107 protein-coding genes and 4 pseudogenes (1 of these 111 running past the window's edge) are annotated in these 115,343 nt (G+C 45.2%); 64 read left to right on the forward strand and 47 right to left on the reverse strand.

The features are described from left to right. Window positions 1-298: 298 nt before the first annotated feature. Complete coding sequence (locus NIES593_RS10795; RefSeq protein ID WP_073599589.1) at window positions 299-589, forward strand: hypothetical protein; 291 nt, start codon at window positions 299-301, stop codon at window positions 587-589. Between the two features lie 246 nt (window positions 590-835). On the opposite strand, the gene ureC is transcribed toward NIES593_RS10795, so the two are convergent. Then, complete coding sequence (gene ureC, locus NIES593_RS10800; RefSeq protein ID WP_175561102.1) at window positions 836-2,542, reverse strand: urease subunit alpha; 1,707 nt, start codon at window positions 2,540-2,542, stop codon at window positions 836-838. 85 nt (window positions 2,543-2,627) lie between these two features. Between ureC and NIES593_RS10805 the strand changes: the two genes are divergently transcribed. Beyond that, on the forward strand, window positions 2,628-3,110 hold the full coding sequence (locus tag NIES593_RS10805) for a CYTH domain-containing protein (protein WP_073599591.1): 483 nt from the start codon (window positions 2,628-2,630) through the stop codon (window positions 3,108-3,110). Window positions 3,111-3,437: 327 nt separating this feature from the next. Here NIES593_RS10805 and NIES593_RS10810 read toward each other — a convergent pair whose 3' ends face one another. The 3 genes from NIES593_RS10810 to pgl are packed head-to-tail and all read right to left on the reverse strand — an operon-like array spanning window position 3,438 to window position 6,502. Then, on the reverse strand, window positions 3,438-4,655 hold the full coding sequence (locus NIES593_RS10810) for a site-2 protease family protein (protein WP_073599592.1): 1,218 nt from the start codon (window positions 4,653-4,655) through the stop codon (window positions 3,438-3,440). Between the two features lie 58 nt (window positions 4,656-4,713). Then, window positions 4,714-5,670, reverse strand: coding sequence for a double zinc ribbon and FHA domain-containing protein (locus NIES593_RS10815; RefSeq protein ID WP_073599593.1), 957 nt, complete (start codon window positions 5,668-5,670; stop codon window positions 4,714-4,716). A 58-nt stretch (window positions 5,671-5,728) separates the two neighbouring features. After that, a complete protein-coding gene (gene pgl, locus NIES593_RS10820; RefSeq protein ID WP_073599594.1) occupies window positions 5,729-6,502 on the reverse strand; it encodes a 6-phosphogluconolactonase in 774 nt (257 codons plus the stop codon). A 401-nt stretch (window positions 6,503-6,903) separates the two neighbouring features. Here pgl and hpsJ-B point away from each other — a divergent pair, with 401 nt between their 5' ends. The 4 genes from hpsJ-B to ftsY all read left to right on the forward strand — a co-directional run bounded on the left by hpsJ-B (window position 6,904) and on the right by ftsY (window position 11,020). Beyond that, window positions 6,904-7,698, forward strand: coding sequence for a hormogonium polysaccharide biosynthesis protein HpsJ (hpsJ-B, locus tag NIES593_RS10825; RefSeq protein ID WP_073599595.1), 795 nt, complete (start codon window positions 6,904-6,906; stop codon window positions 7,696-7,698). Window positions 7,699-7,986: 288 nt separating this feature from the next. Further along, entirely contained in the window at window positions 7,987-8,733 is a 747-nt protein-coding gene (locus tag NIES593_RS10830; RefSeq protein ID WP_175561103.1) for a DUF502 domain-containing protein, read from the forward strand. 65 nt (window positions 8,734-8,798) lie between these two features. Beyond that, window positions 8,799-9,437 (forward strand): transcription antitermination factor NusB, encoded by a 639-nt coding sequence (nusB, locus tag NIES593_RS25530; protein WP_073599596.1) that lies wholly within the window; start codon window positions 8,799-8,801, stop codon window positions 9,435-9,437. A gap of 80 nt (window positions 9,438-9,517) precedes the next feature. Beyond that, window positions 9,518-11,020, forward strand: a complete 1,503-nt coding sequence (gene ftsY / locus NIES593_RS10840; protein ID WP_073599597.1) for a signal recognition particle-docking protein FtsY — start codon at window positions 9,518-9,520, stop codon at window positions 11,018-11,020. 118 nt (window positions 11,021-11,138) lie between these two features. On the opposite strand, the pseudogene NIES593_RS10845 reads toward ftsY, so the two are convergent. The 4 genes and pseudogenes from NIES593_RS10845 to NIES593_RS10865 all read right to left on the reverse strand — a co-directional run. Beyond that, a pseudogene (locus tag NIES593_RS10845) lies at window positions 11,139-11,279 on the reverse strand (transposase); the annotation flags it as partial. A 57-nt stretch (window positions 11,280-11,336) separates the two neighbouring features. Further along, the gene (locus NIES593_RS25535) at window positions 11,337-11,867 is read right to left on the reverse strand and encodes a serine O-acetyltransferase (RefSeq protein WP_217651884.1); all 531 of its coding nucleotides are present in this window, start codon (window positions 11,865-11,867) and stop codon (window positions 11,337-11,339) included. Then, a pseudogene (locus NIES593_RS25540) lies at window positions 11,865-12,791 on the reverse strand (glycosyltransferase family 2 protein); the annotation flags it as partial. The gene NIES593_RS25535 and the pseudogene NIES593_RS25540, both read right to left, overlap by 3 nt. A 398-nt stretch (window positions 12,792-13,189) precedes the next feature. Next, complete coding sequence (locus tag NIES593_RS10865) at window positions 13,190-14,584, reverse strand: AAA-like domain-containing protein (RefSeq protein WP_073599598.1); 1,395 nt, start codon at window positions 14,582-14,584, stop codon at window positions 13,190-13,192. A gap of 249 nt (window positions 14,585-14,833) precedes the next feature. On the opposite strand from NIES593_RS10865, the gene NIES593_RS24090 reads away from it, so the two are divergent. Further along, the gene (locus NIES593_RS24090) at window positions 14,834-14,992 is read left to right on the forward strand and encodes a hypothetical protein (protein ID WP_175561104.1); all 159 of its coding nucleotides are present in this window, start codon (window positions 14,834-14,836) and stop codon (window positions 14,990-14,992) included. A 68-nt stretch (window positions 14,993-15,060) separates the two neighbouring features. Continuing rightward, window positions 15,061-15,213, forward strand: coding sequence for a hypothetical protein (locus NIES593_RS24095; protein ID WP_175561105.1), 153 nt, complete (start codon window positions 15,061-15,063; stop codon window positions 15,211-15,213). 58 nt (window positions 15,214-15,271) lie between these two features. Here NIES593_RS24095 and NIES593_RS10870 read toward each other — a convergent pair whose 3' ends face one another. The 3 genes from NIES593_RS10870 to NIES593_RS10880 all read right to left on the reverse strand — a co-directional run bounded on the left by NIES593_RS10870 (window position 15,272) and on the right by NIES593_RS10880 (window position 17,646). Then, window positions 15,272-15,916: a DUF2301 domain-containing membrane protein gene (locus NIES593_RS10870; protein WP_073599691.1), complete on the reverse strand. Its 645-nt coding sequence runs from the start codon at window positions 15,914-15,916 to the stop codon at window positions 15,272-15,274. Window positions 15,917-16,099: 183 nt separating this feature from the next. Beyond that, a complete protein-coding gene (hpsU, locus tag NIES593_RS10875) occupies window positions 16,100-16,696 on the reverse strand; it encodes a hormogonium polysaccharide biosynthesis acetyltransferase HpsU (RefSeq protein WP_073599599.1) in 597 nt (198 codons plus the stop codon). Continuing rightward, complete coding sequence (locus NIES593_RS10880; protein WP_073599600.1) at window positions 16,696-17,646, reverse strand: glycosyltransferase family 2 protein; 951 nt, start codon at window positions 17,644-17,646, stop codon at window positions 16,696-16,698. The genes hpsU and NIES593_RS10880 overlap by 1 nt, the downstream gene beginning before the upstream one ends. Window positions 17,647-17,763: 117 nt before the next feature. Here NIES593_RS10880 and cobU point away from each other — a divergent pair, with 117 nt between their 5' ends. The 3 genes from cobU to NIES593_RS24100 all read left to right on the forward strand — a co-directional run bounded on the left by cobU (window position 17,764) and on the right by NIES593_RS24100 (window position 19,259). Further along, on the forward strand, window positions 17,764-18,348 hold the full coding sequence (gene cobU, locus NIES593_RS10885) for a bifunctional adenosylcobinamide kinase/adenosylcobinamide-phosphate guanylyltransferase (protein WP_073599601.1): 585 nt from the start codon (window positions 17,764-17,766) through the stop codon (window positions 18,346-18,348). A gap of 46 nt (window positions 18,349-18,394) precedes the next feature. Then, window positions 18,395-18,820 carry a hypothetical protein gene (locus tag NIES593_RS10890; RefSeq protein ID WP_073599692.1) on the forward strand — a complete coding sequence of 142 codons (426 nt, stop codon included), beginning with the start codon at window positions 18,395-18,397 and terminating at the stop codon, window positions 18,818-18,820. Window positions 18,821-19,115: 295 nt separating this feature from the next. Then, on the forward strand, window positions 19,116-19,259 hold the full coding sequence (locus tag NIES593_RS24100; RefSeq protein WP_175561106.1) for a hypothetical protein: 144 nt from the start codon (window positions 19,116-19,118) through the stop codon (window positions 19,257-19,259). 12 nt (window positions 19,260-19,271) lie between these two features. Here NIES593_RS24100 and NIES593_RS10895 read toward each other — a convergent pair whose 3' ends face one another. The 4 genes from NIES593_RS10895 to NIES593_RS10910 all read right to left on the reverse strand — a co-directional run bounded on the left by NIES593_RS10895 (window position 19,272) and on the right by NIES593_RS10910 (window position 22,567). Further along, window positions 19,272-19,883, reverse strand: coding sequence for a pseudouridine synthase (locus NIES593_RS10895; RefSeq protein WP_073599602.1), 612 nt, complete (start codon window positions 19,881-19,883; stop codon window positions 19,272-19,274). A 194-nt stretch (window positions 19,884-20,077) separates the two neighbouring features. Continuing rightward, window positions 20,078-21,187, reverse strand: a complete 1,110-nt coding sequence (proB, locus tag NIES593_RS10900) for a glutamate 5-kinase (RefSeq protein ID WP_073599603.1) — start codon at window positions 21,185-21,187, stop codon at window positions 20,078-20,080. A 43-nt stretch (window positions 21,188-21,230) separates the two neighbouring features. Next, window positions 21,231-21,944, reverse strand: a complete 714-nt coding sequence (rpiA, locus tag NIES593_RS10905; protein ID WP_073599604.1) for a ribose-5-phosphate isomerase RpiA — start codon at window positions 21,942-21,944, stop codon at window positions 21,231-21,233. Between the two features lie 131 nt (window positions 21,945-22,075). Next, window positions 22,076-22,567, reverse strand: coding sequence for an RNA recognition motif domain-containing protein (locus tag NIES593_RS10910; protein WP_073599693.1), 492 nt, complete (start codon window positions 22,565-22,567; stop codon window positions 22,076-22,078). A 615-nt stretch (window positions 22,568-23,182) separates the two neighbouring features. Here NIES593_RS10910 and NIES593_RS10915 point away from each other — a divergent pair. From NIES593_RS10915 to accC, 4 genes are all read left to right on the forward strand, one after another. Further along, entirely contained in the window at window positions 23,183-23,380 is a 198-nt protein-coding gene (locus tag NIES593_RS10915; RefSeq protein WP_015144057.1) for an NblA/ycf18 family protein, read from the forward strand. A gap of 190 nt (window positions 23,381-23,570) precedes the next feature. Next, a complete protein-coding gene (locus NIES593_RS10920) occupies window positions 23,571-24,365 on the forward strand; it encodes an SAM hydrolase/SAM-dependent halogenase family protein (protein WP_073599605.1) in 795 nt (264 codons plus the stop codon). Window positions 24,366-24,501: 136 nt separating this feature from the next. Then, window positions 24,502-24,750, forward strand: a complete 249-nt coding sequence (locus NIES593_RS10925; protein WP_073599606.1) for a hypothetical protein — start codon at window positions 24,502-24,504, stop codon at window positions 24,748-24,750. A 64-nt stretch (window positions 24,751-24,814) separates the two neighbouring features. Next, window positions 24,815-26,164, forward strand: coding sequence for an acetyl-CoA carboxylase biotin carboxylase subunit (gene accC, locus NIES593_RS10930; protein ID WP_073599607.1), 1,350 nt, complete (start codon window positions 24,815-24,817; stop codon window positions 26,162-26,164). Here accC and dndE read toward each other — a convergent pair whose 3' ends face one another. The 4 genes from dndE to NIES593_RS10950 all read right to left on the reverse strand — a co-directional run bounded on the left by dndE (window position 26,165) and on the right by NIES593_RS10950 (window position 28,308). Then, window positions 26,165-26,548, reverse strand: coding sequence for a DNA sulfur modification protein DndE (gene dndE, locus NIES593_RS10935; RefSeq protein ID WP_073599608.1), 384 nt, complete (start codon window positions 26,546-26,548; stop codon window positions 26,165-26,167). A 213-nt stretch (window positions 26,549-26,761) separates the two neighbouring features. Continuing rightward, entirely contained in the window at window positions 26,762-27,007 is a 246-nt protein-coding gene (locus NIES593_RS25545) for a chloride channel protein (RefSeq protein ID WP_217651876.1), read from the reverse strand. An 88-nt stretch (window positions 27,008-27,095) separates the two neighbouring features. Then, window positions 27,096-27,869 (reverse strand): chloride channel protein, encoded by a 774-nt coding sequence (locus NIES593_RS10945; protein ID WP_073599610.1) that lies wholly within the window; start codon window positions 27,867-27,869, stop codon window positions 27,096-27,098. Window positions 27,870-27,936: 67 nt separating this feature from the next. Then, entirely contained in the window at window positions 27,937-28,308 is a 372-nt protein-coding gene (locus tag NIES593_RS10950; RefSeq protein WP_217651877.1) for a MarC family protein, read from the reverse strand. A 65-nt stretch (window positions 28,309-28,373) separates the two neighbouring features. On the opposite strand from NIES593_RS10950, the gene NIES593_RS25775 reads away from it, so the two are divergent. Continuing rightward, on the forward strand, window positions 28,374-28,565 hold the full coding sequence (locus NIES593_RS25775; RefSeq protein ID WP_425432536.1) for a DUF29 family protein: 192 nt from the start codon (window positions 28,374-28,376) through the stop codon (window positions 28,563-28,565). Further along, window positions 28,552-28,812 carry a DUF29 domain-containing protein gene (locus NIES593_RS25780; protein WP_425432537.1) on the forward strand — a complete coding sequence of 87 codons (261 nt, stop codon included), beginning with the start codon at window positions 28,552-28,554 and terminating at the stop codon, window positions 28,810-28,812. The genes NIES593_RS25775 and NIES593_RS25780 overlap by 14 nt, the downstream gene beginning before the upstream one ends. A gap of 207 nt (window positions 28,813-29,019) precedes the next feature. Here the strand turns inward: NIES593_RS25780 and dndD are convergent, their stop codons facing one another. Both dndD and NIES593_RS10965 read right to left on the reverse strand, forming a co-directional pair. Further along, window positions 29,020-31,002, reverse strand: coding sequence for a DNA sulfur modification protein DndD (gene dndD / locus NIES593_RS10960; RefSeq protein ID WP_073599611.1), 1,983 nt, complete (start codon window positions 31,000-31,002; stop codon window positions 29,020-29,022). Between the two features lie 80 nt (window positions 31,003-31,082). After that, entirely contained in the window at window positions 31,083-32,144 is a 1,062-nt protein-coding gene (locus NIES593_RS10965; protein ID WP_073599612.1) for a glucokinase, read from the reverse strand. A 224-nt stretch (window positions 32,145-32,368) separates the two neighbouring features. Between NIES593_RS10965 and NIES593_RS10970 the strand changes: the two genes are divergently transcribed. From NIES593_RS10970 to NIES593_RS10980, 3 genes are all read left to right on the forward strand, one after another. Next, window positions 32,369-33,811, forward strand: coding sequence for a DUF6056 family protein (locus NIES593_RS10970; RefSeq protein ID WP_073599613.1), 1,443 nt, complete (start codon window positions 32,369-32,371; stop codon window positions 33,809-33,811). A gap of 192 nt (window positions 33,812-34,003) precedes the next feature. Further along, window positions 34,004-34,798, forward strand: coding sequence for a type 1 glutamine amidotransferase (locus tag NIES593_RS10975; protein WP_073599614.1), 795 nt, complete (start codon window positions 34,004-34,006; stop codon window positions 34,796-34,798). Between the two features lie 90 nt (window positions 34,799-34,888). Further along, a complete protein-coding gene (locus NIES593_RS10980; RefSeq protein WP_073599615.1) occupies window positions 34,889-35,716 on the forward strand; it encodes a hypothetical protein in 828 nt (275 codons plus the stop codon). A gap of 117 nt (window positions 35,717-35,833) precedes the next feature. Here the strand turns inward: NIES593_RS10980 and NIES593_RS10985 are convergent, their stop codons facing one another. The 3 genes from NIES593_RS10985 to NIES593_RS10995 all read right to left on the reverse strand — a co-directional run bounded on the left by NIES593_RS10985 (window position 35,834) and on the right by NIES593_RS10995 (window position 39,798). Beyond that, window positions 35,834-36,739: a M23 family metallopeptidase gene (locus NIES593_RS10985; protein WP_073599616.1), complete on the reverse strand. Its 906-nt coding sequence runs from the start codon at window positions 36,737-36,739 to the stop codon at window positions 35,834-35,836. Between the two features lie 42 nt (window positions 36,740-36,781). Beyond that, the gene (locus tag NIES593_RS10990) at window positions 36,782-38,080 is read right to left on the reverse strand and encodes a homoserine dehydrogenase (RefSeq protein WP_073599617.1); all 1,299 of its coding nucleotides are present in this window, start codon (window positions 38,078-38,080) and stop codon (window positions 36,782-36,784) included. A 143-nt stretch (window positions 38,081-38,223) separates the two neighbouring features. Continuing rightward, the gene (locus NIES593_RS10995; protein WP_073599618.1) at window positions 38,224-39,798 is read right to left on the reverse strand and encodes a YcjF family protein; all 1,575 of its coding nucleotides are present in this window, start codon (window positions 39,796-39,798) and stop codon (window positions 38,224-38,226) included. 119 nt (window positions 39,799-39,917) lie between these two features. Between NIES593_RS10995 and NIES593_RS24105 the strand changes: the two genes are divergently transcribed. Continuing rightward, window positions 39,918-40,073, forward strand: coding sequence for a hypothetical protein (locus NIES593_RS24105; RefSeq protein WP_175561107.1), 156 nt, complete (start codon window positions 39,918-39,920; stop codon window positions 40,071-40,073). 60 nt (window positions 40,074-40,133) lie between these two features. Continuing rightward, on the forward strand, window positions 40,134-40,823 hold the full coding sequence (locus NIES593_RS11000; RefSeq protein ID WP_015144041.1) for a PEP-CTERM sorting domain-containing protein: 690 nt from the start codon (window positions 40,134-40,136) through the stop codon (window positions 40,821-40,823). A 68-nt stretch (window positions 40,824-40,891) separates the two neighbouring features. On the opposite strand, the gene NIES593_RS11005 is transcribed toward NIES593_RS11000, so the two are convergent. The 3 genes from NIES593_RS11005 to NIES593_RS11015 all read right to left on the reverse strand — a co-directional run bounded on the left by NIES593_RS11005 (window position 40,892) and on the right by NIES593_RS11015 (window position 44,528). Continuing rightward, window positions 40,892-42,835, reverse strand: a complete 1,944-nt coding sequence (locus NIES593_RS11005) for an FAD-dependent oxidoreductase (RefSeq protein WP_073599619.1) — start codon at window positions 42,833-42,835, stop codon at window positions 40,892-40,894. Window positions 42,836-42,907: 72 nt separating this feature from the next. Beyond that, the gene (locus tag NIES593_RS11010) at window positions 42,908-43,477 is read right to left on the reverse strand and encodes an IS630 family transposase (RefSeq protein WP_073599620.1); all 570 of its coding nucleotides are present in this window, start codon (window positions 43,475-43,477) and stop codon (window positions 42,908-42,910) included. 622 nt (window positions 43,478-44,099) lie between these two features. Next, a complete protein-coding gene (locus NIES593_RS11015) occupies window positions 44,100-44,528 on the reverse strand; it encodes a hypothetical protein (RefSeq protein ID WP_217651878.1) in 429 nt (142 codons plus the stop codon). A gap of 142 nt (window positions 44,529-44,670) precedes the next feature. On the opposite strand from NIES593_RS11015, the gene NIES593_RS11020 reads away from it, so the two are divergent. Beyond that, a complete protein-coding gene (locus NIES593_RS11020) occupies window positions 44,671-45,639 on the forward strand; it encodes a tyrosine-type recombinase/integrase (RefSeq protein ID WP_073599621.1) in 969 nt (322 codons plus the stop codon). A gap of 92 nt (window positions 45,640-45,731) precedes the next feature. Here NIES593_RS11020 and NIES593_RS11025 read toward each other — a convergent pair whose 3' ends face one another. Further along, complete coding sequence (locus tag NIES593_RS11025; protein WP_073599622.1) at window positions 45,732-46,010, reverse strand: hypothetical protein; 279 nt, start codon at window positions 46,008-46,010, stop codon at window positions 45,732-45,734. Window positions 46,011-46,213: 203 nt separating this feature from the next. After that, window positions 46,214-46,771 carry a shikimate kinase gene (locus NIES593_RS11030; protein ID WP_073599623.1) on the reverse strand — a complete coding sequence of 186 codons (558 nt, stop codon included), beginning with the start codon at window positions 46,769-46,771 and terminating at the stop codon, window positions 46,214-46,216. A 117-nt stretch (window positions 46,772-46,888) separates the two neighbouring features. On the opposite strand from NIES593_RS11030, the gene NIES593_RS11035 reads away from it, so the two are divergent. Continuing rightward, window positions 46,889-47,104 carry a hypothetical protein gene (locus NIES593_RS11035; protein ID WP_245817421.1) on the forward strand — a complete coding sequence of 72 codons (216 nt, stop codon included), beginning with the start codon at window positions 46,889-46,891 and terminating at the stop codon, window positions 47,102-47,104. A 10-nt stretch (window positions 47,105-47,114) separates the two neighbouring features. Here NIES593_RS11035 and NIES593_RS11040 read toward each other — a convergent pair whose 3' ends face one another. Continuing rightward, window positions 47,115-47,678, reverse strand: a complete 564-nt coding sequence (locus tag NIES593_RS11040) for an alpha/beta hydrolase (RefSeq protein WP_073599624.1) — start codon at window positions 47,676-47,678, stop codon at window positions 47,115-47,117. Between the two features lie 151 nt (window positions 47,679-47,829). On the opposite strand from NIES593_RS11040, the gene NIES593_RS11045 reads away from it, so the two are divergent. Further along, the gene (locus tag NIES593_RS11045; RefSeq protein WP_073599625.1) at window positions 47,830-49,125 is read left to right on the forward strand and encodes a hypothetical protein; all 1,296 of its coding nucleotides are present in this window, start codon (window positions 47,830-47,832) and stop codon (window positions 49,123-49,125) included. On the opposite strand, the gene NIES593_RS11050 is transcribed toward NIES593_RS11045, so the two are convergent. The 4 genes from NIES593_RS11050 to NIES593_RS11065 all read right to left on the reverse strand — a co-directional run bounded on the left by NIES593_RS11050 (window position 49,122) and on the right by NIES593_RS11065 (window position 52,451). Next, window positions 49,122-49,412, reverse strand: a complete 291-nt coding sequence (locus tag NIES593_RS11050; RefSeq protein ID WP_073599626.1) for a 4a-hydroxytetrahydrobiopterin dehydratase — start codon at window positions 49,410-49,412, stop codon at window positions 49,122-49,124. The genes NIES593_RS11045 and NIES593_RS11050 overlap by 4 nt on opposite strands. Before the next feature lie 30 nt (window positions 49,413-49,442). After that, the gene (locus NIES593_RS11055) at window positions 49,443-50,174 is read right to left on the reverse strand and encodes a S1 family peptidase (RefSeq protein WP_073599627.1); all 732 of its coding nucleotides are present in this window, start codon (window positions 50,172-50,174) and stop codon (window positions 49,443-49,445) included. Between the two features lie 194 nt (window positions 50,175-50,368). Next, window positions 50,369-51,535, reverse strand: a complete 1,167-nt coding sequence (locus NIES593_RS11060) for an IscS subfamily cysteine desulfurase (RefSeq protein ID WP_073599628.1) — start codon at window positions 51,533-51,535, stop codon at window positions 50,369-50,371. An 88-nt stretch (window positions 51,536-51,623) separates the two neighbouring features. Then, window positions 51,624-52,451 (reverse strand): acyl-CoA desaturase, encoded by an 828-nt coding sequence (locus NIES593_RS11065; protein ID WP_073599629.1) that lies wholly within the window; start codon window positions 52,449-52,451, stop codon window positions 51,624-51,626. 151 nt (window positions 52,452-52,602) lie between these two features. Between NIES593_RS11065 and NIES593_RS11070 the strand changes: the two genes are divergently transcribed. Continuing rightward, complete coding sequence (locus NIES593_RS11070) at window positions 52,603-53,808, forward strand: TetR family transcriptional regulator (RefSeq protein ID WP_073599630.1); 1,206 nt, start codon at window positions 52,603-52,605, stop codon at window positions 53,806-53,808. A 10-nt stretch (window positions 53,809-53,818) separates the two neighbouring features. Here the strand turns inward: NIES593_RS11070 and NIES593_RS11075 are convergent, their stop codons facing one another. Continuing rightward, window positions 53,819-54,013, reverse strand: a complete 195-nt coding sequence (locus tag NIES593_RS11075; protein ID WP_073599631.1) for a hypothetical protein — start codon at window positions 54,011-54,013, stop codon at window positions 53,819-53,821. Window positions 54,014-54,129: 116 nt separating this feature from the next. Then, window positions 54,130-54,648: a hypothetical protein gene (locus NIES593_RS11080; RefSeq protein WP_139253680.1), complete on the reverse strand. Its 519-nt coding sequence runs from the start codon at window positions 54,646-54,648 to the stop codon at window positions 54,130-54,132. Window positions 54,649-55,109: 461 nt separating this feature from the next. Here NIES593_RS11080 and NIES593_RS11085 point away from each other — a divergent pair, with 461 nt between their 5' ends. Both NIES593_RS11085 and NIES593_RS11090 read left to right on the forward strand, forming a co-directional pair. Then, a complete protein-coding gene (locus tag NIES593_RS11085) occupies window positions 55,110-57,038 on the forward strand; it encodes an AMP-dependent synthetase/ligase (protein WP_073599633.1) in 1,929 nt (642 codons plus the stop codon). A gap of 79 nt (window positions 57,039-57,117) precedes the next feature. After that, on the forward strand, window positions 57,118-57,567 hold the full coding sequence (locus NIES593_RS11090) for a YlqD family protein (protein ID WP_073599634.1): 450 nt from the start codon (window positions 57,118-57,120) through the stop codon (window positions 57,565-57,567). Window positions 57,568-57,803: 236 nt separating this feature from the next. Here the strand turns inward: NIES593_RS11090 and NIES593_RS11095 are convergent, their stop codons facing one another. Beyond that, window positions 57,804-58,007: a hypothetical protein gene (locus NIES593_RS11095; RefSeq protein WP_139253681.1), complete on the reverse strand. Its 204-nt coding sequence runs from the start codon at window positions 58,005-58,007 to the stop codon at window positions 57,804-57,806. Window positions 58,008-58,329: 322 nt separating this feature from the next. Between NIES593_RS11095 and petB the strand changes: the two genes are divergently transcribed. The 5 genes and pseudogenes from petB to NIES593_RS11120 all read left to right on the forward strand — a co-directional run bounded on the left by petB (window position 58,330) and on the right by NIES593_RS11120 (window position 65,730). Then, on the forward strand, window positions 58,330-58,998 hold the full coding sequence (petB, locus tag NIES593_RS11100; protein WP_015143125.1) for a cytochrome b6: 669 nt from the start codon (window positions 58,330-58,332) through the stop codon (window positions 58,996-58,998). A gap of 167 nt (window positions 58,999-59,165) precedes the next feature. Next, window positions 59,166-59,648 carry a cytochrome b6-f complex subunit IV gene (petD, locus tag NIES593_RS11105; protein WP_073599636.1) on the forward strand — a complete coding sequence of 161 codons (483 nt, stop codon included), beginning with the start codon at window positions 59,166-59,168 and terminating at the stop codon, window positions 59,646-59,648. A gap of 287 nt (window positions 59,649-59,935) precedes the next feature. Continuing rightward, a pseudogene (locus NIES593_RS25550) lies at window positions 59,936-60,390 on the forward strand (DUF2141 domain-containing protein). Window positions 60,391-60,931: 541 nt separating this feature from the next. Then, window positions 60,932-62,368, forward strand: a complete 1,437-nt coding sequence (locus NIES593_RS11115) for an efflux RND transporter periplasmic adaptor subunit (RefSeq protein WP_073599696.1) — start codon at window positions 60,932-60,934, stop codon at window positions 62,366-62,368. 263 nt (window positions 62,369-62,631) lie between these two features. Beyond that, window positions 62,632-65,730, forward strand: a complete 3,099-nt coding sequence (locus NIES593_RS11120) for an efflux RND transporter permease subunit (RefSeq protein WP_073599637.1) — start codon at window positions 62,632-62,634, stop codon at window positions 65,728-65,730. A gap of 5 nt (window positions 65,731-65,735) precedes the next feature. On the opposite strand, the gene NIES593_RS24110 is transcribed toward NIES593_RS11120, so the two are convergent. The 4 genes from NIES593_RS24110 to dapF all read right to left on the reverse strand — a co-directional run bounded on the left by NIES593_RS24110 (window position 65,736) and on the right by dapF (window position 68,770). Further along, window positions 65,736-65,891 (reverse strand): hypothetical protein, encoded by a 156-nt coding sequence (locus tag NIES593_RS24110; protein WP_175561108.1) that lies wholly within the window; start codon window positions 65,889-65,891, stop codon window positions 65,736-65,738. A gap of 34 nt (window positions 65,892-65,925) precedes the next feature. Beyond that, complete coding sequence (locus NIES593_RS11125) at window positions 65,926-67,188, reverse strand: nif11-class peptide radical SAM maturase 3 (RefSeq protein WP_073599638.1); 1,263 nt, start codon at window positions 67,186-67,188, stop codon at window positions 65,926-65,928. 107 nt (window positions 67,189-67,295) lie between these two features. Then, entirely contained in the window at window positions 67,296-67,730 is a 435-nt protein-coding gene (locus NIES593_RS11130) for a Nif11-like leader peptide family natural product precursor (RefSeq protein ID WP_073599639.1), read from the reverse strand. Between the two features lie 194 nt (window positions 67,731-67,924). After that, entirely contained in the window at window positions 67,925-68,770 is an 846-nt protein-coding gene (dapF, locus tag NIES593_RS11135) for a diaminopimelate epimerase (RefSeq protein WP_073599640.1), read from the reverse strand. 43 nt (window positions 68,771-68,813) lie between these two features. Here dapF and NIES593_RS11140 point away from each other — a divergent pair, with 43 nt between their 5' ends. The 4 genes from NIES593_RS11140 (at window position 68,814) to NIES593_RS11155 (ending at window position 71,130) form a co-directional block, all read left to right on the forward strand. Further along, complete coding sequence (locus NIES593_RS11140; protein WP_073599641.1) at window positions 68,814-69,026, forward strand: Hfq-related RNA-binding protein; 213 nt, start codon at window positions 68,814-68,816, stop codon at window positions 69,024-69,026. Window positions 69,027-69,105: 79 nt separating this feature from the next. Beyond that, window positions 69,106-69,654 carry a late competence development ComFB family protein gene (locus tag NIES593_RS11145; protein ID WP_073599642.1) on the forward strand — a complete coding sequence of 183 codons (549 nt, stop codon included), beginning with the start codon at window positions 69,106-69,108 and terminating at the stop codon, window positions 69,652-69,654. 180 nt (window positions 69,655-69,834) lie between these two features. Then, window positions 69,835-70,488 carry a sigma-70 family RNA polymerase sigma factor gene (locus NIES593_RS11150; RefSeq protein ID WP_015143112.1) on the forward strand — a complete coding sequence of 218 codons (654 nt, stop codon included), beginning with the start codon at window positions 69,835-69,837 and terminating at the stop codon, window positions 70,486-70,488. Window positions 70,489-70,602: 114 nt separating this feature from the next. Beyond that, window positions 70,603-71,130, forward strand: coding sequence for an anti-sigma factor family protein (locus NIES593_RS11155; protein WP_073599643.1), 528 nt, complete (start codon window positions 70,603-70,605; stop codon window positions 71,128-71,130). A gap of 130 nt (window positions 71,131-71,260) precedes the next feature. Here the strand turns inward: NIES593_RS11155 and NIES593_RS11160 are convergent, their stop codons facing one another. After that, window positions 71,261-71,668 (reverse strand): gamma-glutamylcyclotransferase family protein, encoded by a 408-nt coding sequence (locus NIES593_RS11160; protein WP_073599644.1) that lies wholly within the window; start codon window positions 71,666-71,668, stop codon window positions 71,261-71,263. Window positions 71,669-71,822: 154 nt separating this feature from the next. Between NIES593_RS11160 and NIES593_RS11165 the strand changes: the two genes are divergently transcribed. Continuing rightward, window positions 71,823-73,478: a CTP synthase gene (locus NIES593_RS11165; protein ID WP_073599645.1), complete on the forward strand. Its 1,656-nt coding sequence runs from the start codon at window positions 71,823-71,825 to the stop codon at window positions 73,476-73,478. An 81-nt stretch (window positions 73,479-73,559) separates the two neighbouring features. Here the strand turns inward: NIES593_RS11165 and NIES593_RS11170 are convergent, their stop codons facing one another. Continuing rightward, the gene (locus NIES593_RS11170; protein WP_073599646.1) at window positions 73,560-74,996 is read right to left on the reverse strand and encodes a bifunctional orotidine-5'-phosphate decarboxylase/orotate phosphoribosyltransferase; all 1,437 of its coding nucleotides are present in this window, start codon (window positions 74,994-74,996) and stop codon (window positions 73,560-73,562) included. An 89-nt stretch (window positions 74,997-75,085) separates the two neighbouring features. Then, window positions 75,086-76,075 carry a lysylphosphatidylglycerol synthase transmembrane domain-containing protein gene (locus NIES593_RS11175; protein WP_073599647.1) on the reverse strand — a complete coding sequence of 330 codons (990 nt, stop codon included), beginning with the start codon at window positions 76,073-76,075 and terminating at the stop codon, window positions 75,086-75,088. A 379-nt stretch (window positions 76,076-76,454) separates the two neighbouring features. Between NIES593_RS11175 and NIES593_RS11180 the strand changes: the two genes are divergently transcribed. The 4 genes from NIES593_RS11180 to NIES593_RS11195 all read left to right on the forward strand — a co-directional run bounded on the left by NIES593_RS11180 (window position 76,455) and on the right by NIES593_RS11195 (window position 82,692). Beyond that, a complete protein-coding gene (locus NIES593_RS11180) occupies window positions 76,455-77,213 on the forward strand; it encodes an aspartyl/asparaginyl beta-hydroxylase domain-containing protein (protein WP_083602422.1) in 759 nt (252 codons plus the stop codon). A 104-nt stretch (window positions 77,214-77,317) separates the two neighbouring features. Beyond that, window positions 77,318-78,529 (forward strand): glycosyltransferase, encoded by a 1,212-nt coding sequence (locus tag NIES593_RS11185; protein ID WP_073599649.1) that lies wholly within the window; start codon window positions 77,318-77,320, stop codon window positions 78,527-78,529. 292 nt (window positions 78,530-78,821) lie between these two features. After that, window positions 78,822-79,706 (forward strand): geranylgeranylglycerol-phosphate geranylgeranyltransferase, encoded by an 885-nt coding sequence (locus NIES593_RS11190; protein WP_073599650.1) that lies wholly within the window; start codon window positions 78,822-78,824, stop codon window positions 79,704-79,706. A gap of 436 nt (window positions 79,707-80,142) precedes the next feature. Beyond that, on the forward strand, window positions 80,143-82,692 hold the full coding sequence (locus NIES593_RS11195) for a hybrid sensor histidine kinase/response regulator (RefSeq protein ID WP_073599651.1): 2,550 nt from the start codon (window positions 80,143-80,145) through the stop codon (window positions 82,690-82,692). Between the two features lie 35 nt (window positions 82,693-82,727). Here the strand turns inward: NIES593_RS11195 and nblS are convergent, their stop codons facing one another. Together nblS and NIES593_RS24115 are read right to left on the reverse strand one after the other, a co-directional pair. After that, on the reverse strand, window positions 82,728-84,629 hold the full coding sequence (gene nblS, locus NIES593_RS11200) for a two-component system sensor histidine kinase NblS (protein WP_425432538.1): 1,902 nt from the start codon (window positions 84,627-84,629) through the stop codon (window positions 82,728-82,730). A 315-nt stretch (window positions 84,630-84,944) separates the two neighbouring features. Next, the gene (locus NIES593_RS24115; protein WP_175561109.1) at window positions 84,945-85,121 is read right to left on the reverse strand and encodes a hypothetical protein; all 177 of its coding nucleotides are present in this window, start codon (window positions 85,119-85,121) and stop codon (window positions 84,945-84,947) included. Window positions 85,122-85,409: 288 nt separating this feature from the next. Between NIES593_RS24115 and recQ the strand changes: the two genes are divergently transcribed. The 4 genes from recQ (at window position 85,410) to NIES593_RS11220 (ending at window position 90,480) form a co-directional block, all read left to right on the forward strand. Next, complete coding sequence (gene recQ / locus NIES593_RS11205; protein ID WP_073599697.1) at window positions 85,410-87,536, forward strand: DNA helicase RecQ; 2,127 nt, start codon at window positions 85,410-85,412, stop codon at window positions 87,534-87,536. Between the two features lie 244 nt (window positions 87,537-87,780). Continuing rightward, window positions 87,781-88,956 carry a Ycf66 family protein gene (locus NIES593_RS11210; protein WP_073599653.1) on the forward strand — a complete coding sequence of 392 codons (1,176 nt, stop codon included), beginning with the start codon at window positions 87,781-87,783 and terminating at the stop codon, window positions 88,954-88,956. An 82-nt stretch (window positions 88,957-89,038) separates the two neighbouring features. Continuing rightward, window positions 89,039-89,530, forward strand: a complete 492-nt coding sequence (locus tag NIES593_RS11215; RefSeq protein WP_073599654.1) for a hydrogenase maturation protease — start codon at window positions 89,039-89,041, stop codon at window positions 89,528-89,530. A gap of 641 nt (window positions 89,531-90,171) precedes the next feature. Next, window positions 90,172-90,480, forward strand: coding sequence for a hypothetical protein (locus NIES593_RS11220; RefSeq protein WP_245817427.1), 309 nt, complete (start codon window positions 90,172-90,174; stop codon window positions 90,478-90,480). Here the strand turns inward: NIES593_RS11220 and NIES593_RS11225 are convergent. Then, window positions 90,437-91,330: a formylglycine-generating enzyme family protein gene (locus tag NIES593_RS11225; RefSeq protein WP_073599656.1), complete on the reverse strand. Its 894-nt coding sequence runs from the start codon at window positions 91,328-91,330 to the stop codon at window positions 90,437-90,439. The genes NIES593_RS11220 and NIES593_RS11225 overlap by 44 nt on opposite strands. A gap of 278 nt (window positions 91,331-91,608) precedes the next feature. Here NIES593_RS11225 and NIES593_RS11230 point away from each other — a divergent pair, with 278 nt between their 5' ends. The 18 genes and pseudogenes from NIES593_RS11230 to NIES593_RS11320 form a co-directional block, all read left to right on the forward strand. After that, complete coding sequence (locus NIES593_RS11230; RefSeq protein WP_073599657.1) at window positions 91,609-93,456, forward strand: polysaccharide biosynthesis/export family protein; 1,848 nt, start codon at window positions 91,609-91,611, stop codon at window positions 93,454-93,456. A gap of 12 nt (window positions 93,457-93,468) precedes the next feature. Next, a complete protein-coding gene (locus NIES593_RS11235; RefSeq protein WP_073599658.1) occupies window positions 93,469-95,640 on the forward strand; it encodes a GumC family protein in 2,172 nt (723 codons plus the stop codon). A 261-nt stretch (window positions 95,641-95,901) separates the two neighbouring features. Then, window positions 95,902-96,447 carry a pentapeptide repeat-containing protein gene (locus NIES593_RS11240; RefSeq protein ID WP_073599698.1) on the forward strand — a complete coding sequence of 182 codons (546 nt, stop codon included), beginning with the start codon at window positions 95,902-95,904 and terminating at the stop codon, window positions 96,445-96,447. 1,114 nt (window positions 96,448-97,561) lie between these two features. Further along, window positions 97,562-99,100, forward strand: a complete 1,539-nt coding sequence (locus NIES593_RS11250; protein ID WP_245817429.1) for a lipopolysaccharide biosynthesis protein — start codon at window positions 97,562-97,564, stop codon at window positions 99,098-99,100. 242 nt (window positions 99,101-99,342) lie between these two features. After that, the gene (locus NIES593_RS11255; protein ID WP_073599659.1) at window positions 99,343-100,551 is read left to right on the forward strand and encodes a glycosyltransferase family 4 protein; all 1,209 of its coding nucleotides are present in this window, start codon (window positions 99,343-99,345) and stop codon (window positions 100,549-100,551) included. Window positions 100,552-100,623: 72 nt separating this feature from the next. Then, window positions 100,624-101,679 carry a glycosyltransferase gene (locus NIES593_RS11260; RefSeq protein ID WP_073599660.1) on the forward strand — a complete coding sequence of 352 codons (1,056 nt, stop codon included), beginning with the start codon at window positions 100,624-100,626 and terminating at the stop codon, window positions 101,677-101,679. A 190-nt stretch (window positions 101,680-101,869) separates the two neighbouring features. Further along, the gene (locus NIES593_RS11265; RefSeq protein WP_073599661.1) at window positions 101,870-103,105 is read left to right on the forward strand and encodes a glycosyltransferase; all 1,236 of its coding nucleotides are present in this window, start codon (window positions 101,870-101,872) and stop codon (window positions 103,103-103,105) included. 147 nt (window positions 103,106-103,252) lie between these two features. Next, window positions 103,253-104,353 (forward strand): glycosyltransferase family 4 protein, encoded by a 1,101-nt coding sequence (locus NIES593_RS11270; RefSeq protein WP_217651881.1) that lies wholly within the window; start codon window positions 103,253-103,255, stop codon window positions 104,351-104,353. Window positions 104,354-104,413: 60 nt separating this feature from the next. Then, on the forward strand, window positions 104,414-105,181 hold the full coding sequence (locus NIES593_RS11275; protein ID WP_073599662.1) for an FkbM family methyltransferase: 768 nt from the start codon (window positions 104,414-104,416) through the stop codon (window positions 105,179-105,181). Between the two features lie 60 nt (window positions 105,182-105,241). After that, the gene (locus NIES593_RS11280) at window positions 105,242-106,528 is read left to right on the forward strand and encodes a glycosyltransferase family 4 protein (protein ID WP_073599663.1); all 1,287 of its coding nucleotides are present in this window, start codon (window positions 105,242-105,244) and stop codon (window positions 106,526-106,528) included. Between the two features lie 19 nt (window positions 106,529-106,547). Next, window positions 106,548-107,663, forward strand: coding sequence for a glycosyltransferase family 4 protein (locus NIES593_RS11285; RefSeq protein WP_073599664.1), 1,116 nt, complete (start codon window positions 106,548-106,550; stop codon window positions 107,661-107,663). 58 nt (window positions 107,664-107,721) lie between these two features. Further along, entirely contained in the window at window positions 107,722-109,188 is a 1,467-nt protein-coding gene (locus NIES593_RS11290) for a hypothetical protein (protein WP_073599665.1), read from the forward strand. Window positions 109,189-109,333: 145 nt separating this feature from the next. Then, window positions 109,334-110,623, forward strand: coding sequence for a WecB/TagA/CpsF family glycosyltransferase (locus tag NIES593_RS11295; protein ID WP_073599666.1), 1,290 nt, complete (start codon window positions 109,334-109,336; stop codon window positions 110,621-110,623). A gap of 22 nt (window positions 110,624-110,645) precedes the next feature. After that, window positions 110,646-111,500 (forward strand): glucose-1-phosphate cytidylyltransferase, encoded by an 855-nt coding sequence (gene rfbF, locus NIES593_RS11300; RefSeq protein WP_073599667.1) that lies wholly within the window; start codon window positions 110,646-110,648, stop codon window positions 111,498-111,500. Continuing rightward, window positions 111,478-112,473 carry an NAD-dependent epimerase/dehydratase family protein gene (locus NIES593_RS11305; protein WP_342747350.1) on the forward strand — a complete coding sequence of 332 codons (996 nt, stop codon included), beginning with the start codon at window positions 111,478-111,480 and terminating at the stop codon, window positions 112,471-112,473. The genes rfbF and NIES593_RS11305 overlap by 23 nt, the downstream gene beginning before the upstream one ends. Window positions 112,474-112,600: 127 nt before the next feature. After that, window positions 112,601-113,869: a methionine adenosyltransferase gene (gene metK, locus NIES593_RS11310; protein ID WP_073599702.1), complete on the forward strand. Its 1,269-nt coding sequence runs from the start codon at window positions 112,601-112,603 to the stop codon at window positions 113,867-113,869. Between the two features lie 126 nt (window positions 113,870-113,995). Further along, window positions 113,996-114,334 (forward strand): annotated as a pseudogene (locus tag NIES593_RS11315) (methylenetetrahydrofolate reductase); the annotation flags it as partial. A gap of 71 nt (window positions 114,335-114,405) precedes the next feature. Further along, window positions 114,406-115,343 carry the 5' portion of a class I SAM-dependent methyltransferase gene (locus NIES593_RS11320; protein WP_073599669.1) on the forward strand. It continues 292 nt past the right edge of the window, so the window shows 938 of its 1,230 coding nt (coding positions 1-938); it begins with the start codon at window positions 114,406-114,408; the stop codon falls past the right edge of the window.

Consider the following 115,343-nt stretch of genomic DNA (forward strand, 5'->3'; position numbering starts at 1 on the left):
AGGTTTAAACCTTATCAAGCTTGAGTAGATATTTGTCTACAAAATTAGTAACTATGATTCAGGTATTTCAGTTAGATAATACTCATAAGGCACTTCTGTTATTAATTGCTTTTCTACTAGCTATTGAATCATTAACTGGATTTGGTGTATCGCTTTTTCTATCAATTCCTTTATTTTTTAGTCTATTTCCTGATTATAAAGCCTATCGTCTGTCAATTATCGGTATTACTAATATTAATTTTAGCTTCCAGAGTAATATCAGCAATTGCTGAGTTTTTATCCTCGATCGCTATCCTTGATGATGACACTGCAACAAAGTATCGGTGCGTCTTTAGATAACAGCTTACTGTTTGCGGCGGTGCAAAATAGTGCCGCAGGCTATGCTGTGTTTACCTCTTCGGCAATTGTAGTATTAACGATGACTATTGCCAAAAACTTTGAACGGAACTCTGTTGTTAGCGAACATCAACTGGTATCTTTTGGACTCAAATCAGCATTTTTTATCTATCTCGCACTTGTATTAGGTTTCTGGGCTACCAGTTTGATAGTTCCAAAGATCTTGCACCATTCTCAACAACTGCTGTTATGATAAATTACCTATCCCATCGAAAAAGTCTTCTAAAGAAGACCCGATAGGAATTTTAGTCGATTTTAACCGAGTTGCGCTTTGAGCCTAGAACTAAAGTTCTAGGCGTTGATGCCAAAGGGGCAAGATCTCAGATAGTTCCCAACATATAATGGTTATCGCGATCGCTCATCCGGATTTGATATCACCAGATCGTGAAAAGAATTCCCCAGATTTTGCAAAGACAAAAACAAGCTAACTGATTTAGATTTAAAAAAGGAAATAACGCTGTGCCATGGGTAAAACCGTTGCAGGTTCGCAGGTTAACAACTCGCCATCTGCTCTCACTTCGTAGGTTTCTGGATCGACTTCCATCTTTGGCAAAGCATCATTTAATTTCATATCCCGCTTACTCAAATTGCGGATATTAGAAACCGCCACGGCAGGTTTTTGCAAGCCAATTTTTTCGGGAATTTTTGCTTTCAACGCCGCTTTAGAAATAAAGGTTAAAGAAGTTGCTGCGATCGCGCCGCCAAAACTGCCAAACATGGGACGCATATGCACGGGTTGAGGAGTAGGAATACTAGCATTAGCATCTCCCATTTGCGACCATGCAATAAACCCTCCTTTAATCACAATTTCTGGTTTCACGCCAAAAAAGGCAGGTCGCCACAAACATAAATCGGCTAATTTTCCTTCTTCAATCGAACCCACATAATTAGCAATGCCGTGGGTAATCGCAGGATTAATTGTATATTTGGCAATATAACGTTTAGCACGAAAATTATCGTTTTCTCCTTCTTCTGCCAGCTTTCCTCGCTGTAGCTTCATTTTATGGGCGGTTTGCCAAGTGCGAATAATCACTTCTCCTACCCTTCCCATCGCCTGCGAGTCAGATGAAATCATGCTAAACGCACCAAGATCGTGGAGGATATCTTCTGCGGCAATGGTTTCCCGGCGAATGCGAGATTCGGCAAAGGCAACATCTTCGGGAATGCTTTTATCGAGGTGGTGGCACACCATTAACATATCCAGGTGTTCTTCTAGGGTATTGATAGTGTAAGGGCGGGTGGGATTGGTAGAGGAAGGAAGTACGTTTGCTTCGCCGCAGACGCGAATGATATCGGGTGCGTGACCTCCTCCTGCGCCTTCGGTGTGGTAGGTATGAATGACGCGGTTTTTGAAGGCGGCGATGGTAGTTTCTACAAATCCTGCTTCGTTGAGAGTGTCGGTGTGAATGGCGACTTGTACGTCGTATTCATCTGCGATGGATAAGCAAGTATCGATCGCGGCAGGCGTAGTTCCCCAGTCTTCGTGTAGCTTCAATCCCATCGCACCCGCGACGATTTGTTCTGCTAATCCTTCGGGTTGACTGCTATTGCCTTTCCCCAAAAATCCCAAATTGACAGGAAAAGCATCCGCCGCTTGTAACATCCGGTAAATATTCCATGCGCCAGGAGTACAGGTTGTAGCGTTAGTTCCCGTAGCGGGTCCGGTGCCGCCGCCTATCATAGTAGTAATGCCAGACGCGATCGCAACTTCGATTTGTTGGGGACAGATGAAGTGAATGTGAGCGTCAATGCCTCCCGCCGTGAGAATCATGCCTTCTCCGGCAACGGCTTCGGTAGCGGGTCCGATAATAATATTAACGTTATCCTGAATATAGGGATTGCCTGCTTTCCCTATCTTGTAAATTTTACCGTCTTTGATCCCAACATCGGCTTTAACAATTCCCCACCAGTCGAGAATAAGAGCATTCGTAATTACCATATCGACTGCGCCATCGTCGCGGGAAATCGGAGATTGTCCCATGCCATCGCGGATGACTTTCCCGCCGCCAAATTTGACTTCATCGCCGTAGGTCGTATAATCTTGTTCGACTTCAATAAATAATTCTGTATCTGCTAAACGAACGCGATCGCCTACTGTTGGTCCATAGGTTTCTGCATAGGCGCGGCGATCCATTCTATAACTCATATTTTCTTCTCCTTATCTCCCTATAATTATAGAAGTCAAAAGTCAGTTTTTATGATTTATAATTCAGAATTTATAATTGACGAAAATGGCAGCTGAAATCGAACGAAAGTTTCTAGTTAAAGGAGATTCTTGGCGTTCTTTAGGCACTAGAAAAGTTTATCGCCAAGGCTATATTTCTACAGTTAATGGCATAACCGTTCGCGTGAGAATCGCTGGCGAGAATGGGTATTTGACTATTAAAGGGAAAACAAAAGGGATGACCAGACAGGAATTTGAGTATCCTATCCCAGTTGAAGATGCAAAAATGATGTTAGATACTCTGTGCGATCGCCCTTTGATTGAAAAGATTAGATATAAGATTTATTTAGAAGATTTGCTGTGGGAAGTCGATGAATTTTTAGGAGAAAATAAAGGATTAATTTTGGCAGAAGTTGAATTGAATGATGAGAAGCAAAAGATTGAATTGCCAGATTGGCTCGATCGCGAAGTAACGGGCGATCTAAGATATTACAATTCCAACTTAGCTAAATATCCCTATCAGCAATGGAAAGATTCTGTAGAAATGTGAATTACTATTCATACTGATTTTTTATTTAAAATTTGTAGAGTTTCTTAAACCACACATTAAAGTAATACCATTTTTCATTCATTAATGACAGAGATAGTCGATCGCGAAAACCTGAAAATTGGTATAAGCTTACAAAGCGATCGCTAAGAATTAAAAGTAGTTCTACTCCTATACTTTAGTAATTTGTCAAGTATCGGTAAGAACTTTCTTTCAATTGACAAGTACATTCAATAAAACTTTTGATATCTATAGCGAAACTTCACCCCACCACAAGGGAATGAATTTCCTGATTCGATCGCGGAATTCTTTGCCTATGGGATTAAATGATTATTGATTACTGATTACTGATTTAGCGATCGCAGCTAGTTGCATATAAGCGGGATATGTTCCCTCGGCTTTAATTCGCTTGATTTCTGCATCGGGAATGGACAGATTTTGCCTAACGGCTATGGCTTTAACGAGATCGCCGCGATCGATAACGCCAGCTACCGCACCCGACGGAGAAAGTACTGTAATCCGCCTATCCTCTATCTGTTCTAAGCAATTGATGACTTCTAGCAAAGAAGTCTTTTCTTGCACCGAAGGGATTTCGGTTAAGGGATGGGCAATATTTGCCAAAGTTTTACTCTCCCATTCGCTGCGTTCTATCGAGTGTAAATCTCTCATCCGAATCAAACCGCGATAGCGTCCCTCAGAAGCGGCATAGTAAGTACTAGGAGAAGTTATCTCGGCAAGAATATATTCCTGGGCAAAATCTCGCAGCGTTAGATTGGCGTTAACGACTCGAAACTCACGATCCATCGCATCGGCTGCCACTAAATTTAACAAACTCTCCTGCAACCCAGTCAGGCGATCGTAAGCGCTGGCATTACGCAAAACGAACCAACCAATAAAAGCAATCCAAACAGCACTAATTTCTCCCGTCAGCAAAACGAGCAACAAGCCAACCGAGATTCCCAAAAATCCCATTAACTTCCCGCTTGCAGAAGCCCAGCGCATACCTGAGAAGCGATCGCCCGTACACTTCCAGACAACAGCTTTTAAAACTTGCCCGCCATCTAGGGGAAGTCCTGGAATTAAGTTGAATAATGCCAAAACTAAATTAATCCTAGCTAAATCAGCAGCAACAAATCCTAACAGGCTAGATTCGCTGCCCAAGCGAGTCAGGCTCAAAAACAATGCAAACAGTATCAAACTGACAACTGGTCCCGCGATCGCGACTAGAAAAGCTTCTCCAGGCGTTTTTGATTCTCGGTCGATCGAAGCAATGCCCCCGAAAAGAAACAGGGTAATAGAATTGACGGAAATTCCCTGAGAACGGGCTACCAGACTGTGACCCAACTCGTGCAACAACACCGAAGCAAAAAGCAACAGAGCCAGTATCAGTCCAGCAAACCAGCCCAGTAGTGGCGAACTACCAGACAAACCGCTAGCATTGACATCCCCTGCATTGATAAAAGTAACAAAAGCTAAAATCAAAAACCATGAGAAATCTATATAAAAAGGAATGTCAAATAAAGATCCAATTCGCCAATTCGTTCGCATAGCTCACCCTGAATCGGAGATTGGTAGGAGCAAGAAGTACTTTGCCCCTACAGCCATTTCAACTCAATTGGAAGATAAACGTCACTTTATCTCCCTTGCCCAAACCGATGCGATCGCCACTTCTAAGTCGATGGCGATTACCTGGTAGAAGAGGCGTGTGGTTGATATAGGTTCCATTAGAACTGCCCATATCTTCTATATAGAAAGTATCTCCCTCCACGCGAATATCCGCATGGACGCGAGAGACAATTTCCGAATCTGGAAAACCGGAAACATCGACATCGGGAGGAATCTGCTCGTTAGGCTTACCAATGTGAATAACGGGTAGAGCATAGGAGAGTTCGATCCGAGTTTGCGTTTGAACGTGCAACAAACTCGCCGTTTGAATTTGTAGTCTTGTCGGAGCGCTGCCAGCCATAGGAGTCGAGGGATAGGGGGTGGGAGGCGGAGATGGTGACGAGCTAACTTTAGGCGGCGAGCTAACTTTAGGTGCCGATTTCGGTACGGACAATGGCTTGCTAGGAGGCGGTTCTGGCAGTGCAAGCGAACCCGCTTCTGACTCTGGTTTGGTGGCTTTCGGGTTTGCCGAGACGGGAGGAGCAACTGATGGAGGCGGCGCAATTGGCTTGGGTTCGGAGGATGCCGCCACACCTGGCTTGGAAGACGCAGCGTCGGAACTCTTGCCGACGCGACCGCCATCCGTTGCTGCCACAGCCGAATTAGCTAGGTTTACTGGCTTGGTTTGAATGGATTGCGCAACCGCGATCGCTTCTTCCTTCTCACTTTCGCTAGCCGAAACTCTGTTGGAACTGACGATTGTCTCTGGAATGTCATCAGCAGAGTCGCCCATCTCCTGTTTCAAACTAAAGCCGCACTGACCGCAAAAAGTTGCGTCCGTCTGTACGGGAGCGCCGCAGTTCGGACAGTTAGTCGTTGTCGGCAAAGGCGTGTAGCAAGCTTCGCACTGAATTGCTTCGTCAGGATTTTGGTGGTTGCAATGAGGGCAGACAATCATAGTCACTCATCAGTTATCGGTTATCAGTTATCAGTTGTTAATTATCAGTTGTCAGTTACTAATTATTAGCTTTAAGAGACTGGTCGCCGATCGCTCGTTGGTCACTGGTCGTTGAATTCAGTTCTGCTCCGGCTGCTTTGTCTAGCAGCCACCACAGTTCTCCCTTGGGTTGGACTAATCGTGCGGGATAGGTCATCTCGTCTCCTGAAGGAGCAAAAATTTGCTTTAGAGCAGGTCGTTTGCTTTCGCCCGCGACTAGAAAGATAACGCAACGAGCTTGGTTAATCAGACGGGCAGTAAAGGTTAGACGAGGTTGACCGTCTTTGTTGCCCACTGTTACCAAGCGATCGCTGACTTTAAGTGCCTCGGTACGAGGAAATAAAGATGCCGTATGTCCGTCATCTCCAATGCCCAATAACACGATATCAAAAACGGGAACTTCTCCGCTATGAAGCTTAAACCATTGCTGCAATTCTGTTTCGTAATTTTGGGCATCGCGGGCAGGGTCGCCCGCACTCGTCGGCATGGGGTGAATATTGGCAGCTGGAATGCTAACCCGATCGAGCCAAGCTTGACGAGCCATTCGCTGATTGCTTTCGGGATGGTCTGACGGAACATAGCGCTCGTCGCCCCAAAATACCTGAATTTTCTCCCAAGGCAAAGGTTGCTCCGCCAGGGCTTCGTACAAGGGTTTAGGAGTACTGCCCCCTGATAAAGCCAGCGTACACTGCCCTCGCTCTTGAATGGCGCTCTGCATTTTTTCTAGTACGAGAGTCAGCGATCGCTCTATGAGTGCTTGTTTATCGGGCAAAATCTCAACTAATTTTTTCATCACTATTCCCTTGTCTGACAAGGTTCTCCTTCTTTTACAGAGTGCTGTTTAAACTCTCAAGCAAACTTCAAAAAAACTTTACATCCCATTGGTTTCGGTTTATCTATATTATATTGAAGTGATATTTACAAAAATTCAGGGATCGGAATTCAGCATATTCTGCAACAAAGACTGCGTTCTAGAGAAAAGAACTGTTACGGAATTAGCATTATTTAACAATAATGGTAGGTCGTTCTCAGGCAACTTTGAGTTTTTAATTCCGACCTCTCTCTGTAAAGATGTAACAAACTCTGTTTTTATCTCTAATAATCGATAGTTCGATTTTTATATCAGTCACCCTCATGATAGTTTAGATTTCATTGCCTTAATTCCTAATTTGTAAACAATCGACCATAAAAGCGATGAATAGCTCGACATTTACTTCTTTATCCCTCAAATTAATCGGGACGATCTTCATTCTCTCCTCGTTACTCGACTATGTGACTCTGGGGATCCCTTTTAACTGGCAAAGTGCCCAATGGCAAATTAACTTTGTCACCAGTATTGTCGATCGCGGGATCGTTCCCATGGTAGGTATGGCTCTTATTTTGTTGGGATACTGGATCGATAGCAATAGTGGCAGTCCTGCCAAGGGGCCGGGATTGAGGCTGCCTGTATTTATTCTGGCAAGCGTTCTGGGGCTGCTATTCTTGCTGTTAGTGCCCGTTCACTTGAACAATCTCAATCAGGCTAAAACTGTTGCCCTAGAACAAATCCAGCAGGGAGCCGGACAGGGAGAAGAACAAATCAAAAATCGTTTGGCTCAGATCAATACACTTTCCCAAAATCCTCAACTCATCGACCAAGAACTCGCACGACTCAACCAAATCATTGAAACGGGTCAAGTTCAAGGAAGACAGGTTAATGCTCAAGTCCTAGAACAAGCGCGTCAAACTAGAGATCAACTACAAGGACTCAGAGACTTAGCGAAAAACCCCCAACAGTTCAAACAACGATTGGAGGAGCTGAAAAATCAATGGCAAACTCAATTGCTTGACATCCGACGCAATGCAGAAAATCAAGCCAAGAGCGAAGCACTCAAGCAAGGGCTACGAGTTGGATTGAGTAGCTTAATGCTAGCAATCGGTTACAGCGCGATCGGCTGGCTTGGTTTTAGAGGCTTGGGAAGCATGAAAACCAGCCGCTCCAGAGTTTAAACAAGCTCTACTGAATTCCCGCACCAAAATCGGAGCGGGATTTTTTTAGTTGTCAATTATGATACAATTAGTTTGAAAATCTTAATAAAATTATGTTTTGCTTCGGTTTCAAGCTACATATACACATTAAAAGCCAAATGTCAATACTTGAAACAATTTTTTGCAAGTCTTAAAAATAATAAATATACTGATAGCTATTAAGAAAAAATTATGAATGTTCCGCGCCCTGCTGTATTAGGAACCGTTTAGTTAAAACAGCAGTAGGCTTAATTTCAAAACATCCCTGGTATGAAGAATCTGCCCCCCGTGCTCCAACGCTTCAAGCAGGATCTAAAAAACGACCTTATAGCGGGTCTTCTCGTCGTTATTCCTCTAGCTACGACTATTTGGCTAACGATTACCGTAGCGAGTTGGGTAATCGATTTCCTGACTCAGATTCCCAAACAGCTAAATCCCTTTGACGGTCTCGATCCAATTGTGACCTACTTGCTCAACCTGTTGGTAGGCTTCGCTGTTCCCCTCCTGTGCATTTTGCTGATTGGCTTAATGGCACGCAATATTGCCGGGCGATGGCTGCTGGACTTGGGAGAACAGATTCTACAGGCAATACCCCTAGCTGGAGCGGTCTACAAAACCCTGCAACAAATTCTCGAAACCCTTTTTAAAGATTCCAAAAGCAAATTTCGCCGCGTCGTCATGGTAGAATACCCCCGCCCAGGAATCTGGAGTATTGGTTTTGTGACTGGAACAGTCAGTCCTATGATTCAGTCTCAGATTTCCAAACCCGTTCTAAGCGTTTTTATTCCCACAACTCCCAACCCAACGTCGGGTTGGTATGCGATAGTACCAGAAGAAGAGGCAATTACCCTTTCGATATCGATCGAAGATGCTTTTAAAATTCTCATTTCTGGCGGCATTGTCGGTGCTGATGCCCCTTCCGCCTCAGTACCGCTTTCTTTACCAAGGACATATCAAAAAATGGACCTAGAAACTCCCTCATCCGACGAAAAACGCCGAGCCGTAACCGAATCTTAGCGAATAGCGTCGGTGGTTAGTCGTTAGTCGTTTCCCCTACCGTCTCTTCTTCCCCTCTCTACATTATGCCTCCTCGTCTACAACCTCGCCGCGTTGCCCGCGAAATCGCCCTCTTAAGTCTAAGTCAATTGAAAGGAACTTCAGACAAGCTCGATCGCCAAGAATTAAACGATCTCGTTTTAATCGCTATTAGGACGCTGATCGGCGAGATTCACGAAACGCTAGAAACGTCTGCGACTGAAGTCACGCGCGCTAACGAACAATTATTAAAGAGCGAAACCCGCGCTACTAGCGTTGAAAGTGCTAAAGCAATGGTCAAAGAAGCGATCGCGCTAACGCAAAGTGCCATTAATCGACTAGCGATTGCCGTAGAACTACCAGAATTAGTGCAACTATCGAGCCAGTATGAAGTTCGCGAATACGCGATCGAATTAATTGGAACAGTCAATCGCAGGAGTCGAGAGATCGACCGACAGATTGAAGCCTCGCTTTTGGATTGGCAATTAAATCGCCTGCCGAGGATCGATCGCGATATTTTGCGGATAGCGGTAGCAGAGATTTTATTTCTCGATATTCCCCAAAAAGTTGCCATCAACGAAGCAGTGGAATTAGCCAAGCGCTATTCTGACGAAGATGGCTATCGCTTTATCAACGGCGTGCTAAGGCGAGTGAGCGATCGCCTAAAAGCCGAAGCTAAAAGCTAAAGTCCAGCGATCGATTTGGCAATCCTAATCGTTAAGATCGATTACAGAGAGTTTAGTGTAGTGAATTAACGATCGCTGTTATGTTTAATTGGTTTCGCCGCCAGACGGGAACTCCCTCCCAACCAGAAGAACAAAAGCAAACGCCAGAACAAGCGCCGCCAGAGGCTCAACCTACCGATACCGAATCGACGAAAGAAGAACCCAGTTTGACTCAAGATGAGTATCTCAACTGGGCAAAAACGGCTTTTGCCAATATCCAAAAACGAAAAGCCCAACAAGCCCAGGCACCATCCGAATCGACAGAAACCGTTGTCGAGGGCGAAACCGTAACAGTAGAATCGGCAGCAGAAACAACCGCTCCCATCGCCACGAGTTCAACGCCAACGGTTGAAATACCAGAAACAGAAGCCGCAGCGCCAAAACCGGAAACTTCCGCCCCAAGCCCCGCGCCCGCTTGGATGCGTAAGTCAGATCGGCTAGAAATTCTCAAAGAAACGGCAATTGAAACGCCAGCACCAAAAGCTAAGCAGAAGCCAGTCGCTCCTCCGGTGGCTCCGACAGAAACCGCCGATTTGCCCTTTGATGAAGAGTTTGTTTGGTCGGCTAGAGTTCTAGCCGCTCAAGGACGCAAACCAGAAGATATCTCCTCTGAAGAAATTAGCTGGCTCAAACGGCTGCGCCAAGGACTGGGGAAAACCCGTCGCAGCTTGGTCAACCAACTCAAAGCAATTGTCGGTCAAGGTCCGCTCAACCGAGATGCAGTGATGGAAATCGAGGCGCTGCTTCTCCAAGCAGATGTTGGGCTAGAAGCAACAGATTATATTATTAGTACGCTACAGAATAGATTGCGAGAAGAAGCTTTACCGCCAGAAGGCGCGATCGAATACCTCAAAACAATTCTTCGCGACATCCTAGACCGTCCTTTAAAAAATCTCGGCGATCCCGCTTTTGCCCCCGAAAAAGACATCCTCAATATCTGGTTGCTAACCGGAGTTAACGGGGTCGGAAAAACGACCACAATCGGCAAACTGGCACATCTAGCTCAAAAATCCGGCTATAGCTGCTTGATTGCAGCGGCAGATACGTTTCGCGCTGCGGCAGTAGAGCAAGTAAAAGTCTGGGGAGAGCGCAGCGGAACCCCCGTCATCGCTAATCCAGGCAAAAATACCGACCCAGCAGCAGTCGTTTATGACGGAATTGCAGCAGCTCAATCCCGCAACATAGATTTACTGTTGGTGGATACAGCGGGACGGTTGCAGAATAAGAAAAATTTGATGGAAGAACTGGCAAAGATTCGCCGTATTATCGACAAAAAAGCCGCCGATGCCAAGGTGGAATCGCTGCTAGTTTTGGATGCCACTTTGGGTCAAAATGGGCTGCGTCAGGCACAAGTATTTGCCGAAGTCGCTAAACTCAGCGGCGTGGTCCTAACCAAGTTGGATGGAACGGCGAAAGGCGGTGTCGCTTTTGCCGTTGCCCAACAGCTTAATTTACCCATTCGCTTTATCGGTGCGGGGGAGGGAATAGAAGATTTGCGTCCTTTTTCGAGCTACGAGTTCGTGGAAGCGCTATTGAATGGATAAAAAGCAATCGGCACAGGAGATACAACGAAAATCGAGGGGATCCCCAATCGAGCGCGATAGCGGATTGGGGCGCTAAATGCGAGGCGATGGAGGGATTCAACACCCCGAACATCGCCAATTAATCTTTTGGTCGCTCCTGATTGTTGATGTATTCTTTCAGTTTTTCAATTGGTGCGCCACCCGTCGAGGCAACATAATAGGAACCCGACCAAAAAGATTGAGTCCGATCCCATTTTTTGACTTCATCAGGAAATTCCTGACTCTCAGCGTAGCAGACTGGAGTAGTTCATTTTTAGCTGGAATGCCAACAGCCGTTTTACCTGACAATTTTAGCTGGAATGCCAACAGCTGTCTTACCTGCCGGAATGTCAGAAAGAACGACGGCATTAGCGCCGATGTTAACATCATCGCCAATGGTAATGTTGCCGAGAAGTTTTGCCCCTGCTCCCACGTTCACTCTCGCTCCCAACTTCGGTGCCTCGAACGGGCGATCGAGATGGCTATTTCCCAGAGTCACGCCTTGACGAATAATACAATCATCGCCAATAACGCAATTTCCGTGAATTATAATGCAGTGTTGGTGCTCGATAATGACGCGACGACCCAGCTTGACAGTATAAGGAAGATCGATTCCGTAACAATTGCGAATGGTGCGATATAAAAAGCGATAAAAAACGCTAAAAGGAGCGCGTAATAGTTTGGGTTTGATTTTCATTCTCCAGTTGCCAAACCGATGAACGGCAACCGCACGAAATCCCGGCTTCGTCCAATCGCGTCCGTGGGCTATCCAGTCTTCTTTAATTTGCTCCCACAATCCCGGCTCGACAGTCTCTCGTTGCTTGCCCATTGCATGGCGAAGAAAATCTTCTAGCAGATAGGGAGGATCGGGATCGGGTTTTCTTTGGATTACTCTGCGGACTCTCCACAAAATAAAGCCAAACAACCAGAGAAAATCGGCTAGAGCAGCATACATCCAACCGTGGTTTTTGAGAAAGTAACGCCGCCGAGAATCGAACCAATACTGTGGGCGGCGTTGAGGAGGAATTTTTGTATTTGTTACCCCCGAACTTTGTCCTACTAGATGCACGACTCGACTTTCGAGAACATACCAGCAACTCCATCCTGCTTTCTTCGCCTGCAAGCAAAAATCGACTTCTTCGTAATACATAAAGTATTCTTCGTCCATCAAGCCAATTGACTCGAATACCTCGCGACGAATCATCATGCTGGCACCCGCTACCCAATCGGTTTGACAATCCACGTCAGACACGGGCGGGGCAATTATCCACTTTGATAGTAACCGAGAAATGACTCCTAAGCGCAAACCGGACTCTAACTCGCTCAGGAGAGTATGAAAGCGAAAGGCGGAGTGTTGTGGCGTACCGTCGGGGTCTTCTAGGCGACTGCCTGCAATTCCAACTTGGGGATGTTGCTCCATGAAGTCAACTAGGGTTTTTATGGCTGCCGGACGCGCGATCGTATCTGGATTGAGCAAGAGAATATAATCGGGAGGATAGGAGGATGCGAGAGCGGCTCTTATCGCTAGATTATTACCATAGGCATAGCCGCCATTGCGTTCGGCTGCTAAAATGGTTGCCCAATCGCTCCAACCTTGAGTTTTAATAGCTGTTTCTATTTGTTCTATCGAACCATCGCCCGAATCATTATCAACGACGATCGCGCTCAGATTTGGTAAAGATTTAACTTCATTGGCTAAAGAGTGCAAGCAATCAATTGTTAAAGTCGGTGTTCGATAGTTAACGATAACAATTAATACTTTTTTTTATTATTTAAATGATTTTGGGGCAACATAATAAGATAATACTTTTAAGTTTATAAAAATCTAATTTTCAATAATTAATCATAAAAGCGATCGCGACATCGGATTGAAAATTTTTGTAATTGATTCAAAAACGATATTTTGGGAAATAAAATAGGCGATCGCGTCGTCTCTTTACCTTGCATGTTAGTTTCCCCTGCACGATCGTTTAGTTTCTAAAAATAGGTTGGTCTATTAAAAAAAGTATTGCACTACAATTAACATTCAATCTCAATTGTATTATATTACATTAGAAAAATCTAGCTAAAAAACGAGGACAAGTTAGCAAGCAGTAGCGGTGCTTGCGCTTGCCCTCAGGGACGACAAATTAAAGCTAGTTACATTAATAGTTACAAGCGATCGCAAAAATACTGACGGTACAATTCGCAACTCGGTTGTACTTCATCGCCGACCAATATTACCAACCCCATACTTTCTAACTTATAGGCTAGCGTCGGTTCTAACTGTACTCCCGTCTCGGATGTCACGACTGCTTTCATTGCGGCGGCAAGTTCTGGCGAGGATTGTAAGTTATCCCAGTGGCGACGCAAATGAGAACCATAAATTCCTCCCTGAGTTGGAGCTTCTTGTAATAACTGCTCTTTAGATAAATTCTGATGGCACAGGGCATCAAGTGCCAAGCGAATTAAATAAGGATGTCCGCCTACCATTTCAATCAAGGCAGAAGCAAACTTTTGCATCTCCACATCCTCTGTCCAATCGAGTCCGTAATGCTTGGCGAGAAGTTGCACCTGCTCTAAATTAAACCCCGGTAACTTGACCTGTCGCCCTACATTAAATGGGGATTGATTAGCATCTAATTTGATATACACTTCCGTAGAGTTAGCGATGACTAGCCGCAGATTTTGCCAGATAGGAAGATTGTTGGCTTCTTCGTGCCAATAGCGCAACATGGGTAAAAAATCTTGAGCAATGTCGGTATATTCAAAAATGCGATCGACATTATCCAATCCTAAAGCTAAAGGACTGTCGAGTTGTTCCAATAAATAGCTTTGAAAATAGGTTTTACAGCTCACTAAACTGCCAAACAATTCTTCATCCCAATAGTCATCTAACATTGGTTTTAGACCCAATTCTCGACTAATATTGGCACAAAACCAACGCAAAAATTTATCCAAGCTAGCAAACATTGCTCCTTCTGCCGCTCGCAGGTTTAAATAGACCTTGCGATAGCCACAAGTTTCTGCATAAGCGAGAATCCCTTTCAGTAAAGAAGTTTTTCCCATTTTTTCGGGAGCTTTGATCCGAATTAAAGCGCCTGGCTTAACAATTTCTTGACAGCAGTCAGATTCGATAGGCGGACGTTGAATATAAATGGGAAAATCTGACGTAATGGGAATAGAAGAATTGCTGGGGAGTGGAACCAAAAAATCTAGCGCAATATTGCCTCGCTCGCCTAGAGTCGCCGTTGTTTGATTCCACTCTGGATATTTAATTTCTTTGAGCCATTCTCGCAAGATTTGAAACTTTCCCGGTCCTTTGCTGTGGGGTTCTAATTCCGGGCAACCATTGGGTCTATCTTTAGCAAAATAACTGTAGATTTCCGTCATTTGCTTTTTATAGGTTTCATGGCTTGCGGCTTCTGCCAGTTCCCAAATTTCTTTATCGGGTTTGCGCCAATTTTCGTAAGCAAATCGGACTATAAAAATCTCTTTTAACTTGCCATGTAGGTCATAATCGCTTGCTATTTGTTTGAGAAATCGATCCCAGTCTTTTGGTTTCATCAGACCCCGCGACTTAAAAGGCTTTCTGGTTGAGAAAAATTCTGTAGAATTCCAATTCTACTATTTTCCACTTCGTTCTACTATTTTCCACTTAGGGAAGTACATCTGACTCCGAGATGCTACTGGCATTAGCCGTGTTGGTTGGGACTGACATGCTTTTGTAAAGTCGTTATTCTAGACATAGAGTGAAGGACATTTAAAGATATTAAACGCTAATTGTATAGATAGGGATAAAGGAAGGGTGTATTAATGATGAGACATAGGTTGTTGACTGGCATAGCGATCGCATTGCTCCTGATACTTGGGAGTGGAGCAATAGGAAATGCTTGGGCAGATCGCGCAGATGACTTCACTCGACTCAGCCAAGCCCAACCAGAATGCAAGGGCGATCCTGATGATTGCGAGTAGACGCTTGTGCCGTGCGTCTATGCAAGCAAGAGAGTCGGAAAAATTTTTATATCATTTTTCATTCATTAATGACACAGATAGTCGATCGCCCTCACCCCCAACCCCTCTCCCTATTTGGGAGAGGGGAGAAGAATGTCGCTCGCGAAAACCTGAAAATTGATATTATCTATTTTTTTAGCATAGCTAAAGTTGAATCAAATGCGATCGCCCCGAACAGGTAAGGTAATTGCGATCGTTTTACTATGAGAGAATTGATTCTGGCGATCGCGATCTAGAAGTCTATGCTTTCGCCCGCTGTTGTTTGAGATAGGCAAAAACCGATTTATCGCCGATATCGGGAGGAATAGGTTGTATTGCTTTGCGAACGGCAAAAACAACGAATAAAATTGTCCAAATAGCCAACAAAATTTGCTCTACATTAACAGGCAGAACTCCGACCAAATGTCCTACCAAAAGCAAAGGGATTATTGGGGTAAGCAATTTAGTTTCAAAGCGGTTGAAACAAAAGGCTTCTTTAAAAAAAATGCCCGTCAAAGCAGCGAAAGTAAAACCAACGCCCAATAAAGTTACGGGACGATTATAAATGACTAAAGCGAGGGGTTCGCTGTGAGTCAAAGCTAAAATAACCGCTGATAAGGTTCCGACCAACCAAAAAAGTTGCAGGAGTCGATGTAGTTGAATGAGATAAATATGAATGGTAACCAAACTAATGGCTAAACCGAGAGAAAAAACAGCAAATAGGGGAGTTAATGCTTGGACGACGAATGGCGTTGCTCCTTGCCAGAGAACCAAGACGCTGCCTATAGTAAAGCTTAGAGCTGCTACTATCAATCCGGCGCGGTAGATGATGACTCCGGTGCGATCGCTATCTGTGATAGCAAATTCGCCAAACTGTCCCTGATAAACTTCTGTTGATGTTGTCATCTTCATCGATCCAAATCCATTTTTTTCATCCTCGCTCGAATTGCTCTTTTTTTCCACTTCTGAAAATGGCGGCATTGAGACAAGGATGCAGAGCAACTATCGAGAATTTTAACCTTCATTACCAAACTTAGCGCGATCGCGAGGAGAATGGGACTATACCTCCGCAAAGCCAAAGAGTCAATCTTAAACTGCTTTCATGACTCTGGGATAACGAGGACGGCAAGGAGTTCCCCAAGCCACTTGCTGTTCGGGAATATCGCTAAAAACGCTGCTACGCGCCCCGATCGCGGCATTGGCGCCAATTTTCACTCCACAACCGATAAAACAGTCTGCCGCTATCCAAACCCCATTGCCTATAATAATCGGAGCGGTAACTAGATTAAAAGCGACATCGCGAAAATCGTGACTGCCAGTGCAGAGATAGGATTTTTGGGAAATGACGCACTGAGTACCGATAGTGATGCGATCTAAGCTGTACAAAACAACATCGTCCCCAATCCAGCTATAGTCGCCAATTTCAATTTTCCAGGGGTAGGTAAAGCGGGCAGTCGGTCGTATTAGCACCCCCTTGCCGATTTTTGCTCCAAACAGGCGCAATAACCAACAGCGAAATCCATGGGCATTGTGAAGACTTAGAGGAAAAGCAATTGCCTGCACTAACCACCACAACAAGATAAACCAACCCGGTTTTCCGCGATCGAACCAAGATTGATCGTAAAGGCGTAAATCTATCAGGGGCGTGGCATCTAATTTAGGAGAAAATTCGGATGGAGGCTCCATTAATTGGCGAGTTCGGCGGGTTCGGGTGAAGTTTGAGACAGGGAATCTTGAGCGGGAGTAGGAATATTCAGGCGACCTCCAAATTGCTGCAATTCGTACAGCTTTACGCCAATTTGATACTCATACTGACTCAACAGGCGAGCATAAATATAGCCTGCCTTGCCATCTAAAAAACCGAGACGAATGACGTAAAACAAGATAAATCGCAGCAGGGGTTTGAAGGGCAGTCGCACCCAAATTTTCTTGAGAAAGCGCTTGCGCTGCACTGCATCTCCGAATAAATTAGCGCCGATAGTACCGCTTTCGTCTGAATCCGTCAGAATATTGTAGTAGACGCGGGCTTCCCAGTTAGAGTAGCGGTTGTGTCTCTCCAACCAGTGATAAATATCCCGAAAGTCGATGTGTAGCATGTCATATTTCAGGTAGCCTGTCTTGCCTTCTAGAATGACGTGTTCGTGAACTTCATTATCGCCAGTATTGGGAATGTCTTCTGTTTTAAGATTTTCATAGCGACCCAATTTATGTTTAAATAATCGCAAATTCCAATCGGGATATTTGCCGCCATAGCGAATCCATTTGCCCAGAAAAAAGACGCGGCGATTGAGATAGTAGCCAGCGTAGGTCGGATCTTTAATCGCTTGGGCGATTTCGTCCCAAAGTTCTGGCGTAATGCGTTCGTCACAATCGACAATTAATACCCAATCATTGCGAAAGGGAAGCGTGTCTAACGACCAATTCTTTTTTTTGGGCCAGCGACCGTTAAAGTAAAATTGAACGACTTTTGCCCCATAGCTTTCGGCAATTTCACAGGTGCGATCGCGACTCTGAGAATCAACGAGAATAATTTCGTCAGCCCTAGCCACGCTCTCCAGGCAAGCTGGAAGGTTTTGCTCTTCATCCTTGGCTGGAATTAAAACAGAAACAGGGACTTTTTCTGGCTTAGCAGACATTCTAAAAAAGCGATAAGTTATTTAATAATGAGTTTAAGTCTTGACGCGATCGCAAGAGAAGTGCCATTAGGATAACCTTTCACAGCAACGCTGACAAGTTTGCTTTCTATTTTAATAATGAATCGATCTCGATTCCCATCCAGACAAATTATTCTCGTCACGGGTGCTGCCCGTTCTGGCAAAAGCGAATGGGCAGAAACGCTAGCCACACAGACTGGCAAATCCGTCGTCTACGTGGCGACGGCTACTATAGATCCTAGCGATTCCCAATGGCAAGCACGGATCGAAAAACATCGTCTCAGACGACCAGCAGAATGGCAAACACTACAAGTGCCCATAGAACTAGCCGCTACTTTTGAGGCAGCCACACCTCCTCAATGCTTATTGGTAGATTCGCTGGGAACTTGGGTAGCTAACTTGCTCGATCGCGATGAGACAACCTGGGAAAATATCGCTTTCGAGTTGCTCGATCGCTTACAACAAGCCGCAGTTGATATTATTTTAGTCGCAGAGGAGACGGGTTGGGGAGTGGTTCCCGCCTATCCTTCGGGCAGGCTATTTCGCGATCGCTTAGGCGATTTAGTACGTCAGATCGGCGCAATTGCTGATTCCGTCTATTTGGTTGTCGGGGGTCACGTTCTCAATCTCACTCTTTTGGGCAAACCCTTAAAAAATTCTAAACTTTCTTCTCAAGGAAATTAAAACGATAGCATAGAACAGTAAGCTTACAGCTAGCCAGCATATGACTATGGCATCACAGGAAAAAGTAAAACAGTACCTTGCCTACTGGTTTCAGCTAGGAAAGAAAGTTTTGCTAGATAACGGACAAGAAGCCATCTTGCCCGCATTAATTTTTGAAGGCGATCGCTATTCTAGAGAATTTGAATCCTGCTGGCAGCGCATTTTAGCTAGCAAGGCGGGGAGTTGTTATCTTGAAGGAACCGAACAAAGCATTCATCAACTTCTATCCCCTGCTTGGGATATAAACCCATGCGCTAGATGCGGTATGCCCGTTCCCACGATCGAGTTTGGCATTCCATCGCCTATCTGTCCCTGTCACGATCTTCCCAGTTGGCCCAATTCTGACTTACCGTCTCCCCGTTCGCCAGTAGACAGTTTGGCGCATTTAAATAAAATTAGAGAACGGTTGGGCAGAAGTAGCGAAATTTTTTGACGCATTATAAATAGTTAATTAAAAGTTTGACTTTCTTGGCTAGATTGTGAGTTATCAAGCCAAGATACAAACTCACAGGAGCTGCTAAATTATTAGGGGTTAATCTTTTCAGTTTTGTCGGCACTGTTTTAAATAGGACAGGCAAAATCGTAGAGAGCATAAGTTTTTGCGCGTTAATTGCGATCGTTAAATCTGTTGCAAAAACCTCTCACCCGCCAAGAAATTAATTTCTTGGAACCAATAAACAAAGTCCTCTTAAGAGGACTTGTGGTGTTATACCATTTTTCATTTATTCATGACAGAGATAGTCGATCGCTCTCACCCCCAACCCCTCTCCCAATTGGGGAGAGGGGAAAAAGATGTCGATCGCGAAAACCTGAAAATTGGTATTAGCTTGGGAATTCATTCCCAAGCTAGAGTAGAGACTAGATCGACTTAGGCAAGAAACCTATTATCGACACAACTGTTCTAGTGCTTTGCGTTCGGCGGTTGTGACCTCGCGCCACTCTCCCGGCGCTAAACCATCGAGATGAAACCGGACGTGCTCCCGTCCATATTGAATCCCTATCGCTACCCGCACCAGTCGCAGGGTTGGAAACCCAATCGCTGCCGTCATGCGCCGTACTTGTCGGTTGCGTCCCTCTGTAAGCGTGATTTCTAACCAGCAGGTAGGAACGTTCTTGCGATAGCGAATGGGAGGATCGCGAGGGGGCAAGTCCGGTTCTTCTAACAATCTTCTCACCATTGCCTTACGGGTGCGGTAATCTTGAATGGTAATTCCCTCTCGCAGGCGATCGAGGGCAGATTCGTCGGGAATGCGTTCGACTTGGACTAGATAGGTTCTGGGATGAGCAAACTTGCGATGAGAAAGGCGGTGTTGCAAGCGTCCGCTATCGGTGAGCAAGAGCAATCCTTCGCTGTCGCGATCGAGTCGTCCCACTGGGTAAACCGCAGGGATGGGGATGTAATCTTTTAAAGTTTGACGCGGCGCTGTTTCATCGCTATTGTCGGTGAATTGACATAATACTCCGTAGGGTTTGTAAAATAAAAGGCAGCGAAACATAAATCATAATGTTCTGCCGTATATTTAGAATTGGGAGCAGGAAAAAGAGTGCGGCTACCAATTCATGATAAAGCTTTTGGGCAGCCAAATTTTCGGGTTTTGCTTTGGATAGAAATTTGCGGTCGCGATCGTAGCGGATCCATAAAGGTTTGAATAATTCCTGTAGAGGTTAATAGAGCAATCCTAATGGATTCTCAATCCAAAAGCACGAGGTTATCGCGATGCACCACCGTTTCGGCACCAGCATAGCCTAAGATCGCGGGAATCTTCTCTGAGTGGTGCCCTTTAATCAGTTCGACCTCCGCACTGTTGTAATTAACAATTCCCCTAGCAATTTCTTTGCCGCCTGCATCGCACAACTGCACTGCTTCGGAAGCGACAAAATCTCCCTCAACGCGGGTAATCCCCGCTGCTAACAAAGATTTACTGCCCTTACAGATTGCTTCCACTGCGCCGCGATCGAGATAGAGTTTTCCCATTGGGATTAACCCATAGGCAATCCATCGCTTGCGGGCATTCTCCGTCCTCGGTTGCGCCTCAAACTGGGTTCCTATCGGTTCTCCGTGCAATATTTTTTCGATATTTTCCGGCTGTCTGCCGCGAGTAATGACCATTCTTACGCCAGCACTGGTGGCAATGCGAGCCGCCGATAATTTAGTTGCCATTCCCCCCGTTCCCCACTGGGAGCCGCTCGAACCGGCTTCTACTTGTAACTGGGCAAAGTCTGTAGAGTTGACTAGCGCGATCGGTTTGGCATCGGGAACGAGGCGCGGGTCGGCAGAATAAAGTCGATCTACATCGGTGAGGATAAATAGCCAGTCAGCCTCGATGAGACTGGCAACTAAGGCTGAGAGCGTATCGTTATCGCCGAACTTGAGTTCTTCCACGGCAACGGTATCGTTTTCGTTGACGATCGCAATAACGCCTAACTCGAAAAGCGCCTGAAAGGTATTGTAAGCATTGACATAGCAACTGCGATCCATTAGCTCCCGGCGGGTTAACAATACTTGAGCGATTGGTTGTCCGAGACTGGTGAATAAGTCGTCATATACGCGAATCAACCGTCCCTGACCGACGGCAGCTACTGCTTGTTTGAGCGACATCTTGCGCGGTCGCTCGCTTAAATTCAGTCTGGCACAGCCAACCCCCACTGCCCCCGAAGAAACTAAAACGACTCGATATCCCGCCGTTCGCAGGCGGGTTAAGGTTTCTACCAAAGCAGCAATGGTAGAGAGGGCTAGTTTACCCGTTGCCAGTTGGGTGAGACTGGAAGTGCCAATTTTGACAACGATAGTTTGGGGCATATAGAACGAGCGATCGCTTTTCGGTGTTGGGGAAAATAAGATCTCAGATTATTTCTCTAACCAAAGGTCGATCTTCTTTAATTTCACCGACCAAAATGATGTCGGCAACTCCTATAAATAGACCGTTTTCTAAAACGCCGGGAATATTATTAATCGTCTTTTCCAGACAAGCCGGATCGTCAATGCGATCGAATTTAACATCGATCACCAAGTTACCTTGATCTGTCACCACGGGTCCTGCCTTTTTAACTCCCATTCGCAGTTCGGGTTTACCTCCCAACTTTTCTAGCGATCGCATCACGGGAGCAACTGCCATCGGGATGACTTCTACAGGTAATAAAAAAGTCGAACCGAGTTTGTCAACCAGCTTACCGCTATCGACAACGACGATGAACAGATCTGCTAGGCTATCTACCACCTTTTCGCGGGTATGCGCCGCACCGCCGCCCTTGATCAAATTTTTGTTCGGATCGACTTCATCAGCCCCATCGATCGCGATGTCGATGCGATCGACGGTATCTAAACTCGTCAAAGGAATGCGATACTTTTTCGCCAACACTTCCGCCTGAAAGGAGGTGGGAATGCCGACAATATTTTTTAATTCGCCTTTTCTGAGACGTTCTCCCAAATACTCGATCGCGTATGCTGTTGTCGATCCCGTACCCAACCCTACAATCGAGTCAGATTTGACGCGACTGGCGGCTGCTTTGCCGACTTCTTGTTTCATTATGACAACGGGATCGACGTTAACTGTCATACTAAAAACTCCTTCTGTTATCTATAGAATTTATTAATGATTTACTTTGGACTACACAACAAACAGCTACCAGAAACCAGCCTTTAAAAGCCAATCGCTAGCTTCTGATAGCTGGCAACTGGTAACTGGAATTAGTTGCTGCTTTGAGCGGCTAGCATTTCCTTAAGTTGGGCTAACTGATCTGCCCAACGAGGATCGGGTTGAAATCCCTCAGCTCCCGTGCCGCCGCTACTACTATTTCCCTGAGAGCGAGGTCGCTTTTTGTTGTTCTTTCGTCCGGATGGATTAGGGCTGCTAGAAGCTGTCGTTTCCTCAGAAGAAGGGGATTGAGATGGCTCTTGAGAGTCAGATTCTTCTTTCCCTTTCCCTTTAGAACGAGGTAGGGCTTTTTCAATTTTGAGGGGGCTATCCATAAAAGACTGACCGTTGTATTTTTCGATAAATTGGTCTGCCATTTCATCCGTTGGTAGGGTGACAAAGGCAAATCCCCTGCACTTGCCGGTTTTGCGGTCTTTGATCACCTTAGTAGACAGCACCTCGCTAGCATCGGCAAACATTTCTTGTAGCGCTTGACGCTCGATAGGTTCTTTGGGTAAGTTACCTACATAAAGACGAACAGGCATAAAAAATCCCTCCAGATATTGGGTTTGCGTGAACAAATTTCGGCGCGACATTGGCGAGCCATAATTTTAATAATGTCAAATGGGCTAGGCAAGAAATTTCCCAGCGATTATTTTCCCGATTTCTCCAGTTTTTCTTATCGATATCGGCTCGTGCCGTCAAAATCTCTTTTCCTCTAGGTTTCAACTGCGATTAGAACTAAGATTCGCGCTTTGGCTCGTGGACGTTCAGTACTTGAGTCAACAGCTATATTATTTGGCTGCCATATTTGATTATTACAGAATGTTTACGCAATTCGTCAAACTATTGTGCGGTTGCTGGTCAAGTTTTCTTAAATTTTTAGGGATATATACTTAGGCTGTTGGTCAGATGGAGCGTGTTTTCTCCAAAACCCTTACTATGTAAGATTTTACCCGTTAATCGTACTACTTTCGCGAATACTTGAGATAGTGTAAGGAAATCACGAGAAAGAAGAAATTGTCATGTATCTAATACATAAGACAGATCTCTTGTCAATTTTTTTTTACATTGCTTTATACTAAAAAGTATAGGGATGATACAAATCTATCCTGAATGTTCGCAAGCGACAAACTCTAGAAAAGGAGTAAAAGCCAACTATGTCTCAACCAATCGAACTTTCTTTGGAACAACAGTTCAGCATTCGTTCTTTCCAAACTCAGGTAGAACGGATGAGTCGCGAACAGGCACAGGAGTTCCTGATCAAACTCTACGAACAAATGTTGATGCGCGAGAATATGTACAAATCCTTTATCAAGCATCAATGGGGTTTAGAGTCTAATTCCTGGTCTCAGTAGCAAACCTCGCTGGAAAGGGCGACCTCCTTCTCTAGCTAGGTTCCTTTTCGGAAAAAAGCTGGGGATGCTGGGGCGTTAACCAACAACAAATTTTGTATAGTAGTTTTTAGAGCTAAATTTATATATTAGTTTTGATGCGACTGAGAGCTTTATCAATACAATGAGTCTGGTTTAAATTGCAGCTCTCTTAATGTTTATTAGTCTAATTGCCGACTACGGTGCTAACGATCCAGCCTTTGCAGAAGTAAGCCAGCGCTTGTTGCAACATCTGCCAACCGCTCAAATTCACTGCCTTTCCGTCCCGCCATTCAGCACTCTTGCTACTGGCTTTTGGATTGCTCAACTGGGGCTGAATCCGGGGCCAGAAAGTCGCCTAATTTATCACAACTGTGCTCCCCGACAAGATAATCCCGAAGCTCGCATCGATAATGAAGGAGAAGGGTTAACTTACGCCCTTCTTCCCAATGGAGTTAGAGTTGTTGGAGTTTGGGCGGGCTATACTCTATCTTTTATCAAGAATGTAGCCTCCTCTATTCATATGATTAACGTCTCGCGGGGTGGCTCTCAGTTTCGTTCCCGCGATGTTTTTCCAGCTGCTGCCGCTGTCCTCGTTCGAGGCGATCGCAGTTTATTGGGAGATGAAATTTTGCCCGAACAAATTCCTGACTTTCCAACCGACAGAGTAGCCTGGATAGATGGCTACGGAAACCTCAAGACGACGATTTTGGCTGACTCGGTTAACCTAAAACCCGAAACTAAAGTGGTCGTGCGCGTGGGGGATGTGGTCAGCGATGCGATCTATTCTGATGGAAGCTTCCGGGTGCCAGAAGGAACGCTTGCCTTTGCGCCGGGGAGTTCTGGTTGGACGCTGCCGGGAGAGAAAAGGTCGGTGCGCTGGATGGAGTTGTTCTTGCGCGGTGGCAGCGCGTGGCGGCGCTTTGGCAAACCCAAAGTCAACCAGTTAGTGACTTATGAGCCTGTTTGAATGCGATCGCTTGCTTGTGCTTACCAATAATTTGTTACTCTGACTTTGGATGAGCAAAAATTTCTCGCTTCCAGGAGCGGGATTGATTTGTTATCTCTAGAAAAGATAGCGATTGAAAATTTAGGAACTAGCTGCTATGGATGCTTTTAGCCCTACTCCTCCCGGCTGGACTGAGACAGCCGTTCATGCGCTTGATTTTAGCTGTCCTCGCTGTAGAGCGTCTGCTACCAAAGCGCAACGAGTCTGGATCAATCGACGAGCGCCGGTGATAGGAGAGGATTATCGCCGTAAATGGCAGGAATTTTACCAATGCGAATGCGGTCAGGTTTGGTGGTCTTGGAGTAGCGATCGCCCTCCCTCCGAGCTAGCCAATCGAGTTGAGTGAATTTAAGTCCTCAAAACCGTATATTCTAACTTAAGTATCAAAACTTGAGGCGCTCGTTTATCTAATGCAATTTTCCAAGATTTTAATTGCTAATCGAGGGGAGATTGCCCTGCGGATTCTCCATAGCTGTGAAGAACTAGGGATTGCTACCGTTGCCGTTCACTCTACCATAGATCGCCACGCCCTTCACGTTCAGCTAGCCGACGAAAGTGTCTGCATCGGTCCTCCGCCGAGTAGCAAAAGCTATCTCAATATTCCCAACATTATCTCCGCAGCCTTAACTCGCAACGCGACCGCGATTCATCCCGGCTATGGATTTCTTGCCGAAAATGCCCGCTTTGCCGAAATTTGCGCCGATCACCAAATTACCTTTATCGGTCCTTCTCCCGAAGCCATTCGCGCCATGGGGGATAAATCGACGGCAAAAAAAACGATGCAGAAGGTAGGCGTGCCCACCGTTCCCGGAAGCTGGGGATTGGTGGCAGGTGAGAAGGAAGCGCTGGCGATCGCTCGCGAGATTGGTTATCCGGTTATGATTAAAGCGACGGCTGGCGGCGGCGGCAGGGGAATGCGCCTGGTGCGCGAAGACAGCGAATTCTCTCGCCTGTTTAGCGCCGCTCAAGGAGAGGCTGAAGCTGCCTTTGGCAACCCCGGCGTATATATCGAGAAATTTATCGAACGGCCTCGCCATATCGAATTTCAAATCCTAGCCGATAGCTACGGAAACGCAATCCATTTGGGAGAACGGGAATGTTCTATTCAACGGCGACACCAGAAGTTACTTGAAGAAGCTCCCAGTTCGATCCTCACGCCCCAATTGCGATCGCAGATGGGAGAAGCTGCCGTTCGCGCCGCTAAATCGATTAATTATGTCGGTGCTGGAACGGTCGAGTTCTTAGTCGATCGCGACGGTCATTTCTATTTTATGGAAATGAATACTCGCATTCAGGTCGAGCATCCCGTCACCGAGATGATTACTGGACTGGATTTAATTACCGAACAAATTCGCATTGCCCAAGGGGAAAAACTTCAACTTACTCAAGAAGATATTACTTTCCGAGGTCACGCGATCGAATGTCGCATTAATGCCGAAGATCCCGATCGCAATTTTCGTCCCCATCCCGGCAAAATTAGCGCCTATCTTCCGCCTGGCGGTCCCGGCGTGCGTATGGATTCCCATGTCTACACCGATTATGAAATCCCCCCATTCTACGATTCTCTAATCGGCAAGCTGATCGTTTGGGGACCGGATCGAGAGACAGCCATCAAGCGCATGAGACGTGCCTTAAAAGAATGTGCTATTACTGGCGTTCCCACTACTATCGGCTTCCATCAAAAAATTCTTGCCCATCCCGCTTTTGTTGCTGGGGATGTTTACACCAAGTTTGTCGAAGAGCATTTGATGAATCATTAGTCAATTTAAGGTTAAGGCAAGTAAATTTTCTATCTTTTTAAGGTTGGGATCGCCTGCTAGATAGCCAATGCCGCGATGCAGGTGCAGTCGAAATTGAGTGGCGAGGGTTTCTTTGTCCGTGCCCAAACCATCCTCATGGCAACGTTGTTTGAGCGCAATTAATAGGAGATCTGCCAGATCTCCGCCAAAGACTTTCCATGTCATCTCTACATTGCTATCGGCAGGAATGGGAACCGGAGATGGAATACTCGGTTCGGCGAGAGAACGACAAAATGCCCATCGACATAAAATATTCCATTGGTCGATTTTTGTCTGGCGCTTGAGTTTTACCAGTCGATCTTTTGCGGTTTGTGAAAGGCGAATGCGCTCGATTGGCGATTCCATATAATTAATTCTCCCTTGGCTGATAATGTTAATATAAATTTTAAGGATGGAATCTTGATAGAAAAAAGGCGTTGCACAATCATGGGATTATAGTCTCACGCAAAGGCGCAAAGAATTCCGCTAAGTTAATGGCTTTTCCAAGAAATCTATTAAGATGTTTCGCTTCGCTCAACATGATATTTTAACTTTTCAGATATTTTCTTAGAAAGGCTATTAAAGAGAAATTGAACCAATCGATCGAAAAATTATAGCCGTTAGGGGGGCTCTTACAGTCGCAGCGACTAATCCGCCCATACCTGCGACTGCAAACACGGCAGGTTGAGGAATTTGTCCTGGAAACCAACTGTTAAATTCTCTAGCAACTAACAAACTGAACAATGTAGAGATCGACAACATTGGTGCAAAGATACCACCGATGGCCCCCGATCCGTAGCAAAACATAACCAGGACAAATCGCATCACTAACGCGAATATCAGTAAAGATTGAGTTGACCAAACCAATCGAGGGCACGAAATAAACAAAAGTTGAAGCCATAGCCCAACAAACCTAACCCAACCCCAGCAGTACAAACATCCACAGATCGATTAACGGGACGCGATCGAACTGGGTAATTTTGAGGAATGCGTTTTGGCCATTGAAGTATCGGGTTGTGAGGGTTGCGGTGACACAAGCCACCATTACTGAACGGTAAGCCAATGTCCAAGATTCAAATCGAGGGCGAACTTCTTCTGTAATGAATAAAATACCCGCGATCGGAGCATTGAATGCCGCTGTTAATCCAGCACCTGCACCTGCCGCAATCAAAATCCTGAGATTTTCCTGAGACGTTTTTGCCAAACTGCCGACTATCTTGGCGATCGCACTGCCCATCTGAATCGTTGGGCCTTCAAATCCTGCCACCATGCCAGCACCCATTGACAAGATGCCACCAAATAATTTTACTGGGAGTACCCTAAAAGCGCGAAAGGTAAAAACGCCATCTAACGCTCCCTCCACTTGTGGAATACCACTTCCAGAGGTTTCTGGAGCAAATCGACGCATTAACCAAAAGCTTAGAGAAACCATCCCGCCTGAAATCAGGCTAGGAATAAACCAAGCAAGCACAGGATAGCCTGCGATCGCCTGTGCGATTAAACTGCGTTGAAGAATCAGAAAATTGACGCTATGTCGCAAAAAGGTGGCAATCAATCCAATACAAAGCCCTGAAATTGCTGCCCATATCAGTACTACATCAAGTTTCTGTCTAGCTTCTGCGAATCGTTCAGCAAGTCGGTTAAAAAAAACGAATGAGCGTCTTGAACTAGGGTTATCGTCTAACATGGCTCAGTTGCTGCTTATGCTCTCCTTTAAGACTTTGGCATTCTGGAATTTGGTGTCTCAAAATTACTCACCGCAGTAGATTTGGTACTGTAGCTTTAAATATATCCACTGTACCCTCAGCAATTAACTGAACTGCGCTCGCCAAAATTAAAAACCCCAGTATCCGATTCAGCGCTCCCATGCCAGTTGACCCTAATTTCTCAATTAATGGCTCCCCTAAAGCAAGACATAGGTAAAGTAGGATTCCCAGTAGAGCTATTCCAATTAAACAACCCAAATAATCAACCCATTGACTAGCTCTAGTTGAAAATCCAATCACAACCCCAATCGCTCCCGGACCACTAACCATCGGCACAGCCATTGGTGTAAAAGATACATCTTCTTTATCTATTGCTTCTTTATGTTCTTGGCTAGTTAGTCGCTGACGCGCAGTTATCATAAATCTGTCCATTGTGTGGGTTCAGCACGAATGCGATCGAACAATTGAGGGGGAGAGCGTGGGTGATGGCTAATTTAGCATCTTTGTACGAAAAAGATTTTCTCGAATGGACGATAGTTACCGCTCAATTGTTAAAACAACGGAATTGGGCAGAGTTAGACTTGGATAATTTAATACAAGAAATCTTGAGCATGGAGAGAAGCGAGAAAAAAAGCACTCTACGGCAATCTAAAAATCTTGTTGATGCACCTGCTTAAGTATAAATATCAACCTGAAAAGCGAACTAATAGCTGGAGAAGTAGTATTAGAGAGCATCGTCAAAGAATAGCAGAAGCTTTTATTGATAGCCCTAGTCTTAAGAATTATTTTGATACTATATTTGATGAATGTTACCAAAAAGCTCGATTGTTGGCTTCAGACGAGACGGGATTGAATGCAGATTATTTCCCTCAAGAATGTCCGTTTTCTGGTGGGCATGTATTAGATGAAAATTATCTGCCCTAGCGATCGCTTTTTTATTAGTAAAATGACGTTCGCCAGAATTTTTTTTGACAAATTTCTCTTTTTTCTGATATTATACTATTGACATTTCAAATAATAGGAATATTAATAGCTATCTACAAACAAAAATACTCCATTATTTATATAATAAAGTCAAGCGTTTGCGGAATCAAGCCCTATTTCTAAAAAAACAAAAATTTTTAGCAAAACTTAATAAAAATACCCAGTTTTTACGACAGTTTGACGCTTTTGGGAGTCATATTTTAATAAATATTCTCGCGCGATCGCGCCTTGTTCGCGTAGCTGTTCCACTTCGACTTTACCTATCTCGGTATCGGTCGAAAGTAGGATAACTTGATGGGATGCAGTAGGAAAATAGCGTTCGACTAAATTACTGCGGTGGGAAGAATCTAAACGTCCCAATGGGGTATCGATCGCAACGGGCAAATTGCGACCAGAAACTCGTGCCAGTCCCCACAAAAACGCGATCGCGAGTAATTGTTTTTCTCCAGCGGAGAGGCGATGTTTAGGAACGGGTAAACCTTGCAAATCGTAGAGAGAAAGACTGAAATTATTCGTATCGATCGCAACTCGATGAACCAAATCCGACTTATGCAAAAGATAGCGGAAACATTCAGTCACTTCTCCCTCTAATTTATTTAACTTTTTCAGAGTTAAACGTTCTCGAAAAAGCTGGAGTGTTTTTTGAACTTTTGTCACCGATTTAATGATATGTTCGTCGTTAGCGCGATCGATTGCCTGTTCGCTATATTTTTCTAGTTCTTTTTTGATCTTATCAATCGCTTTTGTCACCTCTTCATACTTGTGCTTTCCTGCCTCATAAGCTGCTTGGCATTTAATTAATTCTTTTTGCGCTTCTTTAACAAGCTGGTCTAACTTTTGATAGTCTTCTGGTGATGCAGCGACAGCTAATTGTCTCTCAGTTGAATCCAATTCTTCTTCGAGTTGTTTTAATCGTTCTATTTGTTTGCTAGCTAAATCGATCTGCATAGGGAGTTGATGTTCTAATAAATTATCTAGCTGTTTAATTCCTTCTTCATCAATACACAACCACGGTTTTTTATTGAATTCCAGTTCTGGATTTAGAGAGTGATTTTCTTCTTGAAGAAATAATTTAATCTTTTCTAACTGTTTAGAAGTCAAAGATAATTTGTCTAGGTATTTTAGCAGGCGATCGTCTCGTTGTTGGATAACATCTCTAGCCACTTTTGCTTGTAGAATCTTTGCTTCTATTTCTGCTTGTAATTTTGCTCGTTTTAATAGAGTAGTTATCAATCCTAATGGCAAAAGATCGGATGCTAAATTGCACATTTCTTGGCGTTGATTATCGGTCGCTTTAGCGAGTTCGTCGAGCTTGCTTTCTAACTGACTTCTTTGGGCAGCAATTCTGCCTCCTTCAGTCCGAAACTTATCGGCTGCTTCTTGATAGTTTTTTTGTGCTTCTTTGAGCTGTTGTTGTAATGTACCTAAAGCGGCTTGGGCAAGTTCTTTCTCTTGCTTATATTGCTTAAGTCTGGCTTCAATTTCTTCTAAATTTGACAACTGAGAAGCACTGGCTAAAGCTTTTCGTTTGCGACTGGCTAAGATATCTAGATCGATAGATAACCGTTCGGCTAATTCGAGTCCTAATAGAGATTGAATAGCTTCAATAACTGCTTGAGGAGGCGTGTCTTGTTCTGCCAGTTCTTTAACTTGTTCTCCATCAAAAAGAAAGAGATTAGAAATTCCCAAGGGAAGAATTGTTTCAATATATTCATCCCAAGTATTGGACAAGGCAGGATCGGGCCAATCCGTGTCTAAAATGCCTAAGTTGTCTTTTCCATCTTTAGGATTTTTTGTCCAACTGCGGACAATTCTAAATTCTTTCCATTGGTCATTAATAATATGTTCAAAAGCCAGTTCTATACGGGTTTGCTCTATTGGTGAAGCTTGGTTGTTAACCGCTTGAGTCAGAAATTCGCTATACCCTAAATTACCGCGAGTAGAACAGTGAGCGCGTTGTCCGTATAAAGCAAGGCGAATGGCATCCATAAGAGTTGTTTTACCGCCACCATTCATGCCACCAAAAAGAATAATTGGACGAGTATTTTCATTAATTTCTGGATTTAAGTTAATGACATGACGATTGGCATAAGGACCGAAGTTTTGTAAGACTAACTCTTTAAAAATCATGAAAATTTAAAAATAAAATTATTGATATCTTCCTAAAAAGATTGATGAGAGGATAGATTATAGCACCGATCCTTCGATCGCTAGATTTGAGCAGCACGAAAGGCAGCTCCAATCAGTCCAACTTTTGGATTGAGAACCACATAGACGGGAATTTTATTGAGAATGGGACTGACTCTTCCTTTAGCTTTGAAAGCTTTCATAAAGTCTTCTTGCTGCAAGAGAGATAAAATCTTGGCAGAAATGCCGCCAGCAATGTAGAGTCCGCCATAGGGCAATAATTTTAGCGCTAGGTTTCCTGCTTCTGCCCCATAAGCTTCTACAAATAGCCTCATAGTTTGTTGGCACAGACGATCGCTTTGCGCAATGGCTGCTTTGGAAATTTCTGCTGCTAAATCAACGGTTTTCTCTTCCTTGCCGAGTTCTTGCAACCAAGTTTGATAGATTTTGGCAAAGGCAGGAGAGGATTGAGAACTATCCCTGTCCCATAAAAACTGATAAATTGAGATAATTCCTTGTCCAGATACGATTCGTTCGACAGAAACTCGCTCTAAATTATTCTTCTCCAAAATATAATTGAGTAACTGAAACTCTAGGGTAGAATGGGGGGCAAAATCTACATGACCTCCTTCGCTGCTAAAGACGCGATAGCTGCCGTCTGAGAGAGGAATTAAAAATCCTTCTCCTAATCCCGTTCCCGCTCCTAGAATAGCGATCGGAGCATTGCGATCGCTTTCGACTGCCTGTAGCGCATACAAATCTTGCTCGGACAATCCCAATACGCCGTAACCAATAGCAGCAAAATCATTAATGAGAGATACTTTGGCAATAGATAATTCTCTCTCGATGCGATCGCCCTCCAGAGACCAACTTAAATTAGTCAGTTTCGCAGTATTGTTGGTTACTGGTCCGGCAATGCCAAAGCAAGCTTTTTCAACTATTGGTCGTTCTCCCAATTGTTCTGTCGCTGCCTCTAGTAACCGACATACGATTGGCACTAAGTCGGGAAACTCTTTACTCGAATAAGTTTGCTCGTAAAGCGTGATTAAGGTTGGGAATTTATGCGTTGTTTCCGTTTTTTCCGCTTTAACCAACCGCAAGATAGTTTTTGTGCCGCCAATGTCTCCGGCTAGTAAAATTGCCATAGTAAATTGTTGTTTTTTTGTGTTCGATCGATTAGTTTATCTTAATTTGAGAAGAATAATTTATCATTTTATGATATTAAAATCTTATTATAGGTGAGGTATTTGCAACCTAACTAGCTAACAAGTTTGGCTCGATTTACATAATTCCAAGCTGGAACAAACTCATTTCTAAGAATTAAACGATTCCAATTTATAGGATAAATATTTAGCTAAAAATTTTGTCAATGAATATTTTTGTTAAAGCAACTCTAATAGTTATTATCATTCCATTTTTATTAATATCTTATTTCAATCATCCATCTACAGATGATTTCTGCTATGCAAATAAAGTATTAGAATTAGGCTTTTGGAATACTCAAATATTTTGGTATCTTAATTGGTCGGGTCGTTATTTTGGGACAGCGGCTAATAGTTTGTATGCAGTTATAGTCGGTTTATTTGGAGAAGATAACTACACAACTAATTTTTGGATACTTTATAAGTTTGTCGCTCCATTTCTGTTTGGAATGTTCTGGATTTCACTGTTTTGCTTTTTCAAAGCGATCGCTGGCAAAATAAGCTCTAATTGGAATCTATTTTGGGCGACTTGTTTAGGATTTGTTATCTATCTGTGCGGAATGCCTTCAACGGTAGAAGGATTTTACTGGTTAAATGGAGCTTTTTACTATACCTTAGGCAATATATTTTTATTTTTTCTTTTATCTTTACTTTTATCCAAAGAGCGAATACTGAATTCTAAGAGTTGGTTTCGAAAAATTATTTATGGTTTAGGTTGTGCTTTGCTCGCTGCTGCAATTGCAGGTTCCTCTGAAATTCTTGCTATAGTTCTACTGACAATAGCTTTGATAGGCGTTTTATTAACAAGTTACACTAAGCATCATAGTTGTTTAATATGGAGAATTGTTTTAGGAGTAGCTATAATCTCCATCGCACTATCTTTTCTTTCTCCTGGAACTTCTCAGCGATATTATGTAACTGTAGAGCAAGAGCAAGTTGATTATTCCTTCAAACTGATGCTTGGAATCACAATTCAATTCATACGCACTCTCAATTTTTGGATTTTAAATCCTGTGTTATTAAGTACAAGCATCATTTTTATTCCTATAGCAATTTTATTGGCAAAACAATATAGAATACCTCAAATTATAGGATATAAAAAGTTTTTAATTATTGGATATATTGTTATTTGGATGTCTTTAGTAGCCATAACATTTTTTATGCCTTATATTTCCGCTGATTACTTACCAGGTCGAGTCTTAAACACAAGCTATTTTATATTTTTGATGGGTTGGTTTTTAGGCATTTTCATCTTAATTAAGAGTTTAGGAGAGCGGCAATCTGAAACGATAATTGTCCCCAAGTATCTAACAATTTCTGCGTGGGTAGTAATGATAATGGGGCTTTTATTTGATAGTCATTTTGGACAAGCAATCTACGATTTATTAGTAAATGCTCCTCGCTATCATTCCGAATTACAAAATCGATACGAATCGATCGCCAAAAATATTGCTGAAAATGAAAAAAGTTTTAGAGTTCCAGCATTAAACAAGCGTATACCCAAAACAATATATCTTGACGATATTACTCTTAATCCTAACCATTGGAGTAATGAATGTTATGCAAAATTTTTTAATTTAGATTCCATAGCTATTACTAATAAGCGTTAATTGAGCTTAAAAGTTTAGCGAGAAAACTTAGGATGAATAGCTCTCTTGCAACCGAATTAAAATTTACCCGATCGCGGAAACTAGAATAAGGATCGGTTCCGTCATCATAAGCAAATCAGCCAATAGGATTGGATGATGTAGAATATTCCTCCATCTATTGGAAAATTTTGGGCAAACTCCTAAACGATAGAAATGGAACTAAAAATTGGCTGGCTCTATCCAACTCTTATGAGTACCTACGGCGATCGCGGGAACGTTATCTGCATAGAACGCCGCTGTCAGTGGCGCGGGATTGAGGTATCGATCGTTCCGCTAGACCAACAAACTCAAGCAACTGCATTCTACCAAGTCGATCTTATCGTCGGTGGCGGCGCACAAGACCGACAGCAAGAAATCGTCATGCGCGACTTAAAAGGGGCAAAAGCCGAAGCGCTGCGCGATAAACTCGAATCGGGCACGCCGGGAGCGTTCACCTGCGGTTCTCCCCAACTCCTCGGCCATTACTACGAACCTGCGTTTGGGCAAAGAATTGAAGGGTTAGGATTGCTCGATTTCGTTAGCAAACATCCCGGTCCCCAGGCGAAACGCTGCATCGGTAATGTCGTCTTTGAAATCACTGCCTCTCCCCTGGCGCAAGATTTAAGAGCAATGCTAGGAGAACCGCCGATTGTCATTGGCTTTGAAAATCACGGCGGTCGAACTTATTTGGGCAATATCGCCCCGTTGGGCAAGGTCATCAAAGGCTATGGCAACAATGGGGAAGATGGCAAAGAAGGAGCATTTTATCGCAACGCGATCGCAACTTATTCTCACGGACCTCTTCTGCCAAAAAATCCTTTCATTGCAGACTGGTTGATTCAAACCGCCCTGCGGCAGAAGTATCAAACCGAGATGGTCTTAACAAAACTTGATGATTCGCTCGCATGGCGAGCAAGAGAAGCAATGTTTAAACGATTAGAGTTACCTAGCTTGCACAAGACACCCTAAACTATTGATATAGAATTTTTATTTACGACGCGATTGGCAATTCTCAATTGCATAAGAGTTGCCATTTAACGATAAGAGCAACCAGAAAATATGACTGGAAAAGTATTAGAAAATGGTACGGCGGGCGTTCTTGTCCTGATTCTTCCCATTGCGGTGGCGCTAGTAGTAATCTTTACTGCCTGGCCATTACTGTTGTTACTCATAGCCTTAAGCATCGGTTTAAAAATTTGGGACAATTACCAATGGCAACAATGGTGCAAGCAAGTCAATCCCTTCTTTACTCAACTGATTAAAGAAAATCAGGGAGCTTTGACGGTAATGGACTTGTCCCTAAAAGCTAATTTAACTGGAAGAGCAGCTAAACGTTTTTTAGAAAGAAAAGCAGAGGAATACGGCGCTCAACGCAAAGACTACAAAGAGAAAGGTACGGTATATTACTTTCTTACCGTTAGTGCGTTGGGAAGTATTTTTGATGATAGCGACACGATCTCAGACGAGGAAGAGGAAGAACCGTTAGCATCGAGAAAAACAACTTCTCAATTAATTAGCGCGCCCGAAAAACCCTCTTTTAGCGCGATCGCTCAACTAGCCAACCAAAAAGAAAAAGAAGCAACTCAGCCGCCAGCAGAAGAAATTACCACTCAAGCGCAAGCAGCGATCGAGTCTGCTTCGGTTGCTGAGAAAGAACCTGCTGCCGAACCAGCGACAATAGAAGAAAGTGGCGCACCCAAACGGGAGGAATCGCGACTAGCCCTGATTCAAGCCGATCTTGCCAAACGTCTCGATATCAATGCCAGCACGGTAGCAAGGCGCAAATCTAGTCCCGATTTTCCAGAATGGAGTCAAAGCAAAGATCCAGAAGGAATCGCCTGGAAATACGTGCCAGAGACGCAAATGTTTGTCCCGGCGGATGAGTGATTTGTGCGCGATCGCTGCTCGAATTGACTTATAACAATTTTCAGGTTTTCGCGATCGACATTCTTTTCCCCTCTCCCAAATAGGGAGAGGGGTTGGGGGTGAGGGCGATCTTTTTCATTACTCCCTAGTTCCTGCTGGCAGATGTAGTTTCGGATCTTGCGCTACCCAACCCGCAGGCGATTTGTAACGAATTTCAAAATGTAAATGAGGCGCTTTTATATCCGGTTTCCCAGTCGTCCCAACCGTTCCAATGACATCTCCTGCCTTAACCGGCTGACCGATTTTGACCCGAACCTTATCTAGATGGGCATAGCGGGTTTGCCATTCTTCTCCGTGCGAGATAACGATTAAGTATCCGTAGGAACCTTCCTCTCCCACAAAAGCAACAATTCCCTCATCTGCTGCCAATACTGGCGTTCCCGATTCGGCTAGGAAATCGACGCCGCTATGAAACATCATTTTTCCTCCGTCGGCAGCCTCTTTTTGCCAGCCGTAGGGCAATCCGATGCGAGCATTTTGAGGGAGGGGATAATATTTTAGTCCCGTGTAGTTCCTCCTAGCATTGTCTCTGGCAGCCCAATTTACTCCAGGAATAAAAACGACTTTAGGAGTTTTTTGACAGCCGTTAAGTTCAAATAAAACATCTGCGCGTACTCCATAGGCATTTTCTAGGTCTTTCCAGGTTGCCCCAGCTGGAACTTCTAAGCGAACGCCGTTCATAGGAGGAATGAGAATTTCTCTTCCCACAGGCGCGGAACCTCCCTGCAAAATGGGATTGAGTCGAATCAGCGTTTCTGGCAGTAAATTATATTTTTGGGCGATAGTGGTTGTGGTTTCGCCTGGAGCAATTTTGTGACGCTGCAAGCGCGAGAGAACAGGCGGCTGACAGGATATTCCTCGAGGATTTTGTTCGGTTTCGCCTGGAGATTGAGCAACGATCGCCAGTTCGGGGTGTTTCGTCTGGAGGATTATTGCCGGATTAATTAGAGTTGCCGTAGCGAGGGAAAATAGCCAAGAAAACATGCGCTCGGTCAAATAATAATTAGCAATCGGTTATTAGAGATGCTACAACACTCTGAGAATGCTAGGAATGGTTTTAATTGCCTCCAAACAGCCAATTTCTTGCAATGCCTGACGGAAGTTCCCCTCGCGAACGTCGTGAGTCACGACGACAATTTCTGCTAACTCGCCTTGGAAACCGATTTGAACCACTGACTCCAAGCTGACTTGATGGTTGCCAAAACAGGTTCCTAAATGACCGATTACCCCAGGAATATCCCGGCATAGGAAACGGGCATAAAAACGAGTTTCTAACTCTTCAATGGGGGTAATGGTGCAATAGTGTTGGTGGGTACAGGTTAATAGGGGATCGAGGAATTGGGTTTTGCCACTACTTTTGAGGATGCCGACAATGTTCATAATATCGGATACGACGGCACTCGCAGTAGGACCGGCTCCCGCACCGGGACCGAAAAACATCACTTGTCCGAGGGGATCGCCCTCGACGAGAATGGCGTTGAAGACTCCATTAATGCTGGCTAGGGGATGAGTTTTGGGAATGAGGGTAGGATGAACTCGCAATTGCAAGGTATCGGATTCGTAGCCGCCAGATCCCTTGGCGATCGCCAGTAATTTAATCACAAACCCCAATTTATCAGCATAATTAATATCAACGGCGCTGACTTGACGGATGCCTTCGCAGTAGACATTTTCTCGTTTAACCCGTCCGCCAAATCCTAGAGAAGCAAGAATGGCGATTTTATCGGCGGCATCTAAGCCATCCACATCAGCGGTAGGATCGGCTTCGGCATAGCCTAATTTTTGCGCCTCAGCAAGGACTTCATCAAAATCAGCCCCCGCTGTGGTCATCTGGGTGAGAATGTAATTCGTCGTCCCGTTGACAATGCCGATAATGCTAGCGATGCGATTTGCCCCCAGAGATTGCTTGAGGGGTTTGATGACGGGAATGCCGCCGCCAACAGCCGCTTCTAGTAAGACATAAACGCCTGCCGCGTTAGCGGCACTATAGATTTCATCGCCGTAGCGAGCGATCGCGGCTTTGTTAGCAGTGACGACGTGCTTGCCGGCGGAGATGGCTTTGAGAATCAGCGATCGCGCAGGTTCTAATCCTCCGAGCAATTCCACGACGATATCGATTTCGGGATCGGTAACGATTGCCTCTAAATCCGTCGTCATTGCTTGGGGGGGCAATTGTATGCCTCTCGGTTTATCGAGCGATCGCACCCCTACCCGATGAATTGCTATCTCTTTGAGCAGGGAATGCCGCCCAGCAGGATTGAGGATGATTTCTGCCGTTCCCGTTCCTACCGTTCCTAATCCCAGCAAACCTATCTTAAAAGCCACTCTTATTATCCTCAATTGCTAACCCTTATCTAGATTAGCTGCTTTCCTGCACTATCTAAAAAACCTTTCTTGACGCTCCCACCGCTCATTGACCGATTATTGCTGAGTTTTCTCTACAAGCGCCCCTCCACAGCTAGAGTAAGTCAAGATCGCCAATCATCTTCGCTAAGTTCTACTAATTCTTCTTCCCTTTCTGTTTCTAGGGTTTGTGTTATCGGTTTAACGACTTTCGCGATCGCGTCTTTGACGAATGCTTTAACAAACTCATCCCTACGATTTAATTGAAACTGTCGCTGCACGACTTCAGTGATACCGCCATCTCCCCAATCTTGATCGTGACGGAAATATTCTACGAAACTTTTCCCGGCAATGCGAGTTAAATAGGCAGCCGTTACACCTTGAATGACTTTGCCAACTAAATAAGTGGCGATCTGAAATTGAAGCGCTCTGGCTAATAATTCGACTGCCCCTTTGACTACGCCCAAACTGACCAAAGTTTTGCCTAAAGATAGGGCTAATTCCTTACCGCGATCGCTATTGAGTTCGCAACCGTAAACGCGACCGATTTCGACGACCATTTGGGCATTGACTGCTGCCGTTGCCAGCATATCGACTACAGGCAAAGGAGTTACGGCAATAACGCCCGCGCCTATCCATTGATAGCGTTCGATAATTTTATCGGCTTGTTGTCGTCGCTGGCGATCGATAATTTGGCGAGCTTCTTCACCCAAACGTTGAGATTGCAATAAAATATTATCGGCAATTAAATCTTCTCCTTCTGCTCGCAAAACGGCGGCTAAGCGTTTGATTAAAGGAATAATTTCCGGTTCGGGTTCGACAATGGCACCGCTTTCTAATTGAAAAGGCTGAGGATTAGCCGCGATCGCAACCACGTCGGCAGCTTTAATAAAATCTCTTACCCTCGCCCTCAACTTGGTTAAAATTATTTCTCGTTCCTCATCGGTATAGAGATCGGTTTTGTTGAAAACGAGCAGCGATCGCTTGCCAATTTCTGCTAAAGTTTGCAAGGGTTCGTATTCCGACTGCCGCAAGTCATTATCTACCACGAACAACAGCAAATCGGCTTGGGTTGCCAACTGACGCGCCAACTGTTCCCGTTGCGTCCCGGCAATGCCCGGTTCTAGAATTCCGGGGGTATCGGTAATCAGAATTTCTCGCTCTAAGCCCCGCAATTTGAGGCGATAGGTTTCTCCGACTTGCGTCGTCCCCATTGTCGCTTCAACGTTGCCCACCATCTGTCCGATAATAGCATTGACTAGGGAAGTTTTTCCCGCCGAACCCGTCCCGAAGACGACGACTTGCAGTTCTCCTCGCGCCAAATTTGCCTCGATTTCGCGAGAACGGCTCAATAGTGCCTGCTGCGCTACCCTATCCTGCACTTGTTTGACTTGTTTTCTGAGTGCTTTGAGGGCTTCCTCTGCCGCTTCGGTTTTTTGTTCGGGCAGTTTGGTGACTAGGCGGCGCTGCTGTGCCTTTTGGCGAGACTTTTTAGCCGGATAGAGTTGAAAGTAATAAACAAAAGCAGCAATTAATAGCCCCAACAACGCGACGAGTAATAACAGTAACAAATTGGCCAGCAAAGGAGCCGTCCAGCTAATAGTCAGGTAAAGCCGATAAATCGAATGGACTAACCAGATCATTAGTCCGAAGATGACGCTCAGACCGAGAATCCAAATCAGCAGGCGGGAGAGGGGCATGTATCGTCGTTGCGATGGGATATTTCGAGATGGCTAACTAGAGCGAAAATCATAGCTTAGCGCTCCAACTATAGCCTAGCTTAGAGAAAGCTAACCCAGTTTTTTCAGGAATCTTCCCCATGGAAGTTGTATTAAATTCAGGACAAACTGGACAATCGTTCCAGATTGGTAAAAAAAACACGACTTATCTTGCTTTAGTCGATTATGGGTCAAAATCATTGGTTAAACTGGCGATTGCCAGCCAATTATTTCTGCTGGCGATCGCTAACCGTTGACTCTCGATTAAAGTTAGATTAGTCTATCCAGAGTAACCTAGCCAAGGTGAGGTAAAGAGAATGGAAACAAAATTGCTCAAAGCTGCTTTAGTGGCTCCGCTAGCCGCAGCCGGACTAGCGCTATCTGTTAATTCTGCCGAAGCTGCTACTTTTAGCACCGATCTAGGTGGCTTCGATCTCGGCGGTGGAGTCAATGTTACTGGTAGTCTTGGTGCGGATGGAAAAGCGGGTACTGAAGACGACAATGTTACGTTTAGTTTTAATCAAACTCGCGTTCTGACAGGCAGAGGAATTTATTCCGGGCTTAGCGGCACTGAGGCTACGATTAAGGATCTGACCCTGGCGCCAGCGCCTCTCAACCCTCAAGGGACTGTTTTACCGTTGGACGATTTCGTATCTTTAGCCAACGGAGAGACTTTTACGCTAGCTTCCATCAATGCGCCTGAATTTGTAGCACGTCCAACCCCTGGCGGTCAGCCAACTACATTCGTTCAGTACTCTTTTGATGGCGTGTTTAAGGGTAGCTCGGGAACAACCTTGATCGGAAGAGGAATTTTTACTTCTCAATTTACTGGCACGGTAGACGATCTTCCCGGACTCCTTGCTAATGGCGGTCTTCAGACTAGCTACTCCGCATCTTTTGCCGCCGTTCCCGAACCCCTAACCATCGCTGGTGCAGGGATGGCAGTAGGATTTGGCGCATTTTTCCGTAGAAAAACCCAAGGAAAAGCTAAGGCAAAGAAAGACTAACTAGGTTGTAGCTAGAAATTTTCGGGCGTTGCTAGATCGGCAACGCCTTTACTTTGACCGATCGATGGTTAAATTTTCAACAGTCCTTCAGGATTGACCGAAAAGATCGTTCTTCTGTGTACCCCTTCTCGCTGAAGAATTTCATTAGCCGCAAGCAAACCGCTACTAACGGCTCTCTCCATTAATCCGCAGGGAAAAGGCATTTTTACCCAATCTCCGGCAAGCATTAAATTGGGAATTTCGGTGCTGGTTTGGGGGCGATCGCAGTAGCTATTGGGCGGATAGCCAGAAAAATTCTTCTGATTGACCAATTCTCGATGGAGAACGGTTGCTTGTGCGAGTTCTGGCACAATTTCGTACAATTCCTGCTCGAAGGTTTCTAACAGGACTTCTTGAGTGGGAAAGTCTTTTTCTTTGTAACAGTAAGCATGTAACTCGACTACGCTGCCGCCAGTACGCTTTGCCCAGTCGATAAATTGCTCCTGAATGCGGTGATAGAGGGTGATACTGTCGGTAAGTTGGTAACCGGAAAGGGAGGTAAAGTTGCTGTGTTCCCAATCAAAATCGCGATCGAACCAGAAACGACCTATGGCAAAGGGATCGGCGATCGCTAATTTTTCTACCCGCGCTTTAACCGTTGAATTGACCTCGCCCGTCATTAGTCCAAATAAGTGCTGTACCCCAGGAACGTCTGTGGCGATAACGTAATAATCTGCCTGAATTTTGTCTCCAATTGGAGACAAAATTGGCGACGCAGCGACTAACTGCACCGACTCGCCTTGCCGTTGAAGGATATTAAAACGCGGTAAGTCTCGTTTGGCAGGACCTCGCACTACTTTTCCTCGCTCGTCATACAACGCGCCGTGGCAGGGACAGAGAAACTTACCATCGGCTTGTCGCCCTACCGTACAGCCCTGGTGAGTACAAGTGAGAGAAATCGCTTCATCGCTTCCTGGTTTGACGGCAAAAACGCGATCGCCCGCTCCGTAATATTCTAATCGTTCCTCTTTGAGGAAGGGATTGCGTTCTACCCAAAACGGAACGTCGGTGTAGCTGTTTCCTGTCTGATAGGTTAAATAGTCAATTTGTCCATTTTGGCAGTGAATTTCGCTGATGGTTACTTCGGTCATAATCTTGCCGCCGTTGCGCGCGATCGCACGAGCAATGGGTTGTACTAAACTCGTTCCCATATCGTCTCTAGTGCCGTTAAAAGCCAAACCTTCGGGATTGCCAAAAAAGTAGAAGTGGAAAAACTGCAATAATTCTCCCGTACTCAATACATCGGGCGCGTTGAGGCTCGATTTGGCGAAGGGAAGAAAATAGAGATCGTACAATCCTTGAGGAAAGCCTCCCCGTGCCCAGTCAGTTACGGAAATACTATCGAGGCGGTTGAAGCTTTTGGGAATTTGGAACCCTGTAATCGCGCGAAACACCTGCCAGTGAGAGGGTTTGGTTAGGTTAATTCCCCAGCGAAATCGATTGGGAGAGGAAATCGCCAAGTCAACGATATTCCAAGGAAAAGCCGAGTGACTGGGACGAAAAATTTCGGGAGCGTATTGCCCCTGACGAAACACTAGGGAATAAAATTCTAACGATTTAAAATTGTCGCTAATTTCTAGTTCTTGAACTAGGCTATTAAGGTTGTAGTACTGCGGGAAAAAGCCATGAAAGCCATGTTCCATCATAAACTCTTCTTCCCCTACTTTAATTTTCCAACTGGCGATTTTACCACCCAAATTGGGCGATCGCTCCAACAAGGTAACGGCAAAGCCTCGCTGACTCAGTTCGTAGGCACAAGCTAGTCCCGCTAACCCTGCTCCAACGACAACAACGGTTTTTTGGCAATCGAGTCGGTACGGTAGCGCCAAACTATCTTGAATAAATACCGACGGCTGGGGTTTCCAAAAGCGAGAATATCCTACCAGTCCTCCAACAGTGCCAACGCCGAGCAGTTTTAGGGCAGTTCGTCGAGAAATCGATGGGAGAGAAGAAGATCGTGATAGCTGATTCATGAACTCCTCAGACTCGTTTACGGGTTTAATTGTGTTATCGATCGAATTATTGTTAATAAATGTAATACCAATTTAAATAGCTTCTAGAGCAGATAGAGCATCGAGGATAAAGTCATATCCAGTTAAGGAAGCAATCACTTCAGACGTTAAATTATTGAGCAATCGATCGAGCTTGGTCTGTAGCTGCTCCAAGGCCTTGAACGATGACCATTTGAGGTCTGCTTTAAGATGTTGCCACAGTCGCTCAATCGGGTTGAGTTCCGGTGAATAAGGCGGTTGGAAAAACAAGATGACGTTCTCTGGAATCTCCAAATCCTTGCTGGTATGGAACCGTCCATTATCAACCTGGAGAATGTTGAGACTGTCCGGGAACTGTTGGGAAAATTCATCCAGGAACCGCTGATAGCAGTCGCTATCGACATGCGAAAACTGCAAGAACAATGCGTTTCCCGTTGCAGGTTCAACAGCTCCATAAAGCCAAAATGCTTGGAATAGCCACTGCCATTCTCCAATCGGCTTCACCCCGCAAGCCGTAATCACTTTGCCCATTATGGTTCTCAATCCAAATCGACTCTCATCTTGAGCAAAAAAACGAATCGGTCGGGGGTCGCTTTGGGTTTGGCACTCAAATTGACTTAACAGTTCGAGGTCGTCAGCAAGGTTTGCTTAAATGCCTCGCGCTTGGCGGGGTCTTGCTTCCGAACGGCGCACCCGTGTCCTCCTCTTTTGGCGTTTTCGCTTGACGTAATCGAACGGCTAACTCGTCCGCACTTTCTTTCACTTCGATTGAAGTCATCCCAACCATGAGAAGCACCAGCAACGTTGCTTCTCAGTTTAAGTCATCCGCTACTTCTTCAGTTTAAATTGGTATCAGTTCGACGAGAAAAATTGGAGCAAAGAAGAAGCTGAGACCTATGCTGGAACTAGCACCTCTTGAAGTCTCAGCTATGAACTTAAAATCTCGTCTCGATCTTACCGAAATATTTTGTGAGGTAGATGATTTCTATCAAAGCTTTGAAAAACACTAAGGAACTAGCCCACGTTATTTCAAAAATACGTTGTTCTTTCTCGCTCCCGATAAAACTAAAGTAGTTCGCACCGTTATGGAGAACTGTCGGACGCTGAAGTTCGAGCGTTAGGCATTCGAGTACGAATAGAGTACCACTATTGTCTTAATCAGGGAGCTAGCTAAACGTTTTCGAGTTGCAAAAAGCTTTATTCAAAAGATTTGAGCTAGTGACTCATCACCATGTTTATTTGAAAATCACTCTAGAAATCGGTAAAAAAGCAGTGGAGCAATGGCAATCCAGATGAGGACTACTATCCAGACTCGTCCTGCCAAGATGTTGTAGTCGCCAAGAAGCTGATTCCATGAATGTCCCACCACGTAACGACCAAAGATGAATTCAAAGGTAACAGTAAGCCCAAGCCAAATTAATCCAACTGCGATCGCTTGTTTGGGCGACTCAATCCCCCAAAGAGACATAAGTCCCCAGATATAAAGACCGAACAATAAAACGCCAGTAGCAGTCGAAATCTGATGGGCGCGTAACTCACTGACATACCTCCCGTAAGTCGCCTCTCGAATCATGGCATTGATGATGGCTAGCACCACCATAGGAATCCATGCCAGAATATATCGCCAGAGTGAAAGGGATAACATCGTATGCCGCTCGCCGAATATAGCTAGCATCTTTTTTATGGATATTTATACAGTACTATTATCGGTTATTTTCAGAACTCGTTTGGAACGACTTGGGCGATCGCTCCATCATTATTTATTGCTTGCGCTCGGTAATTGAGCATTAATAGTATGTGTGTCGAAAAAGTTTAGAATGAATGACTCTCTAAAACTAGCTTCTACTCTTCCTTCTCTAGCATCTCTCGTCGAACGAGATATCCTTCAAGAACTCCTAGCAGATAAAAAATCCCCCAATACTCGCCGCACCTACGCTAAAAGCCTGCGCGACTTTTTCCAAACGATTACAGGAGACCAAACAAGAGAACCGACAATCGATCTCGTTCAAGAATTTTTAAGCCTAGATCGATTCAGTGCCATTTCCCTGGTGCTGAAATACAAAGGGATGCTCGTCAATAAAGGGTTATCGCCAGCTACAATTAACGTGCGACTCTGCGCGATCGCAAGTTTAGTAAACTACGCTCGCAAAATCGGAAAATGCGACTTCAGTTTGGAGGATGTAGAAGGACTGAAGGTGCAAAATTATCGAGATACGACGGGAATCGAACCAGAGAGTTTTAAAACAATGATTTCGCTTCCCGATACCAATACCCTCAAAGGAAAGCGAGATTACGCTATTCTCAGGCTACTTTGGGATAATGCTCTCAGACGCAATGAAATTAGACTCGCTAATGTGAAAGATTTCGATCCAGATGGGGGAAAACTCTGGATTCAAGGGAAAGGCAACAGTCAAAAAGAAGCCATCGATCTCAGTCCGCAAGCGATCGCAGCTATCCAAGCTTGGATAGCCGCGAGGGGCAAAGTCAATAATTCCCAACCGTTATTTTGTACTTTAGATAGAGCCACCAATGGACATCGAATGAGCGGCAATGCTATCTATAAAATCGTCAGAAATACTGCTGCTGCGGCTGGAATCAAAAAGATCGTCAGTCCGCACCGCATTAGACATAGTGCCATTACCGCCGCTTTGGACGCAACGGGTGGGGATACTCGTAAAGTTCAGAAGTTATCTCGACACGCCGATTTAAATACCCTCACTCGATATGACGATAATCGCCTTCGCCATCAAAAAGAAGTGACGACGATTTTAGCTGATTTAATTTAGTTAGGATTGCGGCACTTGCTAGAGTGCTAGCATCTGATCATTGTCTGCTTAGTTCGATGCTCGACGTTCTAACTCTCATTGATTGAAAATCTTTAGGATGCAAGTAATTCTTGCGATTTTACGGAGGCGATCGCTTTAGTGCCTTTGGTTGAACTGAGAGAAACTGTCTCGGATTGCCCAAGGGCAGCTTTTTCTAACACTTGCACTTCGATATTGACACGGATGAGATAAGAACCCGCTTCATTTCCCACGGCTTGGGCGATAATCTCATTGAAATCCGGGCGTTCGCCAGTAATGGGATGTCTGAGGATACATTTATCCCAGTCGTATTGTGCCTGGGGATGGATGCTGAGAACGAAGTGGTAAGTCATGGGAAAAATCCTCAATTCGCGATCGATGCTTTTCTTCTCGATTATAGTATATTTGTACCAATTAATCCCGCATTTTCACGAAGTTAGAGGAAGACGCGGTGGGCGAAGAAGTTCGCCCACTCAAACCGTCCGTTGAGGCTTCGCCGTGAGACGGCGGAGTATCTCTAACCGATAATTACACGAGGTCAAAGCATGCCTTATCCCTACTGCCACTCTAGAGGAGTGGCTTTGGATTTGAGAACTGTAGGAATTTGTTCGATTAGTTTGGCAGTAATTTCTTGTGGGGTTTGATTTTGGGCGATCGCGATCTGTAGATCGGCTTGCTGATACAGCGGTCGTCGTATCTCAAGTAAAGATGATAATTTCTCGGCGCGATCGGCGGCTTGCAGAAGGGGTCGAGTGGTATCTTCTGCTAAGCGTTTCTGAAGCAATTCTACAGGAGCATCGAGCCAGACGATCAAGCCATGATGAAGATAGCTCCAGTTTATAGGACGCATGACGATTCCGCCACCCGTAGCGATGACGCTTTTGGTATAAGCAGATAATTCGGCTAGAACCTGCGTTTCTAGTTCTCGGAAGCGTTCTTCTCCTTGGCGCGCAAAAATCTCATTAATCGTTTGTCCCGCCACGCGCTCGATTAAAACATCCGTATCAAAAAAACGGTAGCCTAATTGTTGTGCCAAAATTTGACCTACCGTAGTTTTCCCCGTCCCCATAATGCCGACGAGGAAGACGCTGACTCCTTGTAACAAATTAGTCATGCTTGATAGATTATTGCAATTGATGGTAATGATTAACAAAAAAACTTTACTAGGTGTAAAACACTATACAGCACTAGCTGGAAGTATCTAAGCTATTCTATAGAAGAAAGGTCAGTGGTGAAAAAAGCAGATATGGCAAGCTCAACGATTTCTCCCAACCGTGAGTTTAAAGAAGACCACAAAATTTGGGACAGTTTAAAACAAGCGATCGCCCTTAGTTCTGGATTCAAGCGCTGGCAAGAAGAACAAATGACAAAAGAGCTTTCTAAAACAACTCTTGACGATCGCGTTCGCCGTTATCTGCAAGAAACCCTTGCAACCTTGGCGTATTAAAGCTTATCGGCTACAGTTTGATTTCGAGATCGTCTAGCCGTCTTGCAACATGATTAATAACATTGTAAAGTTCGACTAGGCGATCGCCATCGACATGAATCTCATAAGTTGGATAGTTTTCTAAAACTTCGATAATCTGGATCTGATTATCTGGCACGGCAGAAACCACCAACGCCCCTCGCAGAGATTGACGGCTTGCCCTCTCAGAAGGCGTATGAACGATTTCGCTGGCGCGATCGAGGAAAAATTCGCCCACAGGACTATTGAGAATTTTTGAAAGCTGAACGGGATCGACCTCAACCTCTTTTTTCAGTACCCGTTGAAGTTCATCGGGTTCGGTGTCAGCTATCTTGAGATAGTTTTTTAGCGAGGAAGGGGCTTCACCTGTATCTACCAAAGTTCTCAAGTCAGAAACTGGGATGGATTCCCGTAAAACCCGGTACTTCAAAATAACTCGTTCTGCTGCACTTGCAGGAGTAACACTCAATTCCATCCCGACTCCCGCCAGCATTATACTCAATAAGATTTTGAAATTTCGGAAAAGGCTTTTAAATCGAATATTAGAGCGTAACATAATTTTCCCCTCATAGTTTTTTCGATCCTAACGGTAGGGTTTAGCAATTCTGTATGACTAATGAATGGTTGAATGAAGACTCACAGAAACAGGAAAATTGTCAAAATTTTATACTAGAAGGGAAAAGGAAATTTTTAGAGAGGCAAGGGGCATGACTCTGAATCCTGCCATCATGAAAGCTGTCGAACAATCAGGGTATCGCGTTACAGTCGGCGATGTTGCTGCCAAAGCCGGATTGGAAGTTAATCTAGCACAGCAAGGACTGCTCGCATTGGCATCTGATGCTGGAGGACACATGCAAGTTTCGGATGTGGGAGAGATAGTGTATCTCTTTCCCAAAGACTTTCGTGCGATTCTTCGCAATAAATACTGGCAGCTACAGCTAAAGGAATGGTGGGAGAAAGTTTGGAAAGTTGTATTTTATTTAATTCGCATTTCTTTTGGTATTGTCCTGATTGCTTCGATCGTTCTCATGACAATTGCCATCCTGATTATTCTTTCTAGCAGTCGCGATAATGAAAATTCTAGCGATCGCGGCGATGGAAGAGGTATGATTTTCCTGCCTTCCTACTGGGATATTTTTTGGATACTCGATCCCGGTTACGATTACAATCGCGATCGCTACCGACAGCGATCTGCCGATCGTGCTTCCGAATTTAGCAAACAAATGAATTTTTTGGAGGCAATTTTCTCCTTTTTATTTGGCGATGGCAATCCCAATTTTGACTTGGAAGAACGTCGTTGGCAGCAAATAGGCACGGTTATTCGCAACAGCGGCGGTGCGGTAGTCGCTCAACAAATCGCACCTTATTTAGATAATATTAATGCCTACAATAGCGAAAATGAAGACTATATTTTACCCGTGCTAGCACGTTTTAATGGGTACCCTCAAGTTTCTCCAGCAGGAGAAATTATTTATTATTTTCCCCAATTACAGGTAACGGCTAGAAGACAAGAACAACAATCCGTAGCCCCTTATTTGCGCGAAAAATTATGGCGCTTCAGCGAAGCAGGAAGCGGACAAATCACACTCGCAGTCGGATTGGGAATTGTTCAGTTTGTTCTGGCAATAATCCTTGGTTCTCTCTTGCGCGATTATCCGGTGGCAGGAGGATTGATTGGGTTTGTGAGTGCGATTTACGGGGTTTTGTTGGCGTATGCGACGGGATTTTTAGTCATTCCTGCAATTCGCTATTTTTGGATTCAATGGCGCAACAGTAGAATTCAAGAGCGCAATCAAAAACGAGAAGCCCGCGCCGCATTAGTCAGTAACCCCGATGCACAATTAAAGCAAAAACTTGATTACGCCCGTCAATTTGCCAACCAAAAAGTGATTACCGATGCCGATATTACTTATTCAACCGAGAAAGATTTACTAGAGCAAGAAAGCGAGCGATCGGATAAGATCGACGAAGAATGGCGTAGACGTTTGGAATCGGGTTTCTAGAAGTTAGCTAAAGAATTTGCCTTTCTAGCCCATTCCACGTCTTTGTGAGTGATGCCGCCAGAATCGTGGGTAGTGAGTTCGACACTCACGCGGTTGTAAACATTGAACCACTCTGGATGGTGCCCCATAGACTCCGATACAAGCGCCATGCTGCTCATAAAGCCGAAGGCGCTTACAAAGTCTGGGAACTGAAATTGCCGATAAAGTTTTTTATCCTTCACTCTCCAGCCGGAGAGTTGACTGAGTTGCTGTTCTAGTTCTTGTTGCGAAAGAACGGGTGCGCTCATAAAAACCTCGCGATCGCGATGGATAAATTATTAATTAGTATATCTTCGAGGACAAGCGATCGCAGAAGCAGAGGGATCGGGAATGGTCTTAATGACCTGAGAGTGCCAGCGTTGAAATTGGTCGATTTTAATTCCCGAACCGACAATTTCATCGTCAGAATTTAATCGAATCAAACCGTTAATGCCTACCAAGCGACCTTGTTGGTCTAGGATGGGACCGCCGCTCATGCCGACTCTAACCAAGTTAGTATAAGATAGCGAATAACCCGCTGGCAGTTGAGAGTCGATCTCGGTTAATTGTCCTTGAGAAGTGAAAAAAACTCGGCTGTGCAATTTCCCGCCAGAATTCGCCCAGCCGCCAACATAGACAGTTTGTCCCGGACTGAGTTGGGTGGGATTCCCTAGCTGAGCGATCGCATAAGGAATTGTACTAGAAAAAAGAAAAATAGCTAAATCTAATTCGGGGAGTTGTCTGATAGTGTCAGACTTAATTGAGTAGCATTTTCCATCGGGAGCCACGATCCCATAGCTGCCAGTCGGTTGTAAAACATGAGCATTGGTGAGAACCGTATAAGTCTGTCCCCGGCGTTCCACGATGACTCCGCTGCCTCTGGCGGTTCCCTCAATACGCACGGTAATTGTCTGCGCTGCTTTTTTTAACTCCGGTACGGAAGCGAAAGCAGTGAATTTCTTTAGCGGCAAGTAGATAGCGACAGCGATAAAAGCAACGAAAGGCGGAAAAAACCTTGGCAATGAAAGCATGAAGAATCGAAGAAAGTTTTAGAGCCTGAACTATAGCAATCCTAAATTAGTTATGAACATTGTAGTGCGGAAAGCGTAGCGTGTCCCTTAGGACATACGTCCCGCTCGCGAGCGGGACGCTCGCACTACATTAAAAATAGACGCTCACAAATCAAATAGGATTGCTATATAACATCCTACCTATCCTACAACTATTAGACTTTGACGACGGCTTGGCGAAGAGATTGGATAGTTGCGATCGCGTGTTGTGCTACTTTATCGATCTCTTCAGTCGTAGTAAACCTGCCAATCCCAAATCTGATCGAAGCATAAGCGAGGGATTGAGAATGTCCCAATGCCGTTAGAACGTGGGAAGGAGCCGTCGAAGTAGACGAACAAGCCGAACCGGAAGAGACGGCAACGACTGGCTGCAAGCCGAGCAACAACGCCGCACCATCTACGCCTTCTACGCTTATATTCAGATTGCCGGGTAGACGCTGCGTCGGATGACCGTTGAGATGAATTCCGTCTAGTTGAGCGAGTTGTTGCCAAAGTCGCTCTCGCAATTGCATCTGGCGTTTTGATTCCGATTTGAGTTCGGCTAAACCCAATTCTACTGCCTTGGCAAATCCGACAATTTGCGGCGTACATAGAGTACCAGAACGCATTCCCCTCTCGTGTCCTCCCCCATGCATTTGAGCGGCTAAATTGACTCTGGGATTGCGACGGCGGACGTAGAGAGCGCCAATTCCTTTGGGACCATAAACCTTATGTGCAGTCAAAGACATCAGATCGATCTTCATTTTCTGCACGTCTAAAGGAATTTTGCCAATCGCCTGCGCCGCGTCGGTATGAAACAAAACCTCATGCTGGCGGCAAATTTTTCCAATTTCTTCTAGAGGCTGTATTACCCCAATTTCATTATTGGCTGCCATCACTGAGACTAAAATCGTATCGGGACGAATGGCTTCCTCAAGTTCCTCTAAATCGATTAGTCCGTCCTGGCGAACGGGTAAAAACGTTACCTCAAAGCCCAAACTTTCTAGATAATGACAGGGATCGAGGACGGCGTTATGTTCGGTTTGGGGGGTAATGATATGTCGTCCTTTGCTGAAATAGGCTTCGGCAACGCCTTTGATGGCTAAATTATTCGCTTCGGTAGCGCCGCTAGTAAAAACGATTTCTTCAGGCGTACAACCAATCGCATCTGCAAGCATTTCGCGAGCCTTTTTTACTGCCGCTTCTGCTTCCCAACCATAAACGTGAGTAATGCTAGAAGGGTTGCCAAAGTGTTCGCTAAAGTAGGGCAACATGGCATCTAGCACCCGTTTGTCCATCGGCGTTGTCGCGTGGCAGTCTAAGTAAATGGGACGTTGAGACATGGTTAAAAAAGTAGGCGATCGCAGATTTCTCTATAGTTAAGCTAACTTATTTAGATGACTTGGATCGCGATCGCCGTTGCTATTAAACTCAGGTTGTGACGATATTCTTGGCTAAACCCAACATCTTTAATCCTTGAATTACCCACCAAGTCGGATCGATTTCCCACCAACGCTGTCCGGCTTTGGCTACGCGGGGATGAGCGTGATGGTTATTATGCCAACCTTCTCCATAAGTTAAAATTGCTGCCCACCAAAGATTGCGAGAGCCGTCCTCTACAGGAAAATTACGATATCCCCGTACATGGGTAGCGGAGTTAATTAACCAGGTGCTGTGCCACAGTAAAACTGCTCTCAAAAACATGCCATAGATGACAAAAGACCATCCGCCCAAACCGTACAACAGCAAGCCCAAAGGAATCTGAAGCCACAGGAAGTTACGATTCAACCAACGATAATAGGCGTGTCGGTCTAAATCGGGCGCATATTTTTTATAGGATTCGTAGTTGAAAAAAGCTTCTCGTGGGTACAACAGCCAAAGCATATGGCTCCACCAGAAACCCCGTTTTGCTGAATAGGGGTCTTTCTCTTCATCCTCAGTATAAGCGTGATGTAGGCGATGCGACGACACCCAAAAGATCGGCCCTCCTTGTAGCGCCATAGCCCCGATGGTCGCTATGACATATTCCAACCATTGCGGCACCTGAAGGCTGCGATGGGTTAAAAGGCGATGATACCCCAAACATATACCGATACTACCAAACAGCCAGTGAAGCGCGATCGCTACGCCTAAAGCCGACCAGGAAAAGAACCACGGCGCCAACAACGCTAATGCATGAATGACGGCGAAAAAAGCCACACTTCCCCAGGAAAGCGCAAGCTCCTGCTTGCTCTCTGGCGTAATCAATTGTTTTGTCATTATTTTGTCCTTAAAAATCTTTTAGTACGCGCATCAGCCCATCCCAGCTTTATCGCTATAATTGTGGATGAGACATGCAAGTAATACTTACATTTTGTAGTGTAGCGACTTTTACTCAATTGTGCAAGTGTCACTTGCATTTAATAAACTTATGACTGCTCAAAAAAAATCGACGAGAACCCGTCTGATTGAGGCAGCACTAGAGTTATTTGCTGCCCAAGGAGTCACAGAGACCACAACTAAAGCAGTTGCCGAACGCGCACAAGTCAACGAAGTCACCTTATTTCGTCACTTTGGCAGCAAGTACGGACTTCTTTTAGCTGTAATGGAAGAGTATGCGAACTTTGCCCAGTTGGGTAAAGCGCTAGTCGAACAAGCTATCTCAAAGAAAAGTATCGCTGAGGCGTTAAAAGCTTATGCCCAGGAGAGCTTACAAGCGCTTGAGCGAGTGCCTGAATTAGTGCGCTCTGTGGTAGGCGATGCGGGTCAATATCCACTAGAGAATCGCTTAGCCATAGGAGAAGGCTTGAGTCAAGCCAATCGTCGTGTGGCTGAATGTTTGGCAGACGCGATCGCAGATAGAGGCTGGCAGAGCCGTTTTCCAGCTGAGAAATTAGCAAGTTTGCTCAATGGGTTGTTATTGGGTTACTTTATCATTGACTTGACCAGCGAAGGAGACGCACTTTGGGAAGGAAAGGAAGATTTTTTAGAGAGTTTAGTAGAATTATTTTTGCACGGCGCGATCGCACCCCAAACCCCTACCACTGCCAAAGTTGCTCCAATAGCCGATCTACCCAGCAATTTAGTTCATGCAATTCTCCAACGAGCCAGGAAACTTGGGCGACAAGAGTATGCTTTGGCGTATGTTTTGTTTGGAGGGGGGTTAACTGCCACAGAAATAGTTCGTTTAGAGCGATCGCACTCTTTGAGCGACTCTCACCAACATATTTTGCAGATTAATTGCGGCGCAGTTCGACAAGTTCCTCTCGCTCACTGGATTATGGGAAAACGCTATGGTTCTTCTACTAATAATCCTTTGACGCAATGGCTCAAAAGTCGTAAAGACGATCGAGCAGCTTTGTTTCTCAACCAAGAAGGACAACCCATGTCCGAGCAGGAATTACAAACTTTATGGCAGAACTTAACCCAAGGTTTACTGACACTTGAGGGAAAACCCCCAACCATCGAACAAGCACGCCAGACTTGGTGCGTAGAAATGTTGATGAAGGGAATTGCGCTAGAGGATTTGAGTATCTTGAGCGGCATGGACATCGAAGAACTACAACCATTTGACCGAAGAGCCAGAGAAAAGGCAGCGATCGAACAAGCTCATCGCCTCGATCGCAAATCTGGCTAAGATCTATTCCTTATTTGACTCTAAATTTTTCGAGAACGGCGAAAAATTCTTTCTGTCTGGTTTCTTTTTCCTCTTTAGTAAAAGCTATATCGATGTTCTTAACTAACGGAGACGAAGCATCAATAGTTTCGCGATATCTTTTAAGTGCTGCTGCTACATCTGGATCGTTCCAATTGATGTTGTCATATTCAAGTTTGAGCGTCATTTTTACCCTCCTGCTCAGGAAAAAATAAAAACGCGATCGCACTCCTGATAAATTGAAACATCCGCGATCGCTATTATCTCATTTTGACAAGATTTTAGGGTTTGGCTAGCTAGACGCTATTTCAAGATTTTTGTAGCATCTTCCATCCAGTTTCCGGTATCGTCGGCTGTATCTTCAACCCAATCTCCGGCATCGTTTACAGCATCTCCTGTTGCTTCCCCAGCATCTTCAATAGCTTCTCCGGTGTCGTCTACAGCATCTTCAGTAGCTTCCCCTGTGTCGTCGGCTGCATCTTCAACCCAGTCTCCGGTATCGTCTACTGCGCCTTCTATAGCTTCCCCTGTGTCGTCGAGTGCGTCTTCAGTGTCTTTTCCAACATCTTCAAGGTCTTTTCCAGCGTTTTCTAAATCCTCTCCAGCCTCTTCAAGGTCTTCTCCAGCACTTTCTAAATCCTCTCCAACCTCTTCAAGGTCTTCTCCAGAGTTCTCTAGATCGTCCTCTACAGAACTCGATATTTCTGTTACAGATTCTCCTATATCGTCAGCTCGTGCGAGCAGATTAAAAGGAAATATTGCCAAGCTAAGGGCAACTAGACTACCAGCTAACAGTTGAAATAAGTGTGAGATTTTCATCATGCGCGCTCCTTTAATATCATTAGATGCGGCTAGTACTATTCTAGCGAGTGAAAGCATTCAATATTTAAGTTGCTGATGTCAGTAAATCTTGCATAAACCAGATAAACTCGCGCCACAATTTCTTTTAGAAGAAATTCCTTTCTGAATTTCATTTTTTTACCTTTCAATTCCTATTGAAGAGAGAAGCTGACGTGCGATCGCCTATCCATTTTCGTAAAGTTCTTGTAACATTTTCTCTGCTCGCCTGAAGTTAAAATTATAAATAATGAAAAGTTTTTCAGAATTTATCGTTTATCATTCAAATTTTTTTTGTCGGCTCTCTCTTTAGAAATAGACAAAATTAATTCTGTCCACTACTGCATCTATTGGTTTTCGCCACGGGATAAAGTGAAATATATAAACACCTCTATGGTATTAAATTATTGCATAAGCCCTCTTCTATTCTTCTCCTAACGCGCCCTATGAAGACTTCTATTGATTATTCCTACGATTATTCCTCCGTTAATTCTTTGTCTGAAATCTGGGCGATCGCAGCTCAGAAATTTGGCAATATCGTTGCTCTACACGATCCTCACGCTAAACCGGAAGTCATTCTGACCTATGCTCAATTATTAGAGAAAATAAAGCAATTTGCGGCTGGTTTGCAAGCATGCGGCATACAGCCTGATTCTAAAGTCGCATTGTTTGCTGATAATAGTCCTCGGTGGTTTATCGCCGATCAAGGGATTATTATGGCTGGCGCGGCGAATGCAGTACGCTCGGCTACAGCAGATCGAGATGAACTTCTCTACATTCTGGACGATAGCGATAGTACCAGTTTAGTTATAGAAAATTTAAACGCTTTAAACAAACTGCGTCCTCAATTAGACGATCTGCCTATTGAACTCGTAGTTTTACTTTCCGATGAAAGTCCCAATGCAAACGAACCGCTAAAAATTCTTAACTTTAAGCAGCTATTGGAACTCGGCGAAAGCCATAATTTAAACCCTATTCGGCAAGATCGGCAAACCTTAGCGACTCTTATTTATACCTCTGGAACCACTGGGAAACCTAAAGGCGTAATGCTATCTCACGGGAACTTACTGCATCAAGTGACAAATCTCATCGCTGTCATTCAACCCGAACCTGGCGATCGCGTTCTTAGCATCCTCCCGTCTTGGCACTGTTACGAGCGCAGTGGCGAATACTTTATTCTCTCCCACGGCTGCACTCAGATTTACACGAATATCCGCTCGTTTAAAAACGACCTGAAACGGTTTAAACCCCATCATATGATTGGCGTTCCTCGTCTGTGGGAATCCCTCTATGAAGCCGTCCAAAAACAATTGCGCGAACAACCAGAGAGCAAACAACGACTAGCGAACTTTTTCTTGGGAATTTCGACACGCTACATAATGGCTAGGCGCACCGAACAAGGTTTGAATTTAGAAAACCTTAATCCCTCTGGCGGCGAGCGTTTTATGGCTAAAATTACCGCTAATCTACTTGCTCCCCTACATGCTTTAGGCGATCGCCTAGTCTACCAAAAAATCCGTCAAGCAACGGGGGGAAACATCAAAACCCTTATTAGCGGTGGCGGCGCTCTCGCCATGCATTTAGATAACTTCTACGAAATTATCGGCATTCCTTTACTGGTAGGATACGGACTGACAGAAACCTCCCCCGTGACCAATGCGCGTACCCTGAAACACAATCTTCGAGGTTCGGCAGGAAAACCGATTCCAGAAACGGAAATTCGCATTGTCGATCCCGATACGCGCCAGACCCTACCCCCCACCCAAAAAGGAATCGTCCTCATTCGCGGGCCGCAGGTGATGCAAGGGTATTACAAAAAGCCCGAAGCTACGGCAAAAGTCATCGATGCAGAAGGCTGGTTCGACAGCGGCGATTTGGGTTGGGTAACGCCCACCAACGATCTCGTTTTGACGGGACGGGCAAAAGATACCATCGTCCTCTCCAACGGAGAGAATATCGAACCACAACCCATCGAAGATGCTTGCATCCGCAGTCCGTACATCGATCAGATTATGTTAGTCGGTCAAGACCAAAAAGCGCTTGGTGCCTTAATCGTCCCCAATTTAGAAACCCTCAAGCATTGGGCGCAGTCGCAACAACTCAATCTAACATTTCCAGAACCCAGCGCATCGCGAGATGCGATCGAACGCAGCGACCTTTACAATAAAGCTGTTAGGGATTTATTCCGTCAAGAATTGAACCGAGAAGTCAACAACCGTTCCGGCTATCGCCCAGACGACCAGATTAAGGTTTTTGAGCTGATTCTAGAACCGTTCTCTATCGAAAACGGCATGATGACTCAAACCCTAAAAGTTAAACGTCCGGTCGTTAGCGAACGGTATCGCGATATTATTGACAGGATGTTTAAAAAATAATAGTCATTGGTCGTTGGTTATTGGTAATTCTAAAGACAGAGGACAAATGACTAATGACGAAAGATAAAGGACAATAGTTATGGACGATATGCAAACTAGCTTGCTCTTAAAACGACCGGTCGTTGTTAAAGCTATAGTTACCTCTCGTTGGAAAGCTGAGGTGTTAGAGCGATTGAAAGCACAAATCGGTCAGCTTGACGCTCAGATACAACAATTAGATTTGCAGGGTCAAAGGGCGATCGCGGAATTGCAAAAACAAAGCATCAGCTTGCCTGGTTCTCAAACCTCCCAGCAAGTTGAAAGCATTCAAAGTCAAGTTAACCAAAAGAAAAGCGAACTACTTGAGAAAAAAAATCAGTTTCTTCAGCAGATACAACAGGTGCAGCAATTTGAATTAGAGCAGGAAGTTTTTGAAGCACAAATGGAAAGCTTTTTTCGCATTGAAAAAGGCGAAAATTTAATCAAAAAATTAAATGTTGAAATCGTGTTGCGAGACGGCGTGGTAGAAGAAATTCGCGGCGAGATTTAATTCTATTGGGGTTTACTGCTATCCTCTCTCACTTAGATGAGATGGATCTATCTCGGTTTTTGGACAAGGGAAGAGGAAAGTTCCTCTTTTTCCTCTTGTTATAGCAATGCTAATCGATTGCTCGGTGGTGCGAAAGCTCCTTCGCGCTTTGCCTCTTACTCGCTTTTAGGGAAATCGCGAGCATTCCGGCTCGCACTCCCTAAAAACTCTGATTAATTTATCTAAGAGTACTATATTTACGAGCGATCGCTTTTTTCCTGTGAATTCTTTAGGTGTGGATTCAACTTAGATGGTGCTAGTTTAACTTGCTCGATCGCTTGTTCGATGCTAAGGTCAGAGCCAAAATGATGGCTCTCTTGAGCGAAAACTTTAGGAAAGTATAGGGTGACGGCGAATAGAGCCACGATAAAAAAAGGCAAATAATCTAACATTGTCTTCATGCGATCGATTTTTCCCAAGACCAATTAATTTAACCATGCTTACCTATTCTATTCGGCGATCGCTGGCAAATGTGGCAAACGTCTACCTCTGCGAGTAGACTCTCAAGTAATTTTCAAATTTTACAAACAATTTTAAGAAAGAAACAAAATGTTACGTTTTAGACGTGATACAATACGAAACAGACGCAATGCTTAAATCTTAGTCAGGGTAAAGGTTTCGGCTCGATTGGCTAAGACGAGCGCTTCTCGTCACCTGAGAAGTTGTAACGACAGATTAAGCACAAACCCTCGATAACTCGAAATAGTTTGGCATCTTTTAACAATGTTTTCTAAGCAAGTAACCGATTCTAAAGTCTATCAATGGTTTGAGGAACGCTTGGAAGTTCAAGCGATCGCTGACGACATTACCAGCAAATACGTTCCTCCCCACGTCAATATCTTCTACTGCTTGGGTGGGATTACCCTGGTTTGCTTCCTAATCCAGTTCGCCACTGGATTTGCCATGACTTTCTACTACAAGCCAACCGTTACCGAAGCTTTTTCCTCTGTTGAGTACATCATGAACGAGGTAAACTTCGGCTGGCTAATCCGCTCCGTCCATCGCTGGTCTGCCAGTATGATGGTACTGATGATGATCCTGCACGTCTTCCGCGTTTACCTAACTGGCGGTTTCAAAAAGCCTCGCGAGTTAACCTGGATCACGGGAGTCATCATGGCAGTAATCACCGTTTCTTTCGGCGTAACGGGCTACTCTCTACCTTGGGATCAGGTGGGCTACTGGGCTGTCAAGATCGTGTCAGGCGTACCCGCAGCTATTCCTGTCGTGGGAGACCAACTGGTTGAGTTGATTCGTGGCGGTAGCAGCGTCGGACAAGCAACCCTAACTCGCTTCTACAGCTTGCATACCTTTGTGTTCCCTTGGCTAATGGCGGTCTTTATGTTAGGTCACTTCCTGATGATCCGCAAGCAGGGAATCTCTGGTCCCTTATAATTCAGTGAACAGCGAACAGTCGATAATAAAAAGACATCCGATAATCGATCTTAAATAGCTAATGGCTGTAATGGCTTTTAGCTATTACCCGATCGCTGGTAACTGAGATTTAATCTAAATCTACTAAGATTAACCGATCCTGAGTTAGTTAAGGAGAAAACAAACGCATGGCTACTTTAAAAAAGCCGGATCTGAGCGATCCAGAACTACGGGCTAAACTAGCCAAAGGCATGGGTCACAACTACTATGGCGAACCTGCTTGGCCCAACGACCTACTTTATGTATTTCCCGTTGTGATTCTGGGAACGATTGGCTTAGTCGTTGCTTTAGCCGTTCTCGATCCTGCGATGATTGGCGAACCTTCTAATCCTTTCGCTACTCCCTTGGAAATTCTACCAGAATGGTATCTCTACCCCGTATTCCAAATTTTGCGCATTCTGCCTAATAAACTGTTGGGTATCGCTTGCCAAGCTTTGATTCCTCTGGGGTTGATGCTCATTCCCTTCATCGAAAACGTCAACAAATTCCAAAACCCCTTCCGCCGTCCGGTTGCTACCGCCATGTTCCTGTTTGGAACTGTGGTAACACTTTGGTTGGGTGCTGGCGCTACCTTCCCCATTGACAAATCCTTGACTCTCGGTTTGTTCTAAGACAAGTCGAGTTTTAATCCGGTGCCTGCGGTTATCTTGCGATCGCAGGCATTTTTTTGTTAGATAAGTCTATTTCTATTTAACAACTGCTGCCGCAAAATTCATTAGGATGACTTGACAAAGCCATACAGTCTTTGGTGTGTTTAAAGATGTGCTCATAATACCTACTGAATGCTAGGTAGAAAAGCAGTGCCAAATCCTTATTTTCCTAAAAGAATAGATAAAATTCGGCTCGATCGTCTATCTTTTAAAACCTACTGAGCGTTCAATAGCCAAAGAAGGAATTTATGTTGCCAAAATTTCGAGACAATGTTCTATTATTTGCAGTACTAGGAAGTTTAGCGCTTCCGTCCTCTGTCCAAGCCGAACTCAGCAGCCAATTAACCGTTGAGGTTGATGGACTGAGAAACCAAAAAGGGCAGGTTTGTGTGAGTCTATTTGCCAGTAGCAAAGGCTCCCAAGTAATGGGACTGATGCGGTACAAAATCAGTGTATGGTAATTACAGCCATGCCACAACTTGTAACCTTCGAGAATTTGCAACCCGGCAGTTACGCTGTCGCAGTTCTCCACGATGCCAATAACGATGGTGAAGCGAATCGCAACGCTTTAGGAATTCCGGTGGAAGGATTTGGGTTTTCTAGAAATCCAGTCATACGCACGGGTCCACCCAAGTTTAACGATGCTGTCGTCCTGGTCTTGGGTTCTAGTACAAAGATCCAGATTCAGTTGAATTACTTCTAGTTAAAAGCTGCGGCAGTTCTCGTATTCGCAGTCATTCTTTAATTTATTGGATATAAAGCACAATGATAATCCCTGTCGATAACGATGGAGAAGATCGCAAGTGGATTCGGATTGACAAGAACAGAAACACCGTTAAGCTGCTACATACAAAAATGGAACTTGAATACACAGAAGGCGAACTACTCAGGACTCAGGTCAGTTACCTTCCGAATCCTACCTGACGCAAAGATTAAACTAGCGAGGACAGTCACTTTCACTATTCCTCAAGAATCTCAATAAAATCGCGATCGCGTTCAGCAATGCTCTATTTTTTCGCTACATTAGATAAGGTCGATAATTAACAATTCTTCATAAAGAATTTTCTATACCTATTACCCAAGGGATAGTCGTGTTTCAAGAAAACTTTGATGAAAACACTCCTGAGTTAAACAAAAAGCCTATACCTGACACAAATGGATCGGAGCCATACCTAGCCTCGCAGCTTTACGATGAGTTGCAGCTAGAGAAATTATTCCTAGAAAAAAATGGGAAAACCTCCCCTCTGCCTTGCGAGAAAAAAGGTAAATCGGTAGTTCCTTCGATCGCTTTGGAAGAAGGCCAAGAGAACGAAGCGATCGAGTATCGGCAAGAAAAATCTTCTCGCCCTTGGTTATCAGGCAGGCGTGCCGTGTTGCTGGGTGTTGGCATTGGCATTGGAATAACGCTGATAGGAACTCGCTTTTTACCTTTTTCAGGGCAAAAATCAGCTAAAAGTCCTGCTGCCGCACCTGTAGCTAACGTTCGTGTTCCTGCTCAAAGCGTAACCGTAGCGCAAGTCAAAACTGCTCCCGTCAATCGTACCTTGAAAGCGACGGGTACGGTAGCGGCATTTGAAATGACTCCCGTCACGTCTCAAGCAACGGGACTGCAAATTCAGCAAGTTTTAGTAGACGAAGGCGATTTTGTTAAAGCCGGACAATTGCTCGTCAAACTCGATGATTCGGTTCTCCAGGCAGAATTGACACGGGCACAAGCAGCCGTTGCCGAAGCAGAAGCCAATTTGGAGAAACTAAAGACGGGAAATCGTTCGGAAGAAATCGAACGGGCGAGAGAACAGGTGAGAATGGCGCAAGCAGAAGCAATGCAAGCCGAATCCGATTTAGAATTAGCCAGAAAGCGAGTAGAACGCAATCGGAATCTAGAAGCAGAAGGCGCGATCGCGCGCGATCGCCTCGACGAGATCGTCAACGAAGAACGCAGCAAGCAATCTGCCTTCAATACAGCACAAGCAAAACTGCGAGAAGCACAGCAAAAACTCAAAGAACTAGAAACAGGCGCCCGTCGAGAAGAAATTGCCCAAGCAGCCGCCAAACTTGCCCAAGCCAAAGGACAAGTTAAAGTAGTTATGGCACAGTTGAAAGATACGCGAGTCATCGCACCTGTAAGCGGCAAAGTTGCCGAAAGAAAGGCTCGCGTCGGCGATCTTACCTCAACCTCTGAAAAACTATTTACCATCATTGAAAACGGGCGCTTAGAACTGAGAGTTAAGGTTCCTGAAACGCAACTGCCTCTCATCCGTCTCGGACAATCGGTAGAAATTACTTCTGATGTGGATAGTAGCTTGAAACTGGTAGGACGAGTGAGAGAAATTATCCCCATCGTTAATGAAGAATCCCGTCAAGCAACGGTGGAAGTCGATTTACCCGCCCAGAGTGGTTTAAAACCGGGTATGTTTTTGCGTGCCTCGATTACGACCTCTACCGCCACTAGCTTAACTACACCGATGGGAGCCATTTTACCGCAAGCAGACGGCAGTTCCATCGCCTATGTCCTTCAAGAAAACCAAACCGTTAAGGCACAGCCAGTCAAAACGGGAGAAATTCTTTCGGGCGATCGCATTGAAATTGTCGAAGGATTGCAAGCCGGCGATCGCGTCGTCGTTAAAGGAGCAGCCTATCTCAAAGACGGCGATCGCATCTCAGTTATCAGTCCCCAGTAGGAGCAAAACATGCCTTGCCCGTACAGGAGATATCTAGTTTTTAATAAATTGATTTCAATGAACGCTATTAGTAAGAAGTTATTTTTTCCTCGTCGCCCGCCAGGAAGTCACTTTTGTTTTGCAACTAAAGAGTTTTGCAATCATAAGTTGAACAATTTTGAATTCGTAGTGCGGTCATCTTGCCCGCGCGAGCGAAACGCTCGCACTACTGATTTTTACTTGATGCCTAATTAATAACAATTAACTAATAAAAAATCACTCAAATGTCATTTCATATCTCTGCTTGGTCGATTAAAAATCCGATTCCTGTTATCGTAACTTTCCTAGTTCTAGCAATAGTCGGATTTTTTTCGTTTTTAAGCCTGGGCATCGATAATAGTCCCAATATTGACGTTCCATCGGTGACAGTTACCGTAACGCAACGCGGCGCGGGACCGGAAGAACTCGAATCCGAGGTCACCAAAAAAATTGAGGACGCGATCGCCAGCATCGGCAATATCGACCAGCTTACCTCAACGGTTACCGACGGCACTTCTACCACAACCGTCAATTTCGTCTTGGGAACGGATAGCGATCGCGCTACCAATGACGTTCGCAACGCGATCGATCGAGTTCGCCAAGACTTACCCCAAGACATCGACGACCCCATCGTCAAGCGAGTACAATTTGCTGGCGGTGCGGTCATGACTTACGCCGTCAGTTCCCAGAAGCGATCCGTCGCCGAACTCAGCGATCTCCTCGATCGCACAATTAATCGAGAACTGGCCAATGTTCCGGGCGTTGCCCAAATCGATCGCCTCGGCGGACTCGACCGAGAAATTCGCGTCGATCTCGATCCGAGTCGCCTGCAAGCCTATGGCATTACAGCGACTCAAGTTAACGACCAAATTCGCAACTTTAATGTTAACTTGCCTGGGGGTCGCTCCGAAATCGGCGGCAGCGAACAAAACGTCCGCACTTTAGGCAGTGCCAAAACCGTCGAAGATTTACAAAAATATCGCATCGTGTTGCCGGGAGGGGATTCGGTTCCGCTGTCGAGTTTGGGTCAAGTTAGAGATGACCGTGGCGAAGCGCGACAATCGGCATTTCTGAATGGAAAACCCGTGGTCGCTTTTTCGGTGCGACGGAGTACGGGCAGTACCCTAGTTAGTGTTGAAGAAGGCGTGCGCCAAAAGATAGAAGAACTGAAAAAAACGCTACCTCAAGATATCAAATTTAATTTAATTTTTACTCGTGCCGATGCAATTCGGGCTTCTTACCAAGACATGATTAACGATCTGGTCTTTGGCTGCCTGCTGACAGTAATTACCATCGGGTTATTTTTGTGGAATGCGCGAGTAACCTTAATTACGGCGCTGTCTCTGCCGCTTTCCATCATTGCTACCTTCGGCATGATGAAAGTTTTTGGCTACACCCTCAATAATATGACGCTTCTGGCACTAGCGCTGGCGATTGGGAACTTAATCGACGATGCAGTGTGCATGATCGAAATTATCGACCAGCATTTGTTGATGGGTAAAAAACCCATGCAAGCGGCATTAGATGGTGCAAAAGAATTGGGCTTAGCAGTCTTGGCGACGGCTGCTACGATTATCGCCGTTTTCATTCCGGTTGCTTTTATGGGAGGGGTAGCAGGGCAATTTTTTATGCCTTTTGGCGTAACCATTGCCGTCTCGACTATTTTTTCTACCCTCGTCGCTTGCACGCTCACCCCAATGCTAGCGGCTTATGTTTTGAAACCGAAAAAGAAATCCACGATTCAAAATTCAAAAATCCAATATCGCATACAACCTTACCGCAATATTTTGGCTTGGGCGCTGAGACATCGGATTACGACAATGTTAATCGCGATCGCGTTTTTCATCGGCAGCGTACAACTGATTCCTTTCATTCCCAAAGGCTTATTTAATAGCGGCGATACGGGGCTGAGTACCCTATCTGTCGAATTGCCCCCCGGATCTACGCTTCAAGAAACCGAACAAGTCAGCCAAGAAATCTATCGCTTGCTTAAAGATAAGCCTGCCGTTGAAAATGTTCTAGCTACCATTGGCAATGAGGACAGAATTAACAATGCAACTATTTACGTTAAACTTATGCCCAAAGAGCAACGGGACATCTCCCAGAAACAATTTCAGGAAGAAATGCGCGAGGCATTTTTGCAAATTCCAGGTGCTCGCGTGAGTTTTCGCGCCCAAGGCGGGGCAGGCAGTAATAAGGATTTAACAATCGTCCTCAAAAGCGAAAATATTCCCGTTTTGACGAAAACTGCTAATGAAGTGGAAAGACAAATGCGGGAAGTACCGGGTTTGGTAGAGGTTACTTCCAGCATTAGTTTGGTCAAACCGGAGATTGTCATCATACCGAATGCCGAACGGGCAGCCGATTTAGGCGTGTCCGTACAGGCGATCGCCCGAACTGCCTCGCTTGCCCTCATCGGCGATAACGATTCTAACTTGGCAAAATTTAATCTTCCCGACCGACAAATTCCCATTCGGGTTCAGATAGAACCCAAACGGCGCAACGATATTGAAACTCTGAAAAACCTTCGCATTCCTGGCAATGATGGCACTTTAGTTCCCCTCAGCGCGGTAGCCGATATTCGCCTAGGCAGCGGCCCGGCAGAAATTAAGCGCTTCAACCGGAATCGACAGGTGGAATTGAGCGCCAATTTGCAAGGTCTGTCCCTCGGACAAGCGGTCGCTAAAGTAAGAGCCTTACCTGCTATGAATTCTCTCCCTCCCGAAGTCACAGAAGAACCCGCAGGCGATGCCAAAATCATGCGCGAGATCTTCGGTCGGTTTTTAGGCGCTTTGGGACTCTCAATCCTTTCAATTTATGCCATCCTCGTGCTCCTGTATAACAATTTTCTTTATCCGTTTGGCATTTTGGCATCTCTCCCGCTATCGGTGGGAGGTACTTTCTTAGCCCTATTGATTACCCAGAAAGAGTTTGGGCTATATGCCCTCATCGGGATCGTCCTCCTGGTAGGATTGGTTATCAAAAATGCTATTTTATTAATAGATTTTGCCTTAATAGAAATTAAAGCGGGCAAATCGCTTTTTAAGGGCGTATTTGATGCTAGTATCTCCCGCTTTCGACCTATTATGATGACTTCCATCTCTACGATCGCTGGAATGTTGCCCATTGCCCTGGGATTGGGAGCAGACGGAGAAGTTCGCAGTCCCATGGCAGTCGCCGCGATTGGGGGGTTTACCACTTCTACCTTGCTAACATTAGTGGTCGTTCCCGTTATATTCACTTATATCTATAATTTCTATCGCTGGTTGCGTCGGTTAACCGGAGAGAAAAAATTGGCTCCAGTCAAGGTGCAAAATTTGAGTGGATATAGCACTAAAAGTTAACGCAACTACCTTTTTTCTATTCGATCTAGAGCTTGTTTGGCTTTCAAAATCGCTTTTAGATAGGCAATTTGACTTTGCCAAGCTTGACGAGGCAATAGGAGAGGTTCTGGCTCGATTTCATTTGCCGATTTCTCTCGCTCGTTGTCTATATTTTCGACCATCGGCGATCGCCTCCTCGTAATTTCCTATCAAATTTTAATCAACTACAGCACCAATCAACTCGGATTCTTCCTGCCAGTTTGCCGACCACTGGATGCGATCGGATGTAAAATGCAGGGAATCGTTTTCTGGTAAAGGAGCATCAATCGGCTCTTCGATTAGCTCGAATTCCCCATTGTCAAAAGGTAGTCCCTGCGCCCCTACTTTAAAAACGACGCGCTCCCGAATGCCTTGCTCTGCTTGAAAGAGCGCCCGATGATGGCAGTAAGGATTATTTCCTCGACGGTTGAAAAAAACGTGAGCAGTCCAAGTGCAACCCCCACGACACAGTTCTGCAAACTCGCAGGTTTTGCAGAACCCCCACAGATGAGCGGTTCCCTGGAGCGTTCCCGCGCCGAGATTGAAACGCAGTTGCTCTGATTCTTCGACGATTTCCCGCAGCGAATGCTCTCGAATGTTGCCGCCCGTGTAAGCCGAAGTTGGCAGCGAAGGACACCCTTTAATCGCGCCGTCTGCCTCGATTCCCAAGGTTGAAAGTCCGGCAGCGCACCCCTGCCAAAATGCCCATTCGCTATCGCTTCCTCGTCCCCGTAAGAGTCGTTCGTAAGGACCATAATAACCAATATTGTTGCCAGGCTGGATCTGAACGCCTTCTTGCCGTGCCCGACGGGCTACGCGGGCTATCATTGGGTAGAGATCTAGTAACTCGTAGGGTTGCAGCAAAATATTGGCATTGTCTGCTGCTCTTCCCATCGGTACGGTTAGCTGAATTTGCCAAGCCCTAGCACCAGCGTCGCGAATGCGTTCGTAAATGAGGGGAAATTCCGGCGCAGAAAGACGGTTGATTTGGGTGTTGCAGCCAAAGAAAATCCCGACTTCTCGCAGGTGGCTCATAGTCTTAAAAGCAGCTTGCCAGGAGCCTTTTCTTGCCCGCAGGCGATCGTGGGTTTCCTCTAGCCCATCAATGGAAACCGAAACCGAAGCGATGCCTGCTGCCTTCATTTTACGCGCCGTCTCCAGCGAAATGCCATAGCCACCAGTCGTCATACTGCATAGCATCCCCGCCTTAGTAATAGCCTCTGCAATTTGCAGCCAGTCTGGACGAAGAAATGCCTCGCCGCCAATCAACGTCACCTCTGTAATTCCTACATCCGCCATCTGCCAGACGAGATCGAGAGCCTCTTGTGTCGAGAGTTCCTTAGCCCTGGTATGTCCCGCTCGCGAACCGCAGTGACTACAAGCTAAATTGCACTTTAGGGTAATTTCCCAAACAGCATAACTGGTTCTGCGATAAGTCATCTCAGATTCACCTCAATCTCAACTATAGGAAGCGATCGCAATCTGTCTGCTAAAACTTGGTTAGAGAACAAAAGCGCTCGTCCGTCCTAGCAGGCATAAAGAGATGATTATGAATCGTTTGAGACAACTACCCCATACATCGGCTGCACGTCAACAGGCGGCTTCCAAGGAGAAGGTATAGGCGATGGCTTCGGCAACGGACTTGGAAAGCGCCAACCCCAATCCTTACCGGGCTTGGGATCTCCTACTACTGCTCCGTACATTGCTTGAATGAGTCCGTAGATCCCGCTACCTCCAGTAACCCCGCCAACGGCTGTCACTAACTCTTCTTCTGTCAGTTCGTGAAACTCGTCTCGTTCTTTTAAATCGAGTAGCTCAATCGTAGCTGTCTCAAATTCTTCTTTTGAGAAAATATAGCCAGCTTCTTGTAAGATGTTTCTAACTTCGTCGATTGAATTATTCTGAAGTTGAGATTGGAAAGCTTCGTCTTTAACTAGCCTGACGAAAAACTCTTTGACTTTTTCTAAGATATTTGAGGACATACACCTATCCCTCTCATTCGATTGATAAGGTTAAATTGACACGACTGGAGAGTTCTGTGTATGCGCTCAGGTGCGCTATTTTGAGTCCCAGAGTTCGCCAGTCATTTTATTAAATGGATTTCTGTCGCTAATTTAACCCAGGCGATCGCAGATCGGTTGCCAAAATGGCAAATCGGTATCGATTCGGGAGAGTGTCAAATAAAGTAACTTCCAGAAAACACGCGCTTGGCAGGACCAGTCATATAAACTCGCTCGTCAGTTTCCGACCAGTGAATTTTGAGACAGCCGCCAGGAAGTTCAACGGTACAGAGGCGATCGCTCTTTCCAGTCAATACGCCAGCCACGACGGAAGCGCAAGCCCCCGTGCCACAAGCCAGGGTTGCGCCTGCACCTCTTTCCCAGACTCGCATTTTCAGATAATCGGGGCGGATGATTTGGATGAATTCTGTATTTGTCCGTTGAGGAAAGACGGGATGGCGTTCAAATTGAGGACCGATCGTTTCTAGCACGATCGCGTCTGTATTTTCTACAAAGGTGATACAGTGAGGATTGCCCATACTCACGCAAGTTACCAGCCAAGATTTCCCGCCAACTTCTAAAGATTGCTCGATAACTTTCTCTTCGGGTTTGCCCAAAGTCGTCGGAATTTGCGCCGCCGTCAACTGAGGCGTTCCCATATCGACGCTCACTTGCTCGTCTCCTTCCAAGCGAGGCGTAATGACTCCTGCTAGGGTATGAATGCGATAGGATTTGCCAGCGGTTTCCGTTCCTTCTAGCTGTGCGATAAATCGCGCCAAACAACGAATGCCATTGCCGCACATTTCCGGTTCGGAACCGTCGGCGTTAAAAATCCGCATTGCGTAGTCCGTGCCATCTTGTCCGGGAAGGGCAAAAATCACTCCATCCGCACCGATGCCGAAATGGCGATCGCACATTTGTACCGCTATCTCTGGCGAGATAAGCGGTTCAGAGCGATGGCGATTGTCGAGCAAAATAAAATCATTGCCAAGTCCGTGATATTTGGTAAACTCAATGACCATAGGTCGGTACCCGAATCATTTGTTACAATTAAATTTTTGTATTATGTCTGACTTCAACACGGGTTTGCCCAGTATTCGTCAAATTCAGAGTTCAATCAAAGATAAACGAGAAGTTGAATTGAAATTAGTCACCAACGATCTCCTGATGGGAAAAATCCTCTGGCAAGATTCTAATTGTATCTGTTTAGTCGATGAAAACGAGCAGCAAATCCTGATTTGGCGGCGAGCGATCGCCTATCTGAAACCGAAAGCTTGAGTGCGATTTTTTTATTCTAATTGGGAACTATAAATATCATTGGGCTTAAATTGCACTAAAGACTCAAGGAAATAACGCAATGAGCATTCAAAGAATAGTCGAACAAGCTCTTAGAGATGGCTATCTCACGCCAACCATGGAAGCTGAGGTAGGGCGTATCTGCGATACTTCCTCCGAACTGTCGGTTGAAGAGTATATGGCATTGGATCGCCTGATGGGAGCACTTCTGACGGGCGAAGTCGTGGCAATGCCTCGCAAACAGTTTATTAACGTGATGGAAGAGTTGGTTATCAGCGAAGTCGTCAAGCGCGTTTCAGAAGTTGATGGCAATGATAGCGCTCTTGATGTCGGCGATATCGCCGCCTATGCCCTCAATCGCTTGCCTCCCCTTTATGCAACCACGGAAGAGGGTGCGGATTATCAGCGCCAGAGAGCTAAAGAAGAACTTCGGGATTTGATTGCCGAGCAAGTTCAAGAAGCCATGGGTCGCTATCTCGACAGACCAGAATTCTTCCCAGAACGAAACGCGATCGGCAAAAAGACCCGCGAGAATATTCTTGACGAAATGAGTGCCTTGCTAAAATCCTATGCCCCCAATTACGAACGAGGTGCTACGGGAAATGTTTAGCGATCGGCTATTGGCAAGCGTCTGTTGGCTGATTCTCTTAACTTTGGGTGAATATCTAACCGCCGACTGCTGATAGCTACGCCAAAATAGGTCAGAATTTAATTTTCGTTTTGTGGGAACTTTTGGTTATGCCAATCGATCTAAAGACGAACGAGGAGTAATGTTGCTTTGAGGACATTCATGAATCAAGCGATCTCTGCATCTTGGTCTAACGTTGAGAGAAAACTATCTCCAACTGACGTGTCTCCTGACAAACTTTCTAATTACGATCTGATTTTGCGCTGTCAGGAAGGATTCCAGCCCGAACGCGGGGCTTTTGCCGAACTACTGCGTCGATATCAGTCTCATGTAGAAAAGCTCTTATATCATCTCGCCCCCGACTGGCAAGATCGAGCGGATTTGGCGCAAGAAGTTTGGATTCGCGTCTATCGCAATATCAAACGTTTGAACGAACCGATGAAGTTTCGGGGCTGGTTGAGCCGCATTGCTACCAATTTATTCTACGACGAGTTGCGCAAGCGCAAGCGGGTCAACAATCCTCTGTCTTTAGATGCCCCGCGCCGAATGGACGATGGGGAAGTTGATTGGGATATTGTCTCCGAGTATCCCAGCCCTGACGATAACCTGGCAACGCGAGAATTTTACGAGCGACTCAGAGTGGCGATCGCGGATTTACCAGAAGCTTTTCGGACTACAATTGTACTTCGAGAAATAGAAGGTATGGCTTACGAAGAAATTGCCGAACTGACAGGCGTATCCCTGGGAACGGTAAAATCAAGAATTGCCAGAGCCAGAGCCAAACTGCAATCTGTCTTACAAAACTATCTAGAATAAAAATAGCTCGATTCAAAAAACGCCTAAATTTTTGTGAGGAGTGGGCTTGCCTTATTAATTCTACAGGCTGGTCTCCGCGATAAATGATTTGATTTTCGCTCAATAGAGGTTCGTATGGAATCTAGTTTTGAAGAGCGTGAAAACGACATGCAACTAGCTTGCGAATCGTCCGTAGCAGACGAACGATATGCTCGCTTCGAGTTGTTGAGTGCGTATCTAGATGGGGAAGTGACCGCCGCCGAACGCAAGCAAGTTCAAAAGTGGCTCGACACCGATCCGCAAATCCAAAAACTGTATACCCAATTGCTGAGATTGCACCAGGGAATTGATAGCATTCCCATACAGCCAGCTACTCCATCTGCCTTAGAGCTCTCAGAACAAGTATTTCAGCGCGTCGATCGTCAGCAGCGGGGCAAGCGACTGATCTTTATCGGAGGAGCTGCAATCGTAGCCGTGGTTGTCGGTGCCATCAATCTCCTATTCGGACACGATTCTCCCATTCATCGCGTTGCAGATGCTCCTCAAGCTCCGCTTGAGTTAGATTCCGAACAGTTGACGATCGCGCTAAACCATCCCATTGTCGAAATTCCCTCCGCAGCTCTCCTTCCCTCCGAACAACTTAACGAGTCAAATAAAAAATAAAGGCAGAAGGCAGAAGTAGGGGGAGTTGGGAGACAATGAACGACTAACCACTATCCACTAACAATCCAAAATCCACCGTTCTCCTTGAAGCGGTTCAAGGAGCGTGCGGCAACTTCGCCAAAATCCAAAATTAATAACCGATTGTAGTCCACCAACCAGAAGGAACGAGAACGCCTCCCAATTGTCGTACCTTTTCTGGTGCCATCACGTAGCCCCAAGCTTCTCCGAGAGGCTCTCCCGACAGGTCATAGACGAGGAGTTTTTGGCGTTCGTATTCGTTTTCTTGGGGCGATCGCTGCGGATGATAATCTTCCAATTCATCTAGCCTTTCTAAAACCCCTTCATCAGCAAAGGTAAGCAAGAATCCAATCGCCTTACGATTTCCCAGGGTCAAAGCTGGATAGCCAAAAAACGGAAGATGATAGAGTTCGCCCCAAGTATAGGCTTTTTTCGCCTCTATTACTCGATCGGCGCAGTAAGACTGATAATTGCATTCCCCAGGTTTTAGCGTTCCGTAGACAAAAACTTTGAGTCTCAATTGTCCGTCCGATACTAACCATCGACGATCGATTGTAGCAAGTGTAGCAAGTTCCTAAAATCGAATTAGGCTACAACAATTTTCAAGCCAGGGTAATACAGACGGGTTAAAATGAACGGGGGAATTGATACAGTATTGAGTCCTAAAAAATTTTATGAGTAAATTTGTCTTTATTACTGGCGGCGTTGTCTCCAGTATAGGGAAAGGAATTGTTGCTGCTAGTTTGGGAAGGTTGTTCAAATCGCGAGATTATTCCGTCTCTATCCTCAAACTCGATCCTTATATTAACGTCGATCCGGGCACGATGAGTCCTTTCCAACACGGAGAGGTATTCGTCACCGAAGATGGGGCGGAAACGGACCTAGATTTAGGACATTACGAACGCTTTACCGATACGCCTACCTCCCGTCTCAATAGCGTAACTACGGGATTGATTTATCAGGCAGTCATTAACAAAGAACGTCGCGGCGCTTATATGGGGGGAACGGTTCAGGTCATTCCTCATATTACCAACGAAATCAAAGAGCGCATCCGTCGCGTTGCCAAAGATACCAATCCCGACATCGTAATTACCGAAGTGGGCGGAACGGTCGGCGATATTGAATCTTTGCCCTTTCTAGAGGCGATTCGTCAGTTCCGCAAGGATGTGGGACGTAATAACGTGGTTTATATGCACGTTACGCTCATTCCTTGGATTCCTGCCGCCAAAGAAATGAAAACAAAGCCAACGCAGCACTCGGTTAAAGAATTGCGCTCGATCGGCATTCAGCCAGATGTCTTAGTCTGTCGCTGCGATCGCCCCCTACATCCCGGCATGAAAGAAAAACTGTCGGAATTCTGCGATGTTCCGGTGGAGTCGGTCATCACTGCCCAAGATGCTAGCAGCATCTACGAGGTTCCTTTAATCTTGGAAAAGGAGGGACTGGCACAACAAACGCTAGAATTGCTGAACTTAAACCCGCGCCAACCCGATCTCAGTCAATGGCAAAGCTTGGTAGACAGGATGCAATCTCCCAAGAAGCAAATCGAGATAGCAATTGTCGGAAAATATATTCAGTTGAGCGATGCTTATCTGTCGGTTGTAGAAGCCCTAAGTCACGGCGCGATCGCACTCGATAGCGAAGTCAAACTCCGTTGGGTCAATGCTGAAGATCTCGAAGAAGAGGGAGGCGAATCTCATCTCAATGGCGTTAGCGGGATCCTCGTTCCTGGCGGTTTCGGCGTTCGCGGAGTCGATGGCAAAGTCAAAGCGATCGCGCATGCACGCCAGCACAAAATTCCTTTCCTCGGTCTGTGTTTGGGAATGCAGTGTTCCGTCATTGAATGGGCACGTAATGTCGCTCATTTGGAAAAGGCTAATAGTGCTGAATTCGATCCCGACACGCCCAACCCCGTAATCAACCTGCTCCCAGAACAACAGGACGTAGTAGATTTGGGCGGTACGATGCGCTTGGGGTTATATCCCTGTCGTCTCGCCTCAGATACGCTTGCCTTTTCTCTGTATCAAAAAGAAGTCGTCTACGAACGCCATCGCCATCGCTATGAATTCAACAATGCCTATCGCAGTCTATTTTTAGACACTGGCTATGTTATTAGCGGCACGTCTCCCGATGGTCGTTTGGTAGAGATTATCGAACTTCCAGGACATCCCTTTTTCCTCGCGACTCAATTTCATCCAGAATTTCGTTCTCGTCCTAATAGCGCTCATCCTTTATTCTTGGGATTTGTTAAAGCAGCTTTGAAACATCGTTTTGTTAGTCTTGAGTCTTCCGAGTCGGAAATTCATTTTATGACTCCCGAAGCTGTATAGTTTCCAGTTCCAGAAATGGGCTAATAGACAAGAAAGTTTGCCGATCTGCGCGGGAAGCCCGTACATTTTCTTCCGCGCTTTTTAATGTTTTTGGTTCAAACTACGATATTGTTCTTCATTAATGCGCCCTGCTTCGTAGAGAGTTTCTGTGATTTCAGAAATGGTTAACACAGAATGTGCCCGGTAGCCATTTTTTTTAAGTCTATCTTTAACCCCTTGTTCATGGTCGATAAAGACGACAATATCTTCGACCTCTAATCCTACTGACTTCAGTTTTTCTGCACCTTCCATTGCACTTTTGCCGGTGATGAGAATGTCGTCTATAATAACGACTTTTTCTCCAGGATGAAAATTTCCTTCGATTAAACGACGAGTTCCGTGTGCTTTGACTTCTTTGCGCGGATAAATCATGGGACGATGAAGGCTTAAAGATAGTCCGGTGGCAGTTGGCAGAGAACCGTAGGGAATGCCAGCAATGCGATCGAAGGTTAAGTTTTGTAGAATTTCAGCATAAGCATTGAGTACTTGATGAAAAATTTGGGGATTAGAAATAATTCGGCGCAAGTCGATATAGTAAGAAAAAGTTGCCCCAGAAGCTTGAACGTATTGGCCAAAGAGAAGACAATCGATATCATAGAGTTGCAAAATTAAATCTTGATGGGGATGTTGATTTAATAAACAAACATCGGGTACCCAAAGATCGCAACTAGAATTTGCTGGTGTAATTTGACTTTTGACTTGGTTAATTTCTTCTCTAATAGCCCAAATCTTTTCTGCTAAATTGTCTTCTAAAAACAAGCCTTGCGGGACGGGAATCAGCAATCCTGCGCCATTGTTATTCAATCCAGCCGTTAGAAGTTGTTTGAGGCGATCGCCTTCTCCCCAAATACTTCGCACTAAAATAATTCTCTCAGGTGCAAGAGAGCGAATTTTAGTCAGGACTTCTATTTCTGCGGTTCCTACTTCTAAAAATAACTGTTCCGGCGATCCCCAAGTTTTGGCTTCCCTGACGACTTGTAAATAAAAAGGCGAATCCGGAATGGGATAATCTTGCAGGGCAACTGCACCGGGATTGGCAGTATGGCAGAGAATAAAAACACCTTTATCGGAGTAGACTAGAAAAGGCGCAACGTGGTCTTGTCCCGCATAGGGATTGAGGGTAACAGCATCAACTTGCCACCCGTCAAAAATGGTGCGAGCAAATACCGTGCTAGTGTTGAGATCGCCGTGTTTAGCATCCAAGATGACGGGAATATCTGTAGGAATCGTCGCTAAGACTTGAGAGAGTAATTGAAATCCCTCTGTGCCCAGTGCTTCATAAAAGCCGAGAGTCGGTTTGTAGGCGCAGACGAGATGGGAGGTTTCGGCAACGATCGATTGCAACCAATCCTCCATCTTTTTGATATTGCAGTCAGCGCGATAGTTTGGAGGCATTATTTCTGGATTGGGATCGAGGGCGGCAACAAGTAAACTTTGATTGCGGGCGATCGCGCGATCGAGTTTTTCAAAAAAGCTCATTTTTTTGTCTGTCTTAGGCAGCAGGGTTTGTAGTATCAACTATTATGATTAACAAATATTATTGCTGCGATCGCGTCCTTCAAAGGTACTTATTTGCCTATCTGGGTCACTGGTTGGACTTTAGATTCTCTTTGCCAATCTTGCCATCTTTCGTGCAGCCAGAATAATAATGCCAAAACCGCAATTTCTATCATTTGGCAAGCGTGGTGAACGGTGGCGATTGCTAAACTCTCAGCCATTGGCGCCCCAAATTTGCTTAGGGCAAAGGCGAGTGATGCTTCGTATACCCCCAAATTTCCCGGCGAGATAGGTACTGAAATTCCCAAATTTAGGATGAGGATGGAAAATACCAGTTCGGGATAGGACAAAGAAAATCCCAAGGCAACGCACAGAATATGTAAGGCAATGACTTTGCTTAAAGAATTGCCTGCGCCCATGAGAAGCGCACTAGAAAACCGTTTGGGTTCTCGCAAAGCTTGCAGTCCTACTTTGAACCCCTCAATCCATTGCGCGATCGCGCCCGATCGCTTGCGAAATCCAAAAAAGAGAATATAAAAAACAAGCGATAAAACTATCGCGCCCAATAAAATCAATCTAACATGTTTGTTCCACTCGATTTCGGGAAGCGCGATCGGAGCTTGCAACAAGGCTATAAGAGTCAGTAAGATAATCGAACCTACATCTGCCAGTTTGTCTACTACAAACACGATCGCACTCGATTCGGAGGCTTCGACTTGGCGACCTTGTTTATCTTCATGTTTTCTGGTCAGAACGACTTTCAAAACATCTCCCGCACCATTGGGTCCGAAGGTGTTGAGAAACTGTCCGTAGGTAAACGCGCGGGCAGTATGCGCCCATTTCAATTTAGCTTCTTTTGGGAACAGAACCCACAGACGATTAATCTGAAAAATCGTTTGGAAAAATGCGGCAGCAAGGGCAGCTAAGCAGTAAGTCAATTGAAACTTCGCGATCGCATTAAAATAAGCACCTCGATCGAGGTGCATCGTTTTAGCAATAAAAATTACACTGATTCCAATGACCAGAAAAGTAACAACAATAAGAGTAAGTTTGTTTTTCATTTAAAATTCATTTAAATAGGTAACACAGCAGGTCGTGAGAGCAGAACGAGTTATCTCCGCTATGTTTAGTATTCCCACTTTAAGGATTTTTCTCTCTATTTTCTGGATAGACGCATTATTCCTTAAACGGGTTTTTCAGAGACAGAAGCATTTGGGATTTGGCTATTATCTTAACATCTCGATCGTCTCCTAAACGCTAGATGTGGTCAGTTTGTCGATCGCACATTTTATTATTTATTAGATAAGATGGATTTTGTTTGGATTGACTCAAAGACCATACAATTACTGAGATTTAGTGGAGATTTTCACGGACATGAGGAGTGATTTAAACTCAAATCAAATTCAATCGAGCAAGAAATTCTCTTTAGAAAACTTTAAGATGACATGGCGTAATCTTGTCATCTATGGGATTGGCGTAAAGATACTTTGGCAGCTTGAAAAGCTTATTCCTCGCTACTCTCTAATTGGCGACACGCCTTTCTTTAAGAGAGAACAGTTTGATTGGGTGCCGCTATTGGAAGCTAACTGGAAAATTATTCGCCAAGAACTCGATGAAATCTTAAAGTATAGCGAGCAATTACCAAATTTCCAAGATATTTCTCCAGACCAAGCCTACAGAACGAGTCAAGATAATCTCTGGAAAACCTATTTTCTTTATGGATACGGTTTTAAAGCTGAAAAAAATTGCGCTCGCTGTCCGGAAACCACCCGTATTCTCGAACAAATTCCTGGCATGAAAACTGCCTTCTTTTCTATTTTATTACCGGGAAAACATATCCCCGAACATCGAGGTCCTTATAAAGGTTTGATTCGCTGTCTTCTCGGTCTAAAAATTCCCGAACCTAAAGAAAAATGCCGCATTCGCGTTGGTGATGAAATTCGCCACTGGGAAGAGGGAGAATGTATGTTATTCGATGATTCTTTTCAACATGAAGCTTGGAACGAAACCGATGACGTTCGCGTCGTTTTATTCATAGATATTGTCAGACCGATGCGCTTTCCTTTATCGTTTTTTAACGATCTTTTCTTGAAATTGATTGCTATATCGCCCTATATCCAAGATGCAACCAAGAATCAAAAGAAATGGGATAGCCGCTTGGAAGAGTTATTTGCAGCCAACGTGGTTAAAGACCTATAGTTGACTGGCAATGCGATCGAGGGATCTACCTAGTAGATTATCCCGATCGCAAAATTTAACAAGATAGTGAATAAGTAATTCCCACGAAAAACCGAGCAACAACCATGACTAAACTTAGCTTCTGCGCCATTGTCAAAAACGAAGAAGCTTCTTTGCCAAAATGCTTAGAAAGCGTCAAAAATGTCGTTGATGAGATGATAGTCATGGATACGGGTTCTACCGATAAAACGGTAGAAATTGCCGAAAAATTTGGAGCAAAAGTCCTGCATTATGACTGGCATAATAATTTTTCCGCCGCGCGAAATGAAACCCTAAAATACGTTCGAGGAGAATGGATTTTGGTATTAGATGCAGATGAAGTACTCTCTTCTGAAATCGTGCCTCAAATGCGACACGCAATGGAAGATAAAAATGCTATCGTTATTAACTTAATTCGTCAAGAAGTCGGTGCCGCTCAATCTCCTTATTCTTTGGTTTCGCGCCTATTTCGCAATCATCCAGAAGTTAAATTTACTCGTCCCTATCATTCAATCGTTGACGATAGCGTCGCTCAATTACTCAAAAAAGAACCTCACTGGAAAGTTATCGATTTAACCCCAGTTGCGATCGTTCATTATGGTTATACGCCAGAGGCGATCGCGTCTTTGGATAAATATAATCGAGCTAGAAAGTTAATGGAAGAATTTTTTGCCGCCTATCCCAACGATCCCTATGTTTGTAGTAAATTAGGTGGACTTTATTTACAAATTGGAAAAGAAAAAGAAGGCATTCAATTACTCAGACAAGGATTAAAATCAAACCAAGCAGACGCACATATTTTATTTGAATTACATTATCATCTCGGTAATGCTTACGCCCGCCAAAAAAAACAACTAAAGCAAGCAGTCAAGCATTATCAAAAAGCAATAGAACAGCCGATTTTACCAATACTAAAACTAGGTGCTTACAATAATTTTGGCAGTTTATTGAAAGAAGTTGGAGATTTACAAAATGCCCAAAAAGCTTATGAAATTGTTGTTAAAATCGATCCTAACTTTGCATTAGGCTACTATAATCTTGGCACGACTCTCAAAGCAATGGGGCGGTTGCCAGAAGCGATCGCAGCCTATCAAAGCGCAATTAAACTCAATCCAAATTATGCTCTTGCCTATCAAAATTTAGGGGTCGCTCTTCTAAAAGTTGGTTATTTCCCAGAAAGTATAGAAGCTTTTGAAAAAGCTATTTCTCTTCACGAAACTCAAAATCCTCAAGAAGCAGCAAGACTCCGCCAAGGATTGCGAGAAATGGGAATCAGAAATATAGAATCTAATCAATAGTTTATCTAGGCTCGCTACAATGAATATAGGTTGAGTTGCTTCTACGCGAAACGCGAGATAGCCTTTTTAAGAGGCTAGCGGCTATCATTCGATTCAGTCGTTAAATCCTCATTCGTGGTTGATGCACTCACCACTCGTCCAGCGAGCGAGATTTTAGATAGCTTCACTCAATAATAATATTGTGCCTACTTAGCATCAACCGTAACCGTAGCGACTAGAACTGCAAGCGTGAAATTTACCTCAAAATCCCGCTCTAAGGCTTCTGCCTCATAGTTATTTGAGAAGGTAAATTATGCTGAATACTCCTTCGTCTTCCGGTTCTATTAGCGGGATAAGTCAATTTTGTGCGTTTGCCGAACTTTTTCGGCTTCCAGTCAGCCTCGTTGCTGCCCTAGCGGGCTGTGCCACGACTTATGCCCTAAATTCAGCGCTTCCACTCCAGCTATACCTACTAACGGCAGGTGTTTTATTCTGTATGACTGCTGCTGCCTGCGCGATTAACGACTATTGGGATCTAAATAAAGATCGAATCAATCATCCCAACAGACCACTTCCATCCGGTCGTCTTTCAATCGAGCAAGCATGGTGGGCTGCTGTCGTTCTATTTACTTGTGCTCTGATAGCTGCTATTCCTTTGGGGCTTTATTCCTTCATCCTGGTCGCTGTCAGTATCGTTTTACTGTGGAATTACTCTCATTTGCTTATCTACAGCGGTATTCTTGGCAATGTGCTCGTTGCAGCCATCATTGCCTTTCTAATTTTGCTGGGCAGTTTGGTTGCCGGAAAGCCGTTCGCGATGATTTACCCATTAGGGTTTCTCTTCTGCTATGCCTTGGCTAGGGAACTGATTTGGGACGTACACGATGCAAAAGGCGATCGCGATTATGGGATTATTACAGTTGCCAATCGGTGGGGCGAGCAAACAGCTTTCTCAATCGCTTGGGTTTTGATTGGCGTATTGAGTGCGTCAATTCCGGTTTCTCTCATCGGTTTACCGATGGCGCATCCTCTGTTATTTGCAGCATTCTCCTCAGTTATGCTGCTGATCTTTGGAACCACATTGTTTCCCTATCAACAGCAACCTAGCGAGCGAACTTACGAAAGATTCGTCTTCTGGGAGCGCATTGGTATGCTGTTGGGAGTGCTAGGGCTATTAGGTGCCGCTCCACCATTTTGAAGCACAAAAACTTTTCCCGTTATCTTAAGCGATAAAAATTGACGAAGTGCTTTTCAGGCTCCGCCGTGAGACGGCGGAGTTTCTTCTTCGACGTTTACAAATTTAATGCTTTATTAGCTTATACCAATTTTCAGGTTTTCGCGATCGACATCTTTTTCCCCTCTCCCAAACTGGAAGAGGGGTTGGGGGTGAGGACGATCGACCATCTCTGTCATTAATGAATGAAAAATGGTATTACTCAATCGAAGTCCGCAATCGTGAGAAGATAATCGATAAACTCTAAGAATTCTACAAACTATTAACTCATCTTTGCTATTTGCAAATTAAATTTTCTTAAAAACAAAGAAAAACTCGAATGATATTAGATCGCTGAAAAAAACACCTATTTAATTTTTAACTTCCCCAAATTTTTCCGCCATTTTGAACATTGCACGCAATGAACAAGCAGATTGCCAAAAGTCTTGAAAAAATCCCGTTACGTCTTTTGCTTCTAGTGCCCTTTGTTTTACAAATCTTTGCCGCTGTAGGATTGACAGGATATCTATCCCTACAAAACGGACAAAAGGCTGTCAATGACCTTGCGAGTCAGCTACAGAGAGAAATTAGCTCGCGGATCGACCAGCACCTCGATAGTTATTTAAAAACCCCGCGAGCAATCAATCAAATCAATGTGGATGCCGTAAGGTTAGGTCTGCTCAATCTAGGAGACATCAAAAAAACCGGACATTACTTTTGGAAACAAATGCAAGCATTTGAGGATGTCGGTTACATCAGTTACGTACTAACGACAGGCGAATATACAGGCGCGGGACGCTGGATGGAAGGCAAGGGAGTCACCATTGATGAAGTTTCTGCCAATACCAAATGGAAAAACTATACCTACGCAACCGATCGTCAAGGAAATCGTACCGAAGTAGTCTTTACCTCTGACTACAAGCCTTTAACAGAATCTTGGTATACGGACACGGTTCGGGCAGGCAAACCGATATGGAGTCAAGTTTTTTCCTGGAGTGACGTTCCAGATATTTTGTCGATCTCGGTTAGCTATCCAATTTACGACTACACCAAAAAACTAAAAGGGGTCTTGAGCGTTGATTTCCGGCTTACAGGGATTAGCGATTTTTTGAGCAATTTAGAAGTCAGTCCGTCAGCAAAAATATTTATCTTAGAACGCAACGGGCTAGTGTTAGCCAGTTCGAGTCCTGAAAAACCTTACAAAATGGTGAACGGTAAGGCGCAAAGACTGAATGTTCTAGAAAGTAAAGATTTTTTAATTCGAGCCACAGCCGACTATTTAAGAAAACATTTCGGTAGCTTTAACGAAATTCAAAATAGTCAACAGCTTGAGTTTATGCTCGATGGCAAACGCCAGTTTGTCCGAGTCACCCCTTGGCGAGATGAGTTAGGTCTAGACTGGTTAGTAGCGATCGCGGTGCCAGAATCGGATTTCATGGCACAAATTAATGCTAATACTCGAACTACGATTTGGTTATGCTTGGGCGCTCTAGCAATAGCAACTGTCTTGGGAATCTATACGTCTCGTTGGATTAGCCGACCGCTTCTGCGATTGAGCCAAGCATCCCAAGCCATTGCGAACGGTCAACTAGATCGACAAGTTAAGGTCGAAGGGGTAAGCGAACTGAGAATTCTGGCTCGCTCTTTCAACCAAATGGCTAAGCAACTTCGAGACTCTTTTGCCGCGCTTCAAAAAACCAACGCAGAACTAGAAACCCGCGTCGAACAGAGAACCGCTCAATTCAAAAAAGCCGTGCAAGCAGCGATGAAAGCAGCTTCAGAAAGCGCTACCGCCAAACAAGCCGCAGAAGCAGCCAATCGCGCCAAAGGCGAGTTTTTGGCAAATATAAGCCACGAACTGCGCACTCCTCTCAATAGCGTCATTGGTTATGCCAATATCTTGATGAACGATCGCGCTCTATCTGCCCAACAAGCCAAAAGAGCCAAAATTATTCAGCGCAGCGGAACCTATTTATTAACGCTGATTAGCGACATTCTAGACTTTTCTAAGGCAGAAGCCAGCAAGCTCGAACTCGAACCTACTGATTTTCATTTTCCCAGTTTTTTAGAAGAAATCTGTGGCATCGTTGAGATGCGGGCACAAGAAAAGAAACTGCTGTTTCAGTGCCAGATGACGGGCGACATTCCCACTGGCGTAAGAGCCGATGAAAAGCGACTCAGACAGGTATTAATTAATTTGCTCGGCAATGCCGTCAAGTTTACCGACAAAGGGCAAATACTCCTCAAAGTTAGCGAAATCGGCACGAACTATAGATCGAATTTCATCCCTCATAAACAAATTCGCTTTGAAGTCGTCGATACGGGAGTGGGAATTAGCCCATTGCATTTAGAGACAATTTTTCAACCCTTTGAACAAGTTGGCGATCGCGATCGCAAGAGAGGCGGTACGGGTTTGGGCTTAGCAATTAGCAAACAACTGGTGGAATTGATGGGCAGCCAACTACAAGTATCAAGCCAACTACAGCAAGGTTCGACTTTTTGGTTCGATCTCGCCTTACCCGTCGTCGAGATAGCTTTGGAAACCCAACCGAAGGAACGAATTAAAGGTTACCAAGGAAAACCGTGCAGAATTCTTGTGGTAGGCGACCGACAAGAAAATCGTTCGCTTCTGCTCAGTTTGCTGAAACCCTTGGGGTTTGAGGTAATGATGGCAAAAAATGGCGAGCAAGGATTGACCATTGCCCGTCAACTTAAACCCGATCTCATCTTGACCGATATCATGATGAGCGTTAAGACTGGCTTGACAATGACCAGAGAAATTCGAGAAATTCCTGAAATTAAAGACGTGCCAATTATCGCGATTTCAGCCAGTCTAATCGAAATGATGGAGGAAACTTGTTTGCGTGCTGGCTGTAATGCTTTCTTGCCAAAACCTATAGACCAACAGCAGTTGCTCTCTTTACTGAAAGAATACTTGCACTTGGAATGGATTTATGAAGGCGGATACTAATATTTAGTCTCCAGTCACCCCGATTTAGCTCAAAACTATGCTTGTTCGGGTTCTTGATAGATGCATAAATCGAACCAGAAAGTCGTTCCTACCCCCACCTCGCTAATCAAATGCACTTTGCTATGGTGCTTCTCGATAATATTTTTAACGATTGACAGTCCAAGTCCCGTTCCCTCTAGGGTATGAACCCGATTTTCAACGCGGAAGAAACGTTCAAAAATCGCTTCTCGATCTTCGGGATCGATCCCAATCCCTGTATCCGATACTTCTACTCTAACTTGAGACTGACGATCCCAACGGTCGAACTTGTAGGCACGAATGCTAATCTTGCCCCCCGCTTCCGTAAACTTGAGAGAATTGCCAACTAAGTTAGTTATTACTTGCAGTAATAAATCGTAATGACCCAAAACAGGCGGTAAATTTGGCTCGACCTCTTGGATGATTTCTAGTCCCTTATCCTTGGCATTGAGTTGATAGGTTCGCAGTGTTTGTTCGATGATTTGAGCGATATCGACAGCATCGAGATGATAGGTTTTTGAAGATTCTAGACGAGATAAATCGAGTACGTCATTGACCAATCGAGTCAGGCGATCGGTTTCGTGATTAGCTGTTTCTAAGAACTCTCGACGTTCGTTTTCCGTTAAATCGTTTCCAAATTCGCAAAGGGTTTCAATAAATGATTTGATATTAAACAGAGGCGTTCTCAATTCGTGAGAGACATTGCTGATGAATTGACTTTTGGCTTCATTTAATTGCGCCTCGCGAGTTACATCCTGTAATGTCATGGCAATTCCTTTAATCGCCTCGCTATGGCGATCGAGAACTTGCGTTAAGAAGATGCGAACGGTCCGTCGAGTAGGTTGCGCTATAGTCAAGCGAAATTCTTCTGGAGAGGTGCTGCTATCACCTAGAGACAGGCGATCGAAATTTTCAGCTGGCGGCAGGTCATTTCCTAACTCGGCATTTTCTGATTTAAGGACGTGACCGGAAGCAAGTTGGTGTAGTGGTTCGCTCAGTTGTTCCTTCAACTCTGCGGGAAAAAGGTCGAGAACGTTAGCCCCGATCGCGTCTCGTCCTTCCCAACCCAACATTTGCCTTGCCGTGGGATTGACTAATAGTAATTGCAAGTTAGGATCGAGCAAAATCGCACCATCGGCAATAGTAGACACCAGCGTTTCTAACTTGGCTTTCTCTGCCGTGAGTTCTTCGATATTTTGCTCTTCATAGCGTTCTAGCCGTTCTGCCATCTCGTTGAAGCTGAAAATTAACTCGCCCAGTTCGCCGCCAAAGGGCAGATCGATTCTCTGTTTAAAGTTTCCAGCCGCGATATTTTTGACCCCTACCAATAACTCTTTAATGGGTTTGGTGATAGCGAGGGCGTTAAAGACAGCCCCTAAGATAACCATTGCCCAAATGGAAATAAAAACGGCGATCGTGACATCTCTGGTTATGTTAGAAGAAGCAACAACTGTCGGATTGGGATTTATGCCGATCGCCAGCACGCCTAGATATTTCCCTTCGTGTCTGAGGGGGACGAATACGTCAGTCACTTCTCCGTCTGGCGTAATATGCTGGCGCACCATCGGCAGTTCGGTACTGTCAGCGTAATCCTCTGGTAGCTGTATGCGACGTTCGATAGTCAGCGAGTTTTTTACTTCAGCTTCCGAGTAGGGAATGCCAAAAAAAATCTTGCCTTCTTGGTCGGCGTAAATCATGTAGCGTACGCTGGAAGTACTCTGATAAAAACGACTGGAGAAGCGTGCCACCTCTGTCAAATTGTCTTCAGCGATCGAAGGAACAACATTAGCAGCTAGCAGGAGTCCCAAATCTCGACCGAAGCGCGTGTCGTTTAAGCGGGCATCTTGCTGAATGGTATTGACTGCCCAAAAAGTCAGACCACTCATGAGCAAGGATACAACTAATGTTGCAGCCGCCATTAACTTGGTTTGAAGCGTGAACTCCGACCACCAACGGGCAATAATTTCTCGAATTGTTTTGAGGAGATCCAACAAGTTCAATTCTATTCTAAGGAAAAGAAGAAATCTCTATGTAGATATGATTTTCCCCATTTATTATATCGCCTTCTTTACTTCCCTTGCTTTAACAGTTCCGATGTTCTCTCGCTTTTAGGGATAACGAGAATTGCGTTGGCTTTGTCTGTTAACAGTTTTTTTGTTACCGACGGTAATGACTTGTTATGAGGTTGTCACAATAGTACTCTGCGTACATATTAGGAACTTCATCCTTGCTGCTCAATTAGATTTGTGCGAAGCTAACCGTGCCATTTCATACAGATGTTTTTGGGATTTCTGGGCGATCGCCGTTGCCAATTCACTCATTTCTCTAGCTTTGTCTTCAGCAAGTTTGGCAATTTCCAAAGCCTCTAGCAGTTTTGCTTTTTGCTCTTCGCTCAGGGATAATCGTGTCATCGTAAATCTTCCAAAATCCTAATACCAATTTTCAGGTTTTCGCGATCGACATTGTTCACCCCTCTCCCAAATTGTGAGATGGGTTGGGGGTGAGAATGAATGAAAAATGGCATAACAGCTTTGCTAACCAGTATTTTAGTCTCCAGTACCCGAAGTACCCGACTTAACAACTCTCCTAAATCTTCATTAGTTTTTAAAATGCTCGATCGCTAGTTTTAACAGAAATTTGTTAGGCGATCGAATAGAGGTTTTACAATAATTTCGTTGTCAGCGCCTCAACTCCCGCTTATGCCACAGTTTCCCTCCCTAGAAGCCGCCCTGAAGCATTTTTTCGGTTACGAGCATTTTCGTCCGGGGCAGCGAAAAATCGTCGAAGAAGCGCTACAAAACCGCGATTTGCTGGTCATTATGCCTACAGGCGGTGGAAAATCCCTTTGTTTTCAATTGCCTGCCTTACTCAAACCGGGACTTACCGTAGTCGTGTCGCCTCTGATTGCGCTGATGCAAGATCAGGTAGATGCCTTGCAGGACAACGGCATTGGGGCAACGTTTCTCAATAGCACTCTGACATTCTCAGAAGTGCGATCGCGAGAAACTGCCATTCTCGACGGCAAGATTAAATTACTCTACGTTGCGCCGGAAAGACTATTGAGCGAAAGATTTCGTAACTTTCTCGACTTGATAGCGACAAAAGTTAGTATTGCTGCTTTTGCGATCGATGAAGCCCATTGCGTTTCGGAATGGGGACACGATTTTCGCCCAGAGTATCGACAATTGATCCAACTGCGCCAAAGATATCCTCACGTTCCGATGTTTGCCTTGACCGCAACCGCAACCAAACGGGTACAAGAAGATATTATTCAACAATTAGGACTGCGTCAGCCCGGAATTCATTTGGCTAGTTTTAATCGTTCCAATATTTATTACGAAGTCCAACCCAAAGAACGCCGTAGCTATAATCAATTATTAAAACTTATTCGCACGCAACAAGGGTCGGGAATTGTCTATTGTCTCAGTCGTCGCAATGTCGATGAAATTGCGTTTCGCTTGCAAAAAGATGGCATATCAACCGTTCCCTATCATGCCGGAATGACTGATGAAGCAAGAACCTTAAATCAAACTCGATTTATCCGAGATGACGTAAAAGTTATCGTCGCAACTATTGCCTTTGGCATGGGGATCGATAAACCCGACGTTCGCTTTGTCATTCACTACGATTTACCCCGCAATCTAGAGAGTTATTATCAAGAATCGGGACGGGCGGGAAGAGATGGAGAACCTGCTAGTTGCACGCTATTTTTAAGTCTAGGAGATGTCAAACGAATTGAATATATTATCGACCAAAAAAGCGATCCTCAAGAGCAAAGAATTGCTCGCCAACAATTACGTCAAGTCATTAATTATGCAGAAGGAACTGAATGTCGCCGCACAATTATTTTACGCTATTTTGGTGAAAGATTTCCGGGAAATTGTTCTGGCTGCGATAATTGTCGCAATCCGAAACCTATAGAAGATTGGACGATTGAAGCGCAAAAATTTCTTTCTTGCGTGGCACGAACTCAAGAAAGATTTGGCATGATGCATATTATCGATGTATTGCGAGGGTCGAGCAAAAGAAAAATTGAAGAATATGGTCATCACCTTTTATCTACCTATAGCATTGGCAAAGATAAAACGGTGAAAGAATGGAAAATGTTAGGACGATCTTTAATTCATCAAGGATTAGTCGATGAAACGACCGATGGCTATCCCGTACTGAAATTAAATAGACGGAGTTGGGAAATCCTACGAAAAGTGCGATCGGTGCAAATAGCTGTTACTGCGCAATCAAATTCTAAAGTTTTAGAAGGATATAATCCCAAGGCAGCAGAAGTTGAGATTCTTTTGGAAAGATTAAAGCAATTGCGCAAACAAATAGCCGATCTTCATTCTCTTCCCCCTTACGTTATTTTTTCCGATTCTAGCCTCAAATTAATGGCGCAAATACAACCAAAAACTTTACAAGAATTTGCTAAAATTTCTGGTGTTGGCGCTCACAAACTCGAACGGTATGGCGATCGGTTCGTTTCTGAAATTCGTGCTTTTTGTCAGGAACAAAAATTACCCGTTTCTCTGCCATCAAATAGTCAAAAAATGACTCTACAACTTTATCAGCAGGGCTTGTCTGTAGAAGAAATCGCCCAGAGACGAGGTTTTACCATCTCGACTATTTATACTCACTTGTGCGAACTGATAGAAACGAATCAGCCGATAGATATTAATGATTTCGTGGTTCCAGCCAAGCAAGAATTAATTATCCAAGCCATACAAACAAAAAGAGCCGATTCTCTAAAAAGTTTGAAAGAAGCTTTAGGAGAAAGCTTTAGCTACGAAGAAATTAAACTGGTACGCGCTTGGTGGCGAAGAGAAAAATAGCGATCGCTACTATACTTAACTTGCGCTGGAGAAAGGGAAAGCAAGTGCAGTTCGCTATGCTGTTTTTGAATCCGGTATTATAGTTAGAGCTATTGCCAGAGCGATCGCGAGTCTATTGGGTTATGAAACTCGGCCGATATCTAGTAAGACACAATTGCTTCTGTAGAGATAAAGAATCTTTTGTCGATAAGGGACAACTTGCATCACAATGGGATAGGAGGAACACCGAAGGAGCAACCCTATCATGCTGGCATACATCCTAGCGATCGTCGTCGGACTCGGCAGCCTAGCCCTTTTCCTAACCGCTTTCTTTCGCCCCAAGCTTCATCGCCAAGATGACTTTCTCTGGAGCGGTGTTGGCTTATTCTATGCCCTAGTCCTCTGGCTTGGTGCCCAACAACTTCGAGGAGGCTTGTTGTTAGGTCAAGTAGCAGGTGCGGCTCTCATCCTGACCTTCGGCTGGCAAACTCTAAAATTGAGATGGGCGATCGCCAATCCAGAAGCGATCGCCGAAATAGAAAGCTTTTCTTTATTAGTGTGGTTGCAAAACCGTGTGGGCAGCGCCTTTAAGAAGAAACAACCTTCACCCCCGCCTGTAACTGTTGCCCCTCCAGCTTCTAAAACAACATTAGAAGTTGTTGAAACCCCTCCAGAAGTAGAAGCTGAGGAACCAGTGCCACCCCAAACAGAAGTCATCACCTCAGAGACAGTAGAAGAAACTACCCAACCCTCGGAGCCATCTGAATCCGCCACACCCGAACCAACTAGCGAAACGGTCGTTCGAGAAGCAATTTCGACCTCCCCAGAAGGCGAGACGGCGCAAGAGGAAATTACTCAAGCCACGACTCCCGAAGTTAAACCAGCAACGCAAAGCAAAGAAAGCTTTTCTTTTAAAAAGCTATTCGGTTTTGGCAAGCAAAAGCCCAAACCTAAAATCCCTTCTGCCAAACCAGAAAGCATTACAGCAGCCCTAGACTCGTCGGAAGCCGAAACAGAAAGCAGCAATGAAACTGATGGGGACGCAAGCGTTCCCCAAGCTTCAGAGCCAGCGGCTATCATCGAATCTACAGACGCGATCGCCGCATCCGAGCCAGAAACAGAGACATCTAACCAAGCAGAAATTGAAGTAGAAGCCCGCGATGGAGACGCAGAAACGCTTATTGAAGCTTATCGAGCCGAAGCCGAGAGTACCCAAACGGAAGCGAGCGAGGAAACTGTCAAGGAAATAAAAGTAACCGAGGTTTCCTCGAAACCCGTAGCAGAAATCATTGATGCTAGGGCAAACCGCGAGGAAATGACACCAGAGTTAGAACGAGAACATTCCACCTCCGAGATTTCGAAAACGGTAGATGAGGAAAACGTACCGGAAACTCCTAATTCTTCTAGCTCTCCGAGTTCGCTAGAAGAAAATAAACAATAAATATACAATCAATCCGGAAATTTAGCAAAGCCCTCTGAAGTATAAGAGTGTTAGCGCATAAATTCAGATTCTGATAAAGATTATGAATAACAATCTCGCCAGTACTCAATCTAAGGTACTGATCGTTGGCTATGGGAATGACTTGCGCAGCGATGATGGCGTCGGACAGGAAATCGCTAAAGTTGTTGCCCGGCAGAATCGAGTCGGAGTGCGATCGCTTTGGAGGCATCAATTAACCCCCGAACTTGCCGCCGATATTGCCGAGACAGAACTTGTTATTTTTGTCGATGCCTATCTGGCTTCACAGATGCAAGATGTACAAGATGTAAAAATTTGCTCGGTAGAACCGCTTGACTCTGGCACCCCAAGCAGCCACAGTAGCGATCCGCGCGGGGTGCTGTTGCTTGCTCGAACTGTCTTCGGTCATTGTCCGCCAGCTTGGTTAATCGCCGTACCGGGAACGAACTTTGAACTGGGAGAGAGCTTTTCGCCGACTGCCCAAAAAGGTATAAAGCGAGCCTTAGAACAGCTCGATCGTCTCCTTGAAACTCATCGATTCACGATAGCTTCATAGAACAAATAGAAAAATCATTGATAAGAATTTCGCTGCCATGTAAATAACTTAATTTAAATTGCATATCTTAAAATGAGAGAAAAACAGCAATTGGCTCTTTATTGATTTTCTAATTAGCTTATTTTATGCTTTTTTGAATCGACAAATTAGATAATTAGCGGTCTAACTTCCTAGCTAACTTCGATTGCCTCATAGATTGCTGAGTATATTTACTTAGTAAGCGATCTTGTTAACTTTTTTCCTAAAAAGATTTTTTAAAGAATTATAGTAAGTTAACAATCGTTTGTGTTATAAATTACTTTATTTTGTGAGTTTTAAGTTTAACTTACATTAATATCAATGATTCTTTTAAGTGATAGTTAACCTTAAGATGAAAACCAAAAAGAATTCACAGAATCTTTACAAAAGCCAGTGTATTCTTGACAAAAGTCTTATACATCTTTAAAGCTATTGCTTATAGCATAGAAAAAGAAGATAATTAATCGCTAATAGTTCCCTAGCCAAATTAGCTTCAACGTTATGTTCACCCTAAGTCATTAGGAAAAATGTCTAACAAAAGAAAAAAAAGAAGTCAAATTCAAAAGTTCTATTGTCCTTGCTGTCAAAAACGTCTGTGGCGTCTAGGGGGTCCAAAATACCATTTGTTTTATCAGGACATATCAGAGCTTAAAAAAAACCTGGGGATCACTCGAAAAAAAGCCAGTTTTTTAGCAACCCAAAATTCTGCCTATGTTGACCGCAATGCTTGGTTAGAAGAGTTCTTTTGCGAGGAACACGGCACGATTTGGATGCGACTTTCCAAGCAAGCAGATGGTACGCTAGCAGCAATTCCCGCTAAAAGAAGCGATTGGAAATCTACAACTCGCACGATCGATCCAGAAATTCCCAATCCATCGGTTAGTGAATTCAGCTACCACATGAGTCGTCGGGCAAGCACTCAGTTGGTCTGAGGGAAGAAATGCCAAGACTTTGTTCTTCGCAAACCACTCGAAGACCAACAACGCTTGACCTAGAGTCGGGTTCGCAACAATCGCGATAAGCCGAACGACAATGTTTAGAATGAGACAGCCAAAACCCGCCGCGAATGACCCGCGATTCCTCCTGTCCCCCGGCAATCAACCAAGCACTGCCATCAGCAGGCGCTCCTTCATAATCGTCGTGCCAGAGATCGAGACACCATTCGTAGACATTGCCGTGCATGTCATACAAGCCGAAAGCGTTAGCTACTCCAAAGGCTCCTACTGGTGTGGTTCCCTCAACTTTCTTACTTCTCAGTTGCGAGCTGCGAGTATTAACCAGATGCTGCGGCAGTCTCTTACCAAAATGGAAAGGGGTTATCGTTCCAGCTCGACAGGCATATTCCCATTCAGCCTCAGTAGGAAGTCGATAATTTCTGCTATTAAGTTGCGACAGTCGCCGACAAAACTCGACGGCTTCGTACCAAGAGACTCTCTCGATCGGGCGATCGGCTCCTTTGAATTTGGAGGGATTAGGAATGAGGGGTAGCTCAACGGGATCTAAGGTAGCGATTGCCTGCCACTGAGCTTGGGTAATGGGGTATTTGCTCATAAAAAATGGTTTGATCGCAACCCAATGTTGAGGTCTTTCGTTGTCGTATCTTTCGATTTCATCGTCCGGCGAACCCATCGCGTAGATTCCAGCAGGAATAGCTACCATCTCTAGAATGACGCCATTGCCAAGCTCTTCGCTAAAATAGCGACCTTGAACGCGGCTTAGCTTAAGTTCTTGCGCTTGTGGTTTTACAGTTGCCACGTCAAATTCAAAAACATGGGTATTCATTACCGCTCAACCTCTTTTTATGAGTCAGCCAATTCCCATTAGCTATATCTATACGATTCACGTTTTCAGAGGAGTAATTTATGCAGCTTTTACTCAACTTTGGATATTAGTTTGTCAGGAAATAGTAAAAAAGTTGGGCAGATTCTCTAGATTCAAATGCCCTATCGATCCTAACGATCCCTGCTTTTAGCGGTTTTATCTTTAAAAATCGATTGATTGCTTTACTTAACTCGTTAAAAACAATATTCTTGCCTTATAAATTAAATAAAAATCTGCCTATGTCTAATGCTTTAGATCGGCCCAAACGGATGATTCTACTCACTACGGGGTTAATCGTATCAACCGTAGCCATAATAATCGATCCTCAAGTCGCAACAGCTCGATCGTCGTCTATCGAAGTAGCACTAACGTCCGCCGAAACCAGTGCAGGCGCTTCCGAAACGGCTTATATTTTAGGAGCAGGCGATCGCGTTCGCGTCGATGTCTTTCAGTTACCCCAATACAGCGGCGAGCATCAGGTTTTGATCGACGGTTCGCTCAACTTACCCAGAATTGGCAGCGTGCCAGTTGGGGGAATGACCTTAGAACAAGCAGCCAAAGCCATTGCCACTAAATACGCAAGTGCTAGGGTTCTCCGAGATCCCCAAGTGACCGTTAATTTGCTAACACCGCGTCCGGTGAGAATTGGGATTGCTGGAGAAGTTAACCGTCCCGGATCCTACACCATGTCGCGCGAAGCTCGCGAAGGAGGGACGGGTGGGCAATTGCCCACTATTGCCCAAGCCTTGCAGCTTGCCGGAGGAATCACTCAAGCCGCAGACTTACGTAACGTTCGAGTGAGTCGTCTCCAAGGTCGGGGTTCCAAGCAGACGATTACTGTCGATCTGTGGCAGGTAATCCAGACAGGTAATCTCGGTAACGACTTAACGCTGCGAGATGGCGATACTATCTTTATCCCGACTGCCAACCAGATTAACCTGGCAGAAGCTCCCCAGCTAGCTGCTGCTAGCTTTTCTGTCGATAGAAACCGCCCGATCAATATCGCCGTTTTGGGCGAGGTTCGACAGCCAGGTACTCATACCATTCAAGGTCAAGGTCAGCCAGGTCAGCAGGGCGCTGGACTGCCAACCGTCACGCAGGCACTCAAAGCAGCTGGTGGAATCAATCCCCTCGCTGACATTCGTAAGGTTCAGATTCGTCGGCGCACCCATGCCGGTTCCGAACAAATCGTCGAAGTAGACCTCATGCAACTCTTGCAAGCTGCCGATTTTCGGCAAGATTTGCTCCTTCAAGACGGAGACACCGTCTACGTTCCCACATCGGAAGAGATAAACCTAGCACAAGCCTCTCAATTGCGCTCTGCTAGTTTTGCTCCCGATAAAACTCAACCTCTCAACATTACCGTAATCGGTGAAGTTTTTCGTCCGGGTCCCTATACAGTGACAGGCAGTGCCAGAACCGGTCAAGCAGGCGTACCTGGGGGAACGGGTGGGGGTGAAAGCGTCGCTCCTACCGTAACTCGCGCCATTCAGGTAGCTGGCGGGATCAAACCCCTCGCCAACGTTCGTCAGGTCGAAGTTCGTCGCCTAACAAGCACAGGAGAGCAGCGGACTATCACAGTCGATCTTTGGAAGCTTCTGCAACAAGGAGATTCGAGTCAGGACGCAGTATTACAGGAAGGAGATACGATTGTCGTACCGCTGGCAACGGCACAAGATCCTGGAGAAGCTGCTCAGGTAGCTGCGGCTAGTTTTTCTCCAGACACGATCAAGGTTAATGTAGTTGGAGAAGTCCAGAAACCCGGAATCGTAGAAGTTCCCCCAAATAGCCCGTTAAATCAAGCCATATTTGCTGCGGGAGGATTTACCAATCGAGCAGAGAATGATACGGTAGAACTAATCCGCCTTAACCCAAACGGTACGGTGTCTCGACAAGAAATTTCTATCGATTTTGCCCAAAAGCTTAACAACGAAAATAATCCCGTCCTCTACAACAACGACGTGATCGTAGTTGGTCGCTCTTCTCTGGCAGGTATTTCAGATACGCTCGATGCAGTATTAAACCCTGTAGGAAGATTCTTTTCGATCTTTACTTTGCCATTTACTTTATTTAATCTTTTTGATTAAACAGGAACGATCATGAACTCTGAACGCAATTCTCACCCGTGGCTGCTAGCCAGTGCTGCTCGGTTTAACGAGAGTGATGAAGGGGGATTAAATCTAGGGCAAATCATCGCCGTTATCCGTCGTAAGGCCGTTTTAATCGCTGGTATCACTCTCGGAGTCGCAGCTTTAGCTGGACTTAAGGCTATTACCGACGATCCGATCTATCAAGGTCAGTTCGAGATTTTAATCGAGCCAGAGACGATTGAATCTAAAGTCATCTCTTCGGCTAACCGCGATACCATAAGCGATAAAGGTATCGACACCGTCCAGGAAGACGAAGTCAAGCTCAAGATATTAAAGAGTCCCGAAGTGATGGCTCCCATTGTCAAACAGCTTCAAGCTCTTTATCCAAAGATTACCTACGAATCCCTTTTTAACGACGTAAACATTACGACCAAGGGAGAAAAAACCCTAATTTTGACAGTCTCCTACCAAAATAAAGATCCCAAACAAGTCAAAACCGTTTTAGATACCGTTTCTAAGGCTTATTTGGACTATAGCCTTAATACTCGTCAGACTGGAATCCGACGAGGGATCGACTTTGTTGAAGGACAACTGCCCCAATTGCAAGAGAGCGTCGCCGTTCAGCAACAGCGACTGCAAAAAATCCGGCAGCAGAATAATATTATCGATCCAGAAGTCAAAGGTCAACAACTGTCTACTTTGATTGGCTCTTTCGAGCAACAGCAGTTGCAAACTCAGCTCGAACTCAATGAAGCCAAAGCGCTCTATGCTTCGATGCAACAAGAATTGACGCGACAGGAAGCTAGTTCGGTTGCCCTGGCAGCGTTGGCTGAAAATACTCGCTATCAGAACTTACTCAACCAGTTGCTCGAAATCGACAGTCAAATGGCGAAAAGCTCCGCCTTACTGCTGGAAGAAAGTGCAGAAATGAAGACTCTCAAGCAGCAGCGGCAAAATTTACTGCCCTTGCTCCGTCGCGAAGGGCTTAGGGTAGCTAGAGAGACCTCTAATCGCATCCAGCAGCTAGAAACCCGAAATAAACTCTTAACGCAGACGCTAGATCGTCTCAATCGAGACGTGAAGCAATTGTCGTTAGTTCTGCGTCAATACAATGACATTCAGCGAGAACTGGAAATCGCCACAGAAAACCTGAATCAATTTCTATCTAAACGCGAAGGCTTGAAAATCGACGCAGCTCAAAAGGAATTGCCTTGGCGGTTATTGACTCCTCCTCCAGAGGAACTCGTACCAGTCTCTATTAGTCTCCGGAAAAACTTATTGTTGGGGGCGATTTTAGGATTGCTATTGGGTTTGGGAGCAGCTTTAGCCTCAGACAAACTGAGCAATCTACTTTATACTTCTCAAGAAGTTAAGGAAGTCGCCAAGCTGCCAATTCTAGGCGTGATTCCTTTTGAAAGAGTCTTAGAAAAATGGTCTCCCCTCGAAGAGCGCTCCGCTCCGATCGACGGACCCGCTCGCGTTCTGATGCCGAGCGACAGAAACGGAAAATCTCAAGCTTTTTCTGTAAGCCCTGCTTTTCTGGAAGCTTTCCGCTTTCTCTATACCAATATTCGTCTGCTCAAATCCAATCCTCCCATCCAATCGCTTGTCGTCAGTTCGGCTTCGTCTGAAGACGGAAAGTCTACCGTTGCTCTCTATCTGGCTCAGACGGCAGCAAGCATGGGTCAGCGAGTTTTATTGGTAGATGTCGATCTGCGCTATCCCAGCCTGCACGAGCGCTTGATGTTGTCCAACCAACAAGGGGTATCGGATATTCTGTCTTCAGAAACGCTCGACTTCAACCATGCCATCCAGCGATCGCCGCTTGAAGATAACCTCTACATTCTGACCTCTGGATCGATTCCAGCCGATCCGACCAGATTTCTCGCTTCTGTAAAAATGCAGGAGTTAATGGAGAGACTGCAAGCTGCCTTCGATCTCGTTATCTATAAAGCCTCATCTCTTTCAGAATTTGCCGATCCCTATCTACTAGCCAACCATACTAATGGCATTCTGCTCGTTGCCGGATTGGGCAAGCTAAAACGCCCAGTGCTCGAACACGCTCTAGATGAGTTAAGGATATCCGGCACGCCAATTTTAGGGGTCGTGGCTAATATGGCGAGAAATTCCATGTCGGCTTCTCGTCGAGAGGAATTGACAAAAGAGCGGGTAGCTTATTAGTTTTTTCTCTAAAATTTTTGTCGAGTCTTGCGGGCTTCTTGCCCTGAAAAAACAATTGATTTGAATGGCTGAAAAATTGTTTGTTGTCCGTCGAGCCAGAATTCTCGACGCTTGACGCGATCGCTCTCTCACTTATGGGTGAATCCGGACCGATCCAGGGGACACAATTAATGATAAGTTTTTCTCAAACCGACTGCCAACTTTTGGTAGCCCTATGAGATCCGGTTCGACCAGTGAGAGCTTATGGTGAAAAATGTAGAAATGACTAATGTTGAGCAACTGCTAAGACAATATTGGGCAGGAGAAAGAGATTTCAAAAGAATCAATCTTCATGCTGCCGATTTGAAAGAAGTCTGCTTGATAGATGCCGATTTAGAGGAAGCCAACTTGGAGGGGGCAAATCTTTACCGAGCTAACCTAAAAGGAAGTTGCCTCTATAGAACCAATCTAGCTCGTTCCAATCTCAGAGAAGCTAACCTGAGCGGCGCTGAAATGTGGAAGATCGATCTCGGTCAAGCTAATCTGGAAGAAACCGACCTGAGCGGCGCCAATTTGAACGGAGCCTATCTTTGGAAAGCAAAACTCTGTATCGCCAACCTGGAGCGAGCTTACCTTAAAGAGGTCAATTTGGTTCAATGCGACTTATGGAGAGCGAACTTGAGAGGGGCTTACCTGATTGGTGCAAACCTTACAGGAGCGAGTTTAAAAGGGGCTTGCTTGGAGAGAGCTAAGTACGATGAAAAAACGATTTTTCCAGATGATTTCGATCCCATCAGTGCTGGAATGCAGCCCTGTGAAGGATATTAACAATTCACAATTGAGCGACTGAGGTTCCAGACCATCAGTTTTAGTCTTGGAAAGGAAAAAAATTCTTCCTCTACTCCAAATCCTTGCTTTGCGGGTGCAGGCTCGTATTGGTGAATTGGTCAAAATCTACTAACCCGATTCGATTGAATTTTTATCATTTGATAGAGGCAAAAAATAGTTGGTAAATATACTTGACATCTTATGTGTAGTAAAGCTACCTTTGATAGGTAATAGATGAATAAGTGATGCTTAATATCATACTGTTTTTTGCAGCAGCTAAGCTGCTGTGAATTACTTGAGAAGACACCTGCGAGTGCGCTTGAGTAATTCTGAAGAGGGGAATAATATTGTCTTTTTTCAGAGAAAGCTTTTTACTAAGAAAAAATTAAGTTAAATCTAACAAGTTGTCCCAAAAGTGTAGCAAGGTATTCCGCTGTGAAACGACGCAGTCTGCTTGCACTTCGTCATGTTAAACGTCGCAATAGCGAAGTGAAGCATCTCAGCATACCAACTCCAATCCTAGATTCTTCGTTACGTTCTCCTGCACTCAAAATGACAAAATGGACTTTTGGGATGTCCTCTAAAGATTTATAGACAAGCCTTTTTAGAATGAGTAAAACTACTAATCTCTAGTCTCATCTGAGCTAGAGCGTCTTTATTAATCGATAGGCATTTTGTTACTTGATAGGCAACGTCTTGACAGTGAAAAGAAAACTGATCGAAAAGCGCATCACCATAGGCTTTAGCAAACCCGAAATCGAGAAGCTAGAAGCTTACTGTAAGGTAACAGGCAGAAGCTACACCGATGTAATTAGGGAATGTGTGAGAAATCTAACAATTTCTACGGTTAAACAACCATCAAGTTAATAAATAGAGAGCGGGCAAACTCTATAGTCTTTGGCTTAGATAGAACCCACTCGCTTGCCAAGAGAGTAAGACTGAGGCGCGAGCGAACTAATCCCTGTTGTCGCTTTTGCACAAAAAATTAGATCGTCAGATCAGATCTAGTGCCTGCGCGATGTCTCTTGATTAAAATACGCGCGATCGATTACACGGCTCCTACAAAGAGTAGTTGTGCGAGCTGTACCTGCAATTATTCTTTAGAGGTATCTACTTGCTGAAGTTGATTAGAAAGAAATTCCGTAATTCAGACCCCGATCGCTTCTTGCGAGTCGATAGCGTAAAGGCAGATCTTAAGGGTCATTCCGTTCGCGGTGGAGCAGTTACCGTCGCTACCGAAATTATTAAATTTCTCCTTTACCTAGGATCGTTCGCAATCCTAGCTCGACTGCTCTTGCCAGAAGACTATGGACTCCTCGGCATGGTCAATGTTGTTCTCGTCTTCTTTGGTTTGTTCGAGGATTTGGGACTTGCTACAGCAACAGTCCAGGCACCCGAAATCAATCACAAGCAGGTCAGCACTCTGTTTTGGATTAATGTAGCGTTGGGTTTTACTCTGTTTTTAATTTTTGCCGCCCTGTCTCCTCTTCTGGCTCTGTTTTATCGAGAACCTCGCTTGATCGGAATTACGATCGCGTTGGGAAGCAACTTTATCTTCAGTAGCTTATCCGTTCAGCACCGAGCCATCCTAAGAAGACAGATGCAATTTGCCAGCCTTGCCAGAATGCAGTTGGTTGCCATGGCAAGTGGTTTGCTCGTCGCCATCGCAGCGGCTTCATACGGAATGGGGTACTGGTCGTTAGTAATCTTGCAACTAGCGATGTCCATTACTGGTTTGGTAGGATTTTGGAGCGTTTGCGGTTGGCGACCCGGACTGCCGCAGTGGACTCCCGAAGTTCGCTCTATGGTCTCCTTCGGGGGAAATGTTACTGGGTTTTACTTCTTTGACTACCTATCTCGCAACTTAGACAATATCTTAATCGGTCGCTTTTGGGGAGCGCAACAGCTCGGACTTTATGCCAAAGCTTACCAACTGTTAATGCTGCCAATTCAGCAGTTCACCGGTCCAATTTCAGGGGTAGCGCTTTCGGCTCTCAGTCGCCTGCGAGAGGAACCAGAACGATACCGATCTTATTACTACAAATCCACGCAGTTCATAGCAACGCTGGGAATGCCAGTCGTTGTCTTCATGTTCGTAGCGCTCGATAAAGTCATCCTGACGGTTTTAGGAGAGCAATGGCTGGGGATCGTTCCTATCTTTCGTTTTCTGGCACCCGCTGCCTTTCTAGGAACATTTACGTGGACGGGATGGGTTTATCAGTCATTAGGACGCGGCGATCGCATGTTACGTTGGGGCGTTATCTCCTCGACTGTAGATGTTATTGCCTTCGTAATTGGCGTTCGTTGGGGAACTCTGGGGATCGCTACGGCATTTAGTCTATCCCAGTTAATTCTTTTAATCCCCAATTTTGTTTACTGTTTCAAAGGAACGTCTTTAAAAATGTCTCAATTAGCGATCGCCGTATCGCGACCAGCTATCGCATCAATCGGTGCAGGAGCGATAACTCTTGGCATCGGTCAACAATTTCTCAATATTCCCAATGTAGCGCTCGGCTTCTTAGTGGATTGCATTTTGTATGGTTTATTTTACTTCGGATTATGGCTGCTTCTGCCTGGTGGAAAGTCTACTTTGCTGGAAATGTTACAAACAGTTAAGACATTGAAAAGCAAGCCTAAAGAAGCACTTGAATAATTCTTGTAAGCTAGCTGCTATGCAGGTTAACTATTCTGTTTAATTCTTTGCCGCTCGATTGTGGGAATGATTTCTATCAATCGTCTGCATAGAGTAACAGAAGAAATTCAAACCCAAATTTAGGGAATTGTTGATAGCTGCACCAACAAATTATGAGACGTTATGTAATATAAATTACTTGCTCGATGAAGTAGTAGATCTATAATCGAAGAACTTTTTGTTGTATTTAGCTTATTAGATCTATGAAATTAGCATATGTAACTATCTACGATGCCAGAGTTTTAGGAACTTCTAGTTCTAATGAGTGGTCGGGAACTGGTTATTACATAGCTGAAGCTATTAAGAGTCGCGCGGTTTCTCTGGAGTATATCGGTCCGCTAGAAAGTAACTTAACGATCGAAATCATAGGTAAGCTCAAGCGTCACTATCACGAATTGTTTCACAAAACTTACGTCAAACATGTTGCGCCTTTACTACTCAAAAATTATGCAAAACAGGTTTCTCAAAAACTATCGACAATCGAGCCAGACATTATATTTAGTGCAACAGTAGAACCAATTGCTTACCTCGAATGCGATCGCCCAATCGTTTTCTGGGCAGATGCTACTTTCGCCAATCTAATCGATTTTTATCCTCAATACAGCAATCTTTGCCAAGAATCGATTAACTGCGGTCATCGAATGGAGAAATTGGCTCTGCAAAAATGCGACTTGGCAATTTATGCATCTGATTGGGCGGCTCAAACAGCGATCGATTATTACCAAGCCGATCCATCAAAAGTAAAAGTAGTCCCGTTTGGAGCCAACCTCAAAAACGAACGCAATTTTGAGCAAGTAAAGACGCTCGTAAAATCTAGACCGTCAAACAAATGCAAATTACTGTTTTTGGGGGTAGATTGGTATCGCAAAGGCGGCGATATTGCCCTCAAGATTGCCAAAGAGCTGAATAAAAAAGGATTAGAGACAGAGCTAACAGTTGTTGGCTGTCAACCCATTGTAGAAGAGCCTTTACCCGATTTTGTCAACGTTTTAGGTTTCATCAGCAAAAGCTCCCAAGAAGGACTGCAATTGATTCATCAACTGATATCAGAGTCTCACTTTTTAATTCTGCCCTCAATAGCTGAATGCTATGGCGTAGTTCTATGCGAAGCCAATTCTTTTGGCGTTCCCTGCCTTGCCACCAAGGTGGGCGGCATTCCGACAATTATTAAAAACAATGTTAATGGCAGACTTTTTAACAAAAATGCAGATATTGTCGAATATTGCCAATATATTGCCTATTTCTTTAGAAATTACCCTAGCTATGAAAAATTGGCTCTCTCTTCTTTTCACGAATATAAGTCGCGTCTGAACTGGTCGGTAGCCGGTCAAACTATCAAAAAATTGCTAACGTCCGCGATGCCGTTTAAACAGCCGCAAAGCAGATATTACGCAATTAGTTCTCGTACTTAGATCGATAAGAAAAGAGATATTTTTATATTTTTATATCTTCTTTCATGAAAATGAGCGAGGGAGGTGTTAGGTGTGGAAACTCAGCCGCTAGTCAGCATTATTATTAACAACTACAACTACGATCGCTTTTTAGCACGGGCAATTGATAGCGCTCTCAATCAAACCTATCCTCGCACTGAAGTCATCGTCGTCGATGATGGCTCTACTGACAATTCGCGCAATATTATTGCCAGTTACGGCGATCGCATTATTGCCAAGTTACAAGAAAACGGCAAGCAGGCTGCTGCTTTCAACAGTGGATTTGCTATCAGTAAAGGAGAGATCGTTATCTTTTTAGATTCTGACGATTACCTTTTTCCCGAAGCCGTCGAACGCATCGTCGCAGTCTGGAAACCGGGACTTGCCAAAGTTCACTATCGCCTAGAAGTCGTCGATGCCTCTGGAGAGCCTCTCGGCTACTCAAGCCCTCAAGGTAACGCCCCGTTATCTACGGGAGAAGTCTGGCGAATTTTACTAGAAGATGGAGGATATGTCAGTACGCCCACCAGCGGTAACGCGCTCAACCGCAAAGCCATGGAGCCAATCTTTCCAATTCCAGACGAATATAAGCTCACGGCTGACGACTATTTATCAACCCTGATTCCTTTTTATGGAGAAGTCGAGGCAATTGAAGCCCCCCTGGGGGCTTACCGCATTCATAACAAAAATCAGTGGGCTTTGGCGACAGTAACGAGCGATCGCTTTCATCGGTTTGTCCGACACGATTTACAAAACTATGGGCTGTTGGTAAAAAAAGCCAACGAATTGGGCTACAAAGTGCCGGAAGATTTGGAACTACGGTCTATTGGACGGTTGTGGTCTCGAATCAGCTCCCTTAGATTGGACGCTCGCAAGCACCCCGTTCCTTCAGATCGCAGCCTACCACTGATTTATCAAGGAATTCGCACTTTATGGAAATATTCGGGCTTTAAGTGGCAAAAGCGGCTGATTTATAGCTTATGGTTCGTTTGGGTAGGACTGATGCCTCTGCCCTTGGCAAAGCCAGCCATTACCTGGTTATACGCGCCGCACTATCGCCCTAAAGCCATTGATTGGACGCTGACTAAAATTCGCTCGCTAGTTGGCTGATTGCGTTTCCGTCCGTTTTACTCCCTAGTTTCCCTTAAAATTTGCCATTGGTTGTTCTCATACCAATTCCCTAACAATCCGCTTCAGATCGAGCTTCGCGTCATCTGTAGCGACTTTTTTATAGTGAAAAGGTATTAGTGACGATGGATAACCTAACTAAATCTAAATAGACACAATAGACACAACTTGTATGATGGATTTTCCCTTGCGCGTCTTGTTTGTCAGTCACGCCTATGTCGTCGGCGTAAATCAGGGAAAGCTCAATGCGATCGCCAACACTGGCAAAGCTAAAGTTGGTTTGCTGGCTCCGAGCAATTGGAAAGCTGTGGAGTGGAATCGCATTATTGAGGTAGAAAAACCTTATCCGAATCTTCAAATTTATTCATCGCCTGTTTTCTTTAGCGGTCGAGTCGGCGCTCACTTCTATAATCCACGGGCTATCTGGCAAGTCTTAAATGACTTCCAACCCGATATCGTGCAAGTCGAAGAAGAAGCGTTTTCTCTAACTAGCTTCGAGATTGCGGTTTGGAGCAAGCTAACGGGTAAGCCCATGGTTGTATTTGGTTGGGAAAACATGGAGCGTCGCCTGCCCCTGCCGCGCTGGTGGATTTGTCAATTCGTGCTCGACGTGGCTAGCGCCATAATTCCCGGCAATCAAGACGGCGCAACGATCGTGCAGCGATGGGGATACCAAGGACTGCTAGAAGTGATGCCGCAGATAGGAGTAGACGATCGCTTCTTTGCACCGCGCGGACGGAAAACGTCGGAAATATCTGAGGATAGCGATCGCGAATTGCGCATCGGCTACTTAGGACGCATCACCCTCAGTAAGGGCATCGATCTGATCTTTGCCGCCGTTCGCCAATTGCGAGAACGCGGCTTGAACTGTCAAGTCATTCTATGTGGTTCGGGGGGCGATGAAACCATCCTCAAGCAACAAGCCCAAGAGCTACAAGTAGCAGACCTCGTAACTTGGCGCGGAGCCGTCCGCCACGAACAAACCCCGGAAGAAATCGCCAAATTTGACGTTTTAGTACTGCCTTCGCGCACTACCGCTACCTGGAAAGAGCAGTTCGGTCACGTTTTGATTGAAGCTATGGCAATGGGGGTTCCCGTAGTCGGATCTTCCTCCGGCGAAATTCCCAATGTCATCGGTCGAGCGGATTTAATCTTTCAAGAAGAAAACGCAGCAGAATTGGCAGCCATTTTGGAGCGCGCGATCCGCGAACCAGACTGGCGGCAGGAAGTAGCGCACTATGGAATGCAACGAGTCAGCCAACTCTACACCCACGAGCGAATTGCCGAGCGGTTACTCAATCTTTGGCAAACGGTACTCTCCCAAAGATACGGGCAAATTAGCAACGAACTAGACGAGGCGATCCTTAGCGAACCAAGCAATGCAATCTTAGAAGATTCGCAAGCTTAGCGATCGATAGATGGAGATCGATCTGAAGCGGCAATGCCCAAAAGACAGAAACTCGCTTAGACAGTCTTTTCAAAGAATTGTAAGAAGTTGGAGAGGGATTTATAAGAATATATGGGAGTCTCAATGCGTGTAGCGATCGCGCGACCAATGACTGAGGTCAGCATAGACATCTATAGCGATAATCTACTGGCAGGACTGAGAAAAGTTCGCCCTGACTGGGAGTTTATCGAGCTAGCCCCCCAGTCATTCGATCGAGGTAGTTCCTCGCTGTCCCTGCGATTGCAGAAGTACTACGAGCGATTTTGGCGCTACCCAAAAGCAGTCAAGCGGCAGGTCGCCGACATCTTCCACATCCACGAACCCAGCGAAGCGCACCTCGTTTATTGGTTGCGAAAGCTCGGTCTGCCCACAGTCGTTACCTGTCACGACCTGATTAACTTCTTCTACCCCAACAATCTGCAAGGAGCGGTGCAACTGCCGATTATTAGTCGAAGGGCATGGCTTTATGCCATCAGAGGCATGAAATACGCCGATCGCATCATTGCCGTCTCTTCTGCCACAGCTCGCGATACGACTCAAATCCTAAACATCGAGCCAGAAAGGATTAGCGTCATTCCTAATGCAGTCGAGCCGATTTTCGGTCCTCTACCCAAAGAACGAGCCGAATCCTTTCGCCAGCAGCAGGGAGCGACACCGGAAACTTTTTGTTTGCTCAATGTAGGCGCTAACTCGCCCCGCAAAAACATTTCCACTATCCTCGAAGCGGCGGCAATTTTGTGGCAGAGCGGCATCCCCATCCAGATGTGGAAAGTAGGGGCGGACTTCTCGCCCGAACAAAAAGCCTTCATCCGGGCTCGCGGCATAGAGTCCTGCATCAGGTATTTGGGAGTTCCCGATAAAGCTACCCTAGTGCAAATCTACAATGCAGCAGACGCTCTCATGGCACCGTCGCTCTTTGAAGGATTCGGCCTTACCCTCCTAGAAGCCATGGCTTGCGCTACGCCAGTCATTACCTCCAATGTTTCGGCTATGCCAGAAGTCGTTGGCGATGCAGGTTTGTTGGTCAACCCAAGAGACAGCCACCAGATAGCCGAAGCAGCGATTCACCTTTACAAAAATCCAGTCGCTCGCCAGGAATTGGTCGAGAAAGGTCTGGTGCGAGTTCGAGCCTTTACTTGGGAAAACACAGCCGAGCAAGTCGCTCAAGTCTACGAAAAGCTTCACTTTAACAAGCTATTGCATCAATGAAATCGAGAGCGAAAGTACCAGAGAGCCGAGAAAACTATAAAAATCCAAGGAAATAGATTGATGGTTGCAATGGCTACAAAAGAATTAGTTCGCAAAATCCTGCCTCCCTCGATTGTCATTCATTTGATGGCGGCAATGAACTGCTACAGCGGCGAACCCGAACTAAAACTGCTGAAATTCCTAGTCGAGCCAACTAAAAATAGTATCGATATTGGTGCTAATAAAGGTGTCTATACTCATTTTCTGTCTCAACTCTCGCGTCATGTATTCGCCTACGAACCCAATCCAGAACTGGCAAAGTTTCTTGTGCAAGCCGTTCGCTCGAATGTGAGCGTCTATCCGATCGCGCTGTCAGATACCGAGGGACAAGCCATCCTATCGATACCGATCGTCGATAATTTTGTCTACGATCAACTCGGAACCTTGGAGAACAATCCTGCTCCCGTCGAGCCGACGAGGAGCGAAACCTACAAAGTTCCCCTAGAACGACTCGACGATCGAGGTCATACCAATGTTGGATTTATCAAAATTGACGTTGAAGGACATGAAGAAGCGGTCATCGATGGCGCGATCGATCTATTAACGCGGCAGCATCCCAATCTCGTGATCGAAATCGAGCAAAAACATCACCCTAATAAAGATATCTCCGAAATATTTTCCAAAATCTTGGCGTTGGGTTACGAAGGATTCTTTCTTCTAGATAACAAACTGAGAAGCTTGAATGAATTTTCCCCAGAAAAACATCAAGATCTCAGGAATTATCGCGGTCTGTCGTCATTGGGGAAAACTTACGTTTGCAATTTTATCTTTAAGCCCAAATTAGCTTAGAGCCTTATTCAAGACATTGCAACGAATTATTTAGCTAGCTGCTGCCGATATCACTCACTTATGAAAGTTTTAATATCTGCTTACTCCTGCGAACCGGGTATGGGTTCCGAACCCGGCGTAGGTTGGAATATCGCACGGGAAGTTGCCAATTATCACGAGGTCTGGGTCATCACTCGACCCGATGAAAGCCGAGATATCATCGAGGCAGAGTTGGCACGCAATCCCGTCCCCAATCTTCATTTTGTCTATTTCACTCTGCCTTTTTGGCACGATAGCCGACGCTGGGGGTATTCGGGAGGAATGCAGTTGCACTATTATCTGTGGCAAATTCAGGCATACTTCGTTGCCCGTCGCCTGCATCAAAAAATCGGCTTTGACCTGATACACCACGTCACCTTTGTTAAGTACTCCAATCCGAGTTTTCTATCGCTGCTACCCGTTCCCTTGATTTGGGGTCCGGTAGGCGGAGGAGAATCTGCGCCAAAACCCTTTTGGAAGGATTTCAGCCGTCAAGCTAAAACCTATGAAATTTCGAGAAGCTTGGTTCGCTGGCTGGGAGAGCAAGATCCGTTCGTCCATATCACTGCCAGGAAAAGTGCTGTAGTCCGAGCCACTACCAAAGATACTGCCGAGCGGCTGTATCGCATGGGCGTAAATTACGTGCAAATTCTGCCCGAATCGGGGTTGTCCGAGCAAGACATCGCCATGCTGGCTCGATACGAAATGCCCCCCGAACAACCAGTAAGGTTTATTAGTATGGGCAGGCTCCTGCATTGGAAAGGCTTTCACTTGGGACTGAGCGCCTTTGCGCGGGCAAATTTACCCAATGCAGAGTATTGGATCTGCGGAGACGGACCCGAACGCGATCGCCTGCAAGCGCTAGCTCAAGACTTAGGAATCGCTCGTCAAGTTAAATTCTGGGGCAAACTTCCTCGCCATAAGACTTTAGAGAAATTGAGCGAATCTCACGTGTTGGTTCATCCCAGCTTACACGACTCTGGAGGATGGGTGTGCATGGAGGCTATGGCAGCCGGTCGCCCAGTCATCTGTCTGGATTTAGGCGGTCCTGCCGTTCAAGTAACCGAGGAAACCGGCTTCAAAATTCCGGCTAGCGAACCCGATCGCGCTGTCAGCGAGCTAGCACAAGCAATGATTTGCACGGCTCAAAACCCAGAACTGAGAGTCAAGATGGGACGAGCGGGTCGAATCCTTGTCAGTCAAAACTACAGTTGGAAAGTCATTGGCGAGCGTTTGAGCAAGCTCTACGTAGAGGTTGTCGAGCAACAGCGATCGAGCTTTCCCCCCTCGCTCGATCCCCAGACTCCCTCGCAGTTCCGCACCTATTAGTTTTTTTGCACCTCCCCCTATGCACGTTGCGATCGCTGCCCTACACAGACCTTCAAAGCCGACTGGTGTTTGCCGACATGCGGCAAATCTCGCTCGCGCTCTCGCCCAAACCAACCAAGTAACCAAAGTGACTCTCATTGTCGGGGCATGGCAAAAACATTACTTTGAAACCTTCTTTTCTTCCGAAAAGATAGAGTTGCTCGATGTAGACATCAGCAATAGCTCGTCGGCAAGAAATCTTTGGTTTCTCTTTGGATTGCCCAAATTGGTCAACCGCCTTCGCCCCGACATCATTCACATGTCATTCCCATTTCCCTTCTTCCGTCCGCTTTTCTCAGCTTCCGTCGTTTCTACCATTCACGATTTATATCCTTATGAGAAACCGGAAGTTTTTGGCTATCCAAACGTTATCTTCAACCGTTTGTTTTTACAGCAATGCGTCAGTAATAGCGACGGTCTGACTTGCGTTTCTAAAACGACCTTAGAAAGTTTTAACCGCTATTTTCCCAAGTTTCATTTACGCAAAGCGATCGCGGTTACTTACAACTACGTAGATTTTAGTCAGCTCGTTCCTAAAGCACTCGCTCGCCCAGAGCTTGGCGAAAACGATCCTTTCTTATTGTGGGTTGCCCAGCATCGTAAAAATAAAAATATCGATTTATTAATCGAGGCATACTCGACGCTAATTAAAAGCGATCGCCTCAAGCCTTCAACCAAACTAATTATAGTTGGCAGTCCCGGACCGGAGACAGAAAACCTGCACGAGCAAATTCAGACCCTTTCCTTGCAAGATCGAGTTTTGCTCCTTTCTTCTATCCAAGACAGCGAGTTATGTTGGCTCTACCAAAATTGTGAAATTTTTGTTGCTCCTTCGTCTCAAGAAGGATTTTGTCTGCCGCTAGCAGAAGCACTTTATTTTTCCTGTAAGGTGGTTTGCTCCGATATTCCCATATTTAGAGAAATTGGTTCCTCCAGTTGCATTTATTTCAGCCTTGAAGGTGACCCCCTCAATAATCTCTCGCAAGCCATTGTTCAATCTTTAGAGCAACCTTCTAAAAAAACTTCTGGCGATTGTCGTTTTTCCAAATCAAAGGTAGCAGAGCAATATTTAGCATTATATTCCGCACTAAAATAATCCTTTCTTAAAACTTCAATTAAAATCTTTAAAGCTTTAAAAAACTGAGGCTTAGCACATGAGTTTATCCTACGAGGAAGATGAGAAAATAGCTACTAGAAAAAAGAAAAAAAGTTTTTCTATTAATAACTCGACCCTGATTCTCTTGGCTTTTTCCACTGCTTTCTATTCTCGGATTTTTTGTTCGATAACTGGTGCTCCTTCAGCCCTCAATTTTTTTCACTTCGTATCGGTTTCTTTTGCCCTGGTAGTTGCGCTGGCGACAAGTCGAACCAGAGATCGCAAGCAAATCGCGCTCTCATGGACACTTTTATGGTGGCTCTTAGTTTTCTTAGGAACTATGGTCGCCAGTGCCCTTATCAATGGTGCGGGAATCATCAATGTAGTTTTTAATTTCCTTCTCCTCGGAGAGCCTTTTATGTTTCTGCTGGCGATAGTCGTCATTCCCCTATCGCCAGCAAGTCTCAAACAAATGAGACTATGGCTCTTAGTTTCTGCTCTGATTAATTTATTGTTGGCTCAACTCCAAAGAATTCTTTTGCTTTCCGGTAATATTAGTGCGGCGGGAATGAGGGGAACAATGGACGCGACGGATGGCGTTCAAGGAGTCTTTTTTGTGACGGGAGCGGGGGGTTACGTATCTGCTGCCGTCAGTGTAAGCGCTGCTCTGTACTTTTTTCTATATGTTAAAGCAGTTCCTCTCTGGATAAGAATCTTTGGATTAATTGGTGCAATCCATCAGATCCTTATCTCCGATACCAAACAAGTGCTTTTAACGTCGATCCTAGCCTGGGTAGTCTTAGTTTTAACGAAAGTTCAGAATATTAAAAAGCTCTTGGGATATTTAATTGCTTTTGCCCTAGCTGTCTCAGCATTTGTTTGGGCTGCACAAAACCTAGAAGCTTTTTCCGTCTACGGCTATTGGTTTGGTAGAAGCTATCTGTTTGGTATCGATGACCCTCAAAACAGCGCATTAGGAGTCAAGTCCGAGGGAATTCGCATGGTGCTTTCTCACTACCACTCGCCCTTAAATTGGTTTTTTGGTCTCGGTCCCGGTCATACGTTAGGACGATTGGGAGGATGGTCGATTCGCGAGTATTGGACGATATTAAGTCGTCTAGGAGCGACAGATCCGCCACTATATGACGAAATATGGAAGTTTATCAATGGAAATTGGCTTGCTTTGACAACAACTCTGGTCGTTCCTTTATTTAGTTGGGCTGGTATTTGGGGAGATTTAGGCTGGGTTGGACTTGGGGTTTATCTATATCTTGGATTTATAGTTTGGCAACGGCTTTGTCTAGATGACCTATCCAGGTTTTTATTACTCACTGTCTTCGTCTATGGTTTTTTTCTTACACAAATGGAAGAGCCAGGTTTTATGCTTACCATAGCTGCTTTCATCGGTTTGCGCTGGCATGAAAACCGAAGTAAGTTTCAGAACTATTTGTACGAACGCAAAAGCCAACTCCAATTTTCGGTGCTGCAAGACCCTAGTTCGTTCTCGCCGAATCGAACTCCCTAAAACAATTTGTATTCGCGATCTTTAAATTTTATTCAGCTTAAATATTCGGCAAAAAGAAAGGAAATCGAACTTCTTTCATGTTCTTTTCATGTTCTTTTTTAATTGCAATTTAATCAGAGCTCAGGAGGCATTAAGGATTTAAAAAATGATTCCTCAACCTTTGATTCCGAAAAAATATGTGCTTAATGCACCCATTACCGCCTTAACTTTTGAGGAACAGATTTTTTTAATTCTGAGGTGGGCAAGAGCGCGAGAGAGTAGGATCGTCTGTCTAGCCAACGTTCACATGCTCATGGAAGCTCACTGGCATCCAGAATTTGCCTCAGTATTAGCAGCAGCCGATCTCGTTTCTCCCGATGGCATGCCTTTGGTGTGGATGCTCAGAAAAATGGGAAAGCGCAGCCAAGACCGCGTCGCCGGAATGGACGTTTTTCTTCGTTTATGTCAGTTAAGCTCCCAAAGCGGCGTGAGTCCGTTTTTCTTGGGGTCTCAATCAGAGGTTCTAGAGCGAATGAGGAAAAAATTAGAACGAGAATTTCCCAACCTCAAGATTGCTGGCATGGAACCCTTGCCCTTTAGACCTCTGAGTCCGACTGAAGACCAAGCTCTGATTGAAAAAATCAACGCTAGCGGTGCTGGGTTGGTCTTAGTTTGTTTGGGATGTCCCAAACAAGAATATTGGATGCTTCAGCACCTCGATAAAATCCAGGCAGTCATGATTGGAGTAGGTGCGGTTTTTCCACTCTATGCGGGCATTCACCAAAGAGCGCCTCGCTTAGTGCGAGATACGGGTTTGGAGTGGTTATATCGATTGATACAAGAGCCAAATCGACTCTGGTATCGCTACAGTCATACCATTCCGCCCTTTATTTGGTTGGCTTCGCAACAACTGCTCGCACAGCCTAAGCGTCTGCCTGCAAGCAACCCAATTAAAAATTGCTTTTCTCCTTCTAAATCTGCGAATGTTATTGATTCCGCACAGGAATTGCCAATCGTCAATTTAGAATCTTCTAAAATTGGCGAAATTTTAGTAAGGCAAAACTTAATTTCTGAAACCGCTCTGTCAGCAGTGTTAGAAGAACAGCTCGGTCGTTCGGAGAAAAAGATCGGCGAACTTTTAGTGGAACGAGGGTATATTACTCAAGCCGAACTTGAATATCATCTGAGAAATCAAAAAATTAAGTTGGGCGAACTTTTAGTTCAGCGTCAGGTGATTTCTCAAGCCAAATTAAACAAATTGCTAAATTGGCAAAAATCTACTTTCACTTCTAAAAAATTAGGAGAGATTTTACTCCAGCAAAAACTTCTCTGTGCCGATGAGCTTTCACAAGTTTTAGTAGAGCAATACTGGCGGAGAAAAGGCTTATGGTTAATGACTGACAAGGTTGACGATCGCTATTCTTGGCAACTTGAAAGCCTGCATGTAAGCAATTGAAATAGTCAAAAAAGGAGAGGTTATGAAAGTAGCAATTCTGGCTGGCGGTCTGGGCACTCGGATCGCCGAAGAAACCGAGAATAAACCGAAACCGATGGTGGAGATTGGCGGACAGCCAATTCTCTGGCATATTATGATGCACTATTCCCACTATGGCTTTAAAAATTTTACGATCGCCCTCGGTTATAAGGGAGCGGTTATCAAAAAGTACATGGTAGACTATTGCTCCCTCAACAGCAACCACCTCACCGTAGAAATGCGAAACGGCCAGGTCAAGCATCATGGCGGCTACCAACTCGATTGGACGGTCGAATTAGTCGATACCGGACTGCACACCAATACAGGCGGTCGCATCAAACGCCTCGCTCCCCACATAGGCAATGAAACCTTCATGCTGACTTGGGGAGACGGCGTTTCCGACATCAATTTACACGATCTATTAGCTTTTCATCGCGCTCACGGCAAACTAGCTACCCTCACTGCCGTTCGTCCGCCAGCACGTTTTGGTCACTTAGAACTAGATGGCGATCGCATCGCAGAGTTCTCCGAAAAGCCTCAAACTAAAGAAGGCTGGATCAACGGTGCGTTTTTCGTCCTCGAACCCGAAGTGTTCGACTATATCGATGGCGACGATACTCAGTGGGAAAAAGAGCCACTGGAAAGATTAGCCAAAGACGGTCAGCTAATGGCTTACAAGCATGACTCATTCTGGCAATGTATGGATACGTTGCGCGACAAGCGTTTGTTAGAAAACCTATGGGCAAGCGGTAAAGCACCTTGGAAAACTTGGGAGGAATCAAATGAGAATACTACTAACTGGTCACAAGGGATACATCGGCACGGTAACAGTGCCAATGCTACTAGCCAGAGGGCATGAAGTCGTCGGGCTAGATAGCGATCTATACGAACGCAGCACCTTCGGAGAAGGACTGCCAGAAATCCCAGAAATTAAAAAAGATATCCGCGACGTGGAAGCCTCGGATTTAGAAGGATTCGATGCCGTGCTTCACCTAGCCGGACTCTCTAACGACCCGCTGGGCAACCTCAATCCCGATCTAACCTACGAGATCAACCATCTCGCCTCGGTTCGTCTGGCGAAATTAGCCAAACAAGTCGGTGTCGAGCGCTTCATCTTCTCCTCTTCTTGTAGCAATTATGGGGCGGGTGGAGAAGATTGGCTGACCGAAGACTCCCCTTTCAATCCCGTCACGCCCTATGGAATTTCCAAAGTTCGGGTAGAGCAGGATGTCGCGCAACTAGCAGACGACAATTTCAGTCCCACCTATCTGCGCAATGCGACCGCCTATGGAGTCTCGCCCCGTCTACGGTTCGACCTCGTTCTCAACAACCTAGTTGCTTGGGCGTTTACCACGGGTCGGATTTATATCAAAAGCGACGGTACCCCCTGGCGACCAATCGTCCACATTGAAGATATCTCTCGCGCTTTCATTGCTTCTGTTGAAGCCCCTCTCGAGTTAGTACACAATCAAGCTTTCAACGTCGGGCGCAACGAAGACAATTATCGCATTCGAGATATCGCCGAGATCGTTCGCGAGACAGTTCCTGACTGCCAGATCGAGTATGCCAAAGATGGCGGGCCGGATAAGCGCTGCTACCGGGTTGACTGTAGCAAAATTACCTGCACCTTGCCAGACTTCCAACCCCAATGGAATGCTCGCAAGGGAGCGGCAGAACTCTACGCGGCTTACCAAAAAGTTGGGTTAACCCTCGAAGAATTTGAAGGGCCGAGATACCAACGCATCGCTCACATCCAACAGTTACTCAGTAATGGATTGCTCGATGAAAATCTGCGCTGGAAAACTGAAGCGCTAGCAACTAATCGGGCATAAATATAAATCCCTAACCCTAATGCTGCGCGGAGGCGGCGGCAAAAAGCGATCGCCACCCAACCGTCTATCCAGAATGTCAAATTCTCTATCTGTACTGTTATTAAGAGAGGATTGAATTAAATTGAAATTGTCTCGTCGTTATTTATTTACTTCCGAATCCGTTACTGAGGGGCATCCCGATAAAATCTGCGACCAGATCTCCGATACGATTCTAGATGCTTTACTGGCAAGCGACGATCGCAGTCGCGTTGCCGCAGAAGTTGTCGTCAATACGGGTTTAGTCCTGATTACGGGAGAAATTACCACTAAAGCCCAAATTAACTATGCAGATTTAGCGCGGCGAAAAATTGCCGAAATCGGTTACACCAATGCCGAAAACGGATTTGCTGCCAATAGCTGTTCGGTTTTGGTCGCTTTAGACGAACAGTCGCCCGATATCGCCCAAGGAGTGATGGTGGCTCAAGAACAACGCGAAGAACTCAGCGATGACGAATTGGATCGCATCGGCGCTGGCGATCAGGGGATCGTGTTCGGTTATGCCTGCCGAGAAACGCCCGAACTGATGCCCATGCCCATCAGCTTGGCGCATCGCATCTCGCGCCGCTTGGCAGCCGTTCGCAAAACGGGAGATTTGCCCTACCTGCGTCCCGACGGAAAAACCCAGGTTTCCGTTATTTATGAAGATGGGCAACCTATCGGAATCGATACGATTTTAATTTCTACCCAGCACGCCGAGACCATTGGCGAGATTGCCGACAACGCAACCGTCCAGGCAAAAATTAAAAGCGATCTCTGGGATGCCGTCGTCAAACCCGTCTTTGCTGATATTGAAGTTAAACCTACTCAAGAAACTCGTTTCCTGGTCAACCCTACCGGAAAATTCGTCATTGGCGGTCCCCAAGGAGATGCCGGACTGACTGGACGCAAAATTATTGTCGATACCTATGGCGGTTACTCCCGTCACGGCGGCGGCGCTTTTTCGGGTAAAGATCCGACCAAGGTAGACCGTTCGGCTGCCTATGCCTGTCGCTATGTGGCTAAGAATATCGTGGCAGCAGGGCTGGCAGATAAGTGCGAGGTACAGGCAAGCTACGCGATCGGAGTCGCTCGACCCGTGAGTATTATGGTAGAAACCTTTGGCACGGGTAAAGTGGACGAGGAAAAACTGCTAGCCTTTATCAGAGAGTATTTTGAATTGCGTCCGGCTGGTATCATTCAGGATTTTAACCTGCGTCGCCTCCCAGCCGAGCGAGGCGGTCGTTTTTATCAAGATGTAGCAGCTTACGGACATTTCGGGCGCACGGATCTCGATTTGCCTTGGGAACGCACCGACAAAGCGGCGCTTTTGCAAGATGCTTTTGCTACTCCTTTATCAGAAGTGATAGTCGGAGTTTAATATTAAATCCGGTCGAACGTCCGCAACAATGATGGTCGGAGTGGGTTTTGAAACCTGCCCCGACATACTAAAGATGTTCGGATTGGATTATAACGAGCAAGCCTCGACATTTGATAACTCAATAAGCGGTTGGATAAATTTATGCACCAAATCGCGGCTGGAGCGGACAAACCCATACTAGCTGGAATTTTTTTGCTCAAATCGGCTAAAACTGCTGAATTTATCAATCGCTACGTGCCTGGGGTCGAAATCCCGCAAGACATCATCAAACGACTGGCAGATGCCCCCGATCCCCTGCAAGAAGGCGTTCAAATCGCAGCCGAACAGGTGCGGCTAGCCAAGCAACTCTGCCAGGGAGTACACCTGATGGCAGTCAAACGAGAAGATTTGATTCCCCAAATTTTGGATCTAGCAGGAATGTTACCCGTCGCTTGCAGCGAGGCAATTTCAGGACTGCTCGTCTAGCTCGACTCGATTAATTTCACTTTATATTTCGCCTTTCGCCACAAACGAAGAAATTATAGGAATAGTAAATTATGCAAGACCCAAAGCTAACTTGCCGCTCTTGCGGAAATTCCGATTTAGATTTGATTATCTCCTTTGGTTATACGCCACTAGCCGACGGACTCCTGACTAAAGACCAACTCGACAAACCAGAATATACCGCTCCTCTCGATCTGGCTTTTTGTCCCGACTGCGGACTCGTTCAGATTACAGAAATCGTTCCGCCCGAAATTCTCTTCTGCCGAGACTATCCCTATTTTTCTTCCGTGTCTCCATCCCTGCTCAAACACTTTGGAGACAGTGCCAAAGCCATCATCGAATCGAGACAACTTAATAGCAACAGCCTCGTCGTCGAAGCGGCTAGCAATGATGGCTACATGCTCAAGAACTTCTTCGAGCGAGGGATTCCCGTGTTGGGAATCGATCCAGCCTCCGGTCCGGCAGAAGCCGCGCAAAAGGATGGTATTCCCACCCTGTGTACCTTTTTTACTCAGGAGCTAGCCAAACAACTTTTAGCGGAAGGCAAGCAAGCAGATGTTTTTCTTGCTAACAATGTCTTGGCTCACGTGCCAGATCTCAATGGGTTTGTAGCTGGCATCGGCATGCTCTTGAAAAAAACGGGCGTGGCAGTAATTGAGGCTCCCTACGTCGTCGATCTGGTTGACCACTGCGAATTTGACACGATTTATCACCAGCACCTTTGCTATTTTTCCGTAACTGCTCTGGACAAACTCTTTAGAAGACATTCGCTCTATCTCAACGATATCCAGCGCACCTCCATCCACGGCGGTTCTTTGCGCCTATTTGTCGAGCCTCGCGAAGCCGTAAAGGAGTCAGTGAAGGCATTATTGAAAAAAGAAGCAGAATTGGGAGTCGATCGCATCGATTATTATCGAGAGTTTGGCGATCGCGTAATGAGCGTCAAGTATTCCCTGCTAGATATTCTTTGGGATCTCAAAAAACAAGGCAA

It is taken from the genome of Hydrococcus rivularis NIES-593 (genome assembly GCF_001904635.1).
GTDB classification, from domain to species: domain Bacteria; phylum Cyanobacteriota; class Cyanobacteriia; order Cyanobacteriales; family Microcystaceae; genus Hydrococcus; species Hydrococcus rivularis.

Coding starts and splice junctions, on each gene's coding strand:
- NIES593_RS10795 (WP_073599589.1), top strand. CDS start 299: ATGATGACACTGCAACAAAGTATCGGTGCGTCTTTAGATAACAGCTTA.
- ureC (WP_175561102.1), bottom strand. CDS start 2,542: ATGAGTTATAGAATGGATCGCCGCGCCTATGCAGAAACCTATGGACCA.
- NIES593_RS10805 (WP_073599591.1), top strand. CDS start 2,628: ATGGCAGCTGAAATCGAACGAAAGTTTCTAGTTAAAGGAGATTCTTGG.
- NIES593_RS10810 (WP_073599592.1), bottom strand. CDS start 4,655: ATGCGAACGAATTGGCGAATTGGATCTTTATTTGACATTCCTTTTTAT.
- NIES593_RS10815 (WP_073599593.1), bottom strand. CDS start 5,670: ATGATTGTCTGCCCTCATTGCAACCACCAAAATCCTGACGAAGCAATT.
- pgl (WP_073599594.1), bottom strand. CDS start 6,502: ATGAAAAAATTAGTTGAGATTTTGCCCGATAAACAAGCACTCATAGAG.
- hpsJ-B (WP_073599595.1), top strand. CDS start 6,904: ATGAATAGCTCGACATTTACTTCTTTATCCCTCAAATTAATCGGGACG.
- NIES593_RS10830 (WP_175561103.1), top strand. CDS start 7,987: ATGAAGAATCTGCCCCCCGTGCTCCAACGCTTCAAGCAGGATCTAAAA.
- nusB (WP_073599596.1), top strand. CDS start 8,799: ATGCCTCCTCGTCTACAACCTCGCCGCGTTGCCCGCGAAATCGCCCTC.
- ftsY (WP_073599597.1), top strand. CDS start 9,518: ATGTTTAATTGGTTTCGCCGCCAGACGGGAACTCCCTCCCAACCAGAA.
- NIES593_RS25535 (WP_217651884.1), bottom strand. CDS start 11,867: ATGGGCAAGCAACGAGAGACTGTCGAGCCGGGATTGTGGGAGCAAATT.
- NIES593_RS10865 (WP_073599598.1), bottom strand. CDS start 14,584: ATGAAACCAAAAGACTGGGATCGATTTCTCAAACAAATAGCAAGCGAT.
- NIES593_RS24090 (WP_175561104.1), top strand. CDS start 14,834: ATGATGAGACATAGGTTGTTGACTGGCATAGCGATCGCATTGCTCCTG.
- NIES593_RS24095 (WP_175561105.1), top strand. CDS start 15,061: ATGACACAGATAGTCGATCGCCCTCACCCCCAACCCCTCTCCCTATTT.
- NIES593_RS10870 (WP_073599691.1), bottom strand. CDS start 15,916: ATGACAACATCAACAGAAGTTTATCAGGGACAGTTTGGCGAATTTGCT.
- hpsU (WP_073599599.1), bottom strand. CDS start 16,696: ATGGAGCCTCCATCCGAATTTTCTCCTAAATTAGATGCCACGCCCCTG.
- NIES593_RS10880 (WP_073599600.1), bottom strand. CDS start 17,646: ATGTCTGCTAAGCCAGAAAAAGTCCCTGTTTCTGTTTTAATTCCAGCC.
- cobU (WP_073599601.1), top strand. CDS start 17,764: ATGAATCGATCTCGATTCCCATCCAGACAAATTATTCTCGTCACGGGT.
- NIES593_RS10890 (WP_073599692.1), top strand. CDS start 18,395: ATGGCATCACAGGAAAAAGTAAAACAGTACCTTGCCTACTGGTTTCAG.
- NIES593_RS24100 (WP_175561106.1), top strand. CDS start 19,116: ATGACAGAGATAGTCGATCGCTCTCACCCCCAACCCCTCTCCCAATTG.
- NIES593_RS10895 (WP_073599602.1), bottom strand. CDS start 19,883: ATGTTTCGCTGCCTTTTATTTTACAAACCCTACGGAGTATTATGTCAA.
- proB (WP_073599603.1), bottom strand. CDS start 21,187: ATGCCCCAAACTATCGTTGTCAAAATTGGCACTTCCAGTCTCACCCAA.
- rpiA (WP_073599604.1), bottom strand. CDS start 21,944: ATGACAGTTAACGTCGATCCCGTTGTCATAATGAAACAAGAAGTCGGC.
- NIES593_RS10910 (WP_073599693.1), bottom strand. CDS start 22,567: ATGCCTGTTCGTCTTTATGTAGGTAACTTACCCAAAGAACCTATCGAG.
- NIES593_RS10915 (WP_015144057.1), top strand. CDS start 23,183: ATGTCTCAACCAATCGAACTTTCTTTGGAACAACAGTTCAGCATTCGT.
- NIES593_RS10920 (WP_073599605.1), top strand. CDS start 23,571: ATGTTTATTAGTCTAATTGCCGACTACGGTGCTAACGATCCAGCCTTT.
- NIES593_RS10925 (WP_073599606.1), top strand. CDS start 24,502: ATGGATGCTTTTAGCCCTACTCCTCCCGGCTGGACTGAGACAGCCGTT.
- accC (WP_073599607.1), top strand. CDS start 24,815: ATGCAATTTTCCAAGATTTTAATTGCTAATCGAGGGGAGATTGCCCTG.
- dndE (WP_073599608.1), bottom strand. CDS start 26,548: ATGGAATCGCCAATCGAGCGCATTCGCCTTTCACAAACCGCAAAAGAT.
- NIES593_RS25545 (WP_217651876.1), bottom strand. CDS start 27,007: ATGCGATTTGTCCTGGTTATGTTTTGCTACGGATCGGGGGCCATCGGT.
- NIES593_RS10945 (WP_073599610.1), bottom strand. CDS start 27,869: ATGTTAGACGATAACCCTAGTTCAAGACGCTCATTCGTTTTTTTTAAC.
- NIES593_RS10950 (WP_217651877.1), bottom strand. CDS start 28,308: ATGATAACTGCGCGTCAGCGACTAACTAGCCAAGAACATAAAGAAGCA.
- NIES593_RS25775 (WP_425432536.1), top strand. CDS start 28,374: ATGGCTAATTTAGCATCTTTGTACGAAAAAGATTTTCTCGAATGGACG.
- NIES593_RS25780 (WP_425432537.1), top strand. CDS start 28,552: ATGCACCTGCTTAAGTATAAATATCAACCTGAAAAGCGAACTAATAGC.
- dndD (WP_073599611.1), bottom strand. CDS start 31,002: ATGATTTTTAAAGAGTTAGTCTTACAAAACTTCGGTCCTTATGCCAAT.
- NIES593_RS10965 (WP_073599612.1), bottom strand. CDS start 32,144: ATGGCAATTTTACTAGCCGGAGACATTGGCGGCACAAAAACTATCTTG.
- NIES593_RS10970 (WP_073599613.1), top strand. CDS start 32,369: ATGAATATTTTTGTTAAAGCAACTCTAATAGTTATTATCATTCCATTT.
- NIES593_RS10975 (WP_073599614.1), top strand. CDS start 34,004: ATGGAACTAAAAATTGGCTGGCTCTATCCAACTCTTATGAGTACCTAC.
- NIES593_RS10980 (WP_073599615.1), top strand. CDS start 34,889: ATGACTGGAAAAGTATTAGAAAATGGTACGGCGGGCGTTCTTGTCCTG.
- NIES593_RS10985 (WP_073599616.1), bottom strand. CDS start 36,739: ATGTTTTCTTGGCTATTTTCCCTCGCTACGGCAACTCTAATTAATCCG.
- NIES593_RS10995 (WP_073599618.1), bottom strand. CDS start 39,798: ATGCCCCTCTCCCGCCTGCTGATTTGGATTCTCGGTCTGAGCGTCATC.
- NIES593_RS24105 (WP_175561107.1), top strand. CDS start 39,918: ATGGAAGTTGTATTAAATTCAGGACAAACTGGACAATCGTTCCAGATT.
- NIES593_RS11000 (WP_015144041.1), top strand. CDS start 40,134: ATGGAAACAAAATTGCTCAAAGCTGCTTTAGTGGCTCCGCTAGCCGCA.
- NIES593_RS11005 (WP_073599619.1), bottom strand. CDS start 42,835: ATGAATCAGCTATCACGATCTTCTTCTCTCCCATCGATTTCTCGACGA.
- NIES593_RS11015 (WP_217651878.1), bottom strand. CDS start 44,528: ATGCTAGCTATATTCGGCGAGCGGCATACGATGTTATCCCTTTCACTC.
- NIES593_RS11020 (WP_073599621.1), top strand. CDS start 44,671: ATGAATGACTCTCTAAAACTAGCTTCTACTCTTCCTTCTCTAGCATCT.
- NIES593_RS11025 (WP_073599622.1), bottom strand. CDS start 46,010: ATGACTTACCACTTCGTTCTCAGCATCCATCCCCAGGCACAATACGAC.
- NIES593_RS11030 (WP_073599623.1), bottom strand. CDS start 46,771: ATGACTAATTTGTTACAAGGAGTCAGCGTCTTCCTCGTCGGCATTATG.
- NIES593_RS11040 (WP_073599624.1), bottom strand. CDS start 47,678: ATGTTACGCTCTAATATTCGATTTAAAAGCCTTTTCCGAAATTTCAAA.
- NIES593_RS11045 (WP_073599625.1), top strand. CDS start 47,830: ATGACTCTGAATCCTGCCATCATGAAAGCTGTCGAACAATCAGGGTAT.
- NIES593_RS11050 (WP_073599626.1), bottom strand. CDS start 49,412: ATGAGCGCACCCGTTCTTTCGCAACAAGAACTAGAACAGCAACTCAGT.
- NIES593_RS11055 (WP_073599627.1), bottom strand. CDS start 50,174: ATGCTTTCATTGCCAAGGTTTTTTCCGCCTTTCGTTGCTTTTATCGCT.
- NIES593_RS11060 (WP_073599628.1), bottom strand. CDS start 51,535: ATGTCTCAACGTCCCATTTACTTAGACTGCCACGCGACAACGCCGATG.
- NIES593_RS11065 (WP_073599629.1), bottom strand. CDS start 52,451: ATGACAAAACAATTGATTACGCCAGAGAGCAAGCAGGAGCTTGCGCTT.
- NIES593_RS11070 (WP_073599630.1), top strand. CDS start 52,603: ATGACTGCTCAAAAAAAATCGACGAGAACCCGTCTGATTGAGGCAGCA.
- NIES593_RS11075 (WP_073599631.1), bottom strand. CDS start 54,013: ATGACGCTCAAACTTGAATATGACAACATCAATTGGAACGATCCAGAT.
- NIES593_RS11080 (WP_139253680.1), bottom strand. CDS start 54,648: ATGATGAAAATCTCACACTTATTTCAACTGTTAGCTGGTAGTCTAGTT.
- NIES593_RS11085 (WP_073599633.1), top strand. CDS start 55,110: ATGAAGACTTCTATTGATTATTCCTACGATTATTCCTCCGTTAATTCT.
- NIES593_RS11090 (WP_073599634.1), top strand. CDS start 57,118: ATGGACGATATGCAAACTAGCTTGCTCTTAAAACGACCGGTCGTTGTT.
- NIES593_RS11095 (WP_139253681.1), bottom strand. CDS start 58,007: ATGAAGACAATGTTAGATTATTTGCCTTTTTTTATCGTGGCTCTATTC.
- petB (WP_015143125.1), top strand. CDS start 58,330: ATGTTTTCTAAGCAAGTAACCGATTCTAAAGTCTATCAATGGTTTGAG.
- petD (WP_073599636.1), top strand. CDS start 59,166: ATGGCTACTTTAAAAAAGCCGGATCTGAGCGATCCAGAACTACGGGCT.
- NIES593_RS11120 (WP_073599637.1), top strand. CDS start 62,632: ATGTCATTTCATATCTCTGCTTGGTCGATTAAAAATCCGATTCCTGTT.
- NIES593_RS24110 (WP_175561108.1), bottom strand. CDS start 65,891: ATGGTCGAAAATATAGACAACGAGCGAGAGAAATCGGCAAATGAAATC.
- NIES593_RS11125 (WP_073599638.1), bottom strand. CDS start 67,188: ATGACTTATCGCAGAACCAGTTATGCTGTTTGGGAAATTACCCTAAAG.
- NIES593_RS11130 (WP_073599639.1), bottom strand. CDS start 67,730: ATGTCCTCAAATATCTTAGAAAAAGTCAAAGAGTTTTTCGTCAGGCTA.
- dapF (WP_073599640.1), bottom strand. CDS start 68,770: ATGGTCATTGAGTTTACCAAATATCACGGACTTGGCAATGATTTTATT.
- NIES593_RS11140 (WP_073599641.1), top strand. CDS start 68,814: ATGTCTGACTTCAACACGGGTTTGCCCAGTATTCGTCAAATTCAGAGT.
- NIES593_RS11145 (WP_073599642.1), top strand. CDS start 69,106: ATGAGCATTCAAAGAATAGTCGAACAAGCTCTTAGAGATGGCTATCTC.
- NIES593_RS11150 (WP_015143112.1), top strand. CDS start 69,835: ATGAATCAAGCGATCTCTGCATCTTGGTCTAACGTTGAGAGAAAACTA.
- NIES593_RS11155 (WP_073599643.1), top strand. CDS start 70,603: ATGGAATCTAGTTTTGAAGAGCGTGAAAACGACATGCAACTAGCTTGC.
- NIES593_RS11165 (WP_073599645.1), top strand. CDS start 71,823: ATGAGTAAATTTGTCTTTATTACTGGCGGCGTTGTCTCCAGTATAGGG.
- NIES593_RS11170 (WP_073599646.1), bottom strand. CDS start 74,996: ATGAGCTTTTTTGAAAAACTCGATCGCGCGATCGCCCGCAATCAAAGT.
- NIES593_RS11175 (WP_073599647.1), bottom strand. CDS start 76,075: ATGAAAAACAAACTTACTCTTATTGTTGTTACTTTTCTGGTCATTGGA.
- NIES593_RS11180 (WP_083602422.1), top strand. CDS start 76,455: ATGACATGGCGTAATCTTGTCATCTATGGGATTGGCGTAAAGATACTT.
- NIES593_RS11185 (WP_073599649.1), top strand. CDS start 77,318: ATGACTAAACTTAGCTTCTGCGCCATTGTCAAAAACGAAGAAGCTTCT.
- NIES593_RS11190 (WP_073599650.1), top strand. CDS start 78,822: ATGCTGAATACTCCTTCGTCTTCCGGTTCTATTAGCGGGATAAGTCAA.
- NIES593_RS11195 (WP_073599651.1), top strand. CDS start 80,143: ATGAACAAGCAGATTGCCAAAAGTCTTGAAAAAATCCCGTTACGTCTT.
- nblS (WP_425432538.1), bottom strand. CDS start 84,629: ATGGCGGCTGCAACATTAGTTGTATCCTTGCTCATGAGTGGTCTGACT.
- NIES593_RS24115 (WP_175561109.1), bottom strand. CDS start 85,121: ATGACACGATTATCCCTGAGCGAAGAGCAAAAAGCAAAACTGCTAGAG.
- recQ (WP_073599697.1), top strand. CDS start 85,410: ATGCCACAGTTTCCCTCCCTAGAAGCCGCCCTGAAGCATTTTTTCGGT.
- NIES593_RS11210 (WP_073599653.1), top strand. CDS start 87,781: ATGCTGGCATACATCCTAGCGATCGTCGTCGGACTCGGCAGCCTAGCC.
- NIES593_RS11215 (WP_073599654.1), top strand. CDS start 89,039: ATGAATAACAATCTCGCCAGTACTCAATCTAAGGTACTGATCGTTGGC.
- NIES593_RS11225 (WP_073599656.1), bottom strand. CDS start 91,330: ATGAATACCCATGTTTTTGAATTTGACGTGGCAACTGTAAAACCACAA.
- NIES593_RS11230 (WP_073599657.1), top strand. CDS start 91,609: ATGTCTAATGCTTTAGATCGGCCCAAACGGATGATTCTACTCACTACG.
- NIES593_RS11235 (WP_073599658.1), top strand. CDS start 93,469: ATGAACTCTGAACGCAATTCTCACCCGTGGCTGCTAGCCAGTGCTGCT.
- NIES593_RS11240 (WP_073599698.1), top strand. CDS start 95,902: ATGACTAATGTTGAGCAACTGCTAAGACAATATTGGGCAGGAGAAAGA.
- NIES593_RS11255 (WP_073599659.1), top strand. CDS start 99,343: ATGAAATTAGCATATGTAACTATCTACGATGCCAGAGTTTTAGGAACT.
- NIES593_RS11265 (WP_073599661.1), top strand. CDS start 101,870: ATGATGGATTTTCCCTTGCGCGTCTTGTTTGTCAGTCACGCCTATGTC.
- NIES593_RS11270 (WP_217651881.1), top strand. CDS start 103,253: ATGACTGAGGTCAGCATAGACATCTATAGCGATAATCTACTGGCAGGA.
- NIES593_RS11275 (WP_073599662.1), top strand. CDS start 104,414: ATGGTTGCAATGGCTACAAAAGAATTAGTTCGCAAAATCCTGCCTCCC.
- NIES593_RS11280 (WP_073599663.1), top strand. CDS start 105,242: ATGAAAGTTTTAATATCTGCTTACTCCTGCGAACCGGGTATGGGTTCC.
- NIES593_RS11285 (WP_073599664.1), top strand. CDS start 106,548: ATGCACGTTGCGATCGCTGCCCTACACAGACCTTCAAAGCCGACTGGT.
- NIES593_RS11290 (WP_073599665.1), top strand. CDS start 107,722: ATGAGTTTATCCTACGAGGAAGATGAGAAAATAGCTACTAGAAAAAAG.
- NIES593_RS11295 (WP_073599666.1), top strand. CDS start 109,334: ATGATTCCTCAACCTTTGATTCCGAAAAAATATGTGCTTAATGCACCC.
- rfbF (WP_073599667.1), top strand. CDS start 110,646: ATGAAAGTAGCAATTCTGGCTGGCGGTCTGGGCACTCGGATCGCCGAA.
- NIES593_RS11305 (WP_342747350.1), top strand. CDS start 111,478: ATGCTACTAGCCAGAGGGCATGAAGTCGTCGGGCTAGATAGCGATCTA.